Annotated in this window: 104 protein-coding genes and 1 pseudogene (1 of these 105 only partly in view); 56 read left to right on the top strand and 49 right to left on the bottom strand. The window is 68.3% G+C overall.

Going from position 1 to position 115,343, the window contains the following annotated elements; all coding sequences use genetic code 11:
- The 3 genes from pruA to NJ1_RS05715 form a co-directional block, all read left to right on the top strand.
- A protein-coding gene (gene pruA / locus NJ1_RS05725; protein WP_067688311.1) for an L-glutamate gamma-semialdehyde dehydrogenase crosses the window boundary here: on the top strand, window positions 1-83 show its 3' portion. The gene continues 1,555 nt to the left of window position 1, outside the view; the window shows 83 of its 1,638 coding nt (coding positions 1,556-1,638); its start codon lies off the left edge, out of view; it ends in the stop codon at window positions 81-83.
- A 31-nt stretch (window positions 84-114) separates the two neighbouring features.
- Window positions 115-1,062, top strand: coding sequence for a proline dehydrogenase family protein (locus NJ1_RS05720; RefSeq protein WP_067688307.1), 948 nt, complete (start codon window positions 115-117; stop codon window positions 1,060-1,062).
- Between the two features lie 152 nt (window positions 1,063-1,214).
- Window positions 1,215-2,129, top strand: a complete 915-nt coding sequence (locus NJ1_RS05715; protein WP_067688547.1) for a TIGR03564 family F420-dependent LLM class oxidoreductase — start codon at window positions 1,215-1,217, stop codon at window positions 2,127-2,129.
- A gap of 87 nt (window positions 2,130-2,216) precedes the next feature.
- Here NJ1_RS05715 and NJ1_RS05710 read toward each other — a convergent pair whose 3' ends face one another.
- Window positions 2,217-3,083, bottom strand: a complete 867-nt coding sequence (locus tag NJ1_RS05710; RefSeq protein ID WP_067688304.1) for an oxygenase MpaB family protein — start codon at window positions 3,081-3,083, stop codon at window positions 2,217-2,219.
- Between the two features lie 147 nt (window positions 3,084-3,230).
- Here NJ1_RS05710 and NJ1_RS05705 point away from each other — a divergent pair, with 147 nt between their 5' ends.
- Complete coding sequence (locus NJ1_RS05705; RefSeq protein WP_067688301.1) at window positions 3,231-3,863, top strand: TetR/AcrR family transcriptional regulator; 633 nt, start codon at window positions 3,231-3,233, stop codon at window positions 3,861-3,863.
- Window positions 3,864-3,963: 100 nt separating this feature from the next.
- Here NJ1_RS05705 and NJ1_RS05700 read toward each other — a convergent pair whose 3' ends face one another.
- Entirely contained in the window at window positions 3,964-4,821 is an 858-nt protein-coding gene (locus NJ1_RS05700) for an oxygenase MpaB family protein (RefSeq protein WP_067688298.1), read from the bottom strand.
- A gap of 45 nt (window positions 4,822-4,866) precedes the next feature.
- Entirely contained in the window at window positions 4,867-5,376 is a 510-nt protein-coding gene (locus NJ1_RS05695; RefSeq protein WP_067688295.1) for a hypothetical protein, read from the bottom strand.
- A 418-nt stretch (window positions 5,377-5,794) separates the two neighbouring features.
- On the opposite strand from NJ1_RS05695, the gene NJ1_RS05685 reads away from it, so the two are divergent.
- The 5 genes from NJ1_RS05685 to NJ1_RS05665 all read left to right on the top strand — a co-directional run bounded on the left by NJ1_RS05685 (window position 5,795) and on the right by NJ1_RS05665 (window position 9,040).
- Window positions 5,795-6,682 carry a helix-turn-helix domain-containing protein gene (locus NJ1_RS05685; RefSeq protein ID WP_067688289.1) on the top strand — a complete coding sequence of 296 codons (888 nt, stop codon included), beginning with the start codon at window positions 5,795-5,797 and terminating at the stop codon, window positions 6,680-6,682.
- Entirely contained in the window at window positions 6,679-6,879 is a 201-nt protein-coding gene (locus NJ1_RS05680) for a DUF397 domain-containing protein (RefSeq protein WP_067688285.1), read from the top strand. Before NJ1_RS05685 ends, NJ1_RS05680 begins: the two co-directional genes overlap by 4 nt.
- Window positions 6,837-7,082 carry a DUF397 domain-containing protein gene (locus NJ1_RS05675; protein WP_339380948.1) on the top strand — a complete coding sequence of 82 codons (246 nt, stop codon included), beginning with the start codon at window positions 6,837-6,839 and terminating at the stop codon, window positions 7,080-7,082. The genes NJ1_RS05680 and NJ1_RS05675 overlap by 43 nt, the downstream gene beginning before the upstream one ends.
- A gap of 86 nt (window positions 7,083-7,168) precedes the next feature.
- Window positions 7,169-8,599 carry an acyl-CoA synthetase gene (locus tag NJ1_RS05670; RefSeq protein WP_067688544.1) on the top strand — a complete coding sequence of 477 codons (1,431 nt, stop codon included), beginning with the start codon at window positions 7,169-7,171 and terminating at the stop codon, window positions 8,597-8,599.
- Between the two features lie 72 nt (window positions 8,600-8,671).
- Window positions 8,672-9,040, top strand: a complete 369-nt coding sequence (locus NJ1_RS05665; RefSeq protein ID WP_067688280.1) for a PPOX class F420-dependent oxidoreductase — start codon at window positions 8,672-8,674, stop codon at window positions 9,038-9,040.
- A gap of 298 nt (window positions 9,041-9,338) precedes the next feature.
- On the opposite strand, the gene dapD is transcribed toward NJ1_RS05665, so the two are convergent.
- Window positions 9,339-10,295 (bottom strand): 2,3,4,5-tetrahydropyridine-2,6-dicarboxylate N-succinyltransferase, encoded by a 957-nt coding sequence (dapD, locus tag NJ1_RS05660; protein WP_067688277.1) that lies wholly within the window; start codon window positions 10,293-10,295, stop codon window positions 9,339-9,341.
- Between the two features lie 186 nt (window positions 10,296-10,481).
- Between dapD and dapE the strand changes: the two genes are divergently transcribed.
- From dapE to NJ1_RS05625, 7 genes are all read left to right on the top strand, one after another.
- On the top strand, window positions 10,482-11,585 hold the full coding sequence (gene dapE / locus NJ1_RS05655; RefSeq protein ID WP_067688274.1) for a succinyl-diaminopimelate desuccinylase: 1,104 nt from the start codon (window positions 10,482-10,484) through the stop codon (window positions 11,583-11,585).
- 19 nt (window positions 11,586-11,604) lie between these two features.
- Window positions 11,605-12,408, top strand: coding sequence for an LOG family protein (locus NJ1_RS05650; protein WP_067688270.1), 804 nt, complete (start codon window positions 11,605-11,607; stop codon window positions 12,406-12,408).
- On the top strand, window positions 12,402-12,953 hold the full coding sequence (locus NJ1_RS05645) for an LOG family protein (protein WP_084477775.1): 552 nt from the start codon (window positions 12,402-12,404) through the stop codon (window positions 12,951-12,953). Before NJ1_RS05650 ends, NJ1_RS05645 begins: the two co-directional genes overlap by 7 nt.
- A gap of 137 nt (window positions 12,954-13,090) precedes the next feature.
- Window positions 13,091-14,911: a long-chain-acyl-CoA synthetase gene (locus NJ1_RS05640; RefSeq protein WP_067688264.1), complete on the top strand. Its 1,821-nt coding sequence runs from the start codon at window positions 13,091-13,093 to the stop codon at window positions 14,909-14,911.
- 177 nt (window positions 14,912-15,088) lie between these two features.
- Entirely contained in the window at window positions 15,089-15,961 is an 873-nt protein-coding gene (folP, locus tag NJ1_RS05635; protein WP_067688261.1) for a dihydropteroate synthase, read from the top strand.
- Entirely contained in the window at window positions 15,958-16,884 is a 927-nt protein-coding gene (locus tag NJ1_RS05630; protein ID WP_067688258.1) for a glucosyl-3-phosphoglycerate synthase, read from the top strand. Before folP ends, NJ1_RS05630 begins: the two co-directional genes overlap by 4 nt.
- A 54-nt stretch (window positions 16,885-16,938) precedes the next feature.
- Window positions 16,939-18,081: a N(5)-(carboxyethyl)ornithine synthase gene (locus NJ1_RS05625; RefSeq protein ID WP_067688255.1), complete on the top strand. Its 1,143-nt coding sequence runs from the start codon at window positions 16,939-16,941 to the stop codon at window positions 18,079-18,081.
- A gap of 66 nt (window positions 18,082-18,147) precedes the next feature.
- On the opposite strand, the gene NJ1_RS05620 is transcribed toward NJ1_RS05625, so the two are convergent.
- The 5 genes from NJ1_RS05620 to sigE all read right to left on the bottom strand — a co-directional run bounded on the left by NJ1_RS05620 (window position 18,148) and on the right by sigE (window position 22,234).
- Window positions 18,148-18,984 carry a hypothetical protein gene (locus NJ1_RS05620; protein WP_067688252.1) on the bottom strand — a complete coding sequence of 279 codons (837 nt, stop codon included), beginning with the start codon at window positions 18,982-18,984 and terminating at the stop codon, window positions 18,148-18,150.
- A gap of 59 nt (window positions 18,985-19,043) precedes the next feature.
- On the bottom strand, window positions 19,044-19,445 hold the full coding sequence (tatB, locus tag NJ1_RS05615; protein ID WP_067688248.1) for a Sec-independent protein translocase protein TatB: 402 nt from the start codon (window positions 19,443-19,445) through the stop codon (window positions 19,044-19,046).
- A 67-nt stretch (window positions 19,446-19,512) separates the two neighbouring features.
- Window positions 19,513-21,102 carry a S1C family serine protease gene (locus tag NJ1_RS05610; protein WP_084477774.1) on the bottom strand — a complete coding sequence of 530 codons (1,590 nt, stop codon included), beginning with the start codon at window positions 21,100-21,102 and terminating at the stop codon, window positions 19,513-19,515.
- Between the two features lie 10 nt (window positions 21,103-21,112).
- The gene (locus NJ1_RS05605) at window positions 21,113-21,520 is read right to left on the bottom strand and encodes a hypothetical protein (RefSeq protein WP_067688245.1); all 408 of its coding nucleotides are present in this window, start codon (window positions 21,518-21,520) and stop codon (window positions 21,113-21,115) included.
- 69 nt (window positions 21,521-21,589) lie between these two features.
- Entirely contained in the window at window positions 21,590-22,234 is a 645-nt protein-coding gene (gene sigE, locus NJ1_RS05600) for an RNA polymerase sigma factor SigE (protein ID WP_067688538.1), read from the bottom strand.
- A 400-nt stretch (window positions 22,235-22,634) separates the two neighbouring features.
- On the opposite strand from sigE, the gene NJ1_RS05595 reads away from it, so the two are divergent.
- The 5 genes from NJ1_RS05595 to NJ1_RS05575 all read left to right on the top strand — a co-directional run bounded on the left by NJ1_RS05595 (window position 22,635) and on the right by NJ1_RS05575 (window position 27,269).
- Complete coding sequence (locus tag NJ1_RS05595; protein ID WP_067688242.1) at window positions 22,635-23,282, top strand: O-methyltransferase; 648 nt, start codon at window positions 22,635-22,637, stop codon at window positions 23,280-23,282.
- 306 nt (window positions 23,283-23,588) lie between these two features.
- Window positions 23,589-24,227, top strand: coding sequence for a TetR/AcrR family transcriptional regulator (locus NJ1_RS05590; RefSeq protein ID WP_169813088.1), 639 nt, complete (start codon window positions 23,589-23,591; stop codon window positions 24,225-24,227).
- 41 nt (window positions 24,228-24,268) lie between these two features.
- The gene (locus NJ1_RS05585) at window positions 24,269-25,246 is read left to right on the top strand and encodes an ABC transporter ATP-binding protein (RefSeq protein WP_067688236.1); all 978 of its coding nucleotides are present in this window, start codon (window positions 24,269-24,271) and stop codon (window positions 25,244-25,246) included.
- Window positions 25,243-26,889 (top strand): ABC transporter permease, encoded by a 1,647-nt coding sequence (locus tag NJ1_RS05580; protein ID WP_067688233.1) that lies wholly within the window; start codon window positions 25,243-25,245, stop codon window positions 26,887-26,889. Before NJ1_RS05585 ends, NJ1_RS05580 begins: the two co-directional genes overlap by 4 nt.
- Before the next feature lie 161 nt (window positions 26,890-27,050).
- A complete protein-coding gene (locus NJ1_RS05575) occupies window positions 27,051-27,269 on the top strand; it encodes a hypothetical protein (RefSeq protein WP_067688230.1) in 219 nt (72 codons plus the stop codon).
- A gap of 398 nt (window positions 27,270-27,667) precedes the next feature.
- Here the strand turns inward: NJ1_RS05575 and NJ1_RS05570 are convergent, their stop codons facing one another.
- Together NJ1_RS05570 and glgC are read right to left on the bottom strand one after the other, a co-directional pair.
- Window positions 27,668-28,852, bottom strand: coding sequence for a DUF7373 family lipoprotein (locus NJ1_RS05570; RefSeq protein WP_067688535.1), 1,185 nt, complete (start codon window positions 28,850-28,852; stop codon window positions 27,668-27,670).
- A 130-nt stretch (window positions 28,853-28,982) separates the two neighbouring features.
- Complete coding sequence (glgC, locus tag NJ1_RS05565) at window positions 28,983-30,197, bottom strand: glucose-1-phosphate adenylyltransferase (RefSeq protein WP_067688227.1); 1,215 nt, start codon at window positions 30,195-30,197, stop codon at window positions 28,983-28,985.
- Window positions 30,198-30,333: 136 nt separating this feature from the next.
- Here glgC and glgA point away from each other — a divergent pair, with 136 nt between their 5' ends.
- The gene (gene glgA, locus NJ1_RS05560; RefSeq protein WP_067688532.1) at window positions 30,334-31,503 is read left to right on the top strand and encodes a glycogen synthase; all 1,170 of its coding nucleotides are present in this window, start codon (window positions 30,334-30,336) and stop codon (window positions 31,501-31,503) included.
- Between the two features lie 85 nt (window positions 31,504-31,588).
- On the opposite strand, the gene NJ1_RS05555 is transcribed toward glgA, so the two are convergent.
- Window positions 31,589-32,095: a GNAT family N-acetyltransferase gene (locus NJ1_RS05555; protein ID WP_218025132.1), complete on the bottom strand. Its 507-nt coding sequence runs from the start codon at window positions 32,093-32,095 to the stop codon at window positions 31,589-31,591.
- 69 nt (window positions 32,096-32,164) lie between these two features.
- Between NJ1_RS05555 and NJ1_RS05550 the strand changes: the two genes are divergently transcribed.
- On the top strand, window positions 32,165-33,076 hold the full coding sequence (locus NJ1_RS05550) for a LysR family transcriptional regulator (protein ID WP_067688224.1): 912 nt from the start codon (window positions 32,165-32,167) through the stop codon (window positions 33,074-33,076).
- A gap of 28 nt (window positions 33,077-33,104) precedes the next feature.
- Here the strand turns inward: NJ1_RS05550 and NJ1_RS40945 are convergent, their stop codons facing one another.
- From NJ1_RS40945 to NJ1_RS05510, 9 genes and pseudogenes are all read right to left on the bottom strand, one after another.
- The gene (locus tag NJ1_RS40945) at window positions 33,105-34,652 is read right to left on the bottom strand and encodes a putative RNA methyltransferase (RefSeq protein ID WP_067688221.1); all 1,548 of its coding nucleotides are present in this window, start codon (window positions 34,650-34,652) and stop codon (window positions 33,105-33,107) included.
- Between the two features lie 18 nt (window positions 34,653-34,670).
- Window positions 34,671-34,838 carry a DUF3117 domain-containing protein gene (locus tag NJ1_RS37825; protein ID WP_006554284.1) on the bottom strand — a complete coding sequence of 56 codons (168 nt, stop codon included), beginning with the start codon at window positions 34,836-34,838 and terminating at the stop codon, window positions 34,671-34,673.
- Window positions 34,839-35,003: 165 nt separating this feature from the next.
- Entirely contained in the window at window positions 35,004-35,579 is a 576-nt protein-coding gene (locus NJ1_RS05540; protein WP_067688218.1) for a DNA-3-methyladenine glycosylase I, read from the bottom strand.
- Between the two features lie 431 nt (window positions 35,580-36,010).
- A pseudogene (locus NJ1_RS05535) lies at window positions 36,011-36,325 on the bottom strand (DivIVA domain-containing protein); the annotation flags it as partial.
- A 278-nt stretch (window positions 36,326-36,603) separates the two neighbouring features.
- Window positions 36,604-37,740: an Mrp/NBP35 family ATP-binding protein gene (locus NJ1_RS05530; protein WP_067688215.1), complete on the bottom strand. Its 1,137-nt coding sequence runs from the start codon at window positions 37,738-37,740 to the stop codon at window positions 36,604-36,606.
- Between the two features lie 75 nt (window positions 37,741-37,815).
- Window positions 37,816-38,688: a lytic transglycosylase domain-containing protein gene (locus NJ1_RS05525; protein ID WP_067688526.1), complete on the bottom strand. Its 873-nt coding sequence runs from the start codon at window positions 38,686-38,688 to the stop codon at window positions 37,816-37,818.
- Window positions 38,689-38,876: 188 nt separating this feature from the next.
- Window positions 38,877-40,283, bottom strand: coding sequence for a lytic transglycosylase domain-containing protein (locus tag NJ1_RS05520; protein ID WP_067688212.1), 1,407 nt, complete (start codon window positions 40,281-40,283; stop codon window positions 38,877-38,879).
- Between the two features lie 133 nt (window positions 40,284-40,416).
- On the bottom strand, window positions 40,417-41,004 hold the full coding sequence (locus tag NJ1_RS05515; RefSeq protein ID WP_067688209.1) for a DUF1003 domain-containing protein: 588 nt from the start codon (window positions 41,002-41,004) through the stop codon (window positions 40,417-40,419).
- Window positions 41,001-42,326, bottom strand: a complete 1,326-nt coding sequence (locus tag NJ1_RS05510; protein WP_067688206.1) for a magnesium transporter MgtE N-terminal domain-containing protein — start codon at window positions 42,324-42,326, stop codon at window positions 41,001-41,003. The genes NJ1_RS05515 and NJ1_RS05510 overlap by 4 nt, the downstream gene beginning before the upstream one ends.
- A 93-nt stretch (window positions 42,327-42,419) precedes the next feature.
- Between NJ1_RS05510 and NJ1_RS05505 the strand changes: the two genes are divergently transcribed.
- Genes NJ1_RS05505 through NJ1_RS05495 form a run of 3 tightly spaced genes read left to right on the top strand, consistent with a single transcriptional unit; the run spans window position 42,420 to window position 44,482 of the window.
- Complete coding sequence (locus NJ1_RS05505) at window positions 42,420-43,397, top strand: HpcH/HpaI aldolase/citrate lyase family protein (protein WP_067688204.1); 978 nt, start codon at window positions 42,420-42,422, stop codon at window positions 43,395-43,397.
- 13 nt (window positions 43,398-43,410) lie between these two features.
- The gene (locus NJ1_RS05500) at window positions 43,411-43,902 is read left to right on the top strand and encodes a YflT domain-containing protein (RefSeq protein WP_067688201.1); all 492 of its coding nucleotides are present in this window, start codon (window positions 43,411-43,413) and stop codon (window positions 43,900-43,902) included.
- Window positions 43,903-43,906: 4 nt separating this feature from the next.
- Window positions 43,907-44,482, top strand: a complete 576-nt coding sequence (locus tag NJ1_RS05495) for a suppressor of fused domain protein (RefSeq protein ID WP_157573767.1) — start codon at window positions 43,907-43,909, stop codon at window positions 44,480-44,482.
- A 1-nt stretch (window position 44,483) separates the two neighbouring features.
- On the opposite strand, the gene NJ1_RS05490 is transcribed toward NJ1_RS05495, so the two are convergent.
- A complete protein-coding gene (locus NJ1_RS05490; RefSeq protein WP_084477790.1) occupies window positions 44,484-45,557 on the bottom strand; it encodes a magnesium and cobalt transport protein CorA in 1,074 nt (357 codons plus the stop codon).
- A 132-nt stretch (window positions 45,558-45,689) separates the two neighbouring features.
- Between NJ1_RS05490 and NJ1_RS05485 the strand changes: the two genes are divergently transcribed.
- The 4 genes from NJ1_RS05485 to NJ1_RS05470 all read left to right on the top strand — a co-directional run bounded on the left by NJ1_RS05485 (window position 45,690) and on the right by NJ1_RS05470 (window position 50,413).
- On the top strand, window positions 45,690-46,544 hold the full coding sequence (locus NJ1_RS05485; protein WP_067688194.1) for a PHP domain-containing protein: 855 nt from the start codon (window positions 45,690-45,692) through the stop codon (window positions 46,542-46,544).
- A 34-nt stretch (window positions 46,545-46,578) separates the two neighbouring features.
- Window positions 46,579-46,827: a hypothetical protein gene (locus NJ1_RS05480; RefSeq protein ID WP_339380946.1), complete on the top strand. Its 249-nt coding sequence runs from the start codon at window positions 46,579-46,581 to the stop codon at window positions 46,825-46,827.
- A gap of 51 nt (window positions 46,828-46,878) precedes the next feature.
- The gene (locus NJ1_RS05475; protein WP_067688188.1) at window positions 46,879-48,660 is read left to right on the top strand and encodes an FAD-dependent oxidoreductase; all 1,782 of its coding nucleotides are present in this window, start codon (window positions 46,879-46,881) and stop codon (window positions 48,658-48,660) included.
- 550 nt (window positions 48,661-49,210) lie between these two features.
- Window positions 49,211-50,413, top strand: coding sequence for an NAD(P)-dependent malic enzyme (locus NJ1_RS05470; RefSeq protein WP_067688185.1), 1,203 nt, complete (start codon window positions 49,211-49,213; stop codon window positions 50,411-50,413).
- A gap of 64 nt (window positions 50,414-50,477) precedes the next feature.
- Here the strand turns inward: NJ1_RS05470 and NJ1_RS05465 are convergent, their stop codons facing one another.
- Complete coding sequence (locus NJ1_RS05465) at window positions 50,478-51,401, bottom strand: sterol desaturase family protein (protein ID WP_067688182.1); 924 nt, start codon at window positions 51,399-51,401, stop codon at window positions 50,478-50,480.
- Between the two features lie 285 nt (window positions 51,402-51,686).
- On the opposite strand from NJ1_RS05465, the gene NJ1_RS05460 reads away from it, so the two are divergent.
- Both NJ1_RS05460 and NJ1_RS05455 read left to right on the top strand, forming a co-directional pair.
- Window positions 51,687-52,880 (top strand): sensor histidine kinase, encoded by a 1,194-nt coding sequence (locus tag NJ1_RS05460; RefSeq protein WP_245717228.1) that lies wholly within the window; start codon window positions 51,687-51,689, stop codon window positions 52,878-52,880.
- The gene (locus NJ1_RS05455; protein WP_067688179.1) at window positions 52,877-53,527 is read left to right on the top strand and encodes a response regulator; all 651 of its coding nucleotides are present in this window, start codon (window positions 52,877-52,879) and stop codon (window positions 53,525-53,527) included. Before NJ1_RS05460 ends, NJ1_RS05455 begins: the two co-directional genes overlap by 4 nt.
- A gap of 65 nt (window positions 53,528-53,592) precedes the next feature.
- Here the strand turns inward: NJ1_RS05455 and NJ1_RS05450 are convergent, their stop codons facing one another.
- The 5 genes from NJ1_RS05450 to NJ1_RS05430 all read right to left on the bottom strand — a co-directional run bounded on the left by NJ1_RS05450 (window position 53,593) and on the right by NJ1_RS05430 (window position 57,644).
- Complete coding sequence (locus NJ1_RS05450; protein ID WP_067688176.1) at window positions 53,593-54,015, bottom strand: CBS domain-containing protein; 423 nt, start codon at window positions 54,013-54,015, stop codon at window positions 53,593-53,595.
- A gap of 114 nt (window positions 54,016-54,129) precedes the next feature.
- Entirely contained in the window at window positions 54,130-54,837 is a 708-nt protein-coding gene (locus tag NJ1_RS05445) for an ABC transporter permease (protein ID WP_067688173.1), read from the bottom strand.
- The gene (locus tag NJ1_RS05440) at window positions 54,834-55,571 is read right to left on the bottom strand and encodes an ABC transporter permease (protein ID WP_084477772.1); all 738 of its coding nucleotides are present in this window, start codon (window positions 55,569-55,571) and stop codon (window positions 54,834-54,836) included. Before NJ1_RS05440 ends, NJ1_RS05445 begins: the two co-directional genes overlap by 4 nt.
- On the bottom strand, window positions 55,568-56,716 hold the full coding sequence (locus NJ1_RS05435; protein WP_067688170.1) for an ABC transporter ATP-binding protein: 1,149 nt from the start codon (window positions 56,714-56,716) through the stop codon (window positions 55,568-55,570). Before NJ1_RS05435 ends, NJ1_RS05440 begins: the two co-directional genes overlap by 4 nt.
- Window positions 56,717-56,750: 34 nt before the next feature.
- The gene (locus NJ1_RS05430; protein ID WP_084477789.1) at window positions 56,751-57,644 is read right to left on the bottom strand and encodes an ABC transporter substrate-binding protein; all 894 of its coding nucleotides are present in this window, start codon (window positions 57,642-57,644) and stop codon (window positions 56,751-56,753) included.
- Window positions 57,645-57,885: 241 nt separating this feature from the next.
- Between NJ1_RS05430 and NJ1_RS05425 the strand changes: the two genes are divergently transcribed.
- The 3 genes from NJ1_RS05425 (at window position 57,886) to NJ1_RS38745 (ending at window position 61,209) form a co-directional block, all read left to right on the top strand.
- Complete coding sequence (locus tag NJ1_RS05425) at window positions 57,886-58,845, top strand: glycine betaine ABC transporter substrate-binding protein (RefSeq protein WP_169813087.1); 960 nt, start codon at window positions 57,886-57,888, stop codon at window positions 58,843-58,845.
- A gap of 121 nt (window positions 58,846-58,966) precedes the next feature.
- Entirely contained in the window at window positions 58,967-60,283 is a 1,317-nt protein-coding gene (locus tag NJ1_RS05420) for a prenyltransferase/squalene oxidase repeat-containing protein (RefSeq protein WP_067688164.1), read from the top strand.
- A 2-nt stretch (window positions 60,284-60,285) separates the two neighbouring features.
- On the top strand, window positions 60,286-61,209 hold the full coding sequence (locus NJ1_RS38745) for an EamA family transporter (RefSeq protein WP_067688162.1): 924 nt from the start codon (window positions 60,286-60,288) through the stop codon (window positions 61,207-61,209).
- On the opposite strand, the gene NJ1_RS37815 is transcribed toward NJ1_RS38745, so the two are convergent.
- On the bottom strand, window positions 61,094-61,783 hold the full coding sequence (locus tag NJ1_RS37815) for a phosphoribosylanthranilate isomerase (protein WP_084477769.1): 690 nt from the start codon (window positions 61,781-61,783) through the stop codon (window positions 61,094-61,096). The two genes, NJ1_RS38745 and NJ1_RS37815, sit on opposite strands and share 116 nt — an antisense overlap.
- A gap of 61 nt (window positions 61,784-61,844) precedes the next feature.
- Window positions 61,845-62,507, bottom strand: coding sequence for a TetR/AcrR family transcriptional regulator (locus NJ1_RS05405; RefSeq protein WP_067688155.1), 663 nt, complete (start codon window positions 62,505-62,507; stop codon window positions 61,845-61,847).
- A gap of 69 nt (window positions 62,508-62,576) precedes the next feature.
- Here NJ1_RS05405 and NJ1_RS05400 point away from each other — a divergent pair, with 69 nt between their 5' ends.
- The 7 genes from NJ1_RS05400 to NJ1_RS05370 all read left to right on the top strand — a co-directional run bounded on the left by NJ1_RS05400 (window position 62,577) and on the right by NJ1_RS05370 (window position 71,167).
- Window positions 62,577-64,100: a flavin-containing monooxygenase gene (locus NJ1_RS05400; protein WP_067688152.1), complete on the top strand. Its 1,524-nt coding sequence runs from the start codon at window positions 62,577-62,579 to the stop codon at window positions 64,098-64,100.
- A gap of 27 nt (window positions 64,101-64,127) precedes the next feature.
- Window positions 64,128-64,958 carry an SDR family NAD(P)-dependent oxidoreductase gene (locus NJ1_RS05395; RefSeq protein WP_067688149.1) on the top strand — a complete coding sequence of 277 codons (831 nt, stop codon included), beginning with the start codon at window positions 64,128-64,130 and terminating at the stop codon, window positions 64,956-64,958.
- 27 nt (window positions 64,959-64,985) lie between these two features.
- Window positions 64,986-65,900: an alpha/beta hydrolase gene (locus NJ1_RS05390; protein WP_067688146.1), complete on the top strand. Its 915-nt coding sequence runs from the start codon at window positions 64,986-64,988 to the stop codon at window positions 65,898-65,900.
- A 123-nt stretch (window positions 65,901-66,023) separates the two neighbouring features.
- Complete coding sequence (locus NJ1_RS05385) at window positions 66,024-67,817, top strand: AMP-dependent synthetase/ligase (RefSeq protein WP_067688142.1); 1,794 nt, start codon at window positions 66,024-66,026, stop codon at window positions 67,815-67,817.
- Window positions 67,818-68,212: 395 nt separating this feature from the next.
- Window positions 68,213-68,632, top strand: coding sequence for a VOC family protein (locus tag NJ1_RS05380; protein ID WP_067688139.1), 420 nt, complete (start codon window positions 68,213-68,215; stop codon window positions 68,630-68,632).
- 79 nt (window positions 68,633-68,711) lie between these two features.
- Window positions 68,712-70,367 carry a molybdopterin-dependent oxidoreductase gene (locus NJ1_RS05375; RefSeq protein WP_067688136.1) on the top strand — a complete coding sequence of 552 codons (1,656 nt, stop codon included), beginning with the start codon at window positions 68,712-68,714 and terminating at the stop codon, window positions 70,365-70,367.
- A gap of 179 nt (window positions 70,368-70,546) precedes the next feature.
- Window positions 70,547-71,167, top strand: a complete 621-nt coding sequence (locus NJ1_RS05370) for a Uma2 family endonuclease (RefSeq protein WP_067688133.1) — start codon at window positions 70,547-70,549, stop codon at window positions 71,165-71,167.
- Between the two features lie 130 nt (window positions 71,168-71,297).
- On the opposite strand, the gene NJ1_RS05365 is transcribed toward NJ1_RS05370, so the two are convergent.
- The 5 genes from NJ1_RS05365 to NJ1_RS05345 form a co-directional block, all read right to left on the bottom strand.
- Window positions 71,298-72,773 carry a DHA2 family efflux MFS transporter permease subunit gene (locus NJ1_RS05365; RefSeq protein WP_067688130.1) on the bottom strand — a complete coding sequence of 492 codons (1,476 nt, stop codon included), beginning with the start codon at window positions 72,771-72,773 and terminating at the stop codon, window positions 71,298-71,300.
- Window positions 72,774-72,820: 47 nt separating this feature from the next.
- Window positions 72,821-73,513 (bottom strand): PadR family transcriptional regulator, encoded by a 693-nt coding sequence (locus NJ1_RS05360; RefSeq protein WP_245717227.1) that lies wholly within the window; start codon window positions 73,511-73,513, stop codon window positions 72,821-72,823.
- Between the two features lie 401 nt (window positions 73,514-73,914).
- Window positions 73,915-74,718, bottom strand: coding sequence for a transglutaminase-like domain-containing protein (locus NJ1_RS05355; RefSeq protein WP_067688124.1), 804 nt, complete (start codon window positions 74,716-74,718; stop codon window positions 73,915-73,917).
- Window positions 74,719-74,845: 127 nt separating this feature from the next.
- Entirely contained in the window at window positions 74,846-78,634 is a 3,789-nt protein-coding gene (locus NJ1_RS05350; protein WP_084477788.1) for a multifunctional oxoglutarate decarboxylase/oxoglutarate dehydrogenase thiamine pyrophosphate-binding subunit/dihydrolipoyllysine-residue succinyltransferase subunit, read from the bottom strand.
- Window positions 78,635-78,747: 113 nt separating this feature from the next.
- Window positions 78,748-82,530, bottom strand: coding sequence for an ABC transporter ATP-binding protein (locus NJ1_RS05345; RefSeq protein ID WP_084477767.1), 3,783 nt, complete (start codon window positions 82,528-82,530; stop codon window positions 78,748-78,750).
- A 179-nt stretch (window positions 82,531-82,709) separates the two neighbouring features.
- On the opposite strand from NJ1_RS05345, the gene NJ1_RS05340 reads away from it, so the two are divergent.
- Window positions 82,710-83,249, top strand: a complete 540-nt coding sequence (locus NJ1_RS05340) for a VOC family protein (RefSeq protein WP_067688118.1) — start codon at window positions 82,710-82,712, stop codon at window positions 83,247-83,249.
- Between the two features lie 64 nt (window positions 83,250-83,313).
- Here the strand turns inward: NJ1_RS05340 and NJ1_RS05335 are convergent, their stop codons facing one another.
- From NJ1_RS05335 to NJ1_RS05325, 3 genes are read right to left on the bottom strand one after another with little or no spacing between them, the layout of a single operon-like run.
- Window positions 83,314-84,108 carry a hypothetical protein gene (locus NJ1_RS05335; protein WP_067688115.1) on the bottom strand — a complete coding sequence of 265 codons (795 nt, stop codon included), beginning with the start codon at window positions 84,106-84,108 and terminating at the stop codon, window positions 83,314-83,316.
- Between the two features lie 58 nt (window positions 84,109-84,166).
- Window positions 84,167-85,114: an ABC transporter ATP-binding protein gene (locus NJ1_RS05330; protein WP_067688112.1), complete on the bottom strand. Its 948-nt coding sequence runs from the start codon at window positions 85,112-85,114 to the stop codon at window positions 84,167-84,169.
- Entirely contained in the window at window positions 85,111-85,827 is a 717-nt protein-coding gene (locus tag NJ1_RS05325) for a hypothetical protein (protein ID WP_067688518.1), read from the bottom strand. Before NJ1_RS05325 ends, NJ1_RS05330 begins: the two co-directional genes overlap by 4 nt.
- 277 nt (window positions 85,828-86,104) lie before the next feature.
- Between NJ1_RS05325 and NJ1_RS05315 the strand changes: the two genes are divergently transcribed.
- Both NJ1_RS05315 and NJ1_RS05310 read left to right on the top strand, forming a co-directional pair.
- Window positions 86,105-86,944: an AraC family transcriptional regulator gene (locus NJ1_RS05315; protein ID WP_067688106.1), complete on the top strand. Its 840-nt coding sequence runs from the start codon at window positions 86,105-86,107 to the stop codon at window positions 86,942-86,944.
- Window positions 86,945-86,948: 4 nt separating this feature from the next.
- Window positions 86,949-87,365, top strand: a complete 417-nt coding sequence (locus tag NJ1_RS05310; protein WP_067688103.1) for a VOC family protein — start codon at window positions 86,949-86,951, stop codon at window positions 87,363-87,365.
- Between the two features lie 223 nt (window positions 87,366-87,588).
- On the opposite strand, the gene NJ1_RS05305 is transcribed toward NJ1_RS05310, so the two are convergent.
- Complete coding sequence (locus NJ1_RS05305) at window positions 87,589-88,614, bottom strand: glutathione S-transferase family protein (RefSeq protein ID WP_067688100.1); 1,026 nt, start codon at window positions 88,612-88,614, stop codon at window positions 87,589-87,591.
- Window positions 88,615-88,763: 149 nt separating this feature from the next.
- Here NJ1_RS05305 and NJ1_RS05300 point away from each other — a divergent pair, with 149 nt between their 5' ends.
- Both NJ1_RS05300 and NJ1_RS05295 read left to right on the top strand, forming a co-directional pair.
- Window positions 88,764-89,558: an enoyl-CoA hydratase/isomerase family protein gene (locus tag NJ1_RS05300; RefSeq protein ID WP_067688515.1), complete on the top strand. Its 795-nt coding sequence runs from the start codon at window positions 88,764-88,766 to the stop codon at window positions 89,556-89,558.
- 112 nt (window positions 89,559-89,670) lie between these two features.
- Entirely contained in the window at window positions 89,671-90,909 is a 1,239-nt protein-coding gene (locus tag NJ1_RS05295) for a class I adenylate-forming enzyme family protein (RefSeq protein ID WP_067688097.1), read from the top strand.
- Window positions 90,910-91,044: 135 nt separating this feature from the next.
- Here the strand turns inward: NJ1_RS05295 and NJ1_RS05290 are convergent, their stop codons facing one another.
- Window positions 91,045-91,779, bottom strand: a complete 735-nt coding sequence (locus tag NJ1_RS05290; RefSeq protein WP_067688094.1) for a tyrosine-protein phosphatase — start codon at window positions 91,777-91,779, stop codon at window positions 91,045-91,047.
- Window positions 91,780-92,227: 448 nt separating this feature from the next.
- On the opposite strand from NJ1_RS05290, the gene NJ1_RS05285 reads away from it, so the two are divergent.
- A complete protein-coding gene (locus NJ1_RS05285; protein ID WP_245717226.1) occupies window positions 92,228-92,719 on the top strand; it encodes a TetR family transcriptional regulator in 492 nt (163 codons plus the stop codon).
- 53 nt (window positions 92,720-92,772) lie between these two features.
- Window positions 92,773-93,945, top strand: coding sequence for an amino acid deaminase/aldolase (locus NJ1_RS05280; RefSeq protein WP_067688088.1), 1,173 nt, complete (start codon window positions 92,773-92,775; stop codon window positions 93,943-93,945).
- Between the two features lie 253 nt (window positions 93,946-94,198).
- Here the strand turns inward: NJ1_RS05280 and NJ1_RS40810 are convergent, their stop codons facing one another.
- On the bottom strand, window positions 94,199-97,783 hold the full coding sequence (locus tag NJ1_RS40810) for a bifunctional RecB family nuclease/DEAD/DEAH box helicase (RefSeq protein WP_281202088.1): 3,585 nt from the start codon (window positions 97,781-97,783) through the stop codon (window positions 94,199-94,201).
- Between the two features lie 491 nt (window positions 97,784-98,274).
- Here NJ1_RS40810 and NJ1_RS41105 point away from each other — a divergent pair, with 491 nt between their 5' ends.
- Both NJ1_RS41105 and NJ1_RS05265 read left to right on the top strand, forming a co-directional pair.
- Window positions 98,275-100,164 carry an alpha/beta fold hydrolase gene (locus NJ1_RS41105; protein ID WP_067688082.1) on the top strand — a complete coding sequence of 630 codons (1,890 nt, stop codon included), beginning with the start codon at window positions 98,275-98,277 and terminating at the stop codon, window positions 100,162-100,164.
- Window positions 100,165-100,204: 40 nt separating this feature from the next.
- Window positions 100,205-100,732 (top strand): gamma carbonic anhydrase family protein, encoded by a 528-nt coding sequence (locus tag NJ1_RS05265; RefSeq protein ID WP_067688079.1) that lies wholly within the window; start codon window positions 100,205-100,207, stop codon window positions 100,730-100,732.
- Between the two features lie 13 nt (window positions 100,733-100,745).
- On the opposite strand, the gene NJ1_RS05260 is transcribed toward NJ1_RS05265, so the two are convergent.
- Both NJ1_RS05260 and NJ1_RS05255 read right to left on the bottom strand, forming a co-directional pair.
- A complete protein-coding gene (locus tag NJ1_RS05260) occupies window positions 100,746-101,396 on the bottom strand; it encodes a phosphoribosyltransferase (protein ID WP_067688076.1) in 651 nt (216 codons plus the stop codon).
- 83 nt (window positions 101,397-101,479) lie between these two features.
- On the bottom strand, window positions 101,480-102,319 hold the full coding sequence (locus tag NJ1_RS05255) for a carbon-nitrogen hydrolase family protein (RefSeq protein ID WP_067688512.1): 840 nt from the start codon (window positions 102,317-102,319) through the stop codon (window positions 101,480-101,482).
- Between the two features lie 236 nt (window positions 102,320-102,555).
- Between NJ1_RS05255 and NJ1_RS05250 the strand changes: the two genes are divergently transcribed.
- Window positions 102,556-104,361 carry a DEAD/DEAH box helicase gene (locus tag NJ1_RS05250; RefSeq protein ID WP_067688073.1) on the top strand — a complete coding sequence of 602 codons (1,806 nt, stop codon included), beginning with the start codon at window positions 102,556-102,558 and terminating at the stop codon, window positions 104,359-104,361.
- Window positions 104,362-104,458: 97 nt separating this feature from the next.
- Here NJ1_RS05250 and NJ1_RS05245 read toward each other — a convergent pair whose 3' ends face one another.
- Window positions 104,459-105,247 (bottom strand): hypothetical protein, encoded by a 789-nt coding sequence (locus tag NJ1_RS05245; protein WP_067688070.1) that lies wholly within the window; start codon window positions 105,245-105,247, stop codon window positions 104,459-104,461.
- A 207-nt stretch (window positions 105,248-105,454) separates the two neighbouring features.
- Here NJ1_RS05245 and NJ1_RS05240 point away from each other — a divergent pair, with 207 nt between their 5' ends.
- The 3 genes from NJ1_RS05240 to NJ1_RS05230 all read left to right on the top strand — a co-directional run bounded on the left by NJ1_RS05240 (window position 105,455) and on the right by NJ1_RS05230 (window position 109,297).
- Window positions 105,455-106,624: an acyl-CoA dehydrogenase family protein gene (locus tag NJ1_RS05240; RefSeq protein WP_067688067.1), complete on the top strand. Its 1,170-nt coding sequence runs from the start codon at window positions 105,455-105,457 to the stop codon at window positions 106,622-106,624.
- A 9-nt stretch (window positions 106,625-106,633) separates the two neighbouring features.
- Window positions 106,634-107,758, top strand: a complete 1,125-nt coding sequence (locus tag NJ1_RS05235) for an acyl-CoA dehydrogenase family protein (RefSeq protein ID WP_067688064.1) — start codon at window positions 106,634-106,636, stop codon at window positions 107,756-107,758.
- A 342-nt stretch (window positions 107,759-108,100) separates the two neighbouring features.
- A complete protein-coding gene (locus NJ1_RS05230) occupies window positions 108,101-109,297 on the top strand; it encodes a hypothetical protein (RefSeq protein ID WP_067688061.1) in 1,197 nt (398 codons plus the stop codon).
- A 7-nt stretch (window positions 109,298-109,304) separates the two neighbouring features.
- Here the strand turns inward: NJ1_RS05230 and NJ1_RS05225 are convergent, their stop codons facing one another.
- The gene (locus NJ1_RS05225) at window positions 109,305-109,817 is read right to left on the bottom strand and encodes a hypothetical protein (protein WP_084477764.1); all 513 of its coding nucleotides are present in this window, start codon (window positions 109,815-109,817) and stop codon (window positions 109,305-109,307) included.
- Between the two features lie 302 nt (window positions 109,818-110,119).
- Here NJ1_RS05225 and NJ1_RS05220 point away from each other — a divergent pair, with 302 nt between their 5' ends.
- On the top strand, window positions 110,120-110,371 hold the full coding sequence (locus tag NJ1_RS05220; protein ID WP_157573764.1) for a hypothetical protein: 252 nt from the start codon (window positions 110,120-110,122) through the stop codon (window positions 110,369-110,371).
- Window positions 110,372-110,508: 137 nt separating this feature from the next.
- On the opposite strand, the gene NJ1_RS05215 is transcribed toward NJ1_RS05220, so the two are convergent.
- The 4 genes from NJ1_RS05215 to NJ1_RS05200 form a co-directional block, all read right to left on the bottom strand.
- Window positions 110,509-111,432: a hydroxymethylglutaryl-CoA lyase-like TIM-barrel protein gene (locus NJ1_RS05215; RefSeq protein ID WP_067688055.1), complete on the bottom strand. Its 924-nt coding sequence runs from the start codon at window positions 111,430-111,432 to the stop codon at window positions 110,509-110,511.
- On the bottom strand, window positions 111,432-112,649 hold the full coding sequence (locus NJ1_RS05210; protein WP_245717225.1) for a CaiB/BaiF CoA transferase family protein: 1,218 nt from the start codon (window positions 112,647-112,649) through the stop codon (window positions 111,432-111,434). Before NJ1_RS05210 ends, NJ1_RS05215 begins: the two co-directional genes overlap by 1 nt.
- A gap of 602 nt (window positions 112,650-113,251) precedes the next feature.
- Entirely contained in the window at window positions 113,252-114,256 is a 1,005-nt protein-coding gene (locus tag NJ1_RS05205) for a TauD/TfdA dioxygenase family protein (protein ID WP_084477763.1), read from the bottom strand.
- 103 nt (window positions 114,257-114,359) lie between these two features.
- The gene (locus NJ1_RS05200; protein WP_067688499.1) at window positions 114,360-115,130 is read right to left on the bottom strand and encodes a deoxyribonuclease IV; all 771 of its coding nucleotides are present in this window, start codon (window positions 115,128-115,130) and stop codon (window positions 114,360-114,362) included.
- Between the last annotated feature and the right edge of the window lie 213 nt (window positions 115,131-115,343).

Raw genomic sequence — 115,343 nt, 5'->3', positions numbered from 1 at the left:
TGCGCTGGGTCGCGCCGCGCAGTCTCAAGGAGACCTTCGTGCCACCCACCGACTATCGCTACCCGCACATGGACACACAGTGAGCACCGCCGAGCCGAGCGGGAGGGGAGCCCGGTGAATCCACTGCGGCCGGTGATTCTCGCGGCGGCGGGATCGCCCCGTATCAAACGCGCGGTCACGCGGGTGCCGCTGACCGCGGGCGTGGTGCGGCGGTTCGTGGCGGGGGAGACGCGGGCCGAACTCGCGCCGGTGGCGCGGGAGCTGCTGGCGAGCGGGCGGATGATCAGCGTGGACTTCCTCGGCGAGTACACCACCGATCCGGCCATGGCGAATACCGCTGTGGCGGAATATATTTCGCTGATCGACGATCTGGCCGGCCTGGAATCGCCGTCGAGTGCGGTACCGGCGGTGGAGGTGTCGGTGAAGCTGTCCGCGCTGGGGCAGGCGCTGGGGTCGGACGGCCCCGCCATCGCGGCGGAGAACCTGCACAAACTGTGCGTCAAGGCGGTCGAATCGCGGGTGTGGGTGACCGTCGACGCCGAGGACCACACCACCACCGAGGAGACCCTGGAGACGGTGCGGCAGTTGCGCACGGAATTCCCGTGGCTGGCGGTCGCGATGCAGACGTATCTGCGCGCGGCCGAGGGGCGGTGTCGCGAGCTGGCGGCGGACGGCACTCGAATTCGCCTGTGCAAGGGCGCGTATCAGGAACCGGAGACGGTCGCCTATCAGCGCCGGGGTGAGGTCGACGCCTCGTACCTGCGCTGCCTCGAGGCGCTGATGACCGGACCGGGTTATCCGATGGTGGCCTCGCACGACCCGGCCATGATCGCGGCGGCTCTCACCCTGTCCGCCGAGAACCATCGCAACCCCGGCGATTTCGAATTCCAGATGCTCTACGGAATTCGCGACGCCGAACAGCGTCGCCTGGTGGACGACGGCCACGCCCTGCGCGTCTACGTCCCCTACGGCGGGGAGTGGTACGGCTATCTCATGCGCCGCCTCGCCGAACGCCCCGCCAACCTCGGCTTCTTCCTGCGAGCTCTGGCGGATCGAGGCTGACCCCGGCCACCCGGTCACCGCCGCGCTCGGGTCGGTGACCGGGTGGAGTTCTCGTGCTGGAATTCGTCCGATTTGTCGAAACCTGTTGGAATCACGGTGATTTCAACCCGCTCGACAGGAAGCCGCGGCTCGGCCCCGGCGTTGTCCAGGACATGACACTCGGAGTAGCGCTCGCCGGAGCGAATGCCACCAACTATGTCGACGAGATCCTCGAGCAGGCGCGGGGCGTGGCCGACGCCGGAGTGCGGGCGGTGTGGTTCGGCCAGCGGATGGATTACGACTCACCGACGCTGGCGGCGATCGTCGGGCGGGAGGTGCCGGGGTTGCAGGTCGGCACCTCGGCGATTCCGGTGGTCGGGCGGCATCCGCTGCTGGTCTCCTCGCAGGCGCAGACCGCGCAGGCGGCGACGGGCGGCCGCTATCACCTCGGACTGGCCGTCGGATCGAACTTGGCGGCAAGCGCTTTCGGGGTGCCGTTCGACCGCCCGATCACCCGGCTGCGCGAGTTCCTCACCGGGCTCCGGGAACTACTGGACACCGGGACCGCCGACTATCGCGGCGAACTGCTCACCGTCACGCCGCCGCTGCCGACGGCCGTGGCGGGGGCGCGGCCGCGGGTTCCGGTGCTGGTCGCCGCCATGGGGCCGCAGGCGCTGCGGGTCACCGGTGAACTCTCGGACGGGACGCTGCCGTACCTGGCCGGCCCGAAGACCCTGAGCGAGCACATCGTTCCGGAGATCACCCGCGCCTCGGAGACCGCGCCCCGCATCGTCGCCTTCGTGCCGGGCGTGGTCACCGCCGATATCGAAGGCACGCGAGAGAAGGCGCTGCAGCAGTTGGCGTTCTATGAGCAGGTGCCCTCCTACAGTCGCGTCATCGAGCTCGAAGGGGCCACGCGCGCAGCCGATCTGGCGCTGATCGGCGATGAGGAGACGGTCGCGGCCGGGATCCGGCGCTACTACGACGCGGGCGCCACCGAGGTCGTGCTCACCACCACCGATCTCGCGGGAGCGGATGATCAGCGCCGTACCTGGAAACTGCTCGGGGAACTCGCGGCGGCGGGCTGAGCCGACCCTGGATCCGCGTGGTGCGACGCGGTCGCGGGAATCCGGCCTCGGACGAGCGATCGTCCGAGGCGGCGGCACCGCCGATCCTCAGACCAGTGGTCGTCCGAGCCGGCGGCGGATGCGCATGTCGGCGAGGAAGAAGTTGAAGGGGAAGACCCGGACGACGGTGGGCATGCGGGTCCACACGGCGGATATCGAGCGCAGGACCAGGCCGAAGGCGCGCTCGTCGCGGGCGGTCCAGGTCATGCCCATCTCGTTGCGGAGATGCTGGGGCAGTAGGGCTTTGACGGTGAAGCGGTGGAAACGGCCGAACACGAACCGGACCGGCCGGGAGACCATCTTCAGATCGGCGAGGTCGTTGAAGTACTGGCGGATCGGCGCATCGATGGTGCGCTGCGCGAGACCTTCCTCCCAGTACACATAGAACGCGTCGCGGGTGGCGGGCCACATCTCCGGGCGCATCTGCAGGGTGGTGCCCAGGCGGGCGCTGTACTGGTAGAAGGCTTCTGCCGCTCGAGGATCCATGGGCCCGCGCATCCGCAGGATGAGGTCGTCCACGCCCCAGTAGAGGCAGGCCGCCACCCACAGTTGGAGCTTCGGGTCGAAGGCGTTGTACTTCACCGGGCTGTCGGGCTTGGTGTGCACGGTGCGGTGCGAGCGGTTGACCGCCGCGGCGTAGTCCGTGCGGTCCTGCTCGGTGCCGAGCCACGCGACCGCGAGGTAGGTCAGGGTGGTGCGCAGCCGCTTCACCGGATGCAGCGTGACCTTGCCGCTGTCGACGTCGCTCTCCAGCACGCCGTAGCCGACGGGCGGATGGGACAGCTGCATGATCACATTGGCCGCGCCGCCGAGGAAGGCGGCGATTCCGTCGAGTTGCTCGCGGGCTTCCCGGGGTGTCCACTCGGGTATGCCGACCGGTTGGTACTCGTCGGAATTGCGCAAAGGTGCGGTCATCGTTGACTCGGCTCCTCGTGGGTCACTCCTCGGGAGTCGAGGAGAGTGTGAGAAAGTTCGCCTCTCACCTTCTCATCGCGGTCGGTTACTGTCAATGTGCGATGATTGGAGCCTCATCGTATCTTCGCGACGGAAAGGGCCCGGGACATGGCCAAGCTGGCCAAACTCTTGCCGCTCGTGCGCGGATCCGCCCCCGAGGACCGCAATCAGTCCAAGGTTCTGGACGCGGCGCTGATGGCGTTCCTCGACTTCGGCATCAAACGCACCAGCATGGTCGAGGTCGCCCGGCGCGGCGGGCTGTCGCTGGCGACGCTGTACCGGCGCTACGCGGGCAAGAACGATCTCATCGCGGCCGTGGGCCTGCGCCAGGCTCGTCAATTCATCGCCGATGCCGACGCCGCCGTGCAGCGTCAGGTCGACAGCGACGCCTCCGCCCAGGATCAGATCGTCGCCCTGTTCGTCGCCTTCAACGAGGGTCTGCGCGGCAACAAGCTGCTGGACCGCCTGCTCAAGACCGAGCCCGAGATCGTGCTGCCCTACCTCACCGTCCAGGGTTCCCCGGTGATCGAACTCGGCCGCGACTACCTCGCCGAGTTCATCACCCGCCTGCAGTCGGAAGGCAAACTGCCGCAGTACGATCCGCTGCCCCTGGCGGAGATGGTGGCGCGCACCGCGCTGTCGCTGGCCTTGACCCCGCAGACGGTGATCCCGCTGGACGACGACGCGGCCCTGCGCACCTTCGCGCGCGAGCATGTGGTCCCGGGTTTTCGAATCTTTTGACCACCGTTGTGGCAGGCGGGGCGCGGGATGGTGTTCGGGAGCGAGTCGGTCGAGCGGTGGTTCGGTGATCCGGGGTGTGGTGCCATGGGCCGGATGCTCGTCAGACCAGTCGCAGTCCGAGTCGGCGGCGCAGGCGCATATCGAGCAGGTAGGCATTGAGCGGGAAACTGCGCACGGGGGTGGGCAGTAGCTCCTCCGCACTCCCGAGTGCGCGCAGCATCAGGGCCAGCACCCTGTCCTGACGAGGTGACCAGCTCATCCCCATCTCGTCCCGAAGATGCTGCGGCAGTAGACCGATCACGAAGAATCGATGCACGCCGCCGAAAGCCAGGCCGACGGGTCGTGGCAGCATCCGCAACCCGATCAGATCCTCGAAGTACGCCTTGATCTTCGGGTCGATCCGCGTCGTGGCGAGGTTCGCATCCCAATACTGCTGGAACGCGGCCCGATTCGCGGGCCACATCTCCGGGCGCATCTGCAACGTGGTGCCGAGCCGCGCGCTGTAGGCGTAGAACGCGTCCGCGTCCGCCTCGCTCATCGGCCCGTGCATCCGATCGTGCAAATCCTTTGCGCCCCAATACAGGCAGGCCGCCACCCACAGCTGCAGCTTCGGATCGAAGGCGTTGTACTTCACCGCGCTTCCCGGACGCGAACGCACCTGCGCGTGCGAGGTGTTCACCGCCTCCCGATAGGCCGCGCGATCCCGGTCGTCGCCCAGCAGTGCCACCGACAGGTAGGTGATGGTGGTGCGCAACCGCTTGATGGGGTGGACCATCACGGCTCCGCTCTCGACGGGAGACTCCACCACCCCGTATCCGATCGGCCGATTCGCCAACTGCATGATCACGTTCGCGGCGCCGCCGAGCAGCCCCGCCGCCCCGTCGAGAAGCTCCCGCACATCGATCGGCGGTTCGATCGCGTCGCTCTGGTACGGGCGCACGCCCAGCGGTCTGGTCATCGTTGACCACATCCTCGGAGATGAGAAGGTTGTACATAAACTGTCTTACCCACTCGGCCGACCTGTCAACCGACTGGCAGGCATCGCTCCTGATTCGTGTCCGAAGGGTGCGGTCGCCAAGGTGACCGCCAGGGACAGTGGTGGCAGCTCCGGCCCGCGTGGTTCCTCGACCCACCGTTTCCCGCCGGACCATGGGGACGGCAGGCAGAACAGGTCGCCCGCCGCCGAGATCGCCGGAACCCCAGGGTCTTTCCACCGATCGACGGTCAACCGCGCGCGAAGTTCGTGATGGGCTCGCGGCGACAGGTCCGGCGCGGCGAGCAGCGACCACACGGTGCCGAGTGCGTTCGCCGCCATCGGCGCGGGAACGTTCCGCCGACGCAGCTCCCGCAGAACACGCTGTGCCAGAACAGCTTCCATCATGAGCAGGTGAAAGTGATCCCCGGCGACCACCACCACATCCCGGCCGGCGACCCGAACGTCGAGTCCCAGCCGGTCCCGATAGTCCCGGCAGACCGACTCGAGGATCAGTGCGGTTGCCGCCGCGCCGGTCATCGGTCGGCCCTGCTTCGCGGCAGGACCGCCCTCACCGCCCACCGGTGTAGTGCGAGCTTGGCCGCGCAGGTGTCGCGATCGCAATCCTGGTGAATGGTCCGAAGTAGTTCGGCCTCAGCCTCGCTGATGGACCCGGGGTCGGCATCATGGCTGAACCACTTCGCGGGGATGGCGGAAGAGTCGGGAGTGCTCATTGCTTCGAACCTCCGAGTGGATGTGAAACATGTTGGTACGCCTGGCTCGACCGGCGGGTCTGGTCTGGCGGAGGCTTCGCTCCTGATGTGGCGTACACCTAGGACACACCTGTAAAGCGATGTGCAGCAGCGTTTCATCTGAAAGGTTTCAGGAAATCTCCCGCCGTTTCGACTGAACCGTCATGCTGGTTTCAGCTGAAACTCGAATCCACCCGGGAGGACACATGGCCGGCCCTTCAACGCTGCCTCGCATTCTGCTCGGGCTCGAGCTGAAGGCGCTTCGCGAGGGCACTGACATCAGGATGGATGACGCGGCAACACTGAGCGGAATCAGCAAGCCGACCCTCTGGCGGATTGAATCCGGCAATTCGGAAGTGCGACTCAATCCGGTCTTAATCGGAGCGCTGTGCAAGGTGTACGAGGCAACCCCTGAGCAGACGAAGGCGATCCTGAAACTGATCAACGAGGCAGCCTCCGACGAAAAAGGCTGGTGGCACGGGTTCAGTGATGCCATCCCGAAGGAGTTCAACCTGTTCGTCAGGTTGGAAGACGCTGCACAGAAACTGATCTCGTACCAGACAACTTTCATTCCGGGACAACTCCAGACGCTCGAGTACCGTCGTGCGCTGAGTTGGATCGAGTTTCCGAACAGGCCATCTCGAGAGATCGAACGGATGCTGCAAGTCGGTATGAAGCGGCAGGCGCGAATCACGAGGAACGAGAACGCGCTTCGGCTCGAAGTTGTGATCGACGAAGCAGTCTTGCGTCGTAGCAATGGGGGCAACGCTGTGATGGAAGGCCAGCTTAAGCACTTGGCGGCGATGGCCGAATTGCCGAACGTCTCGTTGCGAGTCGTGCCGCGCACTGCCGACATCTACCAAGGTTTGCTTGCTGGAACCTTCGTGCTGTTCGAGTTCCCGCCACGCGCCAAGGCCGACCTCACCTGTCCGCCAATCGTCTACGTCCAAGGATTCACCGGCGGTCTATATCTGAAAGAGCCCGAAAAGGTCTCGCAGTACCGTCAAGCGTGCGCCGCCTTGGACAGGCAGGCGCTGGAAGAGGGCGACAGTCGCCGACTCGTCCTCGAAATCGTGAAGGAGTATGCAGAGTGAACAAGGATGACCTATCGACCGCACAGTGGTTCAAGAGCACGCGTAGCACGCCGTCCCAGGACTGCGTCGAAGTAGCGTTCCTCACCACTGGTGCGGTCGGGGTTCGCGACTCCAAGGACCCCTCCGGTCCGGTTCTGGCGTTCCCCTCTGGAGAGTGGGATGTTTTTCTCGCAACCGTCAAGGAGTGGGAGCAGTGAACAGCGACTTGTCGACTAGCTCGTGGTTCAAGAGCACTGCAAGTCAAGGGACCGGTGAGTGCGTCGAAATCGCGTTCCTTACAGGCGGCATGGTCGGTGTTCGTGACTCCGAAACCCCGGACGGTCCCGCTCTGGTCTTCACCCCCGGCGAGTGGGATGTCTTCCTCGGCGGTGTCGGGCGCGGCGGGTTCGGCGGGGTGTGAGACTCGCGGGATTCGGTGCAGGTGGGCGGCGGGCCGGGCGAATGCGGGCGGGCCGGTAGCCTGGGCCGGTGTCGTACGGAGCGCCGTTGTTGCTGAGTTCGCTGAATCCCGCCGCCGTGGCTGCCGGGGACGATATTCCCGATGCCCTCACCATCGACGGGGAGACCCTGTCGCGAAGTGATCTGCTGGGGGCGGCCACCTCGGTGGCGGAGCGGATCGCGCGGGCGCAGCGGGTGGCCGTGCTGGCGACGCCGACGGTGACGACGGTGCTGGCCGTGGTCGGATGTCTGATCGCGGGGGTCACCGTGGTGCCGGTGCCGCCGGATGCGGGCAGCGCCGAGCTGGCGCACATTCTGAAGGATTCGGGCGCTCAGGCCTGGCTGGGGGAGGCTCCGGAGGGGACCGACCTGCCGGTGGTGCCGGTGCGCAAGCACGCGCGGTCGTGGCATCGGTATGACGAACCCGCCCCTGCATCAACGGCTTTCATCCTGTACACCTCGGGAACGACCGGGGCTCCGAAGGGTGTGATGCTGAGCCGCCGCGCCATCGCGGCCGGGCTGGACGCGCTCGCGCGGGCGTGGCAGTGGAAGGCGACCGACACTCTGGTGCACGGGCTTCCGCTGTTCCATGTGCACGGACTGATCCTCGGCGTACTCGGCCCGCTGCGGGTAGGGAGTCCACTGATCCACACCGGGAAGCCGACCCCGCAGGCGTACGCCGACGCGCGAGGCACCATGTACTTCGGAGTGCCGACGGTGTGGTCCCGGATCGTCGACGAGCCCGATGCGGCAAGGCAATTGGCGAACGCCCGGATTCTGATCTCCGGTAGCGCGCCGCTGCCGGTTCCGGTGTTCGAGCGGCTGCGCGAACTCACCGGTCACGCTCCGCTCGAGCGCTACGGCATGAGCGAAACCATGATCACCCTGTCCACCCGGCCCGATGGCGAGCGTCGTCCGGGCTGGGTCGGCACGCCCGTGGACGGCGTGGAGACCCGATTGCGTGACGAGGCCGGTAACCCGGTCCCGCGCGACGGGGAAAGCGTTGGCGGACTGGAGGTTCGTGGGCCGATGCTGTTCGACGGCTACCTCGGCCGCCCGGAGACCACGGCCGCGAACTGGACCGAGGACGGCTGGTTCAAGACCGGCGATGTAGCGGTGATCGACGCGGAAGGGTTCCATCGCATCGTCGGGCGGGAATCGGTGGACCTGATCAAATCCGGCGGCTATCGGATCGGCGCGGGGGAGATCGAGACCTCGCTGCTCGGGCATCCGGCTGTCGCGGAGACCGCGGTGATCGGAGTGCCGGACACGGACCTGGGGCAGCGCATTGTGGCATTCGTGGTGCTGCGCAACGGATCCGGTGCGGACGAGCAGAGCGGGGACGGCATCGCGCAGACCCTCATCGACCATGTGGCCGCCGAACTCTCGATCCACAAGCGCCCCCGGGAGATCCGCGTGGTGACCGCTCTTCCGCGCAACGCCATGGGCAAGGTTCAGAAGAAGCTGCTCGTCCTGTGATCGCGCAAGTGCGTGAGATCTCGACGGGGCGGGCTTGACCTCGAGTGCGGTCGAGGTCGTAGCGTCGAGACCATGATCGCCACACTGACTCCCGCCCAGATCGAGTATCTGGGCAGCCAGCGGCTGGGCCGCCTCGCCACCGTCCGGCCCGACGGGTCGCCCCAGAACAATCCGGTGGGATTCCAGGTCAATGCCGCGCTGGGCACCATCGACATCGCCGGATACAACATGGGGGCGAGTCAGAAGTTTCGCAATCTCGCCAAGGAGGAGCGGGTGTCCTTCGTGGTCGACGACGTGCCCTCGGTCAACCCGTGGACCGTGCGGTGCCTCGAAATCCGCGGTACCGCAGAGGCATTGACGGACGTGGACTCCTATGTGGAGGGCTCGCGCGAACTCATCCGCATCACCCCGGTCCGGATCATCGCCTTCGGCATCGAGTAGGCCCGGAGCGCGGCAGGACTCGAACGCGGCATGCGGGTGAGCAGCTCGGTGGTGAGCACCTCGCAGGGTTGATCGCGCAGTCGGACCGACCGGCGCAGCGTCCGAACCGACCTGCTACCCGACCCGCCGGGCCGTGACACCAACTCGGTGGCATCGGGCCTCGGACGCGTTGCAGGGCCGGACCTGGCACCGCCGGTCGATTCGGCCACGCCGCGGCGACAGCCGAGTGCGCGAGGCATACCCGAACATACGAAAACCGCCCCGTCGGCTCGACGGGGCGGTTCTCGTAGCTGGTGGTTCAGTCGTTGGCGTGCAGCGCCGCGTTCAGCTCGATGCCGGAACCCTTGTGCGCCACCACTTCCACCGCACCCGAGAGCGAGTTGCGGCGGAACAGGAGGTTGGACTTGCCGCTCAGCTCGGCGGCCTTGATGACCGCGCCGTCCGGCAGGGTGACCTTGGTGCCGGCGGTGACGTAGAGGCCCGCCTCCACCACGCAGTCGTCGCCGAGCGAGATGCCCAGACCCGAGTTCGCGCCCAGCAGGCAGCGCTCGCCGAGCGAGATGACCTGCTTGCCGCCGCCGGACAGGGTGCCCATGATCGACGCGCCGCCGCCGACATCGGAGCCGTCCCCGACCAGCACACCGCCGGAGATGCGGCCCTCGACCATCGAGTTGCCCAGGGTGCCGGCGTTGAAGTTCACGAAGCCCTCGTGCATGACCGTGGTACCCGAGGCCAGGTGCGCGCCCAAGCGCACGCGGTCGGCGTCGGCGACGCGCACGCCGGACGGGACCACGTAGTCGACCATGCGCGGGAACTTGTCCACGCTGTACACGGTGACCGGGCCGCGGGCGCGCAGCTTCAGGCGGGTCAGCTCCAGTTCCTCGAGCGAGCACGGGCCGTGGTTCGTCCACGCCACATTGGCCAGCAGGCCGAAGATGCCGTCCAGGTTCAGCCCGTGCGGGCGGACCAGGCGGTGCGAGAGCAGGTGCAGGCGGAGGTAGACGTCGTGCGTATCCACTGGCGCGGCAGCCAGATCCGCGATGACGGTGCGCACGATGACGGTCTCGACGCGGCGCGCCTCGTCCACGCCGACCAGATCGGCGAACTTGGCGTACTCGACATCGGAGGCGTCGAGCCGAGTGGTGCCCGCCTCGGCGAACTCCCCGAGCTCGGGGTACGGGTACCAGGTGTCCAGCACCGTCCCGTTGGCGGTGATGGTGGCGACGCCGACTGCTGCTGCTCCCTGAATGCTCACGTTTCTAGAGGTTACCGGCCCGCGATCGCGCGTGGTGAACGCCCTCTGAGGTAACCCTTGGTTGCCCGGTCGTCGCCGCCCGGTCCGCCGGTCACCGATAAGAAGTGCGCGGCGAATGCGTGTCGATTCGTACCCGCGCAGGTCTATGCCGAGAACGGAGGCGGCTCCTCCCCTAGGGTGGATGGAGTGACCGTTGATCTGAGCGCCGACCCCATCACCCTGACCGCCGCCCTCGTGGACATCCCCAGCGTGTCCAAGAACGAGGCCGAGATCGCGGACATCGTGATGAAGGCATTGCGCGAGCAGACCACCGGCTACGAGATCCTGCGGCACGGCAATACCGTGCTGGCGCGCACCAATCGCGGCCTGGCCACCCGGGTCATCCTGGCCGGGCATCTGGACACCGTGCCGATCGCCGACAACGTGCCCAGTCGCTTCGAGACCGGTCCGAACGGCGAGCGACTGCTGTTCGGTTGCGGCACAGTCGATATGAAGTCCGGCGACGCGGTCTTCCTGCATCTGGCGGCCACCGTCGCGAACCCCGTGCACGACCTGACGCTGATCTTCTACGACGCCGAGGAGATCGCCGCGGAGTTCAACGGCCTCGGCCGGATCGAACGCGAACTGCCCGAATGGCTCGAGGGCGACCTCGCCATCCTCGGCGAACCCTCGGGCGGCTGGGTCGAAGCCGGGTGCCAGGGCACCCTGCGCGTGCGCCTGACCACCTCCGGCGTGCGGGCCCACACCGCGCGAGCCTGGCTGGGCGACAACGCCATTCACCGCCTCGCGCCGATCCTCGAGCGACTCTCCGGCTACCGGGCCCGCGAGGTCGAGATCGACGGCTGCGTCTACCGCGAGGGTCTGTCCGCGGTACGCGTCTCCGGCGGTGTCGCGGGCAATGTGGTGCCCGATGTCGCGGAGGTGGACGTGAACTTCCGCTTCGCCCCCGACCGCACCCTGGACGAGGCCACCGAACACGTCCGCGAGGTCTTCGCCGGACTGGAACTGGATTTCGAACGCACCGACGGCTCCCCGGGCGCGCTGCCCGGACTGTCCGCCCCGGCCGCCAAGGACCTGATCGAGATCGTGCACGCGCACGGCAGCGGCGGCGTCCGCGCCAAGTACGGCTGGACCGATGTCTCCCGATTCGCCGCTCGCGGCATCCCGGCCGTGAATTTCGGTCCCGGCGACCCGAATCTGGCCCACAAGCGGGACGAGCACCTGCCTGTGGAACAGATCACCCAGGTCACCTCCATGCTGCGCAGCTATCTCACCGGCGACAAAGGCTGAACCGGGTACGGTTGGCTGCATGTCTGCTGAGGCCGAACAAGACGGCAGCCGTTCCCCGAAAACGCCCACCTTCCGGGGTCCGATAATGCTGCGGCGTGACCGCAAGGAGAACTCCGGGACGACCGATCAGCGCCTGCTGGACGAGCGCGGCCCGACCGACTGGGTGCACACCGATCCGTGGCGGGTGCTGCGCATCCAGGCCGAATTCGTCGAGGGCTTCGGCGCTTTGGCCGAGGTGCCGCGCGCGGTCTCGGTGTTCGGCTCGGCGCGCACACCCGCCGACCACCCGGAGTATCAGGCCGGAGTCGCGATCGGCGGGGCGCTGGCGCGGGCCGGTTTCGCGGTGATCACCGGCGGCGGGCCCGGCGGCATGGAGGCCGCGAACAAGGGCGCGTCCGAGGCGGGCGGCTATTCGATCGGGCTCGGCATCGAGCTGCCGTTCGAACAGCACCTCAACGAGTGGGTCGACCTCGGCATCAATTTCCGGTACTTCTTCGCCCGCAAGACCATGTTCGTGAAGTACTCGCAGGCATTCGTCTGTCTGCCAGGCGGTTTCGGCACCATGGACGAGTTGTTCGAGGCGCTGACGCTGGTGCAGACGCGCAAGATCACCCGCTTCCCGATCATCCTGTTCGGCACCAAATACTGGTCGGGACTGGTGGATTGGATGCGGGACTCGCTGCTGGGCTCGGCCAAGATCGGACCGGGTGACCTGAACCTGCTGCACGTGACCGACAGCGTGGAGGAGTTGGTGGAGATCGTGGTGGCCGCCGCCGAGGCGCGCGCCGCGAGCGAGGACGGATCGGTGGGAGATCAGTGGTGAGCGAGTCGTATTCGGTGTGCGTGTACTGCTCGGCCAGCGCCGGTGACCAGGCCGCGCTGGATCTGGCGACCGCGGTGGGGGCCGAGATCGGCCGTCGCGGTTGGCAATTGGTGTCCGGCGGCGGGCACGTGTCGATGATGGGCGCGGTCGCGACGGCGGCGCGGGCGGCGGGCGCGAACACCGTCGGCGTCATCCCGAAGAAGCTGGTGCACCGCGAGATGGCGGATGTGGAGTCGGACGAGCTGATCGTCACCGACTCCATGCGTGAGCGCAAACAGATCATGGAGGATCGGGCCGACGCCTTCCTGACCTTGCCCGGCGGCATCGGCACGCTCGAGGAACTGTTCGAAACGTGGACCGGGGCATACCTGGGGGTGCACGAGAAGCCGGTGGTGGTGCTCGATCCCGGCGGGCACTATCGCGGCCTGTTCGCCTGGATCGACGAGCTTCGGGAGAAAGGCTTCGTCGGACGCCAGGCGTTGGACACGGTGGTGCTGACCGCCGAGCTGTCCGAGGCGTTCGCGGCCCTGAATCCGGTTTCGTGAACCGGGTATTGACCGATCGCGCCGCATTGGTGAGAATTCACGCCAGAGTAAGTGAGACCAACTGGTTTCACTCGACAACCCGACATTCATCCGCAAGGGTATGAATCGGGCGCACCGGGGCAGTCCCAGTTCGAGGGATGAACCCGCACGCGCCGCGTGAGCACGACCCCGGTGAGGAGCAATACGACGTGAACAACGATGCCCGCTCGACTGTGAGCCTGCTGGACCTGGCCCGCAGTCTGCCCGCGATGGCGCTGCAGGCGCCAGGCATGCTCCGCAATGCCGCGCACATGCTGGTGAAGTCCGGGGATCGCGCGTCCATCGGCCTGTTCTTCCAGCGCGGCGCCGCCAAGCATCCGGACCGGCCCTTCCTGAAATTCGAAGGGCGCGTGTACAGCTGGGGCGAGGCCAACGCTCAGGTCAATCGCTACGCGAGCGTGCTGGCCGCGCGCGGCGTCGAGCGCGGCGACGTGGTCGGCATTCTGATGACCAACCGGCCCGAGGCGCTGTTCACCGTGCTGGCCACCGTGAAACTCGGCGCCACCGCCGGACTGCTCAACAACAATCAGCGAGACACCGTGCTGCAGCACAGCTTCGGGCTGCTGAACTCCCGGGTGGACGTGATCGGCGAGGAATGCGAGGAGGCCCTGGACACCCTCGCGCAGCCCCGCCCGAACCTGCTGTGGGGTAACGAGCTCGAAAAGCTCTCCGCCACCGCCGATTCCGCGAATCCCGCGGTGTGTGAACAGATCACGGCCAAGGAGCGCGCCTACCTGATCTTCACCTCCGGCACCACCGGCCTGCCCAAGGCCAGCGTCATGACGCATCTGCGCTGGACCAAGTCCATGGCCGGGATCGGCGGGCTCGGCGTGCGCCTGGACGGCAACGACACGCTGTACTGCTGCCTGCCGCTCTATCACAACAACGCGCTCACCGTGGCGCTGTCCTCGGTGATCGCCGGCGGCGCGACTTTCGCACTGGGACGCAAGTTCTCGGCCTCGCGCTTCTGGGACGAGGCGATATCCACTCAGGCCACCGCCTTCGTCTACATCGGCGAACTGTGCCGCTACCTGCTGAACCAGCCCGCCCGGCGCGGGGACCGCACGCACAGCGTCCGGCTCGCCGTCGGCAACGGCATGCGGCCGGAGATCTGGGACGAATTCCAGCAGCGATTCGGAATCAAGCGAATCGTCGAGTTCTACGGCGCCAGTGAGGGAAACGTCGCCTTCATCAACGCCTTCAGCCTCGACCGGACGGCCGGATTCACCCCGCTGCCCTTCGCCATCGTCGAATACGACGACGCCACCGGCAAAGCCAAGCGCGGCGCGGACGGCAAGGTGCGTCGCGTGCGGCCCGGCGGCGTCGGCCTGCTGCTGGCCAAGGTCACCGACCGCTCCCCGTTCGACGGGTACACCGACAAGGAAGCCACCGAATCCAAGCTCGTGCGTGACGGATTCAAGTCCGGCGACTGCTGGTTCGACACCGGCGATCTGGTGCGCGATCAGCGCTGGGGTCACATCGCCTTCGTCGATCGCCTGGGCGACACCTTCCGCTGGAAGGGCGAGAACGTGGCCACCACCGAGGTCGAGGGCGGATTCGACGGACTCGACGAGGTCACCCAGGCGGTCGTCTTCGGCGTCGACATCCCCGGCACCGACGGCAAGGCGGGCATGGCCGCGGTGACCCTCGCCGAGGGCGCCGAATTCGACGGCAAGCTCGCCGCCAAGGCCCTGTACGAGCGGCTGCCCGGCTACGCGGTGCCACTGTTCATCCGGATCGTGGCCGAGTTGGAGCAGACCTCCACCTTCAAGAGCCGCAAGGTGGAACTGCGCAAACAGGGCTTCGACGCGGACGCCGAGGGCACCCTCTACGTGCTCGCGGGCCGCACCGACGGCTACGTCCCCGCCTACCCCGACTACGCGTCCGACGTGGCCGCCGCCAAGGCCCCCCGCAACTGACCTCGCCGCCCCGGCTCCCGGGAGCCGTGCCTCAACCCTCGTGAGTCGTGGCCCGGACCCTCGTGAGTCGCCGCCCACACCTCCCGAAGGCCATCTCCGGCACCGAGGTAACAGGGCCACGAACCCCGTCGGAGCGCAGCGGAGGCAAACAAAACACCGGTCGGTACATTGGGGGGCATGTGTGCGCCGTTGCCGACATTGTGCGGGAAGCCGGTGGCGACGGATCGGGCGCTGGTGATGGCGATCGTGAACCGGACGCCGGATTCCTTCTACGACAAGGGTGCGACGTTCAGTGACGAGGCCGCCATGGCGGCGGTTGCCCGGGCCGTGGCCGAGGGCGCGGATCTGGTCGATATCGGCGGGGTGAAGGCCGGTCCCGGATCCGAGGTGGACGCCGCCGAGGAGGCTCGGCGGGTGGTCCCGTTCGTCGCCGCTATTCGCGAGCGCTTTCCCGAGCTGCTGATCAGCGTGGACACCTGGCGGGCCGAGGTGGCGCGCGCCGCGGTCGGCGTCGGCGCGGATCTGATCAACGACACCTGGTCGGGGGCCGATCCGGACCTGGTCGGGGTGGCCGCGGAACTCGGTGTCGGCATCGTGTGCAGCCACACCGGTGGGGCGATCCCGCGCACCCGGCCGCACCGGGTGCGCTACGCGGACGTGGTCGCCGAGGTGACCGGAACCGTGGTGGCCGCCGCCGAAAATGCTGCGGCCGCGGGGGTGGCCAAGGACTCGATTCTCATCGATCCGACCCACGATTTCGGTAAAAACACGTATCACGGGCTCGAATTGTTGCGGGCCGTAGACGTTCTTGTGAATACCGGATGGCCCGTCTTGATGGCGCTGAGTAATAAGGATTTCATCGGAGAGACTCTTGGTGTCGGTCTGTCCGAACGATTGGAGGGCACCTTGGCAGCGACCGCCTGGTCCGCCGCCGCGGGCGCCCGCGTTTTCCGGGTGCACGAGGTGGCCGCCACTCGCCGAGTCGTCGACATGATCGCCGCCATCCAGGGCCTGCGCCCACCCGCCCGAACCCTGCGAGGTCTCGCATGAAGAACAGCAACTGGGTGAACTCGAATACCTGGGACCGTCCGGACTGGACGGTGCAAGAACTCGTCGCCGCAAAAGGCGACCGCACAGTTTCCGTAGTGCTGCCCGCACTGAACGAGCAGGACACCGTCGCCAGCGTCGTGGCCAGTATCCGGCCGCTGCTGGGCACGCTGGTGGACGAACTGCTGGTTCTGGACTCCGGGTCCACCGACGCCACCGCCGAGCGCGCTGCGGCCGCAGGAGCGCGTGTGGTGACCCGCGAACAAGCCGTACCCGAACTCGATCCGGTCCCGGGCAAGGGCGAGGTGCTGTGGCGCTCGCTCGCGGTCACCTCCGGAGACCTGGTCGCCTTCGTCGACTCGGATCTGATCGATCCCGATCCGATGTTCGTGCCCAAACTCCTGGGCCCGCTGCTGACCGTGGACGGCATGCACCTGGTCAAGGCGTTCTATCGCCGTCCGCTGCGCCAGGGCAGGAACATCGACGACAACGGCGGCGGGCGCGTCACCGAACTGGTGGCCCGGCCGCTGCTGGCCGCGCTGCGCCCGGAACTGTCGAATGTGCTGCAGCCCTTGGGCGGTGAGTACGCGGGCACCCGGGAACTGCTCACCTCGGTGCCCTTCGCGCCCGGCTACGGCGTGGAGATCGGGCTGCTGCTCGATACCCACGACATGCTCGGCATCGGCGCCATCGGGCAGGTGAATCTCGGTGTGCGCCAACACCGTAACCGCCCGCTGTCCGAACTCGGGGTGATGAGCCGCCAGATCCTGGGCACCGTGCTGGGCCGGGCGGGCGTACCGGACTCCGGCGCCGCGCTGACCCAATTCCCCATGGTGGGAGGCGAATTCATGGCGCAGTCGACGGAAGTCTCACTGGCGGACCGGCCCCCGATGAACACCCTGCGCCCGGAGGAATACGCCGCCTGAACACCCGTCGTTGCCGCCCGGACCAGCGGCAACGACGGCGCGTAGGCTCACCAGGTGAAGCAACTGACCATCGGTGTAGTTGCGACCTCTCGCAAAGAGGACGAGCACCGACTGGCTATCCATCCCGCCCACCTCGACCAGATCGATCCGGGGCTTCGCGACCGCGTCTTCCTCGAGCACGGCTACGGCGACCGATTCGGATTCACCGACGCACACCTGGCGCCGTTCGTGGGTGGCCACCGCACGCGCGAGCAGCTGTTCGCCGAATGCGATGTGCTGCTGCTGCCCAAACCGCTGCCCGAGGACCTCGAGAACCTGCGCCCCGGACAGGTCGTCTGGGGCTGGCCGCACTGCGTCCAGGACGAGCGCATGACCCAGCTCGCCATCGACCGCGGCCTCACCCTGATCGCCTGGGAGGCGATGAACCACTGGACCAAGGAGGGAAACTTCAGCGTCCACGTCTTCCACAAGAACAACGAGCTGGCCGGCTACTGCTCGGTCCTGCACGCCCTGCAGTTGCGCGGGTCCAGCGGCGATTACGGCCGGCGGATGCGCGCGGCCGTGATCAGCTTCGGCGCGACCGCGCGCGGTGCGGTGCGCGCGCTCTCGGCGCTCGGGATCAGCGATGTCACGGTGCTGACCCAGCGCAGCGTGTCGGCGGTCGCCTCACCGTTCGCCTCGGTGCGGATGCAGCACTTCGCGCGCGACCCGGCGAACCCGAGCCACACCCTGGCACTGAAAGCGCCCGAACCCGGGCCGCTCGCGGAGATGCTGGCCCAGTACGACATCGTGGTCAACTGCATCCTGCAGGACACCGAGGAACCGCTGATGTTCGTGATGAACGAGGATCTGCCGTTGTTCCCGCGCGGCACCCTCTTCGTCGACGTCTCCTGCGACGAGGGCATGGGTTTCGAATGGGCCCGCCCGACCTCGTTCACCGATCCGATGTTCACCGTCGGGGAGGACCTGCACTACTACGGCGTCGACCACAGCCCCTCGTTCCTGTGGAACTCGGCCACCTGGGAGAACTCCGAGGCGCTGCTGGAGTACCTGCCGATCGTGATGGCCGGGCCCGATGCCTGGGACGGCAGCGAGACCGTCCGGCGTGCGATCGAGATCCGCGACGGGCGGGTCCAGAATCTGCGCATCCTGTCGTTCCAGGGGCGGGCCGCGGCGTATCCGTACGCGGTCGTCTGATCTCGAATCGGCGCCGAACCCGTTGCGGCACAGTGTATGTGGCGGCGGTGCCGCCGCGGCGGCGGCTCAGCGGTCGTGGCGGTAGATCGGAGTGAGCAGGTCCGCTTCGATCGGCTCACCGGTCGAGCGGTCGTAGCGCACGCCCACCACCGCGGAGAACGGGTGGGTCGCGGCACGCTCGTGCAGGGTCGCGAGTCTCGTTGCCAGCAAACGGATCGCGCCCAGGGACGCGGGCGGATGCAGGCCGTCGATGACGAGCACGGTGCCCTTGCCGTCGGGGCGGGGCAGCCGGGCCAGATAGGCGATGTCGTAGGGCTCGGTGCCGCCGGGTCTGTACACCCGGCGCGCGGCCCGGTCCTCGATGCCCCGGCGCACCCGGCCCGCGCGCGCCACCGTGCGGCGCAGCCGGGGGTCGGCGGCAACGAGATAGCGCAGACTGGGCGACAATTCGGGTCCGCCGAGCACGATCAGGCCCTCACGGTCCAGATCGAGCGGGCGGCCGGGTAGGAAGCGCTGCACGTTGGCGGTGAAGCCCAGCTCCCGCAGCAGTTCCACGAGGCGATGCGGCGCGGCCGGGTCCGGCGCGCCCACGAGCGCGATGGATCGGGTCGTGCTGCGCACATCCGGGGTCACGATGGTGAGCGGTCCGTGGCCGAAGAACAGGCCCTCCGGTACCGGTCCCTGGGTGCTGACCTGATGGATGCGGGCCCGGGAAAGTCCCGCTGCCGCACCGATTCTGGCAAACGTCCAGCCCTCGGCGTGCAGCTCTCGAATAACAGCGCGGCGGATGCGCGTCAGCTCGTTGATCTGCTGCTGCGCGGCAGCCACGCCTTCGGTGGCGGCTTTCAGGCGTTCGACCTTGTCTTCGATCGCGAATACCCGGGCCACCTCGTCGGCCGACATGAGCGCAGTCTAGATAGCTGGACAGCCACATGTGTCTAGTCCGCTAGACAGGATTGATCTCAGGTGGCGTCGGGATCGACCGGCGGACGTTCGTTGCGCTCCAGCGGTTTTTGTACACCGGGCATGGCGATTTCACCGAAACCGCTGTTCGTGGACGTGACAGGCTTGTCGAATTTGCCGGTGAACAACGAATCGTCGCCGTCCAGAAGATGTTTGGTGACCATCGCACGAGGATTCATACCGCGCAGTTCGTTCAGCTGCTCGAGCGGCTTGCGGATCTCCTCGAACTCCGGACCGAGCTCCTGCTTCAACTGCGAGGTCGCGCCCGTGGCGTAATCACGCACCTGCTTGAGGGCGCCGGTGGTCCAGCGCACGGCGCCGGGCAGACGCTCCGGGCCGAGAATCACGAGCGCGGCGACGACCAGAATCAGCATCTCGCCCCAGCTGATACTACTGAACACGAGACCAGGCTACCCGTGTCCGATTCGACTGCTCCAGCCGCCGCACCTGCGCTGACACCGTCCGGGCCTACGGCTTCTTGTCCGACTGCAGGGTCACCGGAACATCGACCTCGCGGCCGTCCCGGATGAGCCGCACGGTGACCGTCTGACCGATCTCGTGCGACTGCACGGCCACGGTCAACTCCTCCGGACTCGACACCTCGCGATCGCCGACCTTCACGATCACGTCGCCCTCCACGATGCCCGCCTGCGCGGCCGAACTCCCGGCCTGCACGTCGGCCACCTGCGCGCCGCTCATGACGTCATTGGCGACGATCTTGGTCTTGGCGCTGACGCCGAGCATCGGATGGAACACCTGGCCCTCACGGATCAACGCCTGTGAGATGCGCTTGACCTGATCCACCGGGATCGCGAAGCCCAGGCCCACCGAACCGCCGCTCTCGGACTTGATCGCGGAGTTGATGCCGATCAGCCGGCCCTGCATGTCCACCAGCGCGCCACCGGAGTTGCCGTGGTTGATGGCGGCGTCGGTCTGCACGGCATCGAGCGTGGCATCGGTGTCGGTGCCCTCGCCGCCGACCTTCACCGGACGGTTCAGCGCCGAGACGATGCCGGAGGTGACCGTCTTCTCCAGGCCCAGCGGCGAACCCAGCGCCAGTACGTCGTCGCCGACCTGCACGTCACCGGAATTGCCGAGCTGGATCACCGACAGGTTCTTCACGTCGACCTTCAGCACCGCCAGATCCGACTTGATGTCGCGGCCCACGATGGTGGTCGGCACCCGGCTGCCGTCGGAGAACACCACGTCCAGCTTCGCCTTGTTGCTCTTGTCGTTGGCGGCCAGCGAGATCACGTGATTGTTGGTGACGATGTAGCCCGAGCCGTCGATCACGACACCCGAACCGGTGGAGCCGGTGTCGCCGAGCCAGGCGCGCACGGTCACCACCGCGGGCATGACCGCGTTCACGACCTTGGTGATCTGGTTGTGCGGCTTGTCCCCGTTGTCCGCGGACTGCAGCGTCACCTTGCGCGAGGTCGCCGCGCTGACCGATTCCGCGGTCATCCGGCCCACGATGCCGCCGGCCAGACCGATGACGAGCGCGGTGGCGGCCAGGATCGCGAGTGCGCGCGGGGCGATCTTGCCGCCGAACAGCACCTCGCGAGCGGTCAGCAGCCGGCCCGGGGCCCGCGGTGCGGGAGCGGGTGTGCCGACGGCGGGCGCGCCCAGCCGGGCCGCGGAGTCCGGATCGCGCCACGGATCGCTGGGACCGGCGGGGGCGGCCTTGTCGCCCTGCGCGTCCGGATCGCGCTGCAGCAGCTCCTCGGAGCCGGCCGGACGGCCGAACGCCTCGGCCAGCACCGTGTCCGGCGGGCGGTTCTGCAATTCGAGACCGCCCGACGCGCCGGCGGCAGCGGCGCCCGCGCCGGAACGGGCCGCGAAGGACCCGCTCTGCCCGTTGGGGCGGCGGAAGGCGCGCGCGGTGTGTTTGTCGACGTGCGGCCGATAGACCGGCCGCGGTCCCAGGACCGGTGCGTCCGACGGCCTCAGGTTCCCCCGATCAGCCGCCGAATCAGAAGCCTCCGCGGATCGCGACAGGTTGTTTTCCGCGGGCCCGTCACCCGGAACCGGGCCCGTGTTCTTCGATTCGGTGGTCACGCGATGAACTCTACTTGCGCCACCACGCGGTCCACCGTCTGCTGTCGAACGAATCTTGGCGCAGCCCGAAGGAACTCACGCCGCGCGCCAGCGTGCCGCGATCACCACGAGGGTCCGCGCCGCCGGTCAGATTGTGTTCGGCGCCCGGCAGTTCCGACAACGGGATCCGGCTCAGCGAGTCGTGCAGCCGCAGCGGCGCGGAGATCTGGTCCGAGGACTGCCGCAGGGCGATTCGTGCCTGCTGCTGCGTGTCGACCTCGAGGGCGCACTCACGGCAGACGGAAAGATGATGGGCGGCACGCAGATACGCGTTCATCCGCAATTCACCGTCGACATACGCGGCAATGGCCTCACTGGCCAGATGCTCGGTGGGGGCGAAACGAGGTGGACGCTGAGGCGTTCGGTCCTCGCCACTCATACGCTGCACACCCTTCCGGATTCGAGCTGCTCGGGAACACAGATCACGCGGGCCGACACGCCCGCGCCCTCACCCGACCTTTTCGGAGGCGGCGATGCGCCGCTCGACTCCATTATGCTCGAGGTGCTCGCGCAGTGCCTGACGTCCTCGGTGGATGCGGCTGCGCACGGTCCCCAGCTTGACCCCGAGCGTCGCGCCGATCTCCTCGTACGACAGACCCTCGATATCGCAGAGCACCACGGCGGCGCGGAACTCCGGCGCCAGCGAGTCCAGCGCGGACTGCAGGTCCGGATCCAGATTCGCGTCGTGATAGACCTGCTCGGGCCCCGGACCCTCGGAGGGCACGCGGTCGTAGTCCTCCGGGAGGGCTTCCATCCGAATGCGGTTGCGGCGGCGCACCATATCCAGGAACAGGTTCGTGGTGATGCGGTGCAACCACCCCTCGAACGTGCCCGGCTGGTAGTTCGACAGCGACCGGAACACCCGGATGAAGGTTTCCTGAGTCAGATCCTCGGCGTCCTGCTGATCACCGGTGAGACGGTAGGCCAGGCGGTACACGCGGTCGGCGTGCTCGCGGACCAGTTCGTCCCAGGTCGGCATCATGGTGCGGTCACCGGTGGCGTCGAACGCGGCGGTGCCGGACAGGTCGTCGGGGGAGAGGTCGTCGGAGGCGGGGGCGGCGTCGGCGGGGGCGGCATCGCCCGCGTTCGCCACGGCGGCGCCCTCGATCGGTGTGCCATCGGTGGACACCGGGAAGTCGCTGGTCAGCGAGGTTTCGCTGGTCAGCGGCCGAACCTGCGAGGGCAGGTTCTCGAGCTGCTGGCGCAGCGTCTTGTGCTGCGGTTGCAGTGTGGCGTGTTCGCGCGCCGCGTCGACCATGTGGATGGTGTTACCTCCTACTCGGGACCGTGGCTTCGGTTTCCTGGTACAACCGACGTGGTGAGTCGCGTTGTTCCCGGAGCCTGGCCGCCGGTCGCTGGTCTGGCGTAGGCATTACTTTTGCCGGTCGGCATGTGGCAGTCGTATGTGGACGCTGAGGGACACCTGAGAAAAATCGCCACACCGGTCGGTTACAGCGACGCGATCCCGCCCGCTCGCCGTTAGCCTCTAGAACGTGAGCCAGACTCCCGCGGCACAGAACCTGCAGCGCAACCTCGCCTATGTGGAGGAATCCGTCGCCGAGGACGAGATCCTCGTCTCGGCGCGCGAACGAGCCTTCGAACTCGGCGCCGCGCCCGTCCCACCGGCGGTCGGCGCATTGCTCAGCATGTATGCCCAGCTCCTGGGCGCGCGAGCGGTCGTCGAAGTCGGCACCGGCGCCGGCGTGAGCGGGCTGTGGCTGCTCGACGGCATGCGTGAGGACGGCACCCTCACCACGATCGACTCCGAGCCCGAGCATCAGCGCGCGGCCCGCGAGGCGTTCCGCTCCGCCGAGATCACCCCCGCACGCACCCGGCTGATCAACGGCCGCGCCCTGGATGTGTTGCCGCGCTTGGCCGATGGGGTCTACGACCTGGTTTTCATCGATGCCGCGCCGCTCGAGCATCCGCAGTACGTGGATCAGGCCGTGCGACTGCTGCGCGAGGGCGGGGCGATCCTGCTGCACAACGCGCTACTCGGCGGCCGGGTCCCCGACCCGGCCCAGCGCGACCCGCAGACCCAGGCGGTGCGCGCCGCCACCCGCGCCATCGCGGAGGATCCCCGGCTCACGAGCGTCCTGATTCCGGTGGGTGACGGATTGCTCTGCGCGTCGCGCGGTTGACGGACAGCCCTGCGGGGTTGACGGGCAGCGCCCCGCGCGGTTGATGGACGGCGCCCTGCGAGGTTGATGGACAAGCGCCGCGCGGTGCGGGGTCGAGCGCCTCGCGGGGCTGAGAACAGTGTGCTGACCGGCTGATTCGGTCGCCGGGGCATTGTCCTCCCGGAGAATTTCCGCAGCATGAATACTGCGTTCGAGCAGCTTTCCCTGAAGCAAGAGTCCCTGCCCGGCGGTGGCCGTCTCGACTCGCCGGAAGTCGCGGTCGCTTCCTCTTGCCTATCGATTGAACGAGTGTTTAGTATATTGAACGTGCGTTCAGCCGATGATTTGACGACGAAAGCCCGGATTCGGGACGCGGCGATCGTCGCGTTCGGGGAACAGGGGTTCGCGGTGGGTGTGCGCGCCATCGCCACCGCCGCGGGCGTCTCGCCCGGCCTCGTCATCCACCACTTCGGGTCCAAGGACGGGCTCAAGGGGGAGTGCGACGACTGGGTTCGCGAGGTGATCCGCAAGGCGAAATTGGAGTACATCGAACATCCCTCGCCCAACGGGCTGCTGCAAAGCCTGTCGGAGATAGAGGATTTCGCGCCGTACATGGCCTATCTGATGCGCAGCTTCCAGTCCGGCGGCAGCCTGATGAAAAGCTTCTTCGACAATATGGTCGAGGACGTCGAGCAGTACCTCGTCGCGGGCATCGCCGCCGGAACACTGCGAGCACCGAGCGACGTGAAGGCCACCGCCAAGTACGTGGCCACCACCAACGGCGGCGGCATGATGCTGTTCCTGCAGCTGTACGCCGCCGAGCAGGATGGACCGGTCGACTTCCGGAAAGCCTTGCGCGAGTACGCGGATCGCATGATGATGCCCGCTCTCGAGCTCTACACCAACGGCATGCTGACGGATTCCATGGCGCTGGACACACTCACCAACCGTTCGCCCGATTCCTGACCCCTGTTTCCACCACAGTCGTTTTCCTACAAGGAGATTCGATGAACGTCCCCGCCAGCCCCGCGATCACCGTCGCGAACCTGCACAAACACTTCGGGCAGGTGCACGCGCTCGACGGCCTCGATCTGGAGGTCGCACAGGGCGAGGTGCACGGCTTCCTCGGCCCGAACGGCGCCGGGAAATCCACCACCATCCGGGTGCTGCTCGGCATCCTGTCCCGCACCTCCGGCGAAGCCCGGGTGCTGGGCAGGGATCCGTGGACCGACGCGGTCGCACTGCATCGCGATATCGCTTACGTGCCAGGCGATGTCACGCTGTGGCCCTCGCTGTCCGGAGGCGAGACCATCGACCTGCTGGCGCGCATGCGCGGCGGCATCGACGCCGATCGGCGCGCGGAGCTGATCGAGCGCTTCGAGCTCGACCCGCGCAAGAAGGCCCGCACCTATTCCAAGGGCAATCGGCAGAAGGTCGCCCTGGTCTCGGCGTTCTCCTCCAACGCGAGCCTGCTGATGCTCGATGAGCCCACCTCCGGTCTGGATCCGTTGATGGAGCAGGTGTTCGGTGAATGCGTGGCCGAGGCGAAGGGGCGCGGATGCACGGTGCTGCTGTCCAGCCACATCCTGTCCGAGGTGGAGAAGCTGTGCGAGCGGGTCACCATCATCCGGGCCGGGCGCACCGTGGAGACCGGTTCACTGGCGCAGATGCGGCATCTGAGCCGCACCTCCATCACCGCCGAATTGACCGGTGAACCAGGGGATCTGAGCACCATCGCGGGTGTCTCGGACCTCACGGTCGAGGACCACACGCTGCGCTGCCAGGTGGACAGCGAACATCTCGGCGAACTCATCCGGGTGCTCGGCGACGCCGGCGTGCGCAGTCTGACCAGTCAACCGCCCACGCTGGAAGAGCTTTTCCTGCGGCACTATTCGATGAACGGCGAGGCCGCTGACGGTAGCGCGGGCAATGGCGCCACGGCGTCCGGGCGGCACGCCCACGAGTCGGAGCAGGTCGCGAAATGACCGCCATCGCCGCACCCCGTGTGATCGAATCACCTTTACGGTCAACAGATTTCACCGGAACCGGACAGCTGTTGCGGTTGTACCTGCGCCGCGACCGGATCGTGTTGCCGCTGTGGGTGCTGATGCTGTCGCTGCCGGTGGGCAGCGTGTACATCGACAGCATCGCGAGCGTGTATCCCGACGAGGCCGACCGCGCCGGATTCGCCGCGACAATTCTGGGCAGTCCCGCGCAACTGGCCATGTACGGGCCGGTCTACAACACCAGTCTGGGCGCGACGGGCATCTGGAAGGCGGGGATGTTCTATTCGCTCATCGCCATCGCCACCATTCTCACCGTCATCCGGCACACCCGGGCCGAAGAGGAAACGGGCCGTGGGGAACTCGTGGCCGCCACCCGGGTCGGCCGGTTCGCGGGACTGACCGCCGCGCTGGCGCTCGGCTACGGCGGCTCGCTCGCCGCCGGGCTGCTGGCCTTCCTGAGCCTGGCGGGCACCGACGTCCCCAAGACCGGATCACTGGCCTTCGGGCTGGCGCTGGCGGCCTCCGGCGCGGTGTTCGCCTCCGTGGCCGCGGTGTGCGCGCAATTGAGCGCCGGCGCCAGGCTGGCTCGCGGTATCGCCTTCGCGGTGCTGGGCGCCACCTTCACACTGCGCGGGATCGGTGACGCGCGGGCCGGAGACGGGCCGACCAACCTGTTCACCTGGCTTTCGCCGCAGGGCTGGTCGTTGCAGGTCCGGCCCTATGCCGGTGATCATTTCGCGGTCCTGCTGCTGCCGCTGATCACCGTGGCCCTGCTGACCGTGCTTGCGTATTCGCTACTGCGGCATCGGGATGTGGGAGCGGGACTGATCGCGGAACGGCCCGGCGCGGCCGCCGCCGCACCCGCGCTGAGCGGTCCGTTCGGGTTGGCCTGGCGGTTGCAGCGCGGCACGCTCGTGGCCTGGACGGCGGGACTGGGCCTGTACGGCCTGATCATCGGCAGTGTGGTGCACGGCATCGGTGACGAATTGGGCAGCAGCCAGGCGATTCGCGACATCATCACGCGGATGGGCGGATCGCGATCGCTGGAGAATTCCATGATCACCTACGCCTTCACCATGATCGCGGTGGCGGCCTCGGCGTACGCGGTGTCCGCGGCGCTGCGCCTGCACACCGAGGAGAGCACCCAGCACACCGAGATCGTGCTGACCGGCGCTGTCTCCCGAACCCGCTGGGCCGCCTCACATCTGGTGTTCGCGCTGGGTGGACCGGCGGTGGCGCTGGCGGTGTCCGGCGCGCTGGGCGGCGTGATCTACGGTCGCGCGGCCGGCGACGTCGGCGGCAAACTCGCGGATGTGCTGGCGGCGGCCCTGATTCAGCTGCCCGCGGTCTGGCTGTTCGTCGGCATCACGGTGGCGCTGTTCGGCCTGGTCCCGCGCTGGACTCCGGTGGCGTGGGGTGTGCTGACCGCCGCCATCGCGGTCTTCCTGCTCGGCGCGATTTCCGGTGCCCCGCAATGGTTCCGCGATCTGGATCCGTTCGAGCACGCGCCGAAGCTGCCGGGGGCGGTGTTCGACCTCACTCCGCTGGTGATCCTGCTGCTGATCGACGCGGCCCTGATTGCCGTGGGACTCATCGCTTTCCGGCGGCGTGACCTGCGATGACGCGTATCGGCACCTGAGGAGCGCACCGGGACGCCATCGGAGAAATCCGGTGGCGTCCCGGCGTTTTCGCGCCCGTGGCAGTGCGGGGGCAGTGCCCGGGTCTGGATTCGATCAGCGCGCCGGTGGTACCACGAATAGGGGGACGATTAAGGAGGTGGGAGATGTTCGGCGAGGGCGTCATGCTCGGCATGCATCTACCGCACGGATGGTTATGGCCCGCACTGATCTTCTTCGGCGGCGTGGTCTTCGTGGCACTGCTGGTCCTGCTGCTGGTCAGCGGGGCGCGGTTCGACGATCAAACGAATACGACGCCGACCTCTCCGGGGCCGTGCGCGCCGTTCTGCCTCACCGAGACACCGGCTCCGGTGCCTCCGGGCTGAAATACCGGCCGCATCACGAGGATTACCGGACGGTGATCGCGGTTACTCCATGGACAGGGTCCGACGAGTGAGGTTTTCCATGGATCAGCAGGCTCCGGCCGTGGTGGGGTTGTATTTCCGTTCGAGCGGCGCCGCCCGTGTCTGTTCGAGCGGCGCCGCCGGAGCGTGGCGGCGGATCGCCGAGTTCCGGCTCGCGCCCGACGGCCACGCCACCTTCCGCGCGGTGGACCCGATCGAGGGACTTGTCGCGCGCGTCTGGTACCACCAGGGCGTCGACATTCAAGGCGAGGACCGCACCGTGCTGCCTCGGGACGGCGCGGAATTCCTGCGAGCGCTGTTGCAGCCGTTCGGATTCCGCGACTACCGATTCCGCGACGACAGCGGTTGCGCGCCCCGCGCTACAAACTGTTCGCCAGCAGCGCGTACTGCGCCGTCGCCCGCTGATGCACATCCGATTCGGAATCGGCGTTCACCGCGGCAACATACCGCTTATAGATGACGTAGCAGCGGTAGCTCAGGGTGTCGGACTTGTGCCGCACGCATTTGGTGTCCGGCACCTTGTCCGGTGCGGTGGTGGAGGTTTCGCCGAGGCTGCTGATCAGCCCGGCCACCAGCTCGGCGCCCGCCTTGGCGTCTCGGACCCGGAACAGGTACGAATCGTCGGCCTGTGCCATGGAATCCATTCCGGTGTCGGCCACCAGCCTGGTCCGCAATGACATGTCGCCCGCGGGGTGGATCAGCCAGTTGGGGCCGAAGATCGCGAAGGTGTCCTGATTCGGGGTGTGGCCGTCGCGGTCGGTGACCAGGGTTCGGGCCAGCAGGCGGTCCGGGTCGACCGGCAACTTGTCGATCGAATCGGCCGGCGTCGCGGCGAACGCGTCGATCGCGGGCGCCTCGGCGTCCAGGGTCTTCTTGGCCCAGAAGAGCAGATCGGTCTGATCGGCCTTGGGGCGCGACACGAACACCGAGACCACGAACTCCTTGCGCGGCATGGTGACTCCCACGTTCGCCACGCCCGGCCGCCAGTGCGAGAACGCGTCCGGATACTCCGAGAGGCTCAGCTTGCGGTTCTGGTCCGGGGCGACGGCGAAGTCCGCGTCCTCGAGTTCCTTGGCCGCCAGCTTGGCATTGTCGCTCGACGGAAAACGAAGCAGCCGAATGGTGATGGTGGTGGACGCCGGATCCGGGACATTGCCGACGTCGTTCAGATCCGACCCGCTGGCCGCGAACCCGGCGATGAAACCGCGCTTCTGCAGCACCGGCTTGGCCGAGGAGGACAGGTGGCTCACGTCCACCACGTCCTGCATGGTGGCCAGCACGATGCCGCCGCGACCGACCTTCAGGGTCGAATCCACCCGCACCGACGGCACCACGGCCTCGGACATGCGCATGGCCTCGAGCAACGGACCGTTGCCGTTCGTATCGCGGTCGTAGGTGTAGCGATCGACCGGATACGAGCCCACATCCAGCGTGCGGACGTCCAACTCGCTCGCGACCGGTGTGCCCTTCGTCCCGCACCCGGCGACCAGCGCGGTCAGCGCCAGCGTGGTGACGACCGTGACGATCCGCGTTGCGCGGCCCATGGTGTTCCCTCCCGCGCTGCTGCCGCAGCGGCGCTCCACCCACAGATTTTCGAGGTCGGGAGGGCGGCTGTCCACCGTAATCGGAATAAACCACACCGGACCGGGCGAAAGTATCGGCGCCGGGCGCGGGTCAGACCCAGATGCCCTTGCCGACGGTCACCACGCCGCCCTTGCTGACGGCGAACCGGTCGCGGTCCCGATCCAGGTCCACGCCGATGATCTCGCCCTCGGACACCACCACGTTCTTGTCCAGGATCGCGTGCCGAACCACCGCGCCGCGACCGATCCGCACGCCCGGCATGATGACGCTGCCCTCCACGGTCGCGCCGTCGTCGACCACCACGTTCGAGAACAGCACCGAATTGCGCACGGTCGCCGCCGACAGAATGCTGCCCGCGCCGATGATGGACTCCTGAGCGAGCCCGCCGCGCCCGAACTTGGCCGGCGGCAGGTTCTCCGCGGCCCCGCGAATCGGCCAGTGCCTGTTGTAGAGGTCGAAAGCCGGGTCCACCGACACCAGATCCATGTGCGCCTCGTAGAAGGCGTCCAGGGTGCCCACATCACGCCAGTAACCGCGACTGCGGTCGGTCGCGCCCGGCACCACGTTGTCGGTGAAGTCGTAGACCGAGGCCGAACCCGAGCGGACCAGGTTCGGGATGATGTCGCCGCCCATGTCGTGGTCGGAGTCGTTGTCGTCGGCGTCCGCGCGGATCGCGTCCACCAGCACCTTGGTGGTGAACACGTAATTGCCCATGGACGCGAAGGTGACGTTCGCATCGTCCGGGGTGCCGGGCGGGTGCACCGGCTTCTCCAGGAATCCGATGATCCGGCCCGCCTCGTCCGAATCGATGCAGCCGAACGCGCTCGCCTCACTGCGCGGCACACGGATGCCCGCGACCGTCACGCCCGCGCCGGATTCGATGTGCGCCTGCACCATCTGCTCCGGATCCATCCGGTACACGTGATCCGCGCCGAACACGACGATGTACTCCGGATCCTCGTCGTAGATCAGATTCAGCGACTGCATGATGGCGTCGGCGCTGCCGGTGTACCAGCGCGGACCCAGCCTCTGCTGCGCCGGAACCGGAGTGATGTACTCCCCGCCGAATCCCGACAGCCGCCAGGTCTGGGAGATGTGCCGGTCCAGCGAATGCGACTTGTACTGTGTCAGCACGCAAATTCGCAGGTAGCCGGCGTTCACCAGATTCGACAGCACGAAATCGATGAGTCGGTACGCACCCCCGAACGGCACCGCGGGCTTGGCCCGATCCTTGGTGAGCGGAAAGAGTCGCTTGCCCTCGCCACCGGCGAGCACGATCCCGAGTACGTGCGGCTGGCTCCTCACACTCGCCAAACTACCGCGTGCAGGGGAACGTGGAATGTCCGCAGTGTGCCGTGTTCGTCGCGTTGTCTGATTGGTTCGCTCGCAGCCAAGCGTCTAGTTTGGACCGGTGAGTTACGGCGCGGACGGAACCCGCGGCATGCGGGTCGCGATGATGACCCGCGAATACCCGCCCGAGGTGTACGGCGGGGCGGGCGTGCACGTCACCGAATTGGTGCCCCGATTGCGGGAGCTGTGCGATGTGACCGTGCACTGCATGGGCGTCCCGCGACCCGACGCGGTCGTGCACCAACCCGATCCGATGCTGTACGCCGCCAATTCGGTGCTGCAGATGATGTCCGCCCAATTGCGCATGGCCGATGCCGCCGACGGTGCGGACGTGGTGCACTCGCACACCTGGTACACCGGGCTCGCCGGACATCTGGCCGCGGAGCTCTACGGCATCCCGCACGTGCTGACCGCGCACTCGCTCGAACCGCGCCGGCCCTGGAAGGCCGAACAACTCGGCGGCGGCTACCGGCTCTCGTCCTGGTCCGAGCACAACGCCATGACCTACGCCGACGCGGTGATCGCCGTGAGCGCCGGGATGCGGACCGATGTGCTGACCGCCTACCCGGATATCGATCCCGCGAAAGTGCATGTGGTGCACAACGGAATCGACGCGGACGTGTGGCATCCGGGTGGGCCGAAACCCGGCTCCCGCGACATTCTCACCGAACTCGGGGTCAGCGCCGATCGGCCGATCGCCGCGTTCGTCGGCCGCATCACCCGGCAGAAGGGCGTCGCGCACCTGCTCGCCGCGGCCCGGCACCTGGACCCCGACATCCAGCTCGTGCTGTGCGCGGGAGCCGCCGACACCCCGGCCATGGAGGCGGAGGTCGCCACCGCCGTGCGCGAACTCGGCAAGACGCGGGACGGGGTGTTCTGGGTCAAGGAGATGCTGCCCACCGAGATCGTGCGCCAGGTGCTCTCGGCCGCAACGGTTTTCGTGTGTCCCTCGGTGTACGAGCCGCTGGGCATCGTGAATCTCGAGGCGATGGCCTGCGGAACCGCCGTCGTCGCCTCCGATGTGGGCGGGATCCCGGAGGTCGTCGCGGACGGGCGGACCGGGAGCCTCGTGCACTACGACGAGAACGCGACCCAGGAGTACGAGCGGGCGCTGGCCGGTGCGGTGAATCGGGTTGCGGCGGATGCCGCGGGGGCCGCGGCGATGGGGGTCGCCGGACGCGATCGCGCTGTGGCGGAATTCGATTGGCTGCGAATGGCGGTACAGACCGCGGCGGTCTACGACGCCGTGCGCAAGACGTAGTCCGCCGGACTCCATCCCCGGGTGTGCGGACCCGGTCCGCGCCGGGCGTGGATCCCCGGTGGGACGGCGTGAGCGAGTCGCGCCCTCAGGCGGTCAGGTCGTACTTCATGAAGACGTCGGCCCGGTCGTAGGGGATCGGGCGGAGTTCCGCACGCGGGACGTGCACGAAACCCATGGATTCGTAGAGGCCGACGGCCGCTGCCAGGGCCGAATTGCTGGCCAGGAACAGCGATGTCGCGCCGAGCGCCCGGGCGTGGTCCACGGCCGCCCGCAATACGACACGGCCGAACCCTCGGCCCCGATGACGTTCCGCCACAGCCATTTTCGAGAGCTCGAAGACGCCGGGGGCCTCCGCGACCAGGGCGACGCAGCCGACGGCCTCCGCGCCCTCGCGGGCGATCAGGACCTGACCGCCCTCGGCGATGATCCGCTCGGGGTGATCGAGGGTCGCGCTGTCCGCCGGTTCGAGGGTGAATATCGTGGTGATCCACTCCTCGTTGAGTTGCTTGAACGCGGCCGCGTCGGCGGCGCTGGACATCGGTTCGACCACGATCGGCTGGGCGGGAGCGACGGCTCCACTCTGCTGAGTCACCACCTCAGCATGCCGGGACGCGAACCATAGCGTCCAATACTTGATAGCTCGAATTGATACGTTCACCTTATGGCTGACGGTCCCAAACTGCTCGACGGCGTCGAGTTGCGGCACCTGCGGTACTTCCTCGCGGTCGCCGACGAACTGCATTTCGGGCGCGCGGCGGCCCGGCTGCACATCGCGCAACCCGCGCTGACCCAGCAGATCCAGCGCCTCGAAGCGCTGCTGGGGACTCGGCTCTTCGACCGCACCTCCCGTACGGTCGCGCTGACCGACGCCGGGGCGGTGCTGCGGGAACGAGCGAGCGCGATCGTGCGGCACGCGGCCCGCGACCTCGAGGAGGTCACGCGGATCGGTGAGGGCAGCCAGGGGCGGTTGTACCTCGGGTTCGTGCCCTCGGTGCTGCCGCTCGAACCGCTGCGCGGGGTGCGGCGATTCCGGGAACGGTATCCACTGGTCCAGGTCGAACTCGTGGAAGGCTTCACGAGTCACCTGATGGAGCAGCTGAGCCACGGCAGTCTCGACACGGCCATCGTCCGGGACCCCGATCCGCTCCCCGGCATCAGCACCACCCCGCTGATCACCGAGCCCTATGTCGCCGTTCTGCCCGCCGACCACTCGCACGCCGCCCGGGCCACCCTCACCGGAGCCGACCTGGCGGACAGTCCACTGGTCTTCTTCCCCAGGGCCGCAGGGGTTCTCGCGCAGGACAAGAACCTGGCCCCGCTCCTGGAATCGGGGCGCCGCCCCCGCATAGTCCAGGAAGCCTCCACCTGGACCACCATCTTCTATCTGGTCGCCGAGGGCATCGGGATCACGGTCGCACCGCGCAGCGCCGCCGTCACCGCACCCACCACCGTCCGAGTCGTCCCCCTCACCGAAACCTCCTCCGCCACAACGGTCTACGCCGCCACCCGCACCGATGACCACCGCCCGCTCATCCGCAACTTCCTCACCCTCCTCCCCACCCACGACCGCTGAACCGGGTCTGATCGCTGCGGGGAAGGGGTCAGCGGAGGCGGTAGGTCGAGATGATGACCGAGGAGGTCACTCGCACCGAGGGGGGCAGCGCCGCTATGCGGGCGGTGCGCTCTTCGGCAGCGTGGAATGCCGAGGGGCCCATGGCCGATACCTCGGCAACGGCGTCATGGGACAGGGACATGGGGTACTCGACAGTGTCGGTGTCCACGAGTTCGAAACGGTCGCCGAGGGATTCGGCGAGGCGATCGGCCTTGCTCGCGTCGACGCTCACCATGCCGAGTGGCTCGACGAGTTCGGCAAGGTGACGCGGGGTCGGGGTGACCACCAGGAACCGGCCGTTCGGGGCGAGCACGCGGGCCACCTCCTCGGCATTGCGAGGGGCGAACACGCACAGCACGGTATCGATGACGCCGTCGCGAACGGGCAGCCCACGCCAGGCATCGGCGAGCACGGCCCCGACCCGCGGGTGCGCCCGAGCGCAGCGCCGGACCGCGGGCTTGGACACGTCCAAGGCGATTCCGCGCGGCGGTGCCGAGTGCGGGCACTCGGGTGCCGGGGTCGAGCCGGAGTTCTCGGGTGCGGTGCCGGGTGTCGGGGTCGAGCCGGAGTTCTCGGGTGCGGTGCCGGGTGTCGGGGTCGAGCCGGAGTTCTCGGGTGCGGTGCCGGGTGTCGCGGTCGGGCCGGAGTCCTCGGGCGCGGGTGTCGCCGTGGTGGCTTGCTGTTCCGACAATCGGTTCAGCACCGCCGCGAGGTAGTAGCCGGTGCCGGAGCCGATCTCGAGCACCGCCGGGCCCGTCCGGTGCGGGGGTCGTACCGACGGCGAATCGGTCACGGCGCCGTCGGTCAGCAGGGTCGCGGAGAGTCTGGCGGAAGAGGTGGCCGTCACTGTCGATCCCGGGCGTGTCGTACCGGTCGAGCGGGGACGCGAGCGGGACTCGGCGACCACCGGATCGGGCTCGGTGCGATCGCGCCGGGTCGCGTCACCTGGCGGCGGCTTGCCCGGATTGCGCTCGGCTACCGGCGCGGAGTCGGGCGCGGTCGACGCGGCGACTGTGCGTTCGGCACGGATGCGTTCGGCACGGAGGCGTTCGTCCCCGATCGATGTGCGGTCGGCGGACATCACCGCTGCGGGTTCGGTGTCGGCGATCGTGCGCGTGACCGCTGTGTGCTCGGCGGCCGGGGCGATCGTGTGCTCCGGGGACGGTGTGACCGGGCGCTCGGCGGTGGCGGCGAGGGTCAGGGCCTCGGCGATGGGGGTGAAGTGGCCGGCGGACTGAAAGGTCGCGCGGGCGTCGAGCATGGCCGGGGTGTCGCCGGTCATCTTGGTGGACGCGCCGGTCAGGAGGCTGACGTAGCCTTGGCGGGCGATGTCGAAGGTGTGGCCTCGGGGGCAGCGCAGGGCGGTCTCGGCGAGGTCGAGATGCTGGGCGCACTGCGGGCAGGCCAGCAGATCGGCGCAGGCCCAGAGCCCACCCGCCGCAGCCCGGGGGCGTGCGGCGGGGGAGGTCTCGGCTGTGCCGATGTGGTTGGTGTGTACCGAGGGGCCGGTGAACCGGTCCGGTTGGGTGCGGCTCACCGGCACGATGTCTCGCTACTAGCTGGTGACACTCTTGAGTTCGTCACCGAGCGCTGCGGCTTCTTCCGGCGTGAGCTCGACGACCAAACGCCCGCCACCCTCGAGTGGAACCCGCATGACGATTCCACGCCCTTCCTTGGTTGCCTCGAGGGGACCGTCCCCGGTGCGGGGCTTCATGGCCGCCATCCTCTGCTCCCTCCAGATCTGCGCGTGTCGCTGCGCACTTTCATGGAACTCCAGTTGTCACCAACCAGGCAGCCCGCCGGTATGTGGCGGGCCGCACCAAGCCCATTCTTCCCTATCGCGGATCGGGGCGGGTACCTGAGTTCCAAAAACCGACCGTTGTGGCGTTCAGGCAGTACTCGAATTCACCCAGCAATCGGCCACGTGATCGTCTACCATCCCGGTCGCTTGCATGAGTGCGTACGCAGTGGTGGGCCCGACGAACTTGAATCCGCGACGCTTGAGTTCTTTTGCGAGAGCGGTGGATTCGGTTGTGACGGCGGGCACATCGGCCAGTGTTCGAGGCCGTTTCCGGGGTGCCGGAGCAAAGGTCCAGAGCAGGTCGTCCAGGCCGGTGCCGAGGTCGCGAGCAACCCTCGCATTGTGGATGCTGGCCAGGATTTTGGCACGATTGCGAACAATGCCCGGATCTGCCATCAGCCGTTCCACGTCCGCCTCTCCGAACTCCGCGACCCGCTCGATCACGAACCCGTCGAACGCCGTCCGGAAGGCCGGTCGCTTACGCAAAATCGTGATCCACGCCAGACCCGACTGAAACGCTTCCAGGCACACCCGTTCGAACAATGCGTCGTCCTCGTGCAGAACGCGCCCCCACTCCTGGTCGTGATAATCCCGATAAAGCTGAGATCCATCCGACCAGCCGCACCGGATTCGCCCGTCGTCGAACTCCGAATCGACGCTCATCGGGTGCCGGCCTCCGAATCGGACCCGTCCGGGGACCCCTCGTCCGCCGCGCCCGGCAGCACCCGAGGCAGCGGCGGCGCCTCTCCCGCAGCCCGCGTGTCGTCGGCATCGGGGGCGGCGGCCGCGTCGATCGGAGAGCCGTTCGCGGCGGCTCGGTCGGCGGCCGCACCGGGACCGCCCAGCTGCGCCGCGCGATCACCGAATGCGGTGGCTCCGTTGCCGGGCTGGTGTGTGGCGGGGCTACCAGGTTGGTGCGTGGCGGCGTTGCCGGGCTGGTGTGTGGCGGGCGGGGGAGCGGGCTCGCCGGGCTCCGGGACGCCCGGCCACTGATCGGGCCGGGCGGGTACATGCGTCTGAGTGGCCATATGCGGCACCGCGGGGTCCGCGGCCCGCTGTGGAGCCGCCGGCGGCGCGACCGCGGGCTCCTGGGCCCCAGGCTGCGGAGCCGCGACCGCGGCGATATCGGTGCGCACCTGGGCCAGCTGCCATTCGAGTTCGTCGATGCGGGCGGCGAGCCGGGTCAGCGCCCAGTCCACCTCGCCGGTCTTGTATCCGCGCACCGTCTGCTGGAAGCGCAGCGCGCGCACATCGCTGCCGCTGATGGCCTCGGCGGGCAGCACGGTCACCGTGGTCCCCTCGGGCAGCGGGCCGAGCTCCTCCGAGCGCCCGAAGATCGCGCTCGCGAGCAGGAACAGCAACCCGGCCACGAGGCCGACGATCAGCACGTACAGAAGCAGCGTGAGCATGGTTCCGAGCTTAGGTGCTCACGACCCGCGCCCACGCCGGAGCCCCGGCGGAATTCCGCCGTCGAATTCGCCCACCGCCGAACCATTTCCGGGCCCGCCGCACCCGAGCCGTGCTGTCGTGCGTGCGAGCGACCGGCCGACCGGGATCGGAGCGCGGAAGTGGAGAGCGGACATCGGCGAAACCCCTGGTGCAGGGCTGCGGCCGCAGTCGAGCCGGCCCGCAACGCGGCGTGCCCGCCGCGGGAGGCGACGGGCAAGGGGCGGGGCGGGGTGGCTCGCTAGAAGTTGCGGGTGGTGTCGATGCTCAGGGACATGCCCGCCAGGCCGCGGCGGCGGACCGCCAGCTTGTCGGAGATCTCCAGCAGCGCCTTGCCGGACGCGCTCTCGGGAGCCCGCAGCACGATGGGCGTGCCCTCGTCCCCGGCCTCGCGCAGCTGCTGCTCGATCGGGATCTGGCCCAGCAGCGGCACATTCGCGCCGATCGCCTTGGTCAGGTTGTCGGCCACGGTCTGGCCGCCGCCGGAGCCGTACAGCTCCATGCGCGAGCCGTCCGGCAGATCCAGCCACGACATGTTCTCGATGACGCCCGCGATCCGCTGCCGCGTCTGCAGTGCGATGGAACCCGCGCGCTCGGCGACCTCGGCCGCGGCCAGCTGTGGCGTGGTGACGACCAGGATCTCCGCGTTCGGGATCAGCTGCGCCAGCGAGATGGCCACGTCACCGGTGCCCGGCGGCAGATCCAGCAGCAGGATGTCCAGATCGCCCCAGAACACGTCCGCCAGGAACTGCTGCAGCGCGCGGTGCAGCATCGGACCGCGCCACACCACGGGCGTATTGCCCTGGGTGAACATGGAGATGGAGATGACCTTCACGTCGTGCGCGATGGGCGGCATGATCATCCGCTCCACCTGGGTCGGGCGCTGGTCGGTGCCCAGCATGCGCGGCACCGAATGGCCGTAGATATCGGCGTCGAGCACACCGACCGAGAGTCCGCGCGCGGCCATGGCGGCCGCGAGATTCACGGTGACACTGGACTTTCCGACGCCGCCCTTACCGGAGGCGACCGCGTACACGCGGGTCAGCGAGCCCGGCTGGGCGAAGGGGATCACCGGTTCGGCGTTGTCGCCGCGCAGCTTCTTGCGCAGTTCGGTGCGCTGCTCGTCGTTCATCACGTCGAGGCTCACGCTGATCGCGCCGACACCCGGCACGTCGTTGACGGCGTTGGTGACGCGTTCGGTGATCGCGCCCTTCATGGGGCAGGCCGAGGTGGTCAGGTAGACCACCACATCGACGCTGCCGTCCGCGCCGATCACCACGCTCTTGACCATGCCCAACTCGGTGATCGGTTTCCGGATCTCCGGGTCGTTCACCTTGGCGAGCGCGCCCCGCACATCCGATTCCGTTACCACTGGCATGGGAGTCAGTCTAGGAGCGCCGATGTGGAACGCCACGCCGGGGACCGGGTCCCGGCTCGCGAGCGGACCGGCGGCTCAGATGCGCGGCAGCTGCGCCGCGGCCGGGGCCAGCCCGGAACCGTAGGAGGTCTCCCACGCCATCACGTTCGCGACGTAGGCCATCGAGTTGTTGTAGCGCAGGATGGCGCGCGTCTGCTGGGCCGGATCCCGCATGTCGAGATTGCCCGAGCACAGGTACTTGCCCGCGGTGAGCGCGGCGTCGTACAGGTTCTGCGGATCGGCGATGCCGTCGCCGTTGCCGTCGGCGGCGTAGTGCCGCCACGTCTCGGGCAGGAACTGCATGGGGCCGATGGCACGGTCGTAACCGGACAGGCCGTCGAGGGCTCCGCCGTCGGTGTCGTGGATGACGTTGTTGCCGTAGAGGCTTCCGTCCAGGACCGGTCCGTAGATCGGCGTGAGCGGATTGCCCTCGGCGTCGGCCTTACCGCCGAACGCGTGCGTGGATTCCACTCGGCCGATGCCGGCGAGCATGGACCACGGCATACCGCAGACTGGATTCTCCGCTGCCAGAATGCGTTCCGCGTTCTGGTAGGCGTTCTCCGAGATGCCGGGCATACCGAGTGGTCCGGCGGGGAGCGCGGCGGGAGTGCGACCATCCGGCAGCGCAACGACTTTCACCACGGGGGGTGGCGGGGGAAGAACCTGTTTTGCTTCGCGGAGCACGGGATCCTGGACGGCGGCCGGAAGTGTCGCGGCCGCATCGGGTCTCGATAGGTGCTCGTCCGAATCGTTCGAGAACTGCTGCTGGACTGCGGATGTCAGCTTGGTCGCGATGTTTCCATCGGCGGCACCGGTGACTGTTGCGAGTCCTGCGGGCACAAGGCCGGTAAGTGCTATGACAGACGATCTACGAACTGTCGGGACCGGCGGTTTGCGGTGACGTCCCACGGTGTGGTGACCCTCCATTGCCATCGGCGGTGAAACAAGGGTGATGCGATGACGGCCACGCTACCTCATCCGAGACCTATCCGTTACTGGTTCGTGACAAAGCGGGGAGTTTGAAGCGAGCGCTTCCGGGCATGGGACCCGAAAGCGCTCGTCAGAGACTCGACGCCGGTGGCGCCGTCATGAATTCGTTACGGAGCGGCCGGCGCGGGGACCGGAATCGTGATGCCGAACGGGAGCACGATCCCGGGCGCGGCGGGCGCGGGCTGGACCGTCTCGGGAGCGGCCGGCGCGGCTGCCTCCGGCTCGGCGGGTGCGGCGGGCGCGGGGTTCTGCTCCGGGGCGGGCGCGGCGGCCTGGGGCTGCTCGGCCGCCTGGTTCGGCACCTCCTGGGTGCACAGCACCTGGACCTGGTTCTGCACCGGCTTGCCGTCCGCGCCCAGCGCCTGCTCGGGCTGCGCGGTCTGCTTGTCGTCGCCCGGGGCGACGGCGTCCTCGGGCTTGGCGTCGGTCGCGCCCTGGGCGGGCTTCTGCTGCGCCGCGGCCGGATCGCAGGAGTTGGCGTCCGGAATCGTGGTGGGGCAGAAGACGCCACACGGAATGGCGGGCAGACCCGGGATGGTGATCATCACCTGGGTGGCGCCGGGCTGCTTGGTCGCGGCCGTGGTCGGCGGCGCTTCGGTGGTCGGCAGGACGGCGGAGGCCGCGGTCATGTCCGGCGCGCTCGCGGTCAGCGCACCGGGCGGGACGAGGTCGCCGGAGATCGCCACCGCGGCGGGCGTGCCGCCGGTCTTGTAGGCGTTCGACCAGCTGAGCACGTTGGCCGCGTAGGACATCGAATTGTTGTAGCGCAGCACGGCTTTGACCTGCTGCTGCTGATCGCGCAGATCGAGCCCGCCCGAGCACAGGTACTTGCCCGCCGCCAGCGCCGCGTCGAAGACGTTGTTGGGATCGGAGATTCCGTCGCCATTGCCGTCCGCAGCGTAGTTGGCCCAGGTGCTGGGCAGGAACTGCATGGGGCCCACGGCCCGCACGTAGCCGCCATCGTTGGCCTTGATGACCTCGTTGCCGGGCAGCGTGCCGTCCAGCGCCGGGCCGTAGATGGGGGAGATGGTGGTGCCCGCGGCATCGGTGCGGCCGCTGCTCGCGTGCAGCGATTCGATGCGGCCGATACCGGCCAGCAGATTCCACGGCAGGCCGCAGCCGGGCGTCGAGGAGGCCAGCGCGAGTTCGGCGTTGCGATAGGCCGCGAGCACGATCTCGGGGATGCCGAGCGCGCCGGTGCCCCCCGCGAGCGAGATGCTCTGCAACGGGATCGTTCCGGCGAAGGGCGCGCTGCCGTCCGCGGGCGGGGTCATTGCGCTGAGTTTGCGCGCGGCTTCCGGCGCGGCCGGAACCAGGCCGACGAGCTGATCGGAACCCGGCGACGCGGTGTCCGGGCTCGGCGAGCCGTCGGTGGCCGCGGCCGCGAGCAGCGCCTCGGGCACCACCTGGGGGGCCGCGGTGTGCACGGTTGTATTGGTGGCCGAACCGGCCGTGACCAGGCCCGCGATCAGCAACGCCGATGCTGTGACCGGTGCAGAAATTCTCTTCGCCACCACACAATCCCCTCAGTCGTGCGGCCGGAACCCGGTGATGACGCTCTCACGAAAGCAGTGTCTGGGTCGGTCGCTCGTAACAACGTGATCCAGGTTACCCACCCGTAAGGTTGTTCGTCACTGTCTTGTGCGGTCACTCGCTATCTTTTTGCGATGAAACCGCGACCTCCGGCCTCTTTCGGTCCGTAACCTTCTTTTGTTTCTTGTCCCTGACCGGCTCACCGTCCGAAGCCAGTTTCTCCAGTCTGAACAGGGTGTCCTTGATGTCGTCAAGTTCTCGTCGGACGTAATCGCGTGTCGCGACCTCGCCCACGGCGAGTCGCACCGCGGCGAGTTCACGCGCGAGGAATTCGGTGTCGGCTTTCGTCTGGGCCGCTCGCGACCGATCCTCCTCGAGCGAGACCCGGTCGCGGTTGTCCTGCCGGTTCTGCGCCAGCAGGATCAGCGGCGCGGCGTACGCGGCCTGGGTCGAGAAGGCCAGGTTGAGCAGGATGAACGGATACGGGTCCCACTGCAGCCGCACCGCGAACACGTTCAGCAGCACCCAGACGATCACGAGCGCGGTCTGGATCACCAGATAGCGGCCCGTGCCGAGGAAGCGCGCGACGTTCTCGCTGGTCCGGGCCAGGGCCTCGGCGTCCCAGTCGAATCCGCGGAAACGCGATTCGACCGGCGTCTCCATCCGCTGCCGCGCGGTGATCTTGTCCATCCGGTCGCTCATGCCCGGCCTCCCGTCCCCTCGATCATGGGCATGCCGTGTGCGTCGTGAGTGTCCTCGTCCTGCTCGCGCCAGTCCTCGGGCAGCAGATGGTCGAGCACGTCGTCGACGGTCACCGCGCCGAGCAGGTGATTCTCGGCGTCGACGACCGGACCGCACACCAGGTTGTAGGTGGCGAAATATCGGGTCACGGCTGTCAAGGGGGCATCCGCGCGCAACTGCACGAGGTCCGTGTCCAGCATGCCGCCGACCAGCGTCGAGGGTGGTTCGCGAAGTAGTTGCTGGAAGTGCACGCAGCCGAGATAGCGACCGGTCGGCGTGGCGGTCGGCGGGCGCACCACGAATGCCATCGAGGCCAGCGCGGGCGTCAGCTCCGGATCCCGGATCCGGGCCAGCGCCTCCGCGACCGTGGTGGCCGGGGTCAGCACCACGGGCGCGGGCGTCATCAGACCACCGGCGGTGTACGGCGCGTGTTCGAGAAGTCGCCGGACCGGTTCGGAATCCTCCGGATCCATCAGCGCCAGCAGCGATTCCGCCTCGCCCGCGGGCAACTCGCCCAGCAGGTCGGCGGCATCGTCGGGATCCATGGCCTCGAGCAGGTCCGCAGCCCGCTCCACGCCGAGCTGCTCGAGCAACTCCACCTGATCGGTCTCGGGCAGCTCCTGCACCACGTCGGCGAGCCGCTCGTCGTCGAAGGCGGCGGCCACCTCGATGCGACGCTTGCGCGGCAGCTCGCGCAGCAGATGCGCGACATCGGCGGGCCGCATGCCCTCGAACTGCTCCAGCAGCTGGGTCACGTCCTGGCCCGGCAGATCGAGTTCGGTCTGGGTGAGCCCGCGCACCTGCGACCAGCTCACCACGTGAATCGCCCCGCGCCGCCCGAATCCCACGCTGAGCCGGCGGCGTTCGCGCACCGCGACCCGGGAGACCCGCCAATCGCGGGTGCGGGTCTGCTCGACGCTCAGATCGACCACCGCCACGTCCACATCCGCCAGCTGCGGCAGCTCCGGATCCGCCACCCGCACCGTCGAGTCCAGGATCTGCGCGACGGCGAGCACCTCGCCCGGGCGTTGCTCGAAACGCCGCACGCTGATGGTGCCGGTGGTCAGGGTGACCGCACCCGGCTCGATGGCCTGCACCCGGAGCATCGGCACGAAAATCCGCTTCCGGGTGGGGAGTTCGACGAGAATGCCGAGCACGCGCGGCTGTTGGCGGTCGTATCGGATAGAGATCACGATGTCCCGGAGGCGGCCGATAGACTCACCGTCCGGTCCCAGTACCACCAAGCCCGCCAGCCGGGCGGCGAAAACCTTCGTCGCTGCCATGAGGGCAAGGCTAGTGGGTCGCGGCCGTCCGAAATGTCGCGCCACGAGCGCGGAGTCGATCTTTGCCCAGCTGGCAGAGCCTAGGAGTGACCCATGCCATCCCGCCGTTCGGTCCTCGCCGTCCCCGGCAGCAACCCGCGCATGATCGAGAAGGCCAAGGGGCTGCCCGCCGACGAGGTGTTCCTGGATCTCGAGGACGCGGTCGCGCCGGCGGCGAAGGCGCAGTCGCGGGCCAATATCGTGGCGGCGCTGAAGTCCGGTGGCTGGGGAGCGCAGATTCGCGTTGTGCGGGTCAATGATTGGAGCACCGAGTACACCTACGCCGACGTGATCGCCGTGGTCGAGGGCGCGGGTGAACAACTGGACGCGATCCTGCTGCCGAAGGTGATCGACGCCGGACAGGTGCGGGCGCTGGATCTGCTGCTGACGCAATTGGAGAAGGCCTGCGGCCTCGAGGTCGGGCGGATCGATATCGAGCCGCAGATCGAGAACGCGCTGGGACTGCGCAATATCGACGCCATCGCCACCGCGAGCCCGCGCGTGAAGACCCTGGTGTTCGGCCCGGCCGATTTCATGGCCTCGATCAACATGCGCACCCTGGTGGTCGGCGAGCAGCCCGAGGGATACGAACCGGGTGATGCCTATCACCACATCTACATGACCATCCTGCTGGCGGCCCGTGCGCACGGCCTGCAGGCCATCGACGGCCCCTACCTGGCCGTTCGCGATATCGACGGCTTCCGGCGCAATGCCGCGCGCACCGCCGCGCTCGGTTTCGACGGCAAATGGGTGCTGCATCCGGACCAGATAACCGCCTGCAACGAGATCTTCAGCCCACGTCAGAGCGACTACGACCGCGCCGAAGAGATCCTGGACGCGTATTCTCATTCCACGTCCGAGGCGGGCGGCGCACGCGGCGCGGTCATGCTGGGCGAGGAGATGATCGACGAGGCCAGCGCGAAAATGGCGCAGGTCATCGCCGAAAAAGGCAGGGCGGCGGGAATGACGCGAACCACGCAATTCTCTGTCGAAACACCGGAGGGCGCAGCGCCGTCCGGCGAACCGAACTAGGCATGATGGAGTCATGACGAATCCCTTGGGGAACTCGAACCGGAACCGTCCGGGCCTACCGACGCCACCGTCGGGCTGGCCGGTCGCGTCCTACCCGACCTACGCCGAGGCGCAGCGGGCGGTCGACTACCTGGCAGACAATTCGTTTCCGGTGGAGAACGTGACGATCGTCGGCGTCGATCTGATGCAGGTCGAGCGCGTGCTGTACCGGCTCACCTGGGGCAAAGTCATTGGCGGGGGCGTAGTTTCGGGCGCGTGGCTGGGTTTGTTCCTGGGCCTGCTGCTCGGCCTGTTCACCACCGGCGGCACCATCGGGCCGCTGCTGGTCGGCCTGGTGGGCGGCATCATCTTCGGTGTCATCTCGACCTCCATCCCCTATGCCGCCACGCGCGGGCAGCGGGACTTCGCCTCCACCATGCAGTTGGTGGCCGGGCGCTACGACGTGCTGTGTGACCCGAAGGCCGCCGAGCAGGCGCGGGACATGCTGGCGAGGCTGGCGATCTAGTTCGATGGATGTGATGGATCAGGTCCGGGCCGGGGTGCTCGGATACTTCGGTGTGGAATCGGCCGATGCGGCGACCGTGACGTTCCTGGGGTTGGAACCGATCGAGATCCTGCGTATCCCGAGTGGCGAGGTCGTGCACTACGTGACGCTGGGCGGCGCCCGGCATCCGATGGCGGATCCGACTGCGGCGCTTGCCGATCCGGTGCGCGGACCGCGCGCGGAATTGGTGCTGACCCTGCGCGGCGGCGTCGGCGCGGGTTCCGGACTGACCCGCGCGCTCGGCGTGCTGGTGGCAGCACCCGCGGTGGAAGGCGTTGTGCTGCAAGCGGATGCACTGCTGGATCTGGGAGAACCGTTGTGGGCCAACGCGTCTTTCACGGCGGTGCTGCTGCAGGACAGCGACATCCCCGAGGTCGTACTCCCGGAACCCGCCGAGCCCGTGCGCTTCCTGACCGTCGTCCCGATCACCGCGACCGAGGCGGCCTGGGTGCGCATTCGCGGCGCGAGCGCTCTGCGCGAGGCCTGGACCGAGGCGAAAATCGATGTGCGCGACCCGGATCGGGCCGCCGCCCAGCTCTGACCTACAGCCAGTTGTTGCGGTGGAAGTTGACCCACAGCAGCCCGCACAGCACCGCCATCGCGGCGATGACCAGCCCGTACCCGTAGGTCCAGCGCAACTCCGGCATGTGCTCGAAGTTCATGCCGTAGACGCCCGCGATCATGGTCGGTATCGCGGCCATGGCGGCGTAGGCGGAGATCTTGCGCATATCGGTGTTCTGCTGCACGCTCACCTTCGCCAGCGCGGCATTGATCAGGGCGCTGAGGGATTCGTTGAAATCCATGATCTGATCGTTGACCGCCGTGTGGTGATCGGTCACGTCGCGCAGATACCGGCGGATCTCCTTGGGCAGCGGCAGGGTGACGTCGTGGGTGAGCAGTTGCAGCGGCAACGCCAACGGCTTCACCGCCCGGCGCAGTTCCACCACCTCGCGTTTGAGCTGGTAGACGGCCTCGATGATGATCTTACTACCCGGAGTGAAGACCGCCTCCTCCATGGCGTCGACGTCCTCGCCGATGGCCTCGGTGACCTCCACGTACGAGTCGACGATCCGGTCGGCCACCGCGTGCAGGACCGCGCCCGGCCCGAGCGCCAGCTGAGCCGGATCCTCCTCCATGGCCTTGCGCACCCCGGCCAGTTCGGTGTGCTCGCCGTGGCGCACCGTGATCACGAAGTCCGGGCCCATGAACACCATGATCTCGCCGGTGTTCACGATCTCGCTGACGCTGTTGAGATCGTGCTCGTGGTACTGCACGGTGCGCAGCACCAGGAACAGGATGTCGTCGTACCGTTCGAGTTTCGGCCGCTGGTCCGCGTCGATGGCGTCCTCGGCGGCGAGCGCGTGCAGCCCGAAGGTGTCGGCCACCTCGGTCATGGCCTGCTTGCCGGGGTTGTGCAGCCCGAGCCACACGAAACCCTTCCCGCCCTCGCGGACTTCGGCCAGGGCCTGGGCGTAGCCGCATTTCTCGTGCACCCGGCGGCCGTCCACGTAGATCGCGCAGTCGACGATCGTGCCGGGATCGGGAGTGGCGGAACCGGTGTCGGACGTCCGATCACCGGACCTGCCGGGCCAGTGGAAAGAGGGCAGCGGCGGGATCGAAGACACAGGGCGATGCTAGCCGCCGGAGCCCGTTTCGCCAGGATATGAACACCCGGCGAACACTCGCGAACCGGGAGTGTCGACCCTGCCGTCGGGGACATCGGCAGGCGCGCAGGCAAGATGGGGGCTGTGCGCATCGATCTCCACACCCATTCCAACGCCTCCGACGGCACGGACACCCCGGCCGAACTGATCGCGAAGGCGGCGGCCGCCGGTCTCGACGTGGTGGCTCTGACCGACCATGACACCACGTCCGGCTGGGCCGAGGCGGTGGACGCCCTGCCCGCGGGCCTGACGCTGGTGCGGGGCATGGAGATGTCGTGCGTGGGGATGGGCGAGGACGGCTGGCCGGTGCCGGTGCACCTGCTGGCGTACCTGTTCGATCCGGCGGACGAATCGTTCGCGCAGGAGCGGGAGCGATTGCGCGCGGAGCGCATCGTGCGGTTGCGGGCGATCGCGGAGAACATGGCGGCCGACGGCCTGCCGGTCGATCCGGACGCGGTGCTGGCCTCGGCCGGGCCGTCGGCGGGTCGGCCGCACCTGGCGCGAGCGCTGGTCGAGGCCGGTGTGGTGCCGTCGGTGGACGCGGCGTTCCAGAGCCTGCTCGCGCCGGACGGCCCGTACTACGTCGAGAAGGCCGACACGCCGTTGCGACGTGCGGTGGAGATGGTGACCGCCGCGGGCGGGGTGAGCGTGGTGGCGCATCCCCGGGCGCGCAAACGCGGGCGGATCCTGTCCCTGGAGCACATTCGAGAGCTGGCGAGCCTGGGTCTGGGCGGGCTGGAGATCGACCACATCGATCACAACGCCGAGGACCGCGAGGTGCTGCGCGCGCTGGCGGCCGAACTGGGCCTGGTCACCACCGGTTCCTCGGACTACCACGGCGCGAACAAGACCATCCGGCTCGGTGAATTCACCACCGATCCGGCGCAATTGGAGCAGATCGTCGGCAAATCGAGCGGTGTCCCGGTGATCACGGGATGAGCGAGCGGGGGCTGGTATGAGGGTGCTGCGGGGTGTGAGCGGCGTCGTCGCGGGCGGCATGGTGGCGCTCGCGGTGACGGTGGTGGGCGCGGCGATCATGGGCTCCGAGCGCGGATTTCCGGGGCCGGGCGCCACCGATGTCGGGTGGCATCTGGGTGCGGCGACGGTGGCGGTGGCCGCGCAGGTTTTTGCGGATAGGCGTCGGGGATTCGCATCCTTTTCCGGAAGTCTGGTTGTTTTTCTGGTAGCCGGATATCTGTTGTGGGCGCAATGGTGGAATTGATACGCGCATAACGGTTGCGGACAGTTGAACTGTCCGCAAATATTTGTCGATATGACCGAATTCGACGCCGATGTGCTTGTGCTTGGCGGTGGTCCCGCCGGGGCTTGGGCCGCGCTCGCCGCTGCCGCCGCGGGCGCTCGGGTCGTGGTCGCGGACAAGGCACGCTGCGGGTCCAGCGGACCGACCGCCCACGGCGGGGTCACCCTGTGGAACATTCCGACGGACGGGGCGCGCGAAGAGGTGGTCGCGCAGAGTTACCTGCACGGTGGCGGCCTCGGCGATCCGGAGTGGATGCACCGGGTGCTGGAGGAGACGCACCGGCGTGTCGGGCAACTCGTGCGGGACGGTTTCCGCTTCCAGGGCGATCACGCCGAACGACCCGCGCGGGTGTATCTCGACGGTGCGCGGTATCTGGGCCGGCTGCGGCGCAGCCTGGTCGTCGCGGGCGTGCGAATCCTCGATCATCATCCGGCGTTGCAGCTGATCACCGATGGTGACGGCGTCGTGTCCGGTGCGACCGGGGTGGCACTGCGCGACGGTTTCCGGGCCTGGACGGTGCGGGCGCGCTCGGTGGTGCTGGCGACCGGCGGCTGCGCGTTCCTGTCCGGCGGTGCGGGCACCGATGTGGACACCGGCGACGGCCTGCTGATGGGCGCGGAAGCCGGAGCCGAACTCTCGGGTATGGAGTTCTCCAACGCGTACTCGCTGGTGCCCTGCGCCGCGCCGTTCCAGCTGGGCGGCGCGCCCGGTCGATCCGGATTCCCGCTGGATCGATCCGTTCCGTTCGCCACCATGTACGACGAAGCGCGCGAGGTGCTGCACGGCGGCGGAAGTGGTTCGCGCGCACAGGTTTTCGCTGCCATCGCGGACGGCCGCCGGGTGTACGCGGCGCTGGCGGAGCTGCCCGAGGAACTGCGCGCCGAACTCGAACGCCGCACCGGGCCCGACCCGACCGGTCGGGTGCCGATGCGGGCGGTGCTCGAGGGTACGGTCCGCGGCACCGGCGGAGTGCGGCTGATCGGAGCCGATTGCGCCACCTCCGTTCCGGGCCTGTACGGCGCGGGCGACGTCACCACCCGGGAGCCGATCACCGGCGCGGTCAGCGGTTTCGGCGGCCAGAACGGGGCCTGGGCGATCTCCTCCGGCGTGTGGGCGGGGGCGGGTGCGGCCCGATTCGCGCGCACCAGGCCCACTCTGGGCAGGGTGCGCCCGGTGCCCGGAGCCGGGCTCGGTGCGCGGAACCGCATCGATCCGCGCGCGGTCGTCGGGCTGGTGCAGGAACACACGCTGCCGCTGCGTCGCAGCTACTGGCGCAGCGACGGCAGTCTGCGCGACAGCATCGGCGAGCTCGACGCCATGTGGCCGGGGGCGGAATTCGATCTCGGCGGTTCGGGTGCGCACCGGCTGCGCGCCCGTCAGGCCGCCGCCCTGCTGGCCGTGGCCCGCTGGACCAAATACAGCGCGCTGGCTCGCACGGAGACGCGGGGAATGCATCGCCGCACCGATCACCCCGGGGTCGGCAACGAGTGGCGCGTGCGGCTGGTCTCGGGCGGCCTGTCGAGCGTCTGGGTTCGGTCCGGACACGCCGCTCCCGCGATGGCGGCGTCCGCGGTTGCGGAGATCGCGCCCGCGACTCTCGACCGCGTGGCCTCGAATCCCGAAGTGCCGCTGTCCGCTCCGGAGCCGGGGCGGTTGTCCTCCCCTCGTGGTCTGCGGCGGCCGGGACCGCAGAGCGCGCGGCGGTCGGTTCCCGAGGTGGTGCGGCCGGTTCCCGAGGTGGTGCGGCCCGAGTCCGAGGTGGTCCGCTCGGCCCCCGAGGCCGCTCCGGCCTGACACCGGAGCGCACACCTCACCGGGCCGCTGCCAAGCAGGCCTGACACCTCACCGCCGCGACCGGGTCCAAGTTGTGACAGTTCTCCGCAGTCGCGGCCGGACGTGCGAGTTTCCCTTTACCCGGGGGTGATTCGGGACGCCTAGGCTTCGTGGATGAAGCGTGACCGCGACGGCCCCCGGGGGCGATTTGGCGCGTCGTCGGCGCTACTGGCAGAATGTGTCGATCCCCGGCCGCAGCCACCGCCCGGCGGGGACACTCGGTGATCACGAACCCCGACTCGCGGGTTCAGATGAGGTCACCCCGGCTGTATGGCCCGGACACACCCCTCCGGTTCTCGCTCGACGCGCCTCGTCGCGACGTACTCATGGGTAGCCGTAATACTTTGTGTCGATTGCCACGACGTGGTGGCAAGGTTTGCGCACAGGGTTTTTCGAAACGGCTCACCGTGGACGTGTCCGGAATTCCGAAACGAGCACCGAAACCATCGATAACTATGTACCGAACGGTAACCGTCAAACGGTTGAGTCCGCACCGAGCAGGAGTGAAATCGTGTCACCTGTGACTGAAGCAGTGAATGCCACCACCACCGCGAATCTGTCCGACATCACCAAGGAAGAAATTTTCGCCGGTCACCTGGGCGGCAAGCTTTCGGTCGAACTCACCTCACCGCTGGAGACTCAGCGTGATCTCTCGATCGCCTACACCCCGGGCGTCGCGCAGGTCTGCCTCGGCATCGCCGAGGACGAGTCGCTCGCCAAGACCTACACCTGGGCCGAGCGCCTGGTCGTGGTCGTCTCGGACGGCACCGCGGTGCTGGGCCTGGGCGATATCGGCCCGCGCGCCTCGCTGCCGGTGATGGAGGGCAAGGCGGCGCTGTTCAAGAAGTTCGCCGGGCTCGATTCCATCCCGCTGGTGCTGGACACCAAGGACCCCGACGAGATCGTCGAGACGCTGATCCGTCTGCGCCCGAGCTTCGGCGCGGTCAATCTCGAGGACATCTCCGCACCGCGCTGCTTCGAGATCGAGCGCCGCGTCATCGAGGCGCTGGATTGCCCTGTCATGCACGACGATCAGCACGGCACCGCCATCGTGGTGCTGGCCGCCCTCAAGGGCGCGGCAGCGGTGCAGGGCCGGGACATGTCGACGCTGAAGGTCGTGGTCTCGGGCGCCGGCGCGGCCGGTGTCGCGTGCACCAACATTCTGCTGGCGGCGGGCGTCCCGGACATCATCGTGCTGGATTCCAAGGGCGTCGTCTCGCGTGATCGCGGCGACCTCAATGATGTGAAGGCCGAGCTGGCCCAGCGCACCAACCCGCGCAACGTCACCGGCGGTGCGGCCGAGGCACTCTCGGGCGCGGACTGCTTCCTGGGTCTGTCGGCGGGCACCATCCCCGAGGAGCTCATCGCCGCCATGGCGCCGGAGTCCATCGTGTTCGCCATGTCGAACCCGACCCCGGAGATCCACCCGGAGGTGGCGCGCAAGTACGCCGCGATCGTGGCGACCGGCCGTTCGGACTTCCCGAACCAGATCAACAATGTGCTCGCGTTCCCGGGCGTGTTCAAGGGCGCGCTGGATGTCGGCGCGCGCCGCATCACCGAGGGCATGAAGGTGGCCGCCGCCGACGCCATCTTCAACGTGGTCGCGGGTGAGCTGTCCGTGGACAAGATCATCCCGAGCCCGCTGGATCCGCGCGTGGCTCCGGCCGTCGCCGAGGCCGTCGGCGCCGCCGCTCGCGCCGAGGGCGTCGCGTAACCCGTACGAACGGAATCGGCCCCCGTGCGCAACGCACGGGGGCCGAACTGTTTCAAGGCTCGTATCAGGCTGCGGCGGTGACCTTTTCGAGGCTCGCGGGTTCGACAGCCACGCTCGCGCCGAGGAGCGGCTCCGGCTCCGGGGCACGACGCTCCCTCCACCCGGGCGGGCCGAACACGTAGCCGAGGCGGCCGCGCCAGGTGTTCGCGCCGCGCACGTCCCGGACCAGGTCGAGCAGCTCGGTGTAGTTCACCTTCAGCGGGTTGTCGGTGCCGATGTCCTTGGTGAGGCCGTACCGGATCGGTTCGGTTTCGGCGGCGAAACTGCCGAACATCCGGTCCCAGACGATGAAGACGCCACCGTAATTCGTGTCCAGATACGGCTGATTGGAGCCGTGATGGACGCGATGGTGCGCGGGAGTGTTGAACAGGAATTCGAGCGGCCGGGGCAGGGTGCGCACGCGCTGGGTGTGGATCGGGAACTGGTACAGCAGGCCGATGCTCTGCAGCGCGAACACCATCCACACGGGCAGCCCGATCAGGGCGGCGGGCACCCAGGCCAGACCGCGCAGCTGCTGGGCGATCGGATGTGCCCAGGGCAGCCGGATGGCGGTGGAGAAATTGAAGAACCGGCTGGAGTGATGAACGCTGTGCGAGGTCCACAGCAGCCGGATTCGATGATCGGCGCGATGCGCCCAGTAGTAGCAGAAATCGGTGACGACCAGCCCGAGCACCCACACCCACCAGTTGTGCGCGGACAGGTGGAACGGGGTGAGCGCACCGGCGAGCACCACCGCCGAGAACGGAAGCACCTGCGCCAGAATCGGTTTGGCGACTCGGCTGAGCACGAACGTGGCGATGTTGGAGGCGGTGTCACGCCCGGTGATGCCGTTGGCGGGCTTGTCCGGATCGCGGCGATCGGCGATCCATTCGATCAGCATGAGCACCGCGAACGCGGGCAGCGCGTAGATGAAGATGTCTTTGTCCATAGCGGCTCCTGATCGAAAAACTCCTGCTCGGGGGGGTATATCTCGACGGTAGTGAGATCCGCGGCCCGAATCGTCGCGCCGACGGGGGATTCCGTATCCCCCGCACGGGGGACGGGGGTCGGCGGGAGTAGCGTCCGCACGGTAGTGGTGGGCCGCGTGTCGAGTGATCAGGCGAAGTGAGAACCGCCCTGCGGGTGGAGTCCTCGCGCGCCCGGCCGGTTTCCCTGCGTGTGCAGAGTGGCGGCGTGAGTTCGGTGGTGGATGGTTGACGGGGAGCGTGCCGGCGTGGATTCGGATCGGCCGACGGGAGTGGTGCTCGCGATGGATGTGACGAGGTCGCTGGCTCGGCAGTCGCTGGTGGTGGCCGTGGTGGCGGCGATGGTCGACACCGCACAGCTGGTGCTGTGCGGCGCGTTCGGCACCTCGCCCGCGCTGGCCTGGCCGCTGGCGATCGCGGTGGTTACGGTGGATCTGGCCCTCGCGGCCGCGCCGTCGACCAGGGCGGTGGTGGCGGTGGCCGTCGCGCAGGCCGTGCTGAAGGTCGGGATCGCCGTCTTCGCGCACCACCACGGGCTGCCCGCGCGGGTGCCCGATGTGGGGTTCCTGGTGGCGGGGTACCGGGCCGGGGCCTGGTTGGGCGGGTTCGCCTCGGTGGGCACCGTGACGCTGCTCGCGGCCGGAGCGGCCGTCGCGAATCTGCTTGTGGGCGGGATACTCTCGCGAGATTGGCGGCTCTTCCCGCTGGCGGTGGCGGGTGGCGTGGTGCCGTGGCTGGTGGGCCGGTACACGACGGCGCGGGGTGCGTACATCGCGGAACTCGAACAGCGGGAGAGGCTCCGGCAGCAGGAGCAGCTGGCGGCACTGGATCGGGCACTGGTGGACGAGCGCGAGGCCATCGCCCGCGATCTGCACGACGTGATCACACATCACGTGAGCGCCATCGGGATTCACGCCGGTGCGGCACGAATAGCCGTGTCCCACAGCGACAGTGCGGCGACGGTGCGCTCGCTGACCGCCGTCGAGACCAGCAGCCGGGCGGCCATGGTGGATCTGCGGAGGCAACTCGATCTGCTGCACGGCCGTGACGACGGAGGCCAGCGGCAGCCCGGTCTCGTCGACATCGATGATCTGGTACAGCGGGTGGGAGAGGCTGGTTTGACTGTGCGGGTGGACATTTCGGGTGAGCCGCCGGTGCTGCCCGAGTCCCTGGACGTGATGCTCTATCGGGTGGTCCAGGAGATTCTCACCAACGCACTGCGGCACGGCCGGGATCCGGCGCGACTGGAGATCCGCTACGGCCCGACTCGGGTGCAGGTCCGCGAGAGCAATCCCGTGGGGCACGTCGTGTCGAGCGAGAATCCGCACCGGGGACTGGACGGAATTCGACGGCGAGTCGAATTATTCGGGGGGACAGTGCAATCCGGGAAAATTGGTGAGCGATGGGAAATTCTGGTCTCGGTCCCGATCGGAGCGGCATGAGCATTCGCGTCCTGATCGCGGACGATCACACCATGTTCCGCTCCGGCCTGCGCGCCGTGGTGGACGCGCATCCCGGCCTGGAATGCGTGGCCGAGGTGGGTGACGGTCGCACCGCCATCGAGGCCGCCGCCCGCCTGCGGCCGGATGTGGCGATTCTCGATGTGCGCATGCCCAAGCTCGACGGGCTCGCGGCCACCGAGGCCATCGTCGCGGCGGGCGGCACCCGCGTGCTGGTGCTGACCACCTACGACAGCGAGGCGAGCCTGCACCGCGCGCTCACCGCCGGGGCCAGCGGCTTCCTGCTGAAAAGCCTTGCCCCCGAGGAACTCGTCGCCGCCATTCAGGTGGCGGTCCGGGGCGACGCCGTCATCGATCCGTCCATGACCCGCCGCCTCGCCGCCCGCCTGGTCGCGGGCCTCGCCCCGCCGGTGGAACCACCCGAACTCGCCCACCTCACCGCCCGTGAACGCGAGGTCCTGTTCCTGCTCGCGGACGCCCGCAGCAACGCCGAGATCGCCGCCACCCTCGGCGTCGGCGAGGAAACCATCAAAACCCACGTCTCCCGAATCCTCGCCAAACTCGGTGTGCGAGACCGCATTCACGCCGTGGTCTACGCCCACCAGCACGGCCTGATCCGCCCGGCCTGATCGACAGCGCGACGGGCCTGCTCCACCGGGACCAGGCCCCTCGGCGTGTTCCGTGGGAGGCGGGCTCAGTGCGGAGTCGAGACCGCCGCCACGAATTCGGCCAGCTGCTGATCGCTGACGTTCTTGGCGAGGTCCGATTCGCAGATCATGCCGACGAGGCGTTTTCCGGCCGCCACGTCGATCACGGGGACCCGTTTGATCTGGTTCTGCTCCATCATGGCGAGCACCTCGGTGACATCCATATCCGCGTCGACCCACATGAGCGAGCCCTGGGCGAGGTCGCCGGCTCGAACGCGACTCGGATCGTGACCCTCCGCGACGCAGCGGATGACGATGTCACGATCGGTGAGCATGCCGATCAGGCGGTCGTTGTTGCAGATCGGCAGGGCCCCGACGTCCATATTGCGCATCATCTGCGCGGCTCGGTCGAGGGTCTCGTCCGCGGGCACGCATTCAGCGGTGTGATGCATGATGTCGCGGGCTTTCATGGCTTTCACGGCGAACCTCCTCATTGACTTCGGTGGTGCTCGGCCACGAACATCGTGACCCGCATCACACGGAAGGTCAATGTGCGTGCCGCTGAGCTGGGGGTGCGCGGCGGGCTACCCGGCTGTGGAAGGTTCGGATCGGCGCGCGCGGCCTAGGCCGCGTGGACGTCGGGCGCCCGGTGCGACGGCCCACGCGAGCAGCGCGAGCAGTCCGTCCAGCGCCAGCGCCAATGCCGCGACCAGGATCGCGCCGACCAGGACCCGGTCGTATCGGTAGAGACCGATCCCGTCGAAGATGTATCGGCCCAGCCCGCCCAGGTTCACGTAGGCGGCGATGGTCGCCGTCGCCACGACCTGCAGCGTCGCTCCGCGCAGACCGGTGAGCAGGACCGGCAGCGCATTGGGGAGTTCGACCTGCAACAGCACCTGCCGTTCGGTCATGCCCATGGCGCGCGAGGCGTCCACCACCGCCGGATCCACATTCGCGATCCCGGCGTACGTGCCGGCGAGCAGCGGTGGAATGCCGACGGTCAGCAGCGCCAGCAGCGGCGGCAGCAGGCCCAGCCCGAGCAGCAGCACCACGAAGGTGAGCAGGCCGAGGGTCGGCAGCGCGCGCATGGCATTGGCGAAGCCGACGATGGCCGCCGATCCGCGCCGGGTGTGCCCCACGAGCAGTCCGATCGGCAGTGCGACCGCCGCCGAAAGTCCCACGGCGAGAACGCTGTACCAGAGATGCTGCAGGATCCGCTCGCCGATTCCGGTGGGGCCGGACCAGTTCGCGCCGGTGCTCAGATAGTGCCAGGCGTCGATGAAAAGGTTCATGCCGCAGACTCTTTCGTCGTTCCGGCGGCGTCGGGGAGCTCGGTCCCGAGCGTCGTCAGCGTGCCGCGACCGAACCGCCGGCGCGGACGTCTGTCCTTGTCGCCGAGTCGCGACCACGGTGTGGCGATCCGCCCGAACAGATACAGCAGCCGGTCCAACACCAGCGCCAGGACCAGCACCACGATGATGCCCGCCACGATCTCGTCGGGGTAGTCGCGCTGGTACCCCTGCGTGAACAGCTTGCCCAGCCCACCGACCCCGATCAGCGCGCCGACGGTCACCATCGAGATATTGGTGACCGCGACCACTCTCAGATTCGCGACGAAAACCGGGAGCGCCAGCGGAAAGTCGACGGTGAGCACCCGGCGCAGCCGCGTGTATCCGATCGCGTCGGCGGCGTCGAGCACCTCGGCGGGCACCGAGTCCAGCGCGGCGGGCACCGCGGTCACCAGCAGCGCCACCGAGTAGATGCTCAGCGCGATGATGACATTCAGCGGATCGATGGCACTGATCCCCGCGAGCGGCGGAATGATCACGAACAGCGCCAGCGAGGGAATCGTGTACGCGATCCCGGCCGCCGTCGTGCTCACGCGCCGCAGCCACGGAATCCGATGCGCCAGTGCGCCGAACGGAATGGCGATCACCAATCCGATCACCAGCGGCAGCAGCGCCAGATACAGATGCGTGCGGGCGTATCCGGCGATCTCGTCGAAATTGTCCAGGAGGTATCTCATCGAGCTTCAGCCTCGAAGAAGGCCCGATTGCGTTCCTCGTCCTCGGCGGTGCGCTGCCGCGAGAGCTGCGCGATCACCTCCGAGGCCAGCACCCCGCCGCGCACCGCGCCCGAATCATCGACCGCCACACCGATTTCCGAGGGTGAGGAGATGGCCGAGTCCAAGGCGTGCCGCAGATCCCCGTCCGGCGGGAACAGTGATCCACCGGCGGCGACGCAGTCGGCGAGCGCACGTCCGGCGCGGATGCCCTCCAGTCCGGTGGTGTCGATCCAGCCGACCGGCCGCCGGTCCTGATCCACGATGAGCCGCCACTCACCCTTGTCCAGCCGAACGCCGGTGAGCTGATCGGCGGTCACGGTCGGGATATCGTGCAGCGGAACGGCATCCGCGGTCCGGAAGGACAGTTCCCGGTATCCGCGATCGCGGCCGACGAATCCGGCGACGAAATCCGTCGCGGGCTGCGACAGCACGCGCTGGGGCCGGTCGTACTGCTGCAACCGCCCGCCGGGCCCGAACACCGCGACCCGATCCCCGAGCTTGATCGCCTCGTCGATATCGTGCGTCACGAACACGATCGTCTTGTGCAATTCGGACTGCAGCCTTTGCATTTCGTTCTGCAGTTCGGTGCGCACCACCGGGTCCACGGCGCTGAACGGCTCGTCCATCAGCAGAATCGGCGGATCGGCCGCCAGCGCGCGCGCCACGCCGACACGCTGTTGCTGCCCACCGGACAACTGTGCCGGATATCGCTGCGCCAGAGCGCGATCGAGGCCGACGCGGTCGAGTACCTCGAGCGCGGCGTGGCGGGCCTCGCGCCGGGACTGCCCGCGCAGCACCGGCACGGTCGCCACATTGTCGAGCACGGTGCGGTGCGGCAGCAGCCCACCGCTCTGGATCACATAGCCGATACCCAGCCGCAACCGCACCGCCGAGGTCCGGGAAATATCCTGTCCGGCAACGGTGACGGCGCCCGCGGTGGGCACCACCATGCGGTTGATCATCCGCATGGAGGTGGTCTTGCCGCAGCCGGACGGTCCGACGAACACGGTGAACGAACCCGATTCGATGTGCAGGTTCAGATCGTGGACGGCGGTGGTGCCGTCCGGGTACGTCTTGGTGACACTGCTGAACTCGATGTCGGACACCGTGTTCCGCCTCCTATCCGATCGGACCGTCGAACTATGCGATCGGCTTGTCGAGGCCCTGGGTCTGCAGCCACGCCTTCGCGGCGGCCGCGGGCTCGGTCTTGCTGGTGCCGGACACCGAGGTATTGAGGGAGATCAGCTCGGCGGTGCTGAGTTTCGCCGAGACCGCGTTGAGCACGGACAGCAGCTTGTCGCTCTTCTTGGCGGTGTTGTAGAGCGGTGCGATGTTCTGCGCCGCGAAGTTGTGCTTCGGATCCTCCAGCACCACAAGATTGTTCGCGGTGATGGCGGGGGAGGTGGTGAAGATGTCCGCCGCGGTCACCTGATCATCGGTCAGGGCGCGCACGGTGGCGGGGCCGCCGCCGTCGGCGATCGGCACGAAGTTGGCGGCCGAGATGTCCAGGTTGTAGGTCTTCTTCAGGCCGGGCAGGCCGCCCGGACGCTCCGCGAATTCGGCTGGGGCGGCGAACTTCACATCCGCGGAGTGCGCGGCCAGATCCGCGATGCTCTTCAGGTTCCAGCGGTCGGCGGTGGCCTTGGTGACCACGACGGCGTCGGAGTCCTCGCCGGGCGCGGGGGTGCCGATGGCGAGCTGATCGCCCAGGGCCGTGGTGAGCGCGGAGTTCACCTCGGCGGCGGCCGTTGCGGTGGCGGATTTGTCCAAATACTGCAGCAGGTTGCCGGTGTACTCGGGAATCAGGTCTATGGCGCATTGCCGCAGGGACGGAATGTAGGCCTCGCGGCTGCCGATATTGAGTTTGGTGTCTATCTGGAACCCGTTGACACGCAGGGCTTCCGCGTAGACGTCGGCGACGGTTTCGGATTCGGGGAAGTTGGCCGAGCCCACGACCAGATGATCGGTGTCGCCAGAGCATTCGCTCTTGCTCCCGAGCGGGTCGGAGCTGCCGCCGCAGGCGGAGGCGGCCATCGCGGCGGCCAGGGCCACGGCGGCGGCGAGGATGCGTAGCACGGTGCGGGCGGTGCGCCTGCCGTCGGCGCGAGTGGTGATGAGCGAATGCACAGTCGTCCTTCCGAGCGGGGGTGCCGGAGGCCGTCGGGAGAACCCCCCAAACAGACCTAGCTGTTTATATTGCCCGTTTCAACCGGCGAACGTTGCCTACCGTGGGTCGGTTTCGCGTTTCTGCCGGGTGGCGCGGCAGACTGTTGCCGTGTTCGGTGGAACAGACTCTTTCGCGCTGACCGCTCGCGCTGCCCGGCGGCCGCGCCGCGTCCTCGTGCGTTCGGCACTGGTCGCGGCGGTGACGACGCTCGCGGTCGCCTGCGGCGGCACCGACGCGGGCCCGGTACTCACCGTGGGCGCGGGCGATTCCGCGCAGTCGCGCATGCTCGCGGAGATCTATGCCCAGGCCTTGGCGCGCACCGGCACGCGCACCGCGACCAAGGACGGACTCGGTCCGCGCGCCGCGCAGTTGGCCGCGCTCGACGCGAACACCGTCACGGTCGTGCCCGATGTCAACGGAGACCTGTTGGCAGCTCTGGATTCCGGCTCGAAGGCCACCAAACCGGACGCGGTCACCCCCGCCCTCAACAGCGCCCTGCCCGAAGGTCTGATCGTCTCGGATCCCGCCGACGGCACCGATCTGCGCCCCACCGTCGTCGCCCTCGCCGCCCGAGTGGACGAATTCCCCGCCACCCTGAAGGACCTCGCCCCCCGCTGTCCCGAGCTCACGGTCGGCATCGCCACCGGCCCCGCCCTGGACGCGATGCGCGAACCCCTCGACCCCGACCGCGACGTCCGCACCCCCCTGCGCGCCGTCTACTCCTGCGACCTGACCCACACCCAGACCTACCCCACCGACGAGGCCCTGCGAAAAGCCTTGTCCGCCGGTGATATCCAGCTGGCCGTCCTGTCCGGCCCACCCGCCTTCCTCCCCGACGGCGGCACGGACCTCACCCCGATCGCGGACCCCGCCTACGCCTTCCGCACCGCCAACACCCTCGCCGTCCTGCGCAAATCCACCCTCACCACCCCCCAACTCCGCAAACTCGACTACGTCGCCGGCGAACTCACCACCACCGACCTCGCCGACCTGATCCGCCAACTCCGCGCCCCCGGCGCCACCCCCGCCACCCTCGCCCGCAACTGGCTCGACGCCCACGCCCTCTGACCTTCCTGCCTCTCCACGGGAATTGGGGCACAACGATATTCGGTGACTCCGTTTCCTATCCCGATGCCGGATGGGTCCCGCGCGCCTACCATGTAGGGCGACCGGGGGTATTGGGGGGACAGTGTCCAACTTGGATGAGCGGATCGATGCCGCGGTCGCGTGGATGCGGCAGAGTCAACTTTCCGACGGGCACGGTGGCGCTGGTTGGGGCTGGGTGTCCGATGTCCCGCCCAATCCGCAGAATTCCGCCGAGGTGGTCTGCGCGCTGAGCGCGGCGAGTCGGCTGGTTCCTCGCGCGGCCGAGGTCGCGAACCTGGTGAAGCGGGGTGCCGTTCATCGAGAGGAACACGGGGAATGGGCGTTTCGTGCGCCCATCGACCTTTCCTGGCGCATGCGCGCGATGCACTGCCTCGGAGTCGCGAACTCGGATCCGATCGCGCGCGCGTGCCGTGAGACTTTGCTCGCGGAAGAGGACGAGGACTCGGGCGGGTGGCGGCTGTCCGGCCGCGTGGGTCCGGTCTCGGTCACCGCGACCGCCAATGCCATTCATGCGCTGAGCTTCTCGGTGACCGATGAGGAGGCCGCAGCGAAGGCCGTGTTGCGCGGGACGCGATTTCTGGTGGACTCCATGCTCGACGACGATCCCAGAATCCATCCGATGTACGCCTCCGCCTACGTCGCGACGACGCTGGCTCGTCCGGAGATCGCCGCTATCGGGGGCAAACGTGTCGAGCGGGCGCGCATGCTCGCCGTGGACCGATTGCTCGCGGGCCTGAGAGAGGACGGGTCCCGCATCGAGGAGGAGCATTTTCGCCGAGGCGCCGTCGCGGACACGTGGCGGCATCTGACTTTGCACCTGTCGGTCGGGGCGGCCTTGATCGCCGCGCCGCCGGCGGTTTTCGATCCCGCTGTGCGCAAGGCGCTGTCGCATCTGCTGGATCTGCAGGAGACCGAGCCGCTGCAGGCGCAGCACGGTGGATTCCGCACGTCGTCGGAGGGTTTCGTGACCTCCTACGCCGGGACGCAGGCGCTGGAGGCGATGCTCGCCGCACGGACCGTCGTCAATGAAAGCCTCAATCCGGCACGAATTTTCGACATGATCTGCCGCGACGAGGGCGCACATCATCAGGATGCGCAGCAGGTGCTGTCGGTGCGCGGGCACACCGTGGTGATGAACAGTCTGTCCGGTGCGATCGCCCTCGGGCTCGGTGCGCCCGCCGGACTGACGATTTCGGCCTTGGCCGTGGGTTTCGCAGACGATCTCGGCAAGGTGGGCAGCAGAGCACTGGTGGTCTGGGGAATGCTGTTCGTCGCGTTCGGGACCCTGGCGGGGATCGCCACCCGATATCCGGACTATTCGAAGCGAAAGATCGCGGCGCTGGTCTTCGCCGGCTACACGGCCCTGGTGCTGCCCATCGTGTCGTTCCTGCTGGCGTGAGCATGCCGCTTCGCGCGTTGCTGACCCTGGTGTCGGCCACCAGCCTGTGGGGAGTCTCGAGTGCGCTGATGGCCATGGTGGCCACCGGCTTCGCCTCGGCGGCGCTGGTCTCGGCCGGCGGAGCAATGGCTGTGCTGGTGTTCGCGATCGTGCGGCGGGAGCGACCGTTGCGCGCGCTCGCCTCGGATTGGCGCCTGTACCTGAGCCTCGGAGTTCTCGAGGTGGTCAATCTCGTCTTGTACATGGGCGCATTGCATCTCGGTCCCCTTCCGATGATGGTCGCCCTGCACCTGGCGGCTCCGATCGTGCTGGTCGGCGCTCGCATCGTCAGGAGCGGAACGGTATCGAATCCGATCGCGCTGACGGAGATCGCTCTGGTCACGGCCGCGATCGTGCTCGTCGTGGGCGGGCATCCGGGTTCGTCCACGACGGTCAACGTATTCGCCGGGTGCCTACTCGCCCTCGGCAGTGCGGGATGCGTCGCATTGCTGATCACCATCGTGGCGAGGAATTCGCGTGATCGCGCACCGCTGTCGTCCGCCGGTCTTCAGTTGGCGATCGCATCCGTGCTGGGCGCGCCGCTGCTGACGATCGCGCCGCCGTCCGGAGAGAAGAGCATGGCACTGCTGGCGATCGGTGCGTTCTTCCTAGGCCCCGGTTTCGTCGGATACTGGTGGGCCCTGCGAACACTCGATGCGCCCACCGCGGGAATCGTCGGACTGAACGAGGCGGTCACCGCGTCGATAGTCGGCGCGGTGGTCGCCGGGAATCAGCTCACCGTGCCGGTCGTCGGCGCGGGAATTCTGGTTCTCATCGCTGTGGGTCTCGAGGTGCGAATGTCCCCGAAGCCCGATGTGCCGCAGCGACGAACGATGCGCAGGACTCGGGATCCTTATCCCCGTCGGTGGTCTCGACGCCACTGTTGACATCGACGGCGAACGGCCGGACCGCGTGGATGGCATCGGCGATGTTCGCGGCGGTCAGGCCGCCGGCGAGAACGACGGGACGCCCGGACTCACCGAGCGCGCGCACGATGGCGGCGCTGATCGACCAGTCATGAGTCTGCCCCGTTCCGCCTAGCCGATCGATCGTTCGCGAGTCCAGCAGGACGGCATCGCAATCGGCTGCGGCTTCCTTCGCTGCCTCCACGGCGTCCTGTCCGGTTACGTGCACCGCCTTGAGGATTCGGCGTCCGCTCGCCATCTTTCGGACGCTGCGGACGGTCTCCGGGGTGACCAGTCCGTGGATCTGGATGGTGTCCGCTCCGAGCAGGTCCGCGAGCCCGACGATCTCCGAGGCGTCCTGCAGGTGCGTGACGAGGACTCGGTCGACGAACGGCGGTGTCAGCCCGGCAAGTCGCCGAGCCTGTTCTTCGGTCAGCGCGTCCTCGCTGAAATGCGTTACGCCACAGATGAAGCCGACCGCATCCGCACCTGCCTCCAGCGCGATGCGCAGGTCGGTGCCGGATCGGATTCCGCAGATCTTCGCGCGTACGGTCACCGCCCCACTTTATCGGGCTCGTGCGCCGCGGCCGGCGGTATCGATCCCGAATCGGGGACGCTCAGGGGTGCAGGGCGGCGGCGAGGGCGGGGCTGAGGTTGAGGGCCAGGCCGGCGAGGGCGCCTACGAGGAGGTCGATGAGGTCCTCGCGGGGGATGGGTTCTTCGCGGAGCCAGGTGAGGGTGGTTTCCTCGACGAAGGCGATCCAGCCGCGCAGGGCGAGGGTGAGGCGGGGGAGGTCGGTGTCGTCGAGGGGGATGGGGGCCTCGGTGAGGAGGCGTTCGACCTGGGCCTGGCGGTGGGCGTTGACCATGGAGGTCAGCTCGGGGCTGGCGCTGGCGGGGCCGCGCAGCAGGGCCAGGTAGGAGGTGCGGTTGTCGGTGACGTAGTCGATGTAGCGCTCGATCGAATCGCGCAGCATCTCGTACGGCGCGAGGGTGCGATCGGGGGTGGTGCGTTCCAGCAGGGCCGCGTTGGCGTGCTGGACGATGGCGAGATGGAAGTCCTGTTTGGTGGGGAAGTAGTGGAACAGCAGGCCGCGCGAGATCCCGGCCTGCTGGGCGATCTCGCCGATCGACACGTCCTCCAGGGCGCGGTCGCGCAGCATCCGGGTGCCGAGCGTGATCAGCTGCTCACGACGCTCTTCGGGGCTCAATCGCACCCGTTTGGTCGCGGTGGCCCGAGGTGACACAGCCGGTTTTCGCACGCCGCTCTCCTTGGTCATCTGCCCAACCTTACTGAACGCGAGTCAACACTGTTGACTCCGGCTCAATAAGACCTTACGCTCGGTTTCATGAGTCGCAAGGTTACAGACAAGGCTGTCGGCAACCAGCCGGTCCGGCACTCCCGCATCATCATCGTGGGCAGCGGTTTCTCGGGCTTGGGCCTGGCCATCCGGTTGAGCCAGCAGGGTCGGGACGACTATCTCGTGCTGGAGCGCGGCCACGATGTCGGCGGCACCTGGCGGGACAACACGTACCCGGGCGCGGCCTGCGACGTGCCCTCGCAGCTGTACTCCTACTCCTTCGCGCTCAACCCGGAGTGGTCGCGCTCGTTCTCCAAGCAGCCGGAGATCCAGCGCTACATCCAGGGCGTCGCGGACAAGTACAACGTGCGCGACAAGCACGTCTTCGATTGCGATATGACCGGCGCCCGCTGGAACGCCGAGACCGCGCGGTGGGAGATCCAGAGCAGCCAGGGCGCGTTCACCGCGGACATCCTGATCTCCGCTGTCGGCGCGCTGTGTGAGCCGAATCTGCCGGATATCAAGGGCATCAACGACTTCCAGGGCGAGATCTTCCACTCCGCCCGCTGGGACCACGACTCGGATCTGAGCGGCAAGCGCGTGGCCGTCATCGGCACCGGCGCCTCCGCCATCCAGATCGTCCCGGCCATCGCGAGCAAGGTCGCGCACCTGGACGTCTACCAGCGCACCGCCCCGTGGCTGCTGCCGCGCGCGGACCGCCCCTACCTCGGCGTGGAAAAGCTTGTGTTCAAGCATGTTCCGGGTGTGCAGGCGCTGTCCCGCGCCGCCATCTACGCCGCCCGCGAGACCCAGGTGGTCGGCCTGGCCAAGTTCCCGCCCGCCATGAAGATCCTGGAGACGATCGCCCGCGCCAAGCTGGCTATCGAGGTCCGCGACCCGGCGCTGCGCAAGAAGGTCACCCCGAACTTCCGGATCGGCTGCAAGCGCATGCTGATCTCGAACGAGTACTACCCGGCGATCTCGCGCGACAATGTCGACGTGGTCACCGACGGCATCAAGGAGATCCGCGCCAACTCCGTCGTCACCGCGGACGGCGTCGAGCGCGAGGTGGACGCGATCATCGTGGCGACCGGCTTCCACGTCACCGACTCTCCGGCCTACGAGACCATCTCCGGCCGCGACGGCCGCACTCTCGCAGAGCTTTTCGACGAGATCGGGCAGCAGGGCTACAAGGGCTCGGCCATCCACAACTACCCGAACATGTTCTTCATGCTGGGCCCGAACGTCGGCCTCGGCCACACCTCGATGGTGTACATGATCGAATCGCAGATCAACTACATCGCCGACGCCGTGGCCACCGTGGACCGACTGGGCCTGCGTACCGTGGAAGTCCGCAAGGACGTCCAGGACGAATACAACGTCGAACTGCAGCGCAAGCTCGAAGGCGCCGTGTGGAACACCGGCGGCTGCGCGTCCTGGTATCTCGACAAGCACGGCAACAACACCACACTCTGGCCGGATTTCACCTTCCGTTTCCGCAGTCTGCTCGAGAAGTTCGATGCGTCTGCCTACGAGACGACGTCCGACCAGCCCACCGCCGCAGCCGTTTAGGCTTCGCAGAAACCGAAAGTGGTACCCGTGAGCAACGATGCTTACTTCAAGGACAAGGTCTGTGTGATCACCGGCGCCGGCTCCGGCATCGGTCGCGCCCTGGCGGAGAACCTGGCTCGCCGCGGCGCGAAACTCGCACTCTCCGACATCGATACCGAGGGTCTGGCCGAAACCGTCCGGCGCTGCGAGAAGTACGGCGTCGAGATCAAGTCCGACCGGCTCAACGTGGCCGAGCGTGAGGCCGTGCTGCTCTACGCCGACGAGGTCAAGAAGCATTTCGGCAAGGTCAACCAGATCTACAACAACGCCGGTATCGCGCACCACGGCGACGTGAACTCCACCCCGTTCAAAGACATCGAACGCATCATGGATGTCGATTTCTGGGGAGTCGTCAACGGCACCAAGGCTTTCCTGCCGTACCTGATCGAATCCGGCTCCGGCCACGTGGTCAACATTTCGAGCCTCTTCGGCTTGATCGCGGTCCCCGGCCAGAGTGCCTACAACGCGGCGAAGTTCGCGGTGCGCGGCTTCACCGAGGCGCTGCGCCAGGAAATGCTGATCTCCGGAGACCCGGTCAAGGTGACCTGCGTGCACCCCGGCGGCATCAAGACCGCCGTCGCTCGCAACGCCACCGTCGCGGAGGGCCTGGACCAGAAGAACCTGGCCGTCATGTTCGACAAGCACCTTGCGATGCACACTCCCGAGATGGCCGCGCAGACCATCACCGAGGGCGTGCGCAAGGGTCAGGGCCGCGTCCTGATCGGTTGGGAGGCAAAGGCTCTCGACCTTTTCGTGCGGACCACCGCCTCGTACTATCAGCGCATCTCCGCCGTGGTGCAGAAGCGCATCCTGCCCTAAGCGTCATCCGTTCTTAAGGACCCGGTCATGCCACAGGTGTCACTGCCCCTGCCCGTCGTGCGCGCCGCACTGAATCCGCTGTACCGAGTGATGCTGAATCACCGGCTGCCGTTCACGGTGCAACGCGCGCTCATGGATTGGGGGTCGGTGGCCCAGCGTTCGCCGCGCGGCACCCATATCGAACACATCCGACTGGGTGGCCGCCCGGCCGAGCGCGTGACGCTGGGCCCGGTGTCCGACGCCGCCACCGTGCTGTACCTGCACGGCGGCGGTTACACCGTGGGCTCGCCCCTCACCCACCGTTCGCTGGCCGCGTACCTGGCCGGTGAAACCGGTTGTGCGGTACAGGTTCTGGACTACCGGCTGGCTCCGGAGCATCCGTATCCGGCGGCGCTGGACGACGCCGAGACCGCGTTCCTGGAGCTGGTCGCCTCCGGCTTCGCCCCCGATCGCATCGCGGTGGCCGGTGATTCGGCCGGCGGCGGGCTCTCGCTCGCGCTGGCCGAGCGGCTGCGCGACCGGCACGGCTATGTGCCGGCCGCGCTCGGCCTGATCGCGCCGTGGGTGGATCCGAACGAGGTCCCGGACCGGCATCGCGATCTGGTCATCAACCGTCCCTGGTCCCGTGCGTGCGCCGCGGCCTATCTCGGCGACGGCGACAGCTACGAGACCGGCTACGCGCCGCTGCTGGACGATCTGCACGGTTTGCCGCCCACCTACGTGCAGGCCGACACCGACGAGCTGCTGCACACGCAGTGCACCCGGTTGGTCGCGAAACTCCAGGCAGCGGGCGTGCGCACGGAGTTCACCGAGACCGAGGGCCTCTGGCACGTGTCACAGTTGCAGGCATCGCTGGCGGCCCCGGCCGCCGCTATCACGAAGGAACTCGGCGAGTTCCTTCGGCAGGCTTTGCGACCTGCGCAAACCCGATCCATAGGATAGGGAGCAACCGTCCGCCGAACCGCCCGAGCAGGTGAGGGAAATCCTGTTCGGGCGGTCCGGCGGGAGTTACCTGTGAGCGTGGCGTAAATTACTGGCGAGTAAATCCACTGTGGAAGGGCAGCGATGCGAGAGTTCGAAGTCCCGGCTACCTACACCATCCCGGAAAACGCCAACATGTCGGACAGTGCGTTCCGGCATGCTCAGGAGACCCCTGACCTGGTTGTTTTCAATACTCCGGATGGCAAGGGCGGCTGGAACGACGTCACGGCGAAGGAATTCGCCGCGACCGTCACGGGCGTGGCCAAGGGCCTCGTCGCCTCCGGCATCGAAGCGGGCGACCGCGTTGCCATCATGGCTGCCACCTCCTACGAGTGGGTCGTGCTCGACTTCGCGATCTGGGCGGCCGGCGGCTGCACCGTCGCGATCTTCGACAGCTCCTCCGCCGAGCAGATCCGCTGGATCCTCTCGGACTCGGCCACCAAGCTGATCGTGGTCCAGAACGACAAGCAGCGCGCCACCGTCGGCGAGATCGAAGGCGGCCTCGACGAGCTGCGCGAGATCCTGCGCATCGACGAGGACGCCGTCGCCGCGCTCACCGCGCGTGGTTCGGACCTGGACGACAGCGTCGTGCACGAGCGCCGCGCGCTGGTGAAGGCCGACTCCCCGGCCACCCTCATCTACACCTCGGGCACCACCGGACGCCCCAAGGGCGTCATGCTCTCGCACGCCAACCTGTACGCGGAATCGGCCGCGGACCGCTCCTCGATGAGCGAGTTCCTGCGCCCGGGCCGCAAGTCGCTGCTGTTCCTCCCGCTGGCTCACGTGTTCGCCCGCGCCGTCGCGCTGGCCGCGTTCGATGCCGGCGTCACCGTCGCGCACACCGCCGACTGGTCCAAGCTGGTCGAGGAATTCGGTAAGTACAAGCCGGATTTCATCCTCTCGGTGCCGCGCGTGTTCGAGAAGGTCTTCAACGGCGCGAAGCAGAAGGCGCACGACGGCGGCAAGGGCAAGATCTTCGACTACGCCACCGGCATCGCCGTCGCCTACAGCGAATCGCTGCAGAACGGCGGACCCGGACTGGTCCTCAAGCTGCAGCACGCCGTGTTCGACAAGCTGGTGTTCAGCAAGCTGCGCGAGGCCATGGGCGGGCAGTGCGAGTCCGCGGTCTCCGGCGGCGGCCCCCTGGGCGCGCGCCTGGGCCACTACTTCCGCGGCGCGGGCGTCACCATCTACGAGGGCTACGGTCTGACCGAGTCCACCGCCGCCGTCAGCGTGAACACCCCCAAGCACATCAAGGTCGGTTCGGTCGGCCGCCCGCTGCCGGGCCACGGCGCGAAGGTCGCCGAGGACGGCGAACTGCTGATCCGCGGACCGGTCGTGTTCGGCGGCTACTGGAACAACCCCGAGGCCTCGGCCGACGCGTTCGACGCCGACGGCTGGTTCAAGACCGGTGACCTGGGCGCGATCGACGAGCAGGGCTTCATCTCGATCACCGGCCGCAAGAAGGAAATCCTGGTCACCGCCGGCGGCAAGAACGTCTCCCCGGCGATGCTCGAGGACTCCCTGCGTCAGCACCCGCTGATCAGCCAGGTCATGGTCGTCGGCGACGGTGAGCCGTTCATCGGCGCGCTGATCACCATCGATCAGGAAGCGCTGCCGGGCTGGAAAGAGCGCAACGGCATCGCCGCCGACACCTCGATCGAGTCCCTGATCGAGAACCCGGTACTGGTCGCCGAGATCGACGCGGCGGTCGCGGCCACCAACAAGCTGGTGTCGCACGCCGAGGCGATCAAGAAGATCCGCATCCTGCCGGTCGACTGGACCCAGGAGGGCGGCGAGCTCACCCCGAAGATGTCGCTCAAGCGCAACGTGGTCATGAAGCAGTACGCCGCCGACGTGGCGGCCATCTACGCCTGACGGAGTAGGGGGATTCGGGGACGAGTGCCTCGAAACTCCTTGGTAGGCAACGATATAACGGCGCCGCCGGTGGATTTCCGCCGGTGGCGCCGTTCTGTCGGCGGATCGGTGTCGCTGGATGCCGAGGCTCCGCTGCCGGTGCCCTGTCTCCGGTTCGCCGGGCGTCACCCCCCCGGTGCCTCGTGGACAGCAGCGCGGACCGTCGACACCTGCCCGGAGCGGGTGGCCTCCGGTGAATGAACAGTGTGGTCGCACGGGTGACGGGCCGTGCGTGGCCGAGCGGTGCATATCGGGCGAATCTTGACTGTTTCGATGACTCTGCGAGGTATGCGGAGTCCTAGTCTGTGGGTGGTCCGTCGTCCATCCACAGACAAGTTCCGACAGAGGAGGCAATCATGGCCGCAGTCAATCCGTATCTGCTCTTCAACGGCAATGCCGAAGAGGCGTTCGTGTTCTATCAGTCGGTGCTGGGCGGGGAGCTGATGCTCGTGCGGTTCGGCGAGATGGGGGACAGCGGAGACCTGCCCGACGAGGTGTCGAAGCTGATCGCGCACGCGGCTCTGCCGCTGGGTGAGAGCATTCTGATGGCCTCGGACTGCCCGCCGGATCGCGCCGCCGATCGGCCGGAGAACCCGCCCTTCACGGTCAGTCTGGATCTGGACAGCGCGGATGAGGTGCAGCGGGTGTTCGACGCGCTGTCCGCGGGCGGCCAGGTCTCCATGCCGGTCGGAAAGACCGAGTGGGCAGAGTCGTTCGCCATGCTCACCGACCGGTTCGGTGTGCCGTGGATGGTCGGATACTCCCCGCAGGGGTGAGAACGCCGGTTCCCGCCGTCACCGTTCCGTCATTCTTCGACCGGGTGCACGGACCGATTCCCGCAGTAGGGTCGGATCCGTGACCGGTCGAGGACTTCGTGCAGCGAGTGGCATAGCGGCGGCCGCGGTCGTGCTCGGCGTCGCCGAAATCGTGTCCGTGCCGATCAGCCCGGACAGCACGCCGCTGCAGGCGTTCGGCGCATGGGTGGTCGACCACACGCCGGACGGGTTCCGCGAGTGGGTGATCGGTCTCGTCGGCACCAATGACAAACTGCTGCTGTTCGTTTCGATGGGAATCGTCGCGGCGCTGCTCGCGGCCCTCGCGGGTCTGATCGAGCGCGAGCGACGCCCCCTGGGCTCGGTGCTGTTCGGGGTCTTCGGACTGCTCGCCGTCATCGCCGCCGTGACCCGCCCGCACGCCGCCTGGACGTGGGCTTTCCCCGCCCTGCTGGGTGCCTGGGCGGGAATCGCCCTGCTGCGCAATCTCATTCGGCGGGTGACGGCTCTCGAGGAGGCCGCCCGTGCCGCCGCGACCCCCGCGGACTCCGCCGCGCCGCAGTCCGCCGCGAGCGTCGAGGCCGACCGTCTCGCCGGCATCGAACCGGGCGCCGCGCCGGATCCGAAAGCAGCTGCCGCACAGGCGGAAAGACTCGCCGACGTGGCCGTGGAACGGCGGCAGGTGGTGCGCGGAATAGTGACGGCGGGTGCCGTCGCGGCAGGTGCGGGACTGGTGGGCCGCTGGTTCGGATTGCGTTCACGGGACGTCTCGGGGGAGCGGGCCGAGGTGCAGCTGCCGCCGCCCTCGGGTCCGCCGCTGGCCGTGGAGCCGGGAGCCGACCTCCAGATCCCCGGCCTCAGCGCGTATCTCACCCCCAATGCCGACTTCTATCGGATCGATACCGCGCTGACCGTGCCGCAGGTGAGCCGGGAGAACTGGTCGCTGCGCATCCACGGCATGGTGGATCGCGAAATCCGCTTGAGCTACGCCGATCTGGCGCAGCGGGCCCCGGTGGAGAAGCTGGTCACGCTGACCTGCGTGTCGAATCCGGTGGGCGGGGACCTGATCGGCAACGCGCGCTGGCTGGGCTACCGCCTCGACGAGCTGCTCGCCGAGGCCGGTCCGCATCCGGACGCCGATATGGTGTTGTCCCGCAGCATCGACGGCTTCACCGCGGGCAGTCCGCTGGCCGCCCTCACCGACGGCCGCGATGCCCTGCTCGCGGTCGGGATGAACGGTGAACCCCTGCCCACCGCGCACGGCTATCCGGTGCGCATGGTGGTGCCCGGCCTGTACGGCTACGTCTCGGCCACCAAGTGGGTGACCGACCTGGAAGTCACCAGATTCGATCGCGCACAGGCGTATTGGACCAAGCGCGGATGGTCGGAGCAGGGCCCGATCAAGACCGGCTGCCGTATCGACACCCCGCGCGGGCACAGCACCCTGAAGCCGGGCCGAATCACCGTCGCCGGGGTGGCGTGGGCGCAGCACCGGGGCATCCAGGGCGTGCAGGTGCGCATCGATCAGGGCGAATGGCAGCCCGCCAGGCTGGCGGCCGAGCCCTCCGCGGACACCTGGCGGCAGTGGGTCTTCGACTGGGATGCCTCGGGTTCGGGCATTCATACCGTGTGGGCACGCGCCACCGACGGCGCGGGGGAGACGCAGACCGCCGAACGCGCGGACGTGGTGCCGGACGGTGCGAGCGGATACCCCTCGCTCACCATCCGGATCGACTGAGCCCACCGCCCGGCCCGCACACCACGGGCGGTCGAAACCGCCGACCCACCAGGCAATTCGGTCGATACGTCGTATTTGCCTGGCTTGTGGAGTGGCGAAAATGCCGAACGGCCGTTTTCTCCGCGCTGCCGGTTTAGGATCGGCCCGGCCGTGGACCGCCCGATTCATAGGGAGCGCGCATGACCGGAGTGCTCGAATGGGCGCGGGCGGAAAACCTGCAGCCCGCGCCGATCACCCTCGATATCTGGAAGGAGCTACCCAGCGAGTTCTGCCGTCTGGTCGAGGTGGTGAACGGCGACGTCGTCCGACTCGAAGCCTCGCCCAACCCGCAGCGCAATGCCGCCCGCCGCATCGGCGCCATGATCGAGAACGGCGCCGAGACGCACATGAGCCGCTACAACGACGGCTGGCTGTACGTCGGCGTCGATCAGGACGTGGTGCTGTGGGAGCACCCGCGACTCACCGTGCGCCGACCGGATATCGCGCTGTTCGCCTGTGCCCCCGACGATGTTGGGCCGCTCTCCGCGGCGCGGGTGAAGATCGCCATCGAAGTGGTGTCCCCGGTGACCGAGCGCGTGGACACCACCGACAAGCAGGCGGAGTACGCGCAGGCCGGAATCCCTTGGTACTGGCTGGTTTACATGGATCGGGACCGGGTCAGCTACATCCAGACCCATGTTCTGGTGCTCGGCCACTACCGTCCGCTGCGCCGGCTCCTGCCCGTCACCGGAGAAACCCTGGTGGACATGCCGATCGAGATCCGCGTCGATTGGACCCAGCTGTTCGGGCTGATCATCTAGGAGGGCCGCTCGGCGAACGCGCGGTCGCGGCGATGACGTCGAGCGGCTGACGACAGGGCCTCGGCAATGACACTGCCCGCCCGGATGATCCGGACGGGCAGCATCGTATTCGATTGCGGTGCAGGCCGAGTCAGCCCGCGACGTCCGCCTTGACCAGCGCGTCGGGCTTGCCGCCCGCCGGAGCGGGACGCCCGACGAAGAACGCCGAGGCCACCACGCCGATCAGCAGGATGGCGGCGGGCAGGTACATCGACTGGCTCAGCGCGGTGCTCATCTTGTCCGCGACCGCCGCGGGCATCTTGCCCATGCCCGCGCCACCCTCACCGATGGGCCCGCTGGGCAGGTGCTGCGCCGAGATCCGCGCCGCCAGCAATGCGCTGACACCGGCGGAACCCAGCACCGAGCCGACCTGGCGGGTGGTGTTGTAGATGCCCGCGCCCGCACCGGCCAACTGCACGGGGAGGTTATGGGTGGCCAGGCTGGCCAGCGGCGCCCAGATGCAGGCGTTGGCGATACCGGCGACCCCGCCGATGATCAGGTACACCAGGATCGAGGAATCGGGCTCCATCAGGATCGCGAAGCCGAACACGCTCGCCGAGAACGCCGCGAATCCGACGGTCGGAATCACCCAGGGCGTCACCTTGTCCGAGATCTTGCCGATGATCGGTGCGAACACGCCGGTCAGGATGGCCATCGGGGCCAGCACCAGCGCGGATTTGGTCGGCGACATGTCGCGGACCTGCTGCAGGTAGAAGTAGAACGGCACGAAGGTGGCCGTGACCGCCGCACCCATGGCAGCGATGGCCAGGTTGGAGAGCGCGAAATTGCGGTCCTTGAACAGGCTCAGCGGCACCAGCGGTTCACCGGTGTTGCGCGACTGGTTGACGATGAACAGCCCCATCACCACGATGCCCGCGGCGATCATGGCCCAGATCCAGCCGTCCCAATCGTGGGCATTGCCCTCCTGGATGCCGAACACCAGCAGGAACAGCCCGACCGCGCTGAGCGCGACGCCGACCCAGTCGAACTTGTGCTCGCGGGTGTCCAGCGCGGGCACCAGCCACACGGCCAGCGCGAAGGCGATGATGCCGATCGGCACGTTCACGTAGAAGATCCACTGCCAGCCCTGCCAGTCGACCAGCACGCCGCCCAGAATCGGGCCGACCAGGGTCGCGAGACCGGCGACGCCGCCCCACAGGCCCATGGCCGCACCGCGCTTGTCCGGCGGGAAGGTCCTGGTGATGACGGCCATGGTCTGCGGGGTCATGAGCGCCGCGCCCAGGCCCTGCACGGCGCGGGCCGCGATCAGCATGTCGACGCTGGTGGACTTGGCACACCACAGCGAGGCGAGGGTGAACACGGCCAGGCCGATGAGGTAGATGTTCTTGGGGCCGAAGCGATCCCCGAGCCGGCCGGTGACGAGCAGCGGTACCGCGTACGCGAGCAGGTACGCGCTGGTCACCCAGATGACCTTGGTGATGTCGGCGTTCAGATCCTCCATGATCGCCGGGTTGGCCACCGCGACGATGGTCATGTCCAGCAGGATCATGAAGAATCCGACGACGAGCGCGTATAGCGCCAGCCACGGATTGCGTTGAGTGGACATGAGATTCGGTTCCTATCTGTGGAAAAACTGACGGGGCGGCCGGGCGTTCATCGCTCGCCGCTCTGGCGGACCGCGTTCAGGTCCGCGTCGCTGAGGCCGGCGCCCCAGTCGTGGCCCAGGGCGACCTCGGGGGCGGCGCAGCGTTCGCCGGTCTCCGGGTCGTAGGGCTCCCATTCGAGTTCGCCGCTCTCGAGATCGGCGATGATGCCGCGCAGCCAGGTCGCCTCGGTGACGGCCTGTGCCTGCAGGTACTCGACCACCATCCAGAAGCGCCGCGGCACCTGCCGCTTGGCGGCGAATTCCTGCAACGCCAGGTACTCGGCGTTGTTGCCGTCCAGCCAGGTCACGCGCTCACGCAGGAGAACGATCACCTCGTCCACCGGCAAATTGTGCGCCTCGGCCATGGCGACCGGAAATGTCGGGTACTCCTTCACGGGTTTGCGAAGGATTTCCGCGATGCGGTGACGGAGAGCTTCGCGGCCCGCCGCCCGGATCCGGTAGGTGGTCCGTTCCGGCCGGTTACCGGCCCGATCGGTGCCCTCCGCGAGCACCAGTTGCTGCTCGGCCAGGCGTGCCACGGTGTGATAGAGCGAGCCGGGCTTGATCTTGACCAACTCGTCCTCGTGCCGGTTCATCAGCAACTGATACATCTCGTACGGATGCATGGGGCTTTCTTCCAGCAGCGCCAGTACCGCGATCGCCAATGGCGTCAACGCCGGCACCGCCTGCTTCCTGACCACGGCATCCTCCATCTCGTCCGGCGACCCATCGACGCTACGCCCGCTCGCCGACATCCTCCGCACCAAATATTCCACGTGGAATATACGACCCGGGCCAGTCGGCGGGCAACCCCCTGACGCGGGACTGTGACGCCGCTCACCGAGGAGGTCGCCGGTGCATTGCCGGGGCGGTGAAATGTGTTGCCGGGCGGGACTTCCCGGGTCTCACGCACCGTTCATCCGCTGTTCGCTCGCGGGTGGTCGAGTCCGCGCTGATCGGCGGGAGAGTGACTCATGAGTACACGGCATGCGAAATCGATTGCCGCGGTGCTTGTCTCGATGTGCGCTGTCGGCGGGATGCTATCGGACCTGTGGCGAACTCGGCGCTGACGTCCTGGTCTCGGCGGGGCCGGTGCGGGACTTCAGCCGATCGACGTGGGACGGGTGATGTCGTCGTGTGGGAGCGGGCCTTGGATGAAGGCGTTGACCCATAGTCCGGTCATGGTGATGTCGCCGCCGTGGTTGACGAGGAAGGCCAGGTCGGAGGCGTCTCGGCCGGTGGCTATGCGGACGAGACTGGAGCGGGGGGCCAGGCGGGTGGGGTCGAAGACCTGCCAGGTGGAATCGACGCAGGCTTCGACCACCGAGTGGAAATCCATGGGGACGCAACCGGGTGCGTAGACCGCGACCACTCGGGCGGGGACCGCTACGGCGCGCAGCAGGGCGACCATCAGGTGGGAGAAGTCGCGGCAGACCCCGGCGCTGGAGAGCAGGGTTTCGACCGCTCCGTCGATCGGGGCGCTGCTGCCGGGGAGGTACGAGATCCTCCGGCCGACCCAGGCCGAGACCCGGGCGGGAAGCTCCGGATCCGATGGCTTGTAACCGAACTCGGTGGCCGCGAAGCCGAACAGCTTGTCCGACTCCGCATATCGGCTGGGCCGCACGTACACGACTCGATCGTGATCGGAGACCGGCTCCGGCCGCGCCGCCCCCAGCACCGTCGCGCTGTACCGAACCTGCAGATATCCGGCGGGACAATCCAATACGTGAATCCGGTTCCCGTGCGGCCCGATCACCTCGCGCGCCGCGATACCGCGCCCGTCGAGCTGGAAATCGATCCGCTCATCCAGCTCGACCCGGTCCTGCCGAGCGACGGCGATCTGAAACTCCAACACCGACGTGGCATGAACCCGCACATCGAGATTCGCGGAAACCTCCCGTTTCACCCCACCATCTTCCCAGCTCGCGATGAATTGCGACGGCTATCGGGATGCCGGTTGTCCGCGACCGCGGAAACGCCGTAGGGCCGGTCCTCGGGAGAGGACCGGCCCTACGGGGTCTGGCGGGTGGGGATCAGGCGGTCGGGGCGAAGGCCTCGGTGATGATCTCCTGCTGCTCCACCGCGTGCACCTTGGACGAACCCGAGGACGGGGCCGACATGGCGCGGCGGGAGATGCGGCGCAGCTTGCCGAAGCGAGCCGGGAGGATCTCGGGAAGGTTCAGGCCGAAGAACGGCCAGGCGCCCTGGTTGGCGGGCTCTTCCTGGACCCACACCAGATCGCTGGCGTTGGCGTATCCCTCGAGCGCCTCGTTGAGGCGGAACTTCGGGATCGGGTACAGCTGCTCGGTGCGCACGATGGCGACATCCTCGCGGTTGTTCTTCTGCTTCTCCGCGACGAGCTCGTAGTAGATCTTGCCGGAGGTCAGCAGGACCCGCTTGACCTTCGAACGGTCACCGACGCCGGACTCGTAGGTCGGTTCCTCGAGCACGGTGCGGAACTTGTTGTCGGTGAAGTCCTCGACGTCCGAGACCACAGCCTTGTTGCGCAGCATGGACTTCGGGGTGAAGACCACCAGCGGGCGGCGGATGCCGTCCAGAGCGTGCCGGCGCAGCAGGTGGAAGTAGTTCGACGGGGTGGAGGGAACCGCCACCGTCATCGAACCCTCGGCACACAGCTGCAGGAAGCGCTCGATACGGCCGGAGGTGTGGTCCGGACCCTGGCCCTCGTGACCGTGCGGCAGCAGCAGCACGACCTCGGACAGCTGGCCCCACTTGGCCTCACCGGAGGAGATGAACTCGTCGATGATGGTCTGCGCGCCGTTGACGAAGTCACCGAACTGCGCCTCCCACAACACGAGTGCGTCCGTGTTGCCGAGCGAGTAGCCGTACTCGAAGCCGACCGCCGCGTACTCCGACAGCGCCGAATCGTGCACCGCGAACCAGCCGGGGTTCTTCGAGCCGATGTTGTGCAGCGGCGTGTACTCGCCACCGGTCTTGCGGTCGATGATCACCGAGTGCCGCTGGGTGAAGGTGCCGCGACGCGAATCCTGACCGGTCAGGCGCACCGCGCGACCCTCGTCGATCAGGGTGCCGAAGGCGAGCAGCTCGGCGAACGCCCAGTCGATCTTGCCCTCGTACGACATCTCCTTGCGGCGCTCGAGCACCGGCTTGACGCGCGGGTGCACGCTGAAGCCGTCGGGCACGTTCACGAACGCGTCACCGATGCGCTGCAGCACCGTCTTGTCCACGGCGGTCACGACCGACGCGGGCATCTGCTGCTCGTCCTCGACCGACTCGGACGGCTCCGGAACGTACTTCTCCAGTTCGCGGACCTCGTTGAACACGCGCTCCAGCTGACCCTGGTAGTCACGCAGCGCGTCCTCGGCCTCCTTCATGGAGATGTCGCCACGGCCGATCAGGCTCTCGGTGTACGCCTTTCGCACCGAACGCTTGGTGTCGATCACGTCGTACATGTTCGGCTGCGTCATCGACGGGTCGTCGCCCTCGTTGTGGCCGCGACGGCGGTAGCAGATCATGTCGATGACGACGTCCTTGCGGAACTTCTGCCGGTAGTCGACCGCGAACTTCGCGACCCACACGCAGGCTTCCGGATCGTCGCCGTTCACGTGGAACACCGGCGCACCGATGAACTTCGCGATATCGGTGGAGTATTCGGTGGAACGCGAGAACTCCGGCGCGGTGGTGAAGCCGATCTGGTTGTTCACCACGATGTGCACGGTGCCACCGGTGCGGTAGCCGCGCAGACCCGAGAGGTTCAGCGTCTCGGCCACCACACCCTGACCCGCGAACGCCGCGTCACCGTGGAGCATCAGCGGCACCACGGAGAAGCTGCGATCCTCTTCACCCTTGGTGACGATGTCTTCCTTGGTGAGCAGATCCTGCTTCGCGCGCACCAGACCCTCGAGCACCGGGTCGACCGCTTCCAGATGCGACGGGTTGGCGGTCAGCGACACCTGAATGTCGTTGTCGCCGAACATCTGGATGTAGGTGCCCTGCGCGCCCAGGTGGTACTTCACGTCGCCCGAGCCGTGCGTGGCGGCCGGGTTCATATTGCCTTCGAACTCGGTGAAGATCTTCGAGTACGGCTTGCCGACGATATTGGCCAGCACGTTCAGGCGGCCACGGTGCGGCATGCCGATGACGACCTCGTCCAGCGCGTACTCGGCGCACTGATCGATGACGGCGTCCATCATCGGGATGACGGCTTCGGCGCCCTCGAGGGAGAAGCGCTTCTGGCCGACATACTTGGTGGCCAAGAAGGTTTCGAACGCCTCGGCCGCGTTCAGCCGGGACAGAATGTACTTCTGTTCCGCGACAGTCGGTTTGGCGTGCTTCTGCTCGACGCGGTCCTGAATCCACTGCAGCTGTTCGGGATCGAGGATGTGGGTGTACTCCACACCCACGTGCCGCGAGTACGCGTCACGCAGGATGGACAGCACGTCGCGCAGCTTCATGCGCTCCTGGCCGTGGAAGCCCGCGACATTGAATTCGCGATCCAGATCCCACAGGGTCAGGCCGTGCTGGGTGACATCCAGGTCCGGATGCGAGCGGAACTTGTCCTTCACCAACCGCAGCGGATCGGTGTCGGCCATCAGGTGACCGCGGTTGCGGTACGCGTTGATCATCTCCTGGACCCGGGTCGACTTGTCGATCCCGCGTTCCTTGATGTCCTTGCGCCAGCGCACCGGCTCGTACGGCACACCCATGCCGTGGAAGATCTCGTCGTAGAACTCGTCCGAGATCAGCAGGTTGTGGATGGTCCGCAGGAAGTCGCCGGACTCCGCACCCTGAATGATTCGGTGGTCGTAGGTCGAGGTCAGCGTCATCAGCTTGCCGATGCCGATATCGGCGAGCTGCTCGTCGGCCATGCCCTGGAACTCGGCCGGGTACTCCATCGCGCCGGCGCCGATGATCGCGCCCTGCCCCTGCATCAGGCGCGGCACCGAGTGGTTGGTGCCGATGGTGCCGGGGTTGGTCAGCGAAATGGTGACACCGGAGAAATCGTCGGCGCCCAGCTTGCCGTCGCGGGCGCGGCGGACGATGTCCTCGTACGCGCCGTGGAACTGCGCGAACGTCATGTCCTCGGTGTTCTTGATGGCCGCGACCACCAGCGAACGATTGCCGTCCTTGCCCGGAAGGTCGATGGCCAGACCGAGATTGGTGTGGGCCGGGGTCACCGAATTCGGCTTCCCGTCGACCTCGGCGAAGTGCCGGTTCATGTTCGGGAACGGCTTGATCGCCTGCACGATGGCGTAACCCAGCAGGTGGGTGAAGGAGATCTTGCCACCGCGGGTACGGGCCAGGTGGTTGTTGATGACCAGCCGGTTGTCGATCATCAGCTTCGCCGGGATGGCGCGAACGCTGGTGGCGGTCGGGATGGTCAGCGACGCCGACATGTTCTTGACGACGGCCGCGGCCGGACCGCGCAGGATCCGGGTCTCATCCGACGCGGTCGGCTTCGGGCCACCCGAGGTGGGGGCGGCGTTCGAAGCGGGAGCGGGGGTGGTCTGCGGGGTGCGCGCCTGAGCCGGGGCCTTCGCCGGAGCCGGTGCCGGGGCGGGCGCGGCGGCGACAGGTGCGGGCTTGGGTGCGGCCGGAGCCTTGGGAGCCGAGGCCGGTGCGGCGGCGGGCGCGGGAACCGCGCCGGCCGAGGCGGAGGCGGCGGCGGTCTGGTTGTTGCCGTCGCCGGTGTTCTCCGGCGTGTAGTCGGCGAGGAACTCGTGCCAGCTCTCATCGACCGACGACGGGTCTTGCTTGTACTTTTGGTACATCTCGTCGACGAGCCACTGGTTCTGTCCGAACTGGGATGTTGAGCTGCTCACAGCAGGTGTTCGCCTCATTTCGTTCTTCGCGCTGCGACGTTTGTGACGTGCCCGGCACGGGTAATCGGCGTGATGCGCGCCGATGCGCCCCCACTGAGGATATGCCCATCGCAGTTTGCCGCTGGGCATGGCTACCACCGAGTGGGCACACCTTCTCGTGACGACTCGTCCTGGATCGAGAATATTCCTTCCGTGGCCCGTGCCGCAGCCCACAGGCGGGAGTACGGCCCTTCGTTCGATAGCAGTTCTTCATGAGTGCCGATTTCGGCGATTCGGCCGTGTTCCACAACGGCGATCCGATCGGCCTGCGCGGCCGTGGCCAACCGGTGCGCGACGATCACCGCGGTCCGGCCCTGCGTCACCGATTCTGCTGCTACCAGCACCGATGCCTCGGCCTGCGGGTCCAGGACCGCGGTCGCCTCATCGAGCAGCAGCAGGTCCGGCTGGACCAGTTCCGCGCGCGCCAGCGCGACCAGCTGGCGTTGCCCGGCCGAGAGTCCGCGACCCCGCTCGCCGACCGGTTGCCGCATTCCCAGCGGTAATGCGGCGATCGATTCCAGCGCACCCACCGCCGCGGCCGCCGCGTCGATCTCCGCAGATGTCGCAAAAGGTTTGCCAAATGCAATGTTGCTGGCGATGTCTCCGGTGAACAAGTGAGCTTCCTGAGGCACCACACCCAGCCGGGAACGGAAGTCGGAGAGCTGGTAATCACGGATATCCACGCCGCCGACCCGGATCGATCCGGTGTGTGCCGGAATGTCGCCGTGATCATGGGAATCGGTGGATTCGACCGATTCGACAGTTGTGCGAGAAACGTGATTCACGTCACCCGGATCGGATTCCCGACTCGCGCCGGTGGATTCGAGCAGTGGATCGTGTTCCGGTCGAGGCATGTCGTAGAGCCTGGCCAGCAGTTTCACGATGGTCGACTTGCCCGCGCCGGTCGGGCCGACCAGAGCCAGGCTGCTGCCCTGCGGGATTCGCAGACTCACACCGTCGAGGGCCGGGCGATTGGCGCCGGGGTATCGGAACCGCACGTCCTCGAACGCCACCTCCGCGCGCAGCCGGTCCTGGATCCGCACCGGGTCGATCGGATCCGGGGCGATCGAGGACTTGGTGCGCAACAGTTCCCCGATGCGCCGCAACCCGACTCGCGCCTGCTGATACCCGTCGAACAACTGCGAGAGCTGATGGATCGGCCCGAACAGCAATTCCAGATACAGCACGAACGCGACCAGCGTGCCCGCCGTGGTGGTCCCGTGCGCCACCGACCACGCGCCCACGAACACCACCGCCGCCAAGGCCAGATCCGCCCATGCGCCGATGAAGGCGAAGAACACCGAGATCGCCCGCTGCGCGCGCATCCGGCTGTCCCGGTAGCGGCCGGAGTATTCGGCGAAGCGGTCGGCCGCGAGCTCCTCGTGCCGATTGGCCTGCACCACGCGCAGTCCCGCCACGTTCTCGGCGAAGTCGCCGTTCACGGTGGCGGCGTGCTCTCTGGACTCGGTGTACGCGGCGTCGGAGACCTTGCGGAACCACCAGGTGGCCAGCAGCAGCGGCGGCAGCGTCACGAACACCACCAGGGCCAGCTGCGGGTCGATCACCAACAGCGCCACCGCGATTCCGGCGACCATGAGCAGGCTGATCAGCGCGTCCGGGACGCCGGTCTGCAGGAAGGTCGACAGGGCGTCGATATCCGTGGTCATCCGGGTCATGATGCGGCCGGACAGTTCTCGCTCGTAGAAGTCCAGCCCGAGCCGCTGCAGATGCGCGTAGCTGCGCACCCGCAAGCCGTAGAGCAGCCGCTCCCCGGCTCGGGACGCCCACATCAGCGCGGTCGCCGCGACCACCCAGCCCACGCCGACCAGCAGGGCGCCGAACACGGCCGCGCGGGCCAGCGCCCACCCGTCCCGCTGCCCGACACCCGAATCCATCGCATACCGCACGATGGACGGAAAGCCCACGCTCGCAAGGGCTTCCAGCGACAGCAGCGCGATCGTCCCCGCCACCAGCCACTTCACCAGCCGCAATGCCCGGCTCAACCGGAAGCCCGGATCGGGCTCGCGCAGTGCCGCGTCGTCCATCCGCGGCGGCTCATCGGCCGGGGGCAGATGTCCCAGCACCCGTCGAACCTCCTGCGGCGTATCGACATCCACCGTCGGGTCGGCGGCCGCGAGGTCGGCCGACTCGCCGCGCGGCGGGATCGGCGGTGTGGATACCGGTCCGGGGAGGCGGATCACGCGGTCGGCGTGGGTGAGGGTGGATTCGCGATGGGCCAGGATCAGGGTGGTGCGGGGGGTGGTGGTGGGGAGGGCGTCGAAGATGGCGGCCTCGGTGACCGCGTCGACGGCGGAGGTGGCGTCGTCCAGGACGAGGATGCGAGGGTCGGCCAGCAGGGTGCGGGCCAGGGCGATGCGCTGACGCTGACCGCCGGACAGGGTCAGGCCGCGTTCGCCGACGACGGTGTCGTAGCCGTCGGGAAGCTCTTCGATGAACTCGTGGGCCGCGGCCTGCCGTGCGGCGGTGTGGATTTCGGCCTCGGTGGCCTCGGGGCGGCCGAGCGCGATATTCGCGGAGATGGTGTCCGAGAGCAGGAAGGCCTCGTCGAAGACGACGCCGATGGCCGCGCGCAGGTCGACCGCGCGCAGGTCGGCGATGTCGGCGTGGGAGTCGTTGCCGTACAGGGTGATCCGGCCGGAGTCCGGGGTGTAGAAGCGCGGGAGCAGCAGTGACAGGGTGGACTTGCCCGAGCCCGCGGGGCCGATGATCGCGACCGTCTCACCGGGGGCGATGGTCAGATCGAAGTCGTGCAGCACCGGCTGATCGGTGGTGAAACCGAAACTCAGACCGTCGATTTCGATACCGAGCGGCCCGGCCGGCAGAGCGACCGGATGCTCCGGGTCGGTGCGCTCGGGGGCGCTGTCGATGACCTGGTTCACGCGCTCGGCGGCCGCCCGGGTGAGCTGGGCCATCACGATCACCATCGACATGGTGCGGGCGGAGTTGGACAGGGTGGAGACGTAGGCGGTGAAGGCCAGGAAGGTGCCCAGTCCGATGTTGCCGTGCAACGCCAGCGCGCCACCGAGCGCGATCACAGCCACCAGCCCGGCCTGGGGGATCGCGGACAGGGTGGGCGAGAACCTCGAATCGATCCGGGCCGCGCGCATGCGCTCGGAGTACAGCCGGCGACCGTGCCCCTCGAGCAGGTCCACCATTCGGGCTTCCTGCCCGAAGCCCTTCACCACACGTACGCCGGTGATGGTCTCCTCGACGTGCTGCGCCAGATCCGCCGCGCGCTGTTGCGCCGACCAGGTGGCCGCGTACAGCCGGGGGCGCACCTTGAACACCACCAGCGCCAGCGCCGGAACGGTCAACAGCGCGGCCGCGGCCAGCAGCGGGGACAGCCACAGCATCACCACGGCGGCGAGCACGAACTGCAGCCCGGCCACCGCGGACCACGGACCCATCGCCAGCAGACCCTGCACCATGGTCAGATCGCTGATCGAGCGGGACACCACCTGCCCGGTCCGCAGGGTGTCCTGGCCCGGGCCGTCCAGCCGCTGCAGCGAACCCAGCAGATCCACGCGCAGTTCGTGTTGCACATTGAGGGCGAGGCGACCGGCGAGCATGCGCCGCCCGTAGCTGGCCAGGAATCGGCCGACCGCCAGCAGCCCGAGCAGCCAGGCCATCGTCGCGATGATCGCGGTATCGCCCGCGGTCGCGCCGTCCAGCGCGCGCTTGGCCAGCAGCGGACCGGTCACCTCGACCAGTGCGCCCAGCACGACCGCCGCACCGATTCCGGCCAGCACCCGCGGATGGGTCCTGGCCCGTTCCCACAGCCGCCGAATCCATCCGGGCGTCGTCGCCTCCGCCTCGCGCACCTGCACCGTCACGTCCCCCTCGCTCACACTCATCTACGACGATAACGACCGGCCCACCCCCTATTTGTTCCCGCGAACCACGCGAGGGGGTGATGTCGCCGGAATGTGCCTGCTGTCCGCGTGGCGGGGTGCGAGAACGGGACTCCGGTTGTGCGGGGTGGCCCGGGCGTGGTCTGTTGGATGTCACCGATCATCGAAACGGAGTCGCTCCCATGCCGATCCAGCGTCTCAATCACGCCGTGCTGTTCGTCTCCGATCTGGAGCGATCGGTGGCCTTCTACGAGCAGGTGCTCGGCTTCCGGAAACTACCGGGCGGGTTTCCGGGTGGGGCGTTCCTGCAGGCCGCGGGTTCGGCGAACGATCACGACCTGGGTCTTTTCCAGTCGCCGGATCCCTCGGCCGGCCATCGCACCGGAAGGGTCGGCCTCTACCACCTGGCGTGGGAGGTGGACACCCTCGACGAGCTACAGCGCATCCGGGAATCGCTGGTGGCGGCGGGCGCGCTGACCGGCGCGTCCGATCACGGCTCGACCAAGGCGCTGTACGCCGCCGACCCGGACGGCATCGAATTCGAGGTCTGCTGGCTGGTGCCGGACGACGCGGTCGAAGCCGAACTGCGGAACCTCACCGCGCCCTCGATGCCGCTGGACATCCCGGCGCTGATGGCGAGGTACGGATCGGACACCACCGGTGGCCCGCGCACCGATCACGAGGTCTGGCGTCGCCTCTTCGCGGGGCGCACCGCCGACTGATCCCGAACGGGCCTGCCCGGTGCGCGTCGCCGATCGGCGGGTGGGCGGTGCCGCAGGAACCGGTTCAGATATCGCGCTGGGTCAGGAACCACCAGGCTCCGGCGACCGCGCCCGCCGTCCACAGCACCAGCACGACGATCGCGGCCGGGGCCGGGGCGAAGAAGTCGCCGTCGCCGAACTTGCCGTCACTGATCGCGCCGACCGTGGCCGAGACCGGCAGTATCGTCGCGAACCCGGCGAACCCGATGGCCCGCGCCGTGATCCACACCAGCGGTTCGACGACCATCGGAGCCAGCACCGCGATCACCGCCCGCACCGGTGAGCGCAGCAGGAAGCCCAGTGCCGCGCCGATGACCGACCAGCAGGTCGCCGCCAGCGCCACTCCGCCCAGCACCGCGAAGAATCCCATGGTGATCGGCGCGGTGTCCCGTCCGCCCAGCAGATACAGCGCGAGGCCGCCGAGCAGCTCGGTGACCAGCACGGCCGCCAGCGTGAAAGCCGCCACCACAGCCAGTTTCGACCCGAGCAGCAGATTCCGGTCCGGTGTGAACAGCGCGCTCACCGCCACGCCCCGATACCGGTACTCCCACCCGGAGGACAGCGCCCCGAAGACCGCCGCACCCGCCACGATCACCACCAGCGCCCACGAGACCGCCGTCGCGGCCCACCCGTCGGCGAATACGAACGCGTCCTTCTTGTTTGCCTCGTTCGGCGCGTACGACAACCCGAGCAGCACGAACGCGAGTACCGCGGCACCCCCGACGCCCGCCGCCAACGCCCAGTACACCCGAAGCGAAGTAACCTTCCGCACTTCGGAATTCGCGGCCCGAGCCACCACCGGCGGCAGAGTCGGAATCATCGAGCATCCTTTCGTGGTCCCCGCGGTCCGCGCTGGACGGTGTCGCGGACCGGTGTGGTCAACGGGGCGTTCCGTAGGGGGCGGGGGAGTGGTACGCGGGTGCGGCCGGGGGACGGGTGAGGGCCGCCAGGACCTGATCGGGGTGAATGTGTTCGGGGGTGATCTCGGTGAGCTGGACGCGCGCGGCGGAGGCGGCGGATTCCAGTTGGGCGAGCGAGGTTTCGGCGACCGCGAGGCGGCCGTCGGGGCGCATGACCGCGTCGGTGAAACCGTGAGCGGCGAGGGTGGTGGCCAGCGCGATGGGGCTGGAGGATTTCACCAGCAGCCGGTCGGGATGGCCGCGCCGCAGGCGAGCGGGACTGCCCTGGAACACGATTCGGCCGTGATCCAGGACGATCAACTCGTCGGCGACGGGCAGCACCGTGCTCAGTGTGCGCGAGGTGAGCAGCACCGTGCCGCCACGCCGGGCATGCGAGTGCAGGAATTCGTTCAGCCACACGCTTTCCGCGGCGTCGAGCCCGGCGGCCGGATCGTCCAGCATCAGCAGCGGCGGGTCGCCCAGCAGCGCCACCGCCAGCGCCACGCGAGTGCGCACGGCCTCGGTGAGCCCGCCGACCCGCTGATCGGCCAGCGTGTCCAGCCGGACCAGTCGTAGCAGTTCCTCCACCCGCGCATCGGAAACCCCTGCGGCAGCGGCGAATACCCGCAGCTGCGCGCGTACGGTGCGGGCCGGATGCAGGCCGCGGGGGGAGAGCATCGCGCCGACCACCTGCCCGGTCCGGCTCGCACCGGAGCCGGGACCGCCCACGCTCGCGGTGCCGGAGGTCGGTTCGAGCTGGCCCAGCAGCATGCGCAGCACGGTGGTCTTACCCGCGCCGGACGGTCCGACCAGCGCGGCCACCTTGCCCGCGGGCACCACGAAACTCACATCGTCGACCACGGTGGTGGTCTCGAAGGTCTTGGTGAGTCCGCCCACCGCGAAGGCGAGCGGCCGCGCCTGGCTCACGACTTCTGCTTCTTGGGGGTGGCTTCCACGGCGGGAAACGGGGTGGCGTCGATGACCAGCGGCTGCGGCCAGACCGACGGCGGCGGCCCGAAAGCCTTGCGCGAGTTGTCGACCACGCCGCGGCCGATGGCCCGGTTGCCGAAACCGCCGATGGCCGCGCCGATTCCGGCCGGGATCACCTTGCCGACCATGAGCGCGCTGCGCTTGGCGATGAACTGCACCAGCAGTCGCTTGAGCAGCGAATCGTTCATGGCGTTGATGCCGGGGATCTTGTTGGTCAGCAGGGTGCCCCAGTTCTTGGCGGAGCTGCCGACGCTCTTCTGGATGATCTGCTTGCCGCTCTCGCCCAGCACGATGCCGAGCACCAGCGCGCGGCGGCGCTCCTTGTCCTCCGGCGCGACGCCGTGCACGGCGGCCACGGCCAGCGCGAACACCGCCGACGCCTCCAGGAAGAACGCGGTCTCGGCGCTCATCGCGGCCAGCGCGGCCACGGTGCCCACACCCGGAACGGCCGCCGTCGCGCCCACCGCGGTACCGCTGCCGGTCACGGTGTTCAGGTACAGCTTCTCGATCCGGGCGATGATCTGCGCGGGTGACTCGCCCGGATGGGAGTTCCGCAGCTTCCCGACGTACTTCGTGACCGCAGGCGCTTGCACCTGGGCTCCGTTGTCGAGCAGTGAGACGACCGCCTTCTCGAACCCGGTCTCGAACATCGACAACACCCCTATCTTCGTGCGGTCCTCCGACCGAAACTCTATGGCACCCGGACAACGATCCGCGAGAGAGCGCGGTTCCGCACGCCACCCGGCGGTTTCCGGGCCACGACGGGCATGCCCGGGGGTGTCGCGGATATGCCCGCTACAGCCATCGGGAAACCCGGCACGGTCATCGGCGCTGTCGCGGTGAGCACCGCGCCGGAGACGAACACCGTGCGCACCACTCCGTGGACACGGTGCGCGTCTGGTCGAAGATCGGCTTACCGTGGAAGCTGTGGCGGGAGTGTCCGAAGGCGCGAGCGGGATCCCCGATCCGCGGTTGCGTGCCTACGTCCGCGGCTACGAGGGCTACCTGCTGCGCGATTTCGCGCCCGGAACCCACGTCGGGATGCCGGGAACCGGGCTCACGGTCATCGTGACCATCGACGAACCCCTGGACGTGCCGATCTCCTCGCATCCCGAGCAGGCGCCCGCGAGCTGGGACACGCTCGCGAGCGGGTTGACCGTTCGCCCCACGCTGATCGCGCACAACGGCTTCCAGCACGGGATTCAGCTGGATATGACGCCGCTGGGGTGCCGGGCGCTGTTCGGCGTCCCGACCGCCGCGCTGGGTTCCTGGATCGTGGACCTGTCCGACGTGTTCGGACCGGGCGCGCGAGAGCTGTGGGAGCGCCTGTCGATCACGGGCGGCTGGCCCGAACGGTTCGGGATTCTCGACGAGATACTGCTGCGGCGGATTGCCCCGGTGCACTGGGACGCGGAGCTCGCGCGCGCCTGGGAGCTGCTCTCGGGCCCGGACCCGGCGGTGCGGGTGGCCGCGGTCGCCGACGAGATCGGCTGGAGCCGAAGGCATCTGGGCAATCGCTTCACCGCCGAATTCGGGGTGACGCCCAAGGACCTGGTGCGCATCGCCCGCTTCGAACGCTCGCATCGCATGCTGCGACGGCCCGTGCCCCCGCCGCTCGCGGAGGTCGCGATCTCGACCGGCTACTACGACCAGGCGCACATGGCTCGCGAATGGCGCGAGCTCGCGGGCATGCCGCCCTCGGTGTGGCGCGAGCGCGAGGTGTTCCCATTCGTCCAAGACCAACTCGAGCCTCAGGCGGGAGGCTAGATCCATGACAGAGACAACATCGGTGCAGGCGGCCACCGTTATCTGGCCGACCATGACCTACCGCGACCCGAACGCCGCGATCGCCTTCCTCGAGAAGGCGTTCGGCTTCCGCACCGTGGCCAAGCACGGCGCGGGCGATATGGTCGCGCACGCCGAGATGAGCTGGCCGGGTGGCGGCGGCATCATGCTCGGTTCCTGGCGCGAGGACAGCCCGCTGTCCTGCTCCCCGCCCGCCTCCGGCTCGGTGTACATCGTCGTGGAGGACCCGGACGCGCTCTACGCGAGCGCCGTGGCCGCCGGAGCGACGATCACCCGCGAACTGCTCGACGAAACCGATTACGAGTCACGGGGATTCACCTGCCGCGACCCCGAGGGCGTGAGCTGGAGCTTCGGCACCTACCCGGGCGAACCGGCGGAATGAGCCATCCCGGGGCGTCGCGGCGGTAAGAGTCGTGGACACCCGAAACCACCTCCCCGAGTGGGGGTTTCGTCGATACGGAACCCTGTTCGTCTGATCCGGACGCGGCGGCCGGGGAGATATGTCGCGCCGGAGTGAGTTTCTCCGCGGGCTTCGTGCAGCGCCGCAAGGACACCGGCCCTGCACTCGGCGAACACCGATCGGCCCGGTGGGACGCCCCGGAGTCTCAGGCCGCGCCGTGTCCGGCGGGAACCCGTTCGGCGACCGGCGGCGGCTCGGGGGCGGTGCCTTTACCGAAGGGGCTGCCGCCCAAGGCTTCTCGTCCGTGCGGGGTGAGCCAGTTGCCGAGCTCCGGGCCCTTGGGGACGATCCGCGTCGGGTTGATGTCCGTGTGCACGATGTAGTAGTGCTGCTTGATCTGGACGAAGTCGGTGGTGTCGCCGAAGCCCGGGGTCTGGAACAGATCGCGCGCGTACGCCCACAGCACCGGCAGTTCGGTCAGCTTCTCGCGGTTGCACTTGAAGTGCCCGTGATAGACCGGATCGAAGCGTGCCAGGGTGGTGAACAGGCGCACGTCGGCCTCGGTGATGGTGTCGCCGACCAGATAGCGCTGGGTGGCCAGGCGCTCGGACAACCAGTCCAGGGCGGTGAAGAGCCGATCGTAGGCGGCGTCGTAGGCGTCCTGGCTGCCCGCGAATCCACAGCGGTACACACCGTTGTTCACCTCGGTGAAGACCCGCTTGTTCACGGTGTCGATCTCGGCGCGCAGATCGGCCGGGTACAGCTCGGGCGCACCGGGCCGGTGGTACTCGGTCCACTCGGTGGAGAAATCCAGGGTGATCTGCGCGAAGTCATTGGTGACGACCTGACCGGTCGGCACGTCCACGATGGCGGGCACCGTGATGCCGCGCGGATAGTCCGGGGTCCGCGCGAAGTACGCGTCCTGCAGGTAGTGGATGCCCAGCACCGGATCCAGGCCGTCGGGGTCGAGGTCGAAGGTCCAGCTGCGCTTGTCGTGCGTGGGCCCGCACAGACCCAGCGACAGCACCGATTCGAGGCCGAGCAGCCGCCGCACGATCAGTGTCCGATTGGCCCACGGGCAGGCCCGCGCGGCCACGAGCCGATAGCGGCCCGGCTCGACCGGATACCCGTCCCGCCCTTCCGCGGTGATCCGCGTGGTGATGTAGTTCGTGTCCCGTTTGAACTCGCCGGGTTCGACGTAACTGCCGTTCTCCGATTTCGACGTGGTCACTCGGCCAGTCTGGCAGATTTCCGGGGTCCGCGGCGGTGCTCCCCGGATGCGCGGTGCGGGCCGCGTGTCTCGAACACCGGCCGCCGAACGCCGCCGCCGGCACCGTTCCCGGGCTGGTCCAGCGAAGTGACTGCGCATACATTCAGTTCATGACTGACGCGAAGCCCACCCGCCTGGAACGCATCGAGACCGCCGGGGGTGCGCAGGCCGCCATCCTCACCATCGCCCATCCGCCCTTGAATCTGTTCGACAAGGTGCTGTTCGAGGCCCTCACCGCCGATATCGCGGAGCTGACCGCCAACCCGCCGCGCGCGCTGCTGCTGCGCGCCGAGGGCAAGCTGGTCTCCGGCGGCGTGGACGTGCACGTGTTCGACGGGCTCTCGATCGAGCAGGGCGCGCAGCTGTGGGAGTCGCTCTTCGAGAAGATCATCCAGCCGCTCGAGGCGCTGCCGTGCCCGGTGATCTTCTCCGCGCACAGCCTGACCCTGACCGCCGCCTTCGAGATCGCGCTGGCCTGCGACATCATCCTGGCCGCGCCCAAGGCCAAGTTCGGTCTGGTCGAGACCGTCGTGGGCCTGACCCCCTCGATGGGCGGCCCGCAGCGGCTGGCCGAGCGCGCCGGCTCCGGTCGCGCCCGCGAGTTCGTGATGACCGGAGACCTGTACGACGCGCCGACGATGGCCGAGTGGGGAGTGGTGAACGCGATCCACGAGGACGTGGACACCGCCGCCGGCGTCCTGCTGGCCCGGCTTGCCGAGGGACCGACCAAGGCGCACGCCGCGACCAAGGAGATCATCGGCGCGTGGCGTTCCGGCGGTGTGGCACATGCGGATTCGGTCACGCCGGAGGTTTCCGGAAAACTCTTCGCCACCGAGGATCTGCAGGGTGCGGTCCGCAGTTTCCTTGCGGTCGGTCCGGGGAAGGCCACCTACACGGGGCGGTGAAAGGTTTCGGCCCGGTGAAGCCCCGCATCGGTTTGCCGACAATCCGCCCATTCATGTGATCTGCATCATATAGTCACTCATGCCTGCTGCCTCGAGGCACCCGGAGGGACTGATGTCGCAGTTACTGGTGGAATTCCCGCACTCGCGAAATGCCCGGTGCGACAACCCCCTTGCCCGTGGGGCCGACGGCGTCCTGCGCTACGGAAACCTGACTCCGGCCCTCACCGAGTTGCTGGACATCCAGGTGCACACCTTCGCCGCACGTGAGGCGGTGGTCGAGATCGGCGGCCCCCGCCTCACCTACCGCGAGCTCTGGTACTCGGCGTCACGGATCGCGGGCGGTTTGCAGGAGCACGGCATCGGCTACGGCGACCGGGTCGCGGTCCGCATGCCGGTGGGCGCGCGCTGGATCCAGGCTTTCCTGGGCGCGCTGCTGTCCGGCGCGGTGCCGGTCCTCGTGCACGACGGTTTGCCGGATGCGGTGGCCGAGCGCGTGATCCGCGATTCCTGCGCCGATTTCGTGCTGGACGGCGGCGGCAGCGCGGCCGGTTATCGCGACGCCCTGCCCGACGCCGCCGCCTTCATCGACGACGGTGCGTCACTGGGGGAGCTGGCGCTGCTCTGCTACACCAGCCCCGGCTCTTCGGGTGGGCCGCGCGGCGTGGAGCTCACCAACGAGAACCTGCTCTCGGCGATCCGTTCCGTGGTCGGCGCGCTCGAACTGCCGACCGAGGGCCTGCGCAATCTGGTGCTGCTGCCGCTGGCGCACGCCAGCGGCGTGGTGGATCAGCTGCTGCCGACCTTTGCGATCGGCGGCACCGTGGTGCTGGCCCCCGATCCGGCGGCCGTCGCGGAAACCCTTGTCTCGGAACGAATAGACATGGTCTCCGCCACTCCCCGAATATTCGCCGGGCTGCTGCCGGGCCTGAGTGGATTGCGTCTCGAGCGCGTCCGCCAAGTCTGCAGCGCCGGGCATCGCGCCGAACTCGCGGCCGCCGATTGCGCCGCCGCCCATGTGGTCGATGACAAACTCCGCGAGGTATTTCCCGAGGCCCGGCAATGGTCGGTGTGGGGCGCCACGGAAACCAGCGGCATCGGCCTGGCTCGTGATGACGAGGCCGCCGCTCGCAATGCGCTCGGATTCGCTTTCGGCGGTACCGAATTGGCGCTCTGGGGTCCGGAAGCCGATGCCGGACAGGGTGAATTGCTGTGCCGCGGTCCGAATGTCACACGCCGCTACTGGAACGATCCGCAAACCACCGAATCACGTTTCACCGGCTCGTGGTTTCACACCGGAAATCAGGTGAGCATCGACCACGAGGGCCTGGTCCGGCGCGCGATGGCCGACTGAGCACGGCACTCGGCGATAGAAGATCGCGATGGCCGATCCGGCCCGCCGCGATCGCCGCGGCGGGCGGAATCGGCGTATCCGCGCAACGAGATGACCGAGATGACGCCGCACCGGGCGGCGTCATCTCCGCGCGCGTCAGGCGATCAGGCGGGCGCGCAGCGCGTCGCGCTGTTCGGGCGTGATGCCGACCTCGGCGAGGTAGCCCTCGGTGCTGCCGTACATGTCGAGCATGGACTTGGTGGCCGATTCGAGGTAGTCCGGGCGCACGCCCAGCAGGTCGTCGGACAGTTCCTCGTTGCTGCCCGCCGCGATGAGCGCGCGCAGCGTGGGCACGGCGTCATTGCTGAGCAGGTAATCGGCGTAGATGTCCTCTTCCACGACGTCGACCGCGCGCAGCAGGGTGGCGACGGACCAGCCGGTGCGATCCTTGCCCGCCGCGCAATGCACCAGCGCCGTGCCGGTGAGCAGGGAATCGGCCAGCGCCTTGATGGCGATGTGCGCGTGCGGCATGGCCGGGAACTCGCGGTACACCTCGAGCATGTGGTTGAAGGCCGTGGCATTGCGGCGGGCCTCGTGCGGCGGGGTGTCGCTGATGTTCGGGTCGAAGGGCGTGACCCGCAGCCGGACGCCCTCGGGCAGCGCGTCGTGGCCGAGGTAGTCGATCTCGGCGTAGCCGCGCAGATCGTGGACGTCGGTGACGCCGAGGCCGCTCAGGGCGGCGCGGCCGTCGTCGTCGAGCCTGCTGAGCTCCGCGGCGCGGAGCAGGAAGCCGTCGCGGATCGTGCCGCCCCCGGCGGTACGAGCGCCTCCCACGTCCCGGTAGTTGAAGGTGCCGGACAGGAGGAATTGGTCGTGGCGTGCTGAAGTCACCTGCTCAGGCTATCCGCGATCGGGCGGTGCCACCGGGGTGTCCCGATGGGTGGGTGGAATGCCCGAGATCGGAGGTATGCCAGGGTGGGCGGGGGGAATTCGCGGGTGCGGCACGCGGGTGTGTCGTGTGGGTTCGAGCACAGTCGCTATCTTTGTGCGAAGCGGCGGCCGTAAAATACCGATCGGTTCTAATGCCTGCTTTACCGGGCGATCGATGAATTTGGACGATTCCCATTCGATCGCGAGCTCGTTCCGATTAGGTAACGAAACAAACTTCCGGTACGAAATCGGCGATCGAATCTGGTCGGGAACCTAGTAAACGACGTAGCATTGATACTCGTTGAACGGGTGTACCGAGTCCTGATTCGGGGGTCAGTGTCGATCTGCCGGCCCGTTGAGCGATCCGCGCGTCATAAATGCGCGAGTTCTTTCGCCAAGGGAGTCGTCGTTGAACGCAAGTGGAGAAATCATCCAGGCCGGGCTCCGTCCGGCCATGGCCGAGGCCATCGAGAAAGCCGCGGCCTCACTCGATTTCACCGGTAATCGCGCCCTCCGGGTCCTGTTGCATGCCGGGGTCAGCACGCTGTGGCCGATCCTGAAGTCCACGCCGGACCGTCAGTTGAGGGCCTACGAGTCGACCCTGCACGTGCTGCGCAGGCGCTGGGAGGATCAGGGAACCGACATGCCGGTGTGCGTGCCGGACCCGGTCGCGTCCGCGATGTTCAAGGGGATGGACGCGGCGGTCACCGACTTCCTGGAGCTGTGCGCGGTGCGCTCGGGTACGCAGTGGCTGGAGCCCTGCGATGCCATCGCGGCCTATCTGGTCGCGGTGATACAGGGCATGGTGCTGCGCTGGCTGGCCGATTGCGACGACGAGACGTCGCTGGTCGTGCTGGACGATCTGGTGCAGTACCTCTCGACCAAGGCGGTCGATGTGTGACGCGCGCCGAACAGGTACTGGACGATTGACCAAGTTCGTGGTCGAATGAACGTGTGACAGATCCGTCGCCGATTTCCGGGCTGCACGCGGCCACCGCCGAACTCGACCCGCCCCTCGCGGCCGTCGACCTGACCGCCTTGCGCGCCAATGCCGCCGATCTGGTGCGCCGAGCGCGCGGCGTGCCGGTTCGAGTGGCCAGCAAATCCGTGCGCTGCCGCGCCGTCCTGGAGGAAGTGCTCGGCAGCGATCTCACCGCATCCGGCGGCTTCGCCGGCATCATGGGCTACTCGCTGGCGGAGGCCATCTGGCTGGCCCGCCAGGGCGCCCGCGACATCCTGCTCGGCTACCCGTCGGTCGACCGCGCCGCGCTGCGTGAACTCGCCGCCGATCCGGTGCTGCTGGATGCCGTCACGCTGATGATCGACGACACCGATCAGCTGGATCTGATCCGCGCGGCGATCGGTGCGAAGCCCGCTCCCCGGGTGTGCATCGACGTGGACGCCTCACTGCGCATCGGCCCGCTGCATCTGGGTGTGCGGCGTTCCCCGATCCGCACCCCCGAACAGGCCGCGGCGCTGGCGATCGTGGCGCGCGATCGCGGATTCCGGGTGGTCGGCATCATGACGTACGAGGCGCAGATCGCGGGACTGCCCGACACCAATCCCGCTGTGCGACTGGTGAAGAAGGCCTCCGCCGCGGAGATCACGCGCCGTCGCCGCCAGGTGGTGGACGCGGTCCGCTCCGAGATCGGCGAACTCGAGATCGTCAACAGCGGCGGCACCGGGTCCATCGAGGTCAGCATCACCGACCCGGACGTCACCGAGGTCACGGCCGGATCCGGCCTCTACTTCCCGACGCTGTTCGACGGCTATCGCAACCTCGCCCAGCGGCCCGCCATGTTCTTCGCGCTCCCGGTCCTGCGCCATCCCGCGCCGGGCATCGCCACCGCGTTCTCCGGCGGCTACATCGCCTCCGGGCCCACCGGACCGACTCGCGTCCCGCGGCCCGTGTGGCCGACGGGCCTGAAGCTCATCGGCACCGAAGGGGCGGGCGAGGTCCAGACGCCCCTGCGCGGCGCGGACGGGCTCGAGATCGGCGACCGCGTCTGGTTCCGCCACGCCAAGGCGGGCGAGCTGTGCGAACGCTTCACCCAGGTGCACCTGGTCGACTCCGGCACGCGCACAACGGTTCCCACCTATCGTGGCGAAGGGCAGTGCTTCGGCTGATCCGGTGACCGGTCCACCGCACGCGATCCGGTGACCGGTCCACCGCACGCGCTGATCCGGTGGCCGGGTCCAGCGCATGCTTCGTGTAGTGCCGTTCCCGCGCCGAGAAAGGTTGCGGCACAGTGTCAACGGTTGCCGGGGAGTGTCAACGGTTGCCGGGGAGTGTCAACGGTTGCCGGGGAGTGTCAACGGTTGCCGGGTAGTGCCAACGGTTGCCGGGCAGGGTCTACCGGATCGCCGGTGATCTCCGCGTTCAGACTCGGTCGAGCTGCAGCGCCGCCGCGAGGTCGGAGAGTTCCGCCGTCGTGGCCGGAAGGTATTCGGTCAGCAGCGGTGAGCGCACGATGATCGCCGACCACATGGCTCGGGAGATGGCACTGGTGAGCCAGTGCCTCGAGAGCAGGGCGCCGATGCCGTGCGGGGCGTCCTGCGGGGCCGAGGTGGTCATGGAGACCAGGACCACCGCCGCCTCCCGGCCGCGGAAGTGGTCGGGGGTGCCGACCAGGACGTCTTCGATTCTGGCGCGGGACAACAGGGTTCGGATCCGCGCCACCTGCGCGTGATACGGGGCGACGACCAGGATGTCGTGCGGGTGCAGACGGCGGGTGACCGCGCCGGTGTGCCACGGCAGTCCGAGCAGGGTGCGGACCTGACGGACGATCTCGCGGGCCTCCTCGGCGGATTCGGTGGTGTTGCCGTGGTGTTCGACCGCGACGGTGTGCACACCCGGCCGTACGCCGTCGAGTTCCCTTGCCAGGGTGACCGTTTCGTTCGAGCGCAGCCGGTTCTCGTAGCGCAGCCGCGATACCGGGCCCGACATGCGCGGGTGCATGCGCCAGGTGCGATCCAGGAAATAGCCGTGCGTGGCGGGCAGCGTGCGGTGCGGGCCGACGATGCGGCCCAGCGCCGAGTCGCCGATGGGTTCGGGATGCGCGCCCTCTCCGGTCGCCGGGGCGGGATCGCCCACCAGCAGCACGTTCCGGGCGCAGACCGCCACTGCGACCGCCTCGGCCAGCGGGAACTTCCCGGCATCCGCGATCACCAGCAGATCCAGCGAATTCGGCGCGATCCGCTCCGCATCGGCGAAATCCGCTGGGAGACCGCCGACTACGCAGCCGTTGACGGCATTGTCGAGAAAACGCGGATATCGGATGGCCTCGATGGGCAGCCATTCCGAGGCGACCGACTGCGCATCGGATTTGGCGACGAGCTCGGGCAGCACCCCGACCTCCACCACCGCGTCCAGGACGTGCTCGACCACCGCGTGCGAACGCGCGACCACTCCCACCCGCCACCTGTACCGCGTCACGAGCCTCTCCACGACGCGTGCGGTGGTGTCGGTCTTGCCGGTGCCGGGCGGGCCCTGCACCGCCATATAGGAGTTGTCGAGATCGAGCACGGCCGCGGTGACGGCGGCGGCGTGATCGCCGAACACCTCCGGTAGCGCCGCCCAGGTCCGCAGGCGCGGGGGACGGCGGCACAGCAGATCGAAGACCGCGGTCTCGGGCACCTCCGGCAGGCTCACCAGCAGCTGGTGGGCGATGTCCTCGATCGCCTCCTCGAGATGCGCCTGGCGGCTCGGGGGGCACGGGGCGATGGCGGTGGGGAGCTGATCGTAGGGCTCGCACCCCTCCGGTAGTAGCTCCACCACCCGCACGACGTCCTCGAAATTGGTGTCGAGCGAACAACCGAGCACCGTCGCGTGCGCGGTGGAGCGGCGGCCCGGCAGCGTGCTCATGCCCGGCGCGGGGCGGTCGTAGAGGGTCAGGACCCGGGTGCCCGGTTTCGGCGCGTTGCCGGTACCCAGACGTCCGGTGAGCGTGAGGTAGCGGCGCATCGGCCGCTGACCGGTGCTGTGCCACTGGGTGTCGACGCTGCCCCAATCCGCCAGCAGCACACCGGGTGTGTCGGCCCAGTCCTCGACGGGATGATCGAGCCGGTCGTCGTGCGCCCAGCGTTTCGGCTGCCGTTCGCGCCGGTGGTAGCCGAGCGCGGCCGCGGTGAACGCCGCCGCGGTCTGCGCCGGGGAACGGTCCTGTCCGGCGGCGTCGGCGAATTCCCGCAGTGCCGCCTCGATCTCGTCGGGGCCGGTCTCGGCGTAGTCGTAGGCCCAGCGCCGGTCCGGTCGCACGCCGTACTCGGCCGCCACATCCAGCAGCCAATCCCGCAGCCGCAGAATCGCTTCCGCACCGCCACCGCTCTCGCCCTGGTTCGGCGGCAATCGGTGCAGGTCGTACGATCGCTCGCCGACGATCAGGGCGGCACGCACCACCGGATACAGATCCACCAGTGCCGGAAGCAGTTCCGCCACCAGATCCTCGTCGTCGCACTGCCGTTCGCCCAGGGCGCTGAGCACCGGGCGCAGATTCCCGCGGTAGTGGTGGATGCGCAGATCGGGGCAGAGCCGCTGGCGTTCGGCCAGGAAGTCGAGCAGGGCTTCCGCGTCGTCGTACTGAGTCGCTCGGATGATGAAGCTGCGCACGGCCTTCGAGGAATACGAGGCCGCCGCGACCGGCTCGAAGCCCAGTGCGAGAGCACCGGCGCCGGACCCCGGGGATGGTTCGAAATCCTCCATGACCCCTGTGCCGCCCGCGGATTCGATCCAGGGTGAATGCGCGTGCTCGCCCGAGCCGCTCGCCGCGCTCGCGCCGACCAGCAGTTCGGACACCGCGTGCGCGGACTCCGAATCCGCGTGGCCGGTCGTCGCCGTGCGCTGCTCGGAGTCGAGGAAGCAGACGCTGACGGTCAGATTCGGGGTGGGGTCGGCGGACCGGAAGAGCGTGGCGGTCGCACCGGGATCGGCTGTGACACTGACGAAAAGGTCCCCGCGGGAAGGCTGGGGGAGGGCGGCCAGGGCCGGGGCGTCCACGAGGGTGTGGGCCGGGCGGTCGGTGCTTTCGCGCTGCAACTGGAGTTCGGCCTGGCGGCGCAGCACGGTGAAGGCGGGGGCCGGGATGCCGGTGACCGAGACATCGGCGGCGGCCAGGCGCTCGACGGTGGCGATCCCGGCGTCGCGCAGCTGGGCTCGGGTGGTGGCGCGCATGCCGGCCACCAGACGCAGATCGCGGTGGGTCTCGAGTTCCGCTGTGCAGGACGGACAGTGACCGCAGGCCAGGAACCGGCGATCGTCCCACTGCACCGGCAGCAGTTCGCCGAGTTTGGCCTCCAGGATGTGGTCGAGACGGGCGCGGCGGGCCCGGTGGACCACGGCGATATCGGCGAGCGAATGCGTGGTCGCGACGCCGTCCACCCAGATGCGGGCGTGTGGTGCGGGCCGGAAGCCGATGCGGTGCAACGCATCCGCGCATGCGACCAGGGTCAGCAGCGCCGTGACGGTGGTGCGGCGGGTGGCCACGGCGGCGGGCAGGTAGTCGTGCGCCTCGGGGCTGCTGTCGCGGATCAGGAAGTCGCAGTGGGCCGCGAACTCACCGTCGAACACGACCGCGCCCGCCACCGCGTCGGCGTTCGCGCGCAGCGCGGCGAGGGTGTGATCGTGCGCCGCGCGCAATGCCGCGAGAGGTTCGTCGTGCGAATCGTGTTCTCGGGAAACGAGTCCGCGCACTCTCGCGACGCCGGAGCCGTAGCGGTCGCGCAGATCCGCGAGCCGGTGCTCGAAGGCGCGGTCGCCGGGCTCGATCATCGAACCCATGACGTGCGTCGTCGCCGGGCCGGCCTGTGCCGCCATAGCGCGGGCGGGTGCAGTCCTCTCGCGGGCAGGGCTCAGCGCGCCGGTCGACGCGACGTCGATCGGCGTGACCAGTCCCAGTTCGGCGTCGAGGGCGCGCAGTACCGCGAACTCACAACGCGCCGCCGCAACCAGGTCTCGGGTGCTGCACACGACACGATCACCGAACAGAATCAATCGCGGCCCTCCTGTGTCTCTCCGCCCGACACCCGCACCCGGCCGGAGCGTCATTTCATGGCCGAGTCGGCCAACAGCGTAGTGACTCCGGGGTGGGTGATGTGCCGCCAGGTCCGCCCGTCGAGCGCCCGTTCTCGTATTCGTACAGCCGCATGTCAGCGCATATTCTGCGGGCGATATTGCGGGACAACGCGACTCACGGCGAACACCGTGAGCGGCGAAGCCGGCGAAGGTGACCCGGGCCACCAAAGCCACCCGACGATTCCGGCGTGTCGGCAGCTCCGTGACCGGGTAAAAAACCGACCCGTCTGGACAATGTGGGTCCTCGCCCGGCTGAGTGTGCTCATTCTCGTCGAGAACGCGTGCGACCCTCGATGTGAAAGATCGCTCACCGCTGTCATCAGCGCAGACAGCCGGGTTGCGCGACCGCACTCCCGCTGCGGCCGAGTGTTTGCGACAATCGCCGAATGCCGAATCTCGATGGCGCTCGCGGCCGTCTCCACTATCGCCGTTGGCCGGTCGAGCATCCGGTCGCCGCACTGGCCCTGCTACCCGGTATCGGGCAGCACAGCGCTCACTACCACCGCTTCGCGCGGGCGCTCGCCCCCTCCGGGATCGAACTGTGGACCCTGGACACCGCGGGTCACGGCCTGAGCGAGGGTGATCCGGAACGCCCCGGAACCCTGCCCGAGTTGGCCGCTGACGCCCGAACCTTCCTGGACGCGATCCGAGACCGGCCCGACCCGCTGCCGGTGGTCCTGATGGGCCACTCGCTGGGCGCCGCCACCGCCCTCGCGGTCCTGCACGCGGACCCCGACCTACCCTGCGCGGGTCTGGTCCTGTGCGGCACTCCCAAGGCAGTCCTGGAGGGTCTGCCGCCGAGATCGGCCCGCGGCGGCGACACCCCCGACCGCGTGCAGGGCGGTCTTGGCCCCAAACCCCGCAATCTCAAACCCACGAGCGCCGCGGCGACCAACCCGGCCTTCGGAGCCGGTTCCCCGGCGGCGAACGATCAACCTGCGGCGAACGAACAACCTGCGGCGTCCCGGCCCCAGGTTCCGTCCGAGCCCGGCGCGGGCCTCCCGACCATGGCCGCCACCTCGCTGGACATCGGCGCGCAGGGTGCCGGCGGCGAGATCGGCCCGGGCCTCGCCGGCATCGCCGCGACCTCCCTGGACATCGGCGAGCCGGCCGCGGCCCCCGAAGCGCCGGACCGCGCGGCAGAGCTCTCGAAACCCGCCGTTCCGTCCGATGCCTCGATCCTGGGCGTCAGCGGCGACATCGGCGCGGGGGTGCACAGCATCGCCGCCACCTCCCTGGACATGGGCGTCCACGGCGCCGGCGGTGAGATCGGCGCGGGTCTCGCCAGCCTCGCCGCGACCTCGCTGGACATCGTGGCCCCGAGTGGTCCGAGCGAGTCCGGCGCACCCGAGCCTCGTCATGCCGCCGAGTCTCCCGTCCCGGATTCCCCGGCCTCCCCGAGTTCCCCTGATACCCAGTCGGATTCGCCGGTACTGGGTGTCGGCGCGGATGTCGGCGCCGGTGTGCCGAGTATCGCCGCGACGTCGTTGGACACGGGTGCGCAGGGCGCGGCAGGAGCGGGCGTGCAGAGCCTCGCCGCGACGTCGCTGGACATCGTCGCCCCGAGTGGCGCGAGCGAGCCCGAGGCAGCCGCGCCTCGTCACGCGGCGACCGCCCCGAGTTCCCCTGCCGCTGCGACGGATTCGGGTGTGCTCGGTGTCGGTGGGGATGTCGGTGCGGGCGTGCACAGCCTGGCCGCGACCTCGCTGGACCTGGGTGCTCAGGGCGTCGGAGGCCCCGCCGGCGCGGGTGTGCCGAGCATTGCCGCGACGTCGCTGGACATCGTCGCGCCGAGCGGTGCGAGTGAGTCCGGTGGGGGCGGTGCGAGTGAGTCCGGTGGGAGCGGTGCGAGCGAGTCCGGTGCGGGCGAGCCCGGTGCGCGCGGTGCGCGGCCGAATCCCGGTGGTGTCGAGACGGTCCCGCCGAGCGGCGGCCCCGGCAGCCGCCGCGGTGGGGGCGCGGTGACCGGGGAGGAAGCGCTGCCGGTGCGTCGAGCCGGGGTGGCTCGGGCGGATCGGCGGGGGCAGTCGCTGCGGCGGCGGGATCTCGGGCTGTCGGGGCCGTCGCTGCCCGCCGGTTTTCCGGTGCTGGTGGTGCACGGGCTCGATGATCGGCGGGCCCCGGTGGACGTGGTCCGCAAATGGGCGCAGGGGGTGTCGGTGGAGCTGCGGGAGTACGCGGACGCGGGGCACGACCTGTTGCACGAGCCGGTGCAGGGGCGGGTCGCGGCCGATATCGCGGCGTGGGTGCTGGACCTCGGCGAGGTTGGCGGGTAGCGCCAACTGTGCTGGGGTGCGGGCGCTTACGGTGTATCCCGTGCCACTCTACGAATTCGAAGGCAAGCGGCCGACCGTGGATCCGACCGCGTTCATCGCACCCACCGCGACCCTGATCGGGGATGTGCGGGTCGAGGCGGGTGCGTCGATCTGGTACGGCGCCGTACTGCGGGCCGACCTCGCCCCGATCATCATTCGCGAGAATGCGAACGTGCAGGACAACGCGGTGATCCATGTGCCGGAGGATGTTCCGGTGGAGATCGGCCGCGGTTCGACCATCGCGCACGCGGTGGTGTTCCACGGCGCGACCCTCGGCGAGGAATCGATCGTCGGCAACGGCAGCACCGTGCTGGACATGGCGAAGATCGGCAGCGGCACCATGATCGCGGCCCACTCGCTCGTCACCCCGGGCACCGAGATCCCCGACGGAGTCCTGGCCGCCGGATCCCCGGCTCAGGTCAAGCGCGCCATCACCGGCACCCCCGCCGAGATGTGGGTCAAGGTCAATCCGAGTTACTACGCCCAGCTCGCCCAGCGACACCGGACGGGCATCGCCGAAGTCCACTGAATCGGACCGTGACTCAATCCTGTTCGGCCGCATCGGGTTCGGCGGGGTGCAGCAGCCGCACCACCTCGTCGTCCGTCAGCTGATGGAAGTCGCGGTAGACGCCCCCGACCCCGCCCAGGAAGCGGGGGACCAAGGGGCACACCACTTCATCGGCGCAGGTGCGAATCCGCAGCAGTGCTTCGACCGAGGAGACCGGCACCGCGACGATGACGCGGCGCGGCCGGTGCAGATACGCGACCTCGCAGGCGACGGCGACCGTGGCCCCCGTCGCCATCCCGTCATCGACGATCACCACGGTCCGATCCTGCAGCGGCACCGGCGGTTTCCCGCGCAGCAGGTGCCGCCGGCGTTCGAGCTCGACCCGTTCCCGGCGCTCGATCTCGGCGAATTGCTCCGGCGTCACACCGGTGGTGCGCATGACGTCGTGGTTGAGCACCCGCGCGCCGTCCTCGCCGATCGCCCCCATGGCGAGTTCCGGCTGCCACGGCACCCCGAGTTTGCGCACGAGCAGAATGTCGACCTCGCCGCCGATCGTGTCCCGCACCGCCAGCGCGACCGGAATGCCGCCGCGCGGTAGTCCCAGCAGCAGCGGATCGGACGTGCGCAGACGCAGCAGTCGCGCGGCCAGCGCAAGCCCGGCGGCCCCCCGATCCGGATAGATCATGGTCCGTCCAGTCTAGTGGCCGCGGCCTGCGCTCAGGCTAGTGGCCGCGGCCTGCGCTCAGGGCGCGCCGATCGGGCCGCGACTCACTCGCCCCGCACGCTGTAGCGGCGCAGGGCGAGGCTGGGATTGGTGGTGCGCACCTGCGCGAGGTGCTCGAGGTCCACGCGTGCGGTGGCGATTCCGGGCTGATCGCCGAGCTCCGCCAGCACCGCCCCGGTGGGCGCGATGATCATCGAGGTCCCGGCGCCGCGCGGTGCGGCATGGTCCGCGGCCGCCACGTACATGGTGTTCTCGATGGCCCGCGCCCGCAGCAGCGTCGTCCACTGATCGACCTTGCCGGGCCCGGGAATCCACTGTGCGGGCAGCACCAGCACATGCGCGCCCGCACCGGCGACACGCCGGATTCCCTCGGGAAAACGCAGGTCGAAGCAGGTCTGCATGCCGAACACCACACCGTCCACGGTGAAGGTCTGCGGCTCCTGCAGCGGCCCCGGCAGCACGAAGTCCGATTCCAGGAAACCGAACGCGTCGTACAGGTGCGCCTTGCGATAGATCGCCGCGAACCCCGCGTTCGGTGCGGCGGCCACCAGCGTGTTGTAGATGCGATCCGACGGCAGGTCGCCGCCGGGCGCCTCGACCACGCCCGCCACCAGGTGCACCCCGAATTCGGCGGCGATGCCGCGTATTCCGTTCACGAACGGTCCGGTGAGCGGTTCGGCGATCTCCACCACTCGCTTGTCCAGCCGGGTTGTCGCGAACATGGAGTACTCGGGGGCGATCACCACCTTCGCGCCGAGCTCGGCGGCGGCCCTGACTTCTTCACGCAACGCGGTGAGATTGGCCACGGTATCGGTGTGGGGTGCGAACTGCACCACCGCGATATCCACGGCCCCCGCGGCGGCCGGCTCGGCGACGGGCGCCATGGTGGCGGCGGGTGTGTGCACGGCGGTTGCCGTCCCGCTCGAGCTGCCAGGTTCGGTCGCCGCGACCGTGCCGGTCACGTAGTTGCGCACCGGAGTCGGTTCGCTGATATCGAGCTCCGAGGCCTGGATGGAAGGGGTGACGGCAGACGGCGAGGGCGGGTTGTCCGGTTGCACGACTTCCAGCCTATTCACCCGATGGTCAGTGCGCCCACTAGCAGGCAGTAAACTCCTGGTCAATGAGTACCTCACCGGCCGACAGCGTTCCAAGCGACGACGAGAGGGACGCGACCGGCCCGTCCTTCGCCGATCTGGGCATCGATGACCGCATTCTGCGGGCCATCGCCGATGTCGGCTACGAGTCGCCGTCGCCTATCCAGGCTGCGACGATTCCGCCATTGCTGGCGGGCAACGACCTGGTGGGTCTCGCACAGACCGGTACCGGTAAGACCGCCGCGTTCGCCATCCCCGTGCTGATGGGCCTGGACCAGACGGGCAAGGCCCCCAAGGCGCTGGTCCTGGCTCCCACCCGTGAGCTGGCCATACAGGTCGCGGAGGCGTTCGGCCGGTACGCGACGCATATGCCCGGACTGCACGTGCTGCCCATCTACGGTGGTCAGAACTACGCGGTGCAGCTCTCGGGTCTGCGGCGCGGAGCCCAGGTGGTCGTCGGTACCCCCGGCCGCGTCATCGATCACCTCGAGCGCGGCACGCTGGACCTGTCGGAGCTGCAGTACCTCGTTCTCGACGAGGCCGACGAGATGCTCAAGATGGGCTTCCAGGAGGACGTCGAACGCATCCTGCGCGACACGCCCGACAGCAAGCAGGTCGCGCTGTTCTCCGCGACCATGCCGCCGGTGATCCGCAAGATCTCCAAGCAGTATCTCAAGGACCCGGTCGAGATCACGGTCAAGACCAAGACCTCCACGGCCGCGAACATCACCCAGCGCTGGGTGCAGGTGTCGCATCAGCGCAAGCTGGACGCGCTGACCCGCATCCTCGAGGTGGAGCCCTTCGAGGCCATCATCATGTTCGTCCGCACCAAGCAGGCGACCGAGGAACTGGCCGAGAAGCTGCGCGCGCGTGGGTATTCCGCCGCCGCCATCAACGGCGACATCGCGCAGGCCCAGCGTGAGCGGACCATCGGTCAGCTCAAGTCGGGTGTGCTGGACATCCTGGTCGCGACCGACGTCGCGGCGCGTGGTCTGGACGTCGACCGCATCTCGCACGTGGTCAACTACGACATCCCGCACGACACCGAGTCGTACGTGCACCGCATCGGCCGCACCGGTCGCGCGGGCCGCTCGGGCGAGGCGCTGCTGTTCGTGGCTCCGCGCGAGCGCCGCCTGCTCGACGCCATCGAGCGCGCGACCCGTCAGCCGCTGACCGAGATGCAGCTGCCCAGCGTCGACGACGTGAACGCCCAGCGTGTCACCAAGTTCGGTGACGCCATCACCGAGAACCTGGCCTCGGACAACCTCGCGCTGTTCCGCAAGCTGATCGAGGATTACGAGAAGGAGCACGACATCCCGCTCGCCGATATCGCGGCGGCGCTGGCGATCGGCTCCTACGACGGCAACAACTTCTTCATGGAGCCGGATCCGGAGCCGGTGGAGCGTCCGCGCCGTGAGCGTGGCGAGCGCAGCTTCGAGGATCGCGGTCCGCGCGAGCGCCGCGAGGGCCCGTCGCATCACCGCAACACCGGGGCCGAGCTGGTCACCTATCGGATCGCGGTCGGCAAGCGGCACAAGGTCGCTCCGGGTGCGATCGTCGGCGCCATCGCCAACGAGGGCGGCCTGCGCCGCAGCGATTTCGGGCACATCAGCATCCGCCCGGATCACAGCCTCGTGGAGCTGCCGGCCGATCTGTCGTCCGAGACGCTGAATGCCTTGAGCCGCACCCGGATCAGCGGCCAGCTGATTCAGCTGCAGCTGGATTCGGGCCCGCCGGGAAGCGCCCGTCCCCCCGCGGGCCGTGGACCGCGCGGCGGCGCCCGCGAGAGCAGCGCCAAGCCCCGCTACGAGCGTCGTCAGCCCCGCTCCTGACACAGCGGTAGAACCGACGAAGCAGGCCGGACCCGAAAGGGTCCGGCCTGCTTCGTGTTTCAGGGGGCGCGGTGGTTTCGGGGGGCGCGGTGTGCGATCAGTTGGGGTCGCTGGGACCGGCGTTGCCCGAACCCGTTGCGCCGGAACCACTGTCGGGCGCCTCGGCCGGGGTGGTCGCCGGAGCTTCGGCCCCGGGCGCGGCAGGCGGGGCCGCGGGTGCCGCGGGTGCGGCCGGATCGGTGACGGCCGGAACCGGCGGCAGGTCCGGGATGGTGAAGAGCCCCACCGTCGGCAGCACCACGCAGCGCGAGCCCGGGTAGTCGATGGTGCCCCACAGCGAGGCGACGACGGTGCCCGCGCCGGACTCCACGGTCTTGCCGAGCGAGGGCAGGTTGTACTCGGTCACGTCATCCAGGGCGTTGATGCCGCTGCGGCCGTTCGCGACGTTCACCCAGGCCACGCTGAGCCCGGAGGACAGCGGCATACCGGAGAAGGCGGGGGTGGCCTGGAAGCGCAGGGTTCCCGGCGGACCCGAGATCCCGGCCTCGGTGCCGCCCGCGATGGCCGAGGCCGCGGTCATCGTGAACGGCATGTAATTGCCGCAGCCGATGGTCGGGGCGGTGTATCCGAACGGCGCGAATCCGATATTGCTCAGTTTCGCCGCGGCGACCAACCGGGCGGCCTTGGTCGTGCCGCTCACGGCGGCCTGCGCCTCGGGATTCGGGCCCGCGGCCGTGAGAAGTTGCTCGATGCCGAGCTCCGCGGGAGTTCTGGGCTGGTCGGCGTTCTTCGGTTCGGCGCCGGCGGTGCTCACGCCGAGGGCCGCGGTGACGGCGGCGAGGGCGACGAGGGTCGCGGCGCGCCGGGGGAAGGTCCTGGCGTTCACTTGTGCTGCTCCTGCGAACTCGGAAACCGGGTTTCGATTCTGCGACAGGCGCGTTCGCTGTGGGAGTGCCACACCCGTGCACCTGATCTTCGGGCAACGTACCAGGCTCGCCGCCCGCAACGGGCCGCCGGGTGTGATCCAGCTGACAGCTCTCCTATTACCGGGGGGTAAGTTTGATGTCGACCAACAGCGACGCTGGGAGAAGCGATGAAACTTGCCCTGTCACCAGACGAGGTGAAATTCCGGGACGAACTGCGCGAGTTCTACCGGACCGAGATCCCGGCGGAGATCCGCGACCGCGTCAAGTACGGCCGTGAGATCTCCCGCGAGGACATCGTCGCCACGCACCGGATCCTGAACGAGCACGGGTACGCCGTCCCCAAGTGGCCCGTCGCCTGGGGCGGCCGGGACTGGACCCCCATGCAGCGGCACATCTGGGAGGACGAGATGCAGCTGGCATCCGTCATCGAGCCGCTGACCTTCAACGCGCAGATGATCGGCCCGGTCATCGCCCAGTTCGGCTCGGAGGAGATGAAGCAGCGCTTCCTCCCGCCGACCGCGAATCTCGACATCTGGTGGTGCCAGGGCTTTTCCGAGCCGGACGCCGGTTCGGACCTGGCGTCGCTGCGCACCACCGCGGTGCGCGACGGTGACTCCTACATCGTCAACGGCCAGAAGATCTGGACCACGCTGGCGCAGTACGCGGACTGGATCTTCTGCCTGGTGCGCACCGATCCGTCGGTCAAGAAGCAGGCCGGCATCTCGCTGCTGCTCTTCGACGTGAAGTCGCCGGGCGTGACCGTGCGCCCGATCAAGCTCATCGACGGACACCACGAGGTCAACGAGGTGTTCTTCGAGAACGTGCGGGTGCCCGCCGATCAGCTGGTCGGCGAGGAGAACATGGGCTGGACGTACGCGAAGTTCCTGCTCGGCAACGAGCGCACCGGCATCACCGGCGTCGGTCGCACCAAGGTCAAGCTGGGTGTGGCGAAAGAGTATGCGGCACAGACCAAGTCGGGCAGCGGCACGCTGCTCGAGGATCCTCTCTTCGCGGCCCGGATCGCGGAGCTGGAGAACGAACTGCTGGCGCTGGAACTGACCCTCGCCCGCGTGGTGTCCAAGTCCGAGGACGGCAAGCCGAATCCGGCGTCCTCGGTGCTCAAGCTGCGCGGTTCGGAGCTGCAGCAGGCCGCCACCGAACTGCTCCTGGATATCGCGGGCCCGGATGCGCTCGCGGTGCAGGCCGACGGGATCGCCTCGCCCGACTGGGCGCAGCGCACCGGCCCGAACTATCTCAACTACCGCAAGACAACCATCTACGGAGGTTCCAGCGAGGTGCAGCGCACCATCATCGCCTCCACCATCCTCGGATTGTGAGCTGCCGCCATGGATTTCGATCTCACCGATGAACAGGTCATGTTGCGTGACACGGTCCGGGATCTGCTCGGCCGTGCCTACGACCCGGAGACCCGGCTGAAGGTCACCGACACCGAACTCGGCTGGAGTCGCGACGTCTGGAACCAGCTCGCCGAACTCGGCGTGCTGGGTCTGGCCTTCGACGAGGAGGACGGCGGCGTCGGGGCCGGACCCGTGGAGACCATGGTCGTGCTGGAGGAGGTCGGTCGCCGTCTCGCGCCCGAACCCATCCTCGACGCGGTCCTGGTCCCCGGCGTCCTGGTCGCCCGGGCCGGTACCGCCGAACAGCGGGTGCGGGTGCTGAGCGAGGTGACCGGCGGCACGAAGCTGCTCGCCTTCGCTCACGCCGAGCCCGGAACCCGCTGGCCCGCAGCCGAACTCGGCACCACGGCCACGGCGCAGGGGGACGCTCACACCCTCACCGGCGTCAAGAACCCGGTCCCGCACGGTGATTGCGCCGACGAGTTCGTGGTCAGCGCCACCCTCCCGGACGGCAGCCTCGGCCTGTTTCTCGTCGCCGCCGATGCCGCCGGGGTGACCCGGACCCCGTTCCGCACCTTCGACGGCCGCCGGGGCGCACAGGTCGAATTCGTCTCCGCTCCCGCCGAACTGCTGTCCGGCGGCGACGCCCACGCGGCACTCGAGGCGGCCACCGCGCAGACGCAGGCGAGCCTGTGCGCGGAGTCGGTGGGTGCGATGGAGGAGGCTCTTCGCCTCACCACCGAATACCTCAAGACCCGCAAGCAGTTCGGCGTCACGCTGTCCAAGTTCCAGACCCTGAGCCAGCGGGCCGCCAACATGTACGTCTCGCTGGAGCTGGCGCGCAGCATGAGCTACTACGCCAATTCCGCACTGGCGGACGAGGTCACCGATCCGGTGATCGGCTCGCGGGCTCGGCTGCAGGTCGGTCGCTCGGGACGGCACATCGGCCAGGAGGCCATCCAGATGCACGGTGGCATCGGCATCACCACCGAGTATCCGGTCAGTCACTATGTGGCGCGCCTGACCGCCATCGCCCGCACCAACGGCGACGACCTGACGCATCTGCGCATCCTCACCGATCGGGTGGCCGACTACTCCCTCGTCGAGTTCTAGACCGCCGTTCGATCGTCGGAGTCCCGGTTCGATCCCACCCGCGCCCGTTCCGTCCCCGGAGCGGGCGCGGGTGTTCTTCGTCGTAGCTGTGCGTTGGCGGTGTGCTCGGCGGCGGAGTCCCCGGTTCGATCCCGGGTGCGCCGGCGCGTCCGGGACCGGACGAATGGGAAACGGTGGAGAGTCTGATTCGTACGGTGGACAACGCCCCGACCTGGGGATGATGCCTCACCGGGGGATGTGACGGCGCGGTCCGCCGCCGGTCGGCGAGCGGCGCGATGGCGGGGTTGCGCCGGGTTGTGAATATCGGTGCCGGGGTGAGATGTGTTGTGGGACAGTGCGGGGATGGCGGAGGAGACTGCACGGCTGGATGGGAATGCGTTGGTGTTGGCGGGTGGGGTGCGGGTGCGGTTCATTCGCACCCTGCGGTTGCCCGAGGAGGGGACGCACGCGTTGCCCCCCGGACTGGGAGAGTTCCCGATTCGGCGAGTGGCGGATTACGCGGATTCGGTGCCGGAGGAGTGGCGGCGGCGTGGCGGGGTGATGCTGCCCATGTACGTCCGGGAGGCGATGTGGCTCTCGTTCTCGGCGGAGGAACCTGCCGCCTTGCAGGTGGGGGTCGGCAAGGTGTGCGCGGTATCGGGTCGGCCGTGGAGCGCCGAACTGGGGCGAGATCCGCAGAACTATGTGGTGCTGCCGCGTCAGCCGTGGCTGGACGGGATCAACTCCGGGCAGGGCACCATCAGGCAATTCGTCTCGGTGCCACTGGGATTGGGTGCCACAGTGGAAGGACAGGTCACCGGCGAGGAGGTGTGGGGCGGGGTGCAGCTGCAGAGCTTCGGGCTCGAGCCCCGGGCACTGGAACTGTGGCGTGAGCAGCAGGCGATGGAGCAGCTGCGCACCCAGCACTACGGCGGATACGGTATTCAATCCGAGCTGGCCGGGGGGCCGGGATCGAGCGGCTTCGGTTCGCCCGCGGACCTGCCCACGCAGGTCGGCGCCGTGCCGCCCCCGGCGCCACCGGCCTACGGCGCACCGCTGCCGCCGTCCGGGCCGGCGTACGAGAGCACCGCGATGTCGGCCGTGGAACGCACCGGCTCGCACCCGATTCCGGGATCGGCGCCGGGAGCCGCTCCGACCGGCAGTTCGCGCGGACGCAAAGCCAAGGCGATGGGCCTGGGCGTCGGTGGAACCATGCGGCAGGAGATCTTCGAGGACGATCGCCCGATGCGCGATTGGGCGGGAACGCCGTCCGGGCGGGTGTTCGTCCACCTGGTGACTCCGCCGGACTGGCGGCACATCACCGGCGAGGAGCCGCCGGCCTCACCGGTGAATCGGCGCGCGTACACCGCCGCGGGCCTGCCCTGGTTCGAGTACTTCGACGCCGATGCGCTGGATCTGGATCCGGTCGAGGTGCTCACCGGGGTGAGTCCGGTCGGCGAGTGGCTCGGCGACGATCACGATCCGTGGCACGAGCCGACGCCGGGGCAGGTGATTCCGCTGGGCGAGAAGGGGAAACCGGTCGAGGACGGGGACTGGTAGTCCGGGTCTACTCGTCGTCGTCCTCGAGGGCGGCGGCGGGCCGGCCGGTCGTCGGGGCCACGGTGGTGGGGACCGACTCGGTGGTGGTCGGCGCGGGTTCGGTTGTGGTGCGGGTGGTTTCGGCGGTGGTGGTCCGGCTCGTGGTGGTGTGGGACGGCCGGGTGCTCGACACCCGCGAGGTGGTGGAGCTCGCGTCCGGATCGTCGGGGGAGGTGCTCACCCCGGTGATGGGCGTGCGCCGGGGCGGCTGATCGACCGCCACCCGCCAGGTCGGCGAGGGGGGAATGATGATGCCGGGAGTGGTGGTGCCGGACTGCGTGGTCTCGGGCGCGGCCTGCAGATCCGCGTTCATGGGCGGCGGCGCGACGTAGGTGTCCTGCCCGCCGAGCCCGCAGGCGCCCAGGAGTATCAGGCCCAGCGACACCGCGCCGACCGCCGCGGCCGCACCGGCCACGGGGGTGGGCAGGCGGTGGCGCAGTGGGGCGTCGCGCTCGGCCGCGCCGGCGTTGCTGCCGTCCATTGGGCACTCCTGATTCGTGTCGAGTGGGCTCACCCTAACGGAGGAGGCGGTCCGTAGCCAGGCGGGTGGTCGGTTCGAAAACGGGCACGGCACAGGGGGATACGGCGGGCACGGAAACATTTCAAACAGCGATGATTCAGATATCGAATCAGTAAAGTCCGCGTGTTGTGCGCACGTGTCGTATGGACTTTTCGTTGCAGAGCCGTAATGTGTGTCCAAAGTTACACGTGATACGCCTGAAATTTGCCGAGAGGCGCGCTGAGTGGATCGGCGCCCCGGTGGGCGTCATCGAGGAGTAGATGATGGGTGCATTCTCGACGTCTCCGCTGCGCGCCACCGCGCAACCCGGAGGGCCTGCGGCCGAACGTCCGTCGCGGTTGTCGGCAACGCTGACCAGGTCGGTCGCCTGGCTGATCTTTCTCGGCGGAGTCGTCGGCGCCACTCTCGGAATCGCCGAACTACACGTCGAAATCACCGTCGCCGGACTGATTCTCGCGTGCACCGCGGGCCTCGTCCTGCTGAAGTTGCGCGCCGACGCCGCGGACCGGCTTTAGCCTCCGCAATTCCCCGCTGCCGATTTCGGTGGTGGTATTCGCCATTCGAGCTATCGAATAGCGAATACCGATTGCGCTGGGACCTTGACGCGCTTGAACCTTGACGCGCTGGGACCCGAATGCACGGAGGCTGTGTCCTAGTCGCGCAGTACCCATTCGAAGGCCTCGGCCTTGGATCGGCTGCCCTCGGCGGTGCGGGAACGGTTCGGCTCACCCAGTTCGGCGAGCAGCCGCTCGGAGATCGGCACCATGGCCGCGAGCGTATCGGGCGTGAACCACTGCGGCCGGGTCGCGAACAGCAGATCCTCGCTGGAGGTGTTGCCCGAGGCTCCCGGCGCGAACGGGCAGCCGCCGAGTCCGCCCAGTGAACCGTCCACCACGCCCGCGCCCGCGGCGATGGCGGCCAGCGAATTGGCCACACCCATACCCCAGGTGTCGTGGCCGTGGAACACGATTCGATGCTCCGGGGTGCCCCAGAGTCCGGTCGCCGCGACCGCGCCGACCAGCGCCGACACCTGCGACGGATGCGCCTGGCCCAGGGTGTCCGCGATGACGATGTCCGCCGAACCCTCCGCGCGCGCGTCGCGAGCGATCCCCAGTACCCGCTGCGGATCCACCGGACCGTCGAACGGGCAGGTGAAAGCCGTTGCCAGACACAGTTGAATGCGCCCGCCCGCCTCCCGCGCGAAGCGCACGGCATCCGGCATGGCGGCCAGGCTGTCCTCGGTGGTGCGGCCGATGTTCGCCCGGTTGTGCGCGTCCGAGACCGAGAAGCAGTACTGGAAATTGCGCACCCCCGCCGCCGCGGCCTTCTCCACGTGCCGGGGCGTGGCGACCCACACCCAGCTGCGGGACAGCTCCTCGGGCGTGAGCGCGGCGACCAGTTCGAGGGTATTGGCCATGGGCGGAACCAGATCCGGCCGTGCCATGGACCCGATCTCCAGCTCCGGCACGCCCAGTGCGAAGAGCTCGCGCACGATCTCGACCTTGCGCGCGGTGGGCAGCACCTTGCCGGTGAGTTGCAAACCGTCCCGCAGCGTCACATCTCGCAGCAGTGCCATCAGGAAGCCTCCAGGGCGTCGATCTCACTGTCGGACAGGCCGAGCAGACCGCCGAGCACCTCGCGGGTGTGCTCGCCCAGATCCGGGCCGACGTTGCGAATGGGCAGCGACTGTCCGCCGATCACCGGGACGATGCCGGTGAATCCGACTTCCTTCGGCTCGGGTTCGCCCACATCCACTCGGAAGGGCTGAATCATATTGCGCGCCCGGTATTGCTCGTCGGTGACGATATCGGCGGCGGTGTAGATCGGCCCGCACGGAATGGCGGCGGCCTCGAGGATTCGCAGCGCGTCGTCGCGGGTGTGGGTGCGGGTCCACGTGGCGATATCCGCATCGAGTCGATCGCGATTGCGCCAGCGCCCGGCATTGTCCCGCAGTTCCGGATCGGCGGCCAGATCCGGCCTTTCGATCACCTGCATGTAGCGCTGGAAGATGGCATCGCCGTTACCGCCGATGATGATGCTGTATCCGTCGCTACAGGGATAGGCATTGGAGGGGGCGATGCCCTCCATTCGCCCGCCGACGCGTTCGCGATTGATGCCGTAGGCGAGATAGTCCGGAACCAGCGATTCCATCACCGACAGAATCGACTCGTTCAACGCGACGTCGATGATGCGGTGGTTCAAGGGGACTCGTTCATTCGCCCGTTCGCGCTGGAACAGCGCCATGACCGTGCCGAACGCGGCATAGATTCCGGCGATCGAATCGCCGATGGACACTCCGACCCGTACCGGGGGCCGATCCGGATCGCCGACCAGTTCGCGCAGCCCGCCCACCGCCTCGGCCACCGCGGCGAATCCCGGCCGCTGCGAGAGCGGGCCGGTCTGGCCGTACGCGGAGATCCGGGTGATCACCAGATCGGGATTGGCCGCGTTCAACTGCTCCGGCCCGAGCCCCCACTTCTCCAGCATTCCGGGCCGGAAGTTCTCCAGCAGCACATCGCAGTGGGTGAGGAGATCCAGCACGACGGCCCGGCCGGCCTCGGTTCGCAGGTCCAGCACGATCGACTTCTTGTTCCGGTTCACGGTCCGGTACAGCATGGAGGTGTCGCCGCCGTACAGCCGCCAATTCCGCAGCTCGTCCCCGGTTTTCGGCCGCTCCACCTTGATCACCTCGGCACCGAAGTCGCCGAGTATGCGCCCGGCGGTCGGCGCCGCCACATAGTTCCCCAACTCCAGAACCCGCACCCCGTCGAGCGGCCGAATCGCATTGGTCACGACCACGATTCTGCCCGCCCGCACCCGAGCGCGGTGCACGCACCAGCAAAGCCGGGGTGCGCGGGCCCGAGGTGTGCACACCGACCGACCGGGACGCGTGCGGACGGACGCCGACAAAGATCAGTGCGTGAACGCACGAAGCGCGGATGCGCGAACGAAGCGACGACATGGTCCAGGTGCGTGGGGCAGGGATGTCGCAGGCGGTGGCAGGTCTGCGGTGCACGCACCGGCAAAGCCGGGGGTGCGCGACAAAACCGGGGTGCACGTGAGGGCGGCCGGGCCCGCCGGGGTGCGAACACCGGCATGGTCCCGGTCTGTGCATCGCGACAACCGGGTTCAGTACATGGTCCGGCAACGAAAATGCCGGTGCGACGGCTGAGAGTGAGGGTGCCGTCGCACCGGCTCGCGCCCGATCGCGATGCGCGCAAGAGCATCGCGACCGGGCCGCGTTCTTCGGTCCGATCCCAGCGCGACAACTGATTTCGCGGGATCGGGGTAACTCCGATGGCGCCCCCGAAACGGGGAGTCACGCCTGACCGCACCACGCGAGCGGGACGGTCTACGGCACCGGGCTGGGTGCTGAAGTGGTGGAGGGGGCGGGACTACGCGACCTTCTCGACGATCGAGAAGTGCTCGGCGTTGCCGGTGATGATCTCGCTCTCCTGACCGTGGATGTCGACCGGCACGTCGCCCGCGAGGGTGATGCGGGTGAGGCGGCGGGGCTGGCCGTCGTAGTCGTCGATGGCGTAGTGCTGGGTGGCGCGGTTGTCCCAGATCGCGACGTCGCCGAGCTGCCAGTTCCAGCGGGTGGTGTTCTCCAGGCGGGTGACCCGGTGCTGCAGCAGCTGGAACAGCGCCTGCGATTCCGACTGGGTCAGGCCGACGAAGCTCTTCACGAAGTGGCCGAGCAGCAGGGCGCGCTCACCGGTGACCGGATGCACGCGGACCACGGGGTGCTCGGTCTCGTAGTAGGTGGACTGGAACTCCTCGCGGTACGCCTTGATATTGGCGGTCAGAGCCTCGTTCTCGCCGGTCTCGGTCTCGGTGCGGTCCGTGGCGTAGTCGTAGGCGTTGGTGTGCCGCGCACGCAGGTTCTCCACCAGGGCCTTGAGCGGCGCGGGCAGCGAGTCGTAGGCGGCGACGGTGGAGGCCCAGGTGGTGGAACCGCCGTAGGGCGGCAGGTGCACCGCGCGCAGGATGGACGCCTTCGGAATGCGATCCACGAAGGTGACGTCGGTGTGCCAGCTGTTGGCGCGGCCGAACTCCGAATCGATCGGCAGGGTCTTGACGCCCTTGGAGGTGACGGTCGGGTGCGGGGTGGTGGGTGCGCCCAGCAGCTGTGCGAACTCGTACTGGCCGTCCTCGGTCAGGTGCTCCTGGCCGCGGAAGAAGATGACCTTGTGCTCGTGCAGCGCGTCCTGAATGGCCTGCACGGTGACCGAGTCCAGATCGCCGCCCAGACGCACCCCGTCGACCCGCGCACCGATCTTGCTGCCGAGCTTGACCACGGTGACGCCGGAGGGGCGCGTCGCGGTGCCGGCGGCCGCGGAATTCGCGGCAGTGCTGTCGAGGACTGTGCTGTCGGCGAGGGTGCCTTGGGGGGACATGTAAAGCCTTTCGCCCGAGGGAAATCGGCCCGGTCGAGCCGAGACCAGAACACCACCGGGGCGTCGGGCGAAACAGGTTTAGGGTCAGCTGGATCGAAAGCCGTTACCCGGCGTGCTCCCGCAGGTACGCGAGGTCCTCGGCGACGCCTTCGCTCGGGGTCTCGAGAATGATCGGGGCGTCGGTGGCCTTGCACACCTCCACCAGTAACTGCGGATCGATGGTGCCCGAGGACAGATTCGCGTGCCGATCCGCGCCGGAATCGAACTCGTCCCGTGAGGAATTCAGGTGCACCAGATCGATGCGCCCGGTGATGGATTTGATCCGGTCCACGATGCCGAGCAGTTCCTCACCGCCGGCCCAGGCGTGGCAGGTGTCGAGGCAGAAGCCCGCGCCGAACTCGCCGACCGCCTCCCACAGGCGACCGATATCGTCGAAATGCCTTGCCATCGCGTGGTTTCCGCCGGCGGTGTTCTCGATCAGGATCGGGACGGCGAAACCGCCCTTCTCCTCCTGGCGCTGGAAAAGCTTGCGCCAGTTGAGGATTCCCTCGACCATCTCACCGTCCGCGCGCACGTGCCCGCCGTGCACCACCAGTCCGAACGCTCCCAGTTCGGCCGCGGCCTTCGCCTGAAGCGCCACCGCGTTGCGCGAGGGCATGCGCAGCCGGTTGTTCAGACTCGCCACATTGATCTGATAGGAGGAGTGCACGACCACGTCGATCGGGCTGGCTTTGATCTCCTCGGTGAACGGATGCGGGGTGGGTTTGTCCCAACTCTGCGGATCGGTCACGAACATCTGTAGGACATCGGCACCGAGCTTCTCACCGAAACCGATCGGGTCGCCGTCCGTCCGGACGTGGGCTCCTATGCGCATGAGGCCCAGCGTATCGCCGGTGACCGACAAGGCGAGCACCTCATGCGGGGATGCAAGGAAACCTTCAGTGTTGCGCAAGGGTGATCTGCGGAGATATGTCCGTAGGAAATCCGATGTCCGGACCCGGACCAGGGAGGTGAATCGACTTGCTCGCCAACGACGCCCGTCTCTTAGACGAGGCATCCGACGACGGCGCCGCGGCAACGCGCTGCT

The sequence above is a fragment of the Nocardia jejuensis NBRC 103114 genome (genome assembly GCF_001613145.1).
Lineage (GTDB): Bacteria > Actinomycetota > Actinomycetes > Mycobacteriales > Mycobacteriaceae > Nocardia > Nocardia jejuensis.
The sequence above is the reverse complement of the archived record's forward strand: the minus strand, read 5'-3'. Positions and strand labels throughout refer to the sequence as shown.

Coding starts and splice junctions, on each gene's coding strand:
- NJ1_RS05255 (WP_067688512.1), bottom strand. CDS start 102,319: ATGGCGCCCGTCGCCGAGCCGGCCGCCGCGGGGGCCGTGGATATCGCG.
- NJ1_RS05665 (WP_067688280.1), top strand. CDS start 8,672: ATGATCGCCACACTGACTCCCGCCCAGATCGAGTATCTGGGCAGCCAG.
- NJ1_RS05295 (WP_067688097.1), top strand. CDS start 89,671: ATGTCGCAGTTACTGGTGGAATTCCCGCACTCGCGAAATGCCCGGTGC.
- NJ1_RS05710 (WP_067688304.1), bottom strand. CDS start 3,083: ATGACCGCACCTTTGCGCAATTCCGACGAGTACCAACCGGTCGGCATA.
- NJ1_RS05235 (WP_067688064.1), top strand. CDS start 106,634: ATGGATTTCGATCTCACCGATGAACAGGTCATGTTGCGTGACACGGTC.
- NJ1_RS05465 (WP_067688182.1), bottom strand. CDS start 51,401: ATGGACAAAGACATCTTCATCTACGCGCTGCCCGCGTTCGCGGTGCTC.
- NJ1_RS05455 (WP_067688179.1), top strand. CDS start 52,877: ATGAGCATTCGCGTCCTGATCGCGGACGATCACACCATGTTCCGCTCC.
- NJ1_RS05225 (WP_084477764.1), bottom strand. CDS start 109,817: ATGGACGGCAGCAACGCCGGCGCGGCCGAGCGCGACGCCCCACTGCGC.
- NJ1_RS05580 (WP_067688233.1), top strand. CDS start 25,243: ATGACCGCCATCGCCGCACCCCGTGTGATCGAATCACCTTTACGGTCA.
- folP (WP_067688261.1), top strand. CDS start 15,089: ATGTGTGCGCCGTTGCCGACATTGTGCGGGAAGCCGGTGGCGACGGAT.
- NJ1_RS05570 (WP_067688535.1), bottom strand. CDS start 28,852: ATGGGCCGCGCAACGCGGATCGTCACGGTCGTCACCACGCTGGCGCTG.
- NJ1_RS05530 (WP_067688215.1), bottom strand. CDS start 37,740: ATGCCAGTGGTAACGGAATCGGATGTGCGGGGCGCGCTCGCCAAGGTG.
- NJ1_RS05240 (WP_067688067.1), top strand. CDS start 105,455: ATGAAACTTGCCCTGTCACCAGACGAGGTGAAATTCCGGGACGAACTG.
- NJ1_RS05630 (WP_067688258.1), top strand. CDS start 15,958: ATGAAGAACAGCAACTGGGTGAACTCGAATACCTGGGACCGTCCGGAC.
- NJ1_RS05575 (WP_067688230.1), top strand. CDS start 27,051: ATGTTCGGCGAGGGCGTCATGCTCGGCATGCATCTACCGCACGGATGG.
- NJ1_RS05510 (WP_067688206.1), bottom strand. CDS start 42,326: ATGGCAGCGACGAAGGTTTTCGCCGCCCGGCTGGCGGGCTTGGTGGTA.
- NJ1_RS05260 (WP_067688076.1), bottom strand. CDS start 101,396: ATGATCTATCCGGATCGGGGGGCCGCCGGGCTTGCGCTGGCCGCGCGA.
- NJ1_RS05400 (WP_067688152.1), top strand. CDS start 62,577: ATGAGTCGCAAGGTTACAGACAAGGCTGTCGGCAACCAGCCGGTCCGG.
- NJ1_RS38745 (WP_067688162.1), top strand. CDS start 60,286: ATGCCGCTTCGCGCGTTGCTGACCCTGGTGTCGGCCACCAGCCTGTGG.
- NJ1_RS37825 (WP_006554284.1), bottom strand. CDS start 34,838: ATGGCGGCCATGAAGCCCCGCACCGGGGACGGTCCCCTCGAGGCAACC.
- NJ1_RS05640 (WP_067688264.1), top strand. CDS start 13,091: ATGAACCCGCACGCGCCGCGTGAGCACGACCCCGGTGAGGAGCAATAC.
- NJ1_RS05650 (WP_067688270.1), top strand. CDS start 11,605: ATGTCTGCTGAGGCCGAACAAGACGGCAGCCGTTCCCCGAAAACGCCC.
- NJ1_RS05515 (WP_067688209.1), bottom strand. CDS start 41,004: ATGAGCGACCGGATGGACAAGATCACCGCGCGGCAGCGGATGGAGACG.
- NJ1_RS05340 (WP_067688118.1), top strand. CDS start 82,710: ATGCCGATCCAGCGTCTCAATCACGCCGTGCTGTTCGTCTCCGATCTG.
- NJ1_RS05495 (WP_157573767.1), top strand. CDS start 43,907: ATGGATGTGATGGATCAGGTCCGGGCCGGGGTGCTCGGATACTTCGGT.
- NJ1_RS05230 (WP_067688061.1), top strand. CDS start 108,101: ATGGCGGAGGAGACTGCACGGCTGGATGGGAATGCGTTGGTGTTGGCG.
- NJ1_RS05500 (WP_067688201.1), top strand. CDS start 43,411: ATGACGAATCCCTTGGGGAACTCGAACCGGAACCGTCCGGGCCTACCG.
- glgA (WP_067688532.1), top strand. CDS start 30,334: ATGCGGGTCGCGATGATGACCCGCGAATACCCGCCCGAGGTGTACGGC.
- NJ1_RS05335 (WP_067688115.1), bottom strand. CDS start 84,108: ATGATTCCGACTCTGCCGCCGGTGGTGGCTCGGGCCGCGAATTCCGAA.
- NJ1_RS05505 (WP_067688204.1), top strand. CDS start 42,420: ATGCCATCCCGCCGTTCGGTCCTCGCCGTCCCCGGCAGCAACCCGCGC.
- NJ1_RS05715 (WP_067688547.1), top strand. CDS start 1,215: ATGACACTCGGAGTAGCGCTCGCCGGAGCGAATGCCACCAACTATGTC.
- NJ1_RS05365 (WP_067688130.1), bottom strand. CDS start 72,773: ATGTCCACTCAACGCAATCCGTGGCTGGCGCTATACGCGCTCGTCGTC.
- NJ1_RS05310 (WP_067688103.1), top strand. CDS start 86,949: ATGACAGAGACAACATCGGTGCAGGCGGCCACCGTTATCTGGCCGACC.
- NJ1_RS05325 (WP_067688518.1), bottom strand. CDS start 85,827: ATGTTCGAGACCGGGTTCGAGAAGGCGGTCGTCTCACTGCTCGACAAC.
- NJ1_RS05300 (WP_067688515.1), top strand. CDS start 88,764: ATGACTGACGCGAAGCCCACCCGCCTGGAACGCATCGAGACCGCCGGG.
- NJ1_RS05250 (WP_067688073.1), top strand. CDS start 102,556: ATGAGTACCTCACCGGCCGACAGCGTTCCAAGCGACGACGAGAGGGAC.
- NJ1_RS05385 (WP_067688142.1), top strand. CDS start 66,024: ATGCGAGAGTTCGAAGTCCCGGCTACCTACACCATCCCGGAAAACGCC.
- NJ1_RS05550 (WP_067688224.1), top strand. CDS start 32,165: ATGGCTGACGGTCCCAAACTGCTCGACGGCGTCGAGTTGCGGCACCTG.
- NJ1_RS05215 (WP_067688055.1), bottom strand. CDS start 111,432: ATGGCACTGCTGCGAGATGTGACGCTGCGGGACGGTTTGCAACTCACC.
- NJ1_RS05380 (WP_067688139.1), top strand. CDS start 68,213: ATGGCCGCAGTCAATCCGTATCTGCTCTTCAACGGCAATGCCGAAGAG.
- NJ1_RS05405 (WP_067688155.1), bottom strand. CDS start 62,507: ATGACCAAGGAGAGCGGCGTGCGAAAACCGGCTGTGTCACCTCGGGCC.
- NJ1_RS05440 (WP_084477772.1), bottom strand. CDS start 55,571: ATGAGATACCTCCTGGACAATTTCGACGAGATCGCCGGATACGCCCGC.
- NJ1_RS05445 (WP_067688173.1), bottom strand. CDS start 54,837: ATGAACCTTTTCATCGACGCCTGGCACTATCTGAGCACCGGCGCGAAC.
- NJ1_RS05350 (WP_084477788.1), bottom strand. CDS start 78,634: ATGAGGCGAACACCTGCTGTGAGCAGCTCAACATCCCAGTTCGGACAG.
- NJ1_RS05390 (WP_067688146.1), top strand. CDS start 64,986: ATGCCACAGGTGTCACTGCCCCTGCCCGTCGTGCGCGCCGCACTGAAT.
- NJ1_RS05705 (WP_067688301.1), top strand. CDS start 3,231: ATGGCCAAGCTGGCCAAACTCTTGCCGCTCGTGCGCGGATCCGCCCCC.
- NJ1_RS05475 (WP_067688188.1), top strand. CDS start 46,879: ATGACCGAATTCGACGCCGATGTGCTTGTGCTTGGCGGTGGTCCCGCC.
- NJ1_RS05620 (WP_067688252.1), bottom strand. CDS start 18,984: ATGTCGGCCGACGAGGTGGCCCGGGTATTCGCGATCGAAGACAAGGTC.
- NJ1_RS05540 (WP_067688218.1), bottom strand. CDS start 35,579: ATGAGCGTCGATTCGGAGTTCGACGACGGGCGAATCCGGTGCGGCTGG.
- NJ1_RS05370 (WP_067688133.1), top strand. CDS start 70,547: ATGACCGGAGTGCTCGAATGGGCGCGGGCGGAAAACCTGCAGCCCGCG.
- NJ1_RS41105 (WP_067688082.1), top strand. CDS start 98,275: ATGCCGAATCTCGATGGCGCTCGCGGCCGTCTCCACTATCGCCGTTGG.
- NJ1_RS05200 (WP_067688499.1), bottom strand. CDS start 115,130: ATGCGCATAGGAGCCCACGTCCGGACGGACGGCGACCCGATCGGTTTC.
- NJ1_RS05450 (WP_067688176.1), bottom strand. CDS start 54,015: ATGAAAGCCCGCGACATCATGCATCACACCGCTGAATGCGTGCCCGCG.
- NJ1_RS05345 (WP_084477767.1), bottom strand. CDS start 82,530: ATGAGTGTGAGCGAGGGGGACGTGACGGTGCAGGTGCGCGAGGCGGAG.
- NJ1_RS05685 (WP_067688289.1), top strand. CDS start 5,795: ATGGCCGGCCCTTCAACGCTGCCTCGCATTCTGCTCGGGCTCGAGCTG.
- NJ1_RS05585 (WP_067688236.1), top strand. CDS start 24,269: ATGAACGTCCCCGCCAGCCCCGCGATCACCGTCGCGAACCTGCACAAA.
- NJ1_RS05700 (WP_067688298.1), bottom strand. CDS start 4,821: ATGACCAGACCGCTGGGCGTGCGCCCGTACCAGAGCGACGCGATCGAA.
- NJ1_RS05220 (WP_157573764.1), top strand. CDS start 110,120: ATGGGTGCATTCTCGACGTCTCCGCTGCGCGCCACCGCGCAACCCGGA.
- NJ1_RS05430 (WP_084477789.1), bottom strand. CDS start 57,644: ATGGCCGCCTCCGCCTGCGGCGGCAGCTCCGACCCGCTCGGGAGCAAG.
- NJ1_RS05205 (WP_084477763.1), bottom strand. CDS start 114,256: ATGTCCCCCCAAGGCACCCTCGCCGACAGCACAGTCCTCGACAGCACT.
- NJ1_RS05695 (WP_067688295.1), bottom strand. CDS start 5,376: ATGACCGGCGCGGCGGCAACCGCACTGATCCTCGAGTCGGTCTGCCGG.
- NJ1_RS05605 (WP_067688245.1), bottom strand. CDS start 21,520: ATGAGTGGCGAGGACCGAACGCCTCAGCGTCCACCTCGTTTCGCCCCC.